This window comes from Streptomyces sp. NPDC058045, from assembly GCF_042885635.1.
Taxonomy (GTDB): Bacteria; Actinomycetota; Actinomycetes; order Streptomycetales; family Streptomycetaceae; genus Streptomyces.
The window spans coordinates 1-109,243 of sequence record NZ_JBHVRR010000018.1 but is presented as its reverse complement, the minus strand read 5'-3'; the positions used below and the strand labels follow the sequence as shown (position 1 = coordinate 109,243).

Below are 109,243 nucleotides of genomic sequence, written 5' to 3'. Positions count from 1 at the left end.
CCACCACCCTGCACCGGTCCATCCCCACCACGAACGGACCAACCCGGCTCCGAAACCCGACGAAGAAGCGGCCCTCAAACAGCCCGGTAAAAACAATGGGGACATGTTCTCCCGACGCTCGGGTCGCTGCCTCTGAATGCCATCACTGCCCCAGCCCTCCGGGAATGGGTTGCCCAGATGGAGGAGACTCTGTCACCCGGGACGATCCGCACGACTTGGGGGCATCTCTCTACGATCCTCCAGGCCGCGGTCGAGGACGGCAGGCTGGTGAAGCATCCAATGAAGGGGAGCCGCACGGCCCGGCCGCCGGCCCGGCCGCCGGCCAGGCCGGCGCAGAAGGCCCGAGCGTGGTCGCGCGAGCAGACGATGAGGGTACGCGCTGGACTCCCGGAGCAATACCGCCTCTCAGTTGACTTGGGGGCGGGGCTCTCGGCCTGCGCCAGGGCGAGGTATTCGGACTGTCCGCAGAGGACATTGACTCGGAGAACGGGGTCATACATGTCCGACGTCAGGTCTGCATGATCGACGGCCACCTCTTCTTCGCACTCCCCAAGGGCGGCAAGACGCGAGAGGTTGATGCGGCCCCCGGCGTCCTGTCCAGCATCAGTCAGCACATGAAGCGCTGGCAGCCGGTCGTGGTGAAACTTCCCTGGGAGAGCCCCCATGAACCTCAGAGTGAACGGCAGCGCATCGACTGGGCTCCGCGTGCCTACCCACTTCTCCTAGCCACTCGGCAGCGGCGCGCATGCAACCGCGACACATGGAACACGCGCCTGTGGAAGCCGGCGCTCGCCTCCGCGGGACTTATCGGCAGCAGGAGGAATGATTCCGGCGGAAGCAGGTGGGAGCCGTCGCGCGAGCTGGGCTTCCATGCCCTGCGTCACACCTACGCCAGCGTCCAACTTGAAGCGGGCGAATCGATCGTCTCTCTTGCCCGCTGGCTTGGGCACGCCGACGCTGGCTTTACTCTGCGTACGTACACGCACTTTATGCCCCACGCTGGCGTGCGAGGTCGTGCAGCCATGGATGCTTGGTTCGGAGTGGAGGCGAACTCCCTGGAAACCCCCTGACGGCTATGCGGGGGTGATGAATGCGTGAAACATGCAGGTCATGGTGGGTATGGAGCGGAACTCATGCGGTTGACGGCCTTCTGGCAGCGGATGGCGGATCACTTCGGCGCGGGGTACGCCGAGTCGTTCGCCCATGACCATGTGATGTCCCAACTCGGCGGGCGCACCGTGCACCAGGCGCTGGACGCCGGGTGGGAAGCCAGGGACGTGTGGCGCGCGGTGTGCGAGGCGATGGACGTTCCCGCCGACCGCCGCTGACCGTCGCTGACACCGGCCGTCCCCGGGCCCCGCATCCGCTGTCCGATCCGATCCTCTCTGCCTGGATAAGTGCGTCTAAGTGCGGTGCAGGCCACACCCGTACCGCGCCTCACCCCGCTGCCGGTGGGTGAGACTTGCACGGTGGCAGCGAGAGACGAGGACACCGCGCAGGCTCCCCGCGACCCGTCCGCGGACGGCCCGCCGCCGGAACCGGCACCCGGCCCCACCGGACGCGACGGCCGGATGCCGCGCTGGCTGCCCCGCGCCATGGTGCTGGCCCTGGCCCTGATCGCCTGCTTCCAGCTCGGCAGTTGGGCCTTCCATCAACTCATCGGGCTGCTCACCAACATCCTCATCGCGTTCTTCCTTTCCCTCGCCGTCGAACCCGCGGTGAGCCGGATGTCCGCCCGCGGAGTGCGCCGCGGCCCGGCCACCGCCATCGTCTTCCTGCTCGTCATCGTCTTCTCCGCCGGTTTCGTCATCCTGCTCGGCTCGATGCTCGCCAACCAGATCGTGGACATGGTCGAGCACTTCCCCCACACCCTCGACTCCCTGATCAACTGGATCAACACCACCTTCGGCACCGACCTCAGCCGCGTCGAGATCCAGGACAGCCTGGTCCACTCCGCCTGGCTGCAGAAGTACGTGCAGAACAGCGCCAGCGGCGTCCTCGACATCTCCACCCACGTACTCGGCGGCCTCTTCCAACTCCTCACCGTGCTGCTCTTCGCCTTCTACCTCGCCGCCGACGGGCCGAGGCTGCGCCGCGCGATCTGCTCCGTACTGCCGCCCTCCCGGCAGGGCGAGGTGCTGCGTGCCTGGGAGATCGCGGTCGACAAGACCGGCGGCTACCTCTACTCCCGCGGCCTGATGGCCCTCATCTCCGGTATCGCCCACTACGTCCTGCTGGCCGCGCTGGAGGTGCCCTACGCGCACGTCCTCGCCGTCTGGGTCGGCCTCGTCTCGCAGTTCATCCCCACCATCGGGACCTATCTGGCCGGCGCCCTGCCGATGCTGATCGCCTTCACCGTGAACCCCTGGTACGCGCTGTGGGTACTCCTCTTCGTGATCGTCTACCAGCAGTTTGAGAACTACTTGCTGCAGCCGAAGCTCACCGCCCGGTCCGTCGACATCCATCCCGCCGTCGCCTTCGGCTCGGTCATCGCCGGCACCGCCCTGCTCGGCGCCGTCGGCGCCCTGATCTCCATCCCCGCCGTCGCCACCCTCCAGGCCTTCCTCGGCGCCTACGTCAAGCGGTACGACGTCACCGACGATCCCCGTGTCCAGGGCCACCGGCGACTGCATCCGCGCGGCACCGCGGACCACCTGCCGGACCGGCTGCGGCGCCTGCTCCCCGGGATGCGCGACGAGCCCCGGCAGGACGACGGGGCCTTGCCGGACGGGGCGCGGCGCGACGGGAGCCGCGAGGGGTAGCGCCCTCCGAGACCACCCCAGGCCACCGCCATGCCGGGCCTGTGTGTGCGGGGGCGACTCAGCCGGAGGCGCCGGCCAGGCGACGCATGATCGTCATGAGTTCCTCCGGCGGGGAGATGCTCAGAGTGCGACTTTCCCGGTCGGAGACCGTGATCGAGGTCAGGACGCTGGCGCGCCACCAGAACACCCGGGGGGAGAGGCGGCCGGGGCCGTCCTCGTAGGCACCCTGCCCGAACTGCGCCAAGGCGTTGATGGCCTCGCCGACATGCCTGTCGGCGAGCGGGTAGAACACGAGATTGTGCCGGTTGGGGACGACCAGCAGCACACCCTCGTCCGGTATGCGCGGGCCACCGGCGGCCCGCACCGCCTCTTCGAGGACGAGCACCTTGCTGGCCGCGAACACCGACTCCGGGTGGCCCAGGAGATGGAGGACCGCGCCACCGGGCAGGTCCAGGGTGTCGTAGTCGACCGGCTCGCCGAGCAGGTTGGTACGCGCGGCGGCCGCGAGGGTGTCCCACTCGACGAGGGCCACCTCGCGGTCGCTGAGGACGCGGACGTCGTCAGGGGTGTCGAGGGCGATACCCGCCAGGAGGTCCGTGGCCAGCGGCCGCAGATAGCCGAACTGCCCGCGTGCTTCCTCGGGTATCGACTCCTCGGCGACCAGCCGCAGATACACGCTGCGCAGGGGGTCCGGGGCATTGCTGGGGCCGGTGCGGGCGGACGGGGCGCTCATTCACGCTTCCTCGGGGTGTGCGGCCGCGGCGGGATGCCGGGCACGACGGGTGGGTGGTCTGGCGGGTCGCTCGCGGGTGGAGCGCTCGCCGGAATCGTTCGGCACCCGGCTCGGCGCCGAACTTGATACTGAACTTGACACTGAAATCGAACATCTATTCTCATGAGAGATCCTACCGCGGCTCGACAAGGGGAGACGGCCCCCTGTGGACAACCGGAGTTGGACCCGGAGTTATCCACAGGCCGGCAGGCGCCGGAGCACATTGTCAGTGGCAGGCGCTAGCGTCGTGGACGTGAAGCGATCGACTCAAGCAAACCGGGTGGAACCCATGGCAGGAACCGACCGCGAGAAGGCGCTCGACGCCGCTCTCGCACAGATTGAACGGCAATTCGGCAAGGGCGCGGTGATGCGCCTCGGCGAGCGCCCGAACGAGCCCATCGAGGTCATCCCCACCGGGTCGACCGCACTCGACGTCGCCCTCGGTGTGGGCGGGCTCCCACGAGGCCGCGTCGTAGAGGTCTACGGCCCGGAGTCCTCCGGCAAGACGACCCTGACCCTGCACGCCGTGGCCAACGCGCAGAAGGCCGGCGGCCAGGTCGCCTTCGTGGACGCCGAGCACGCCCTCGACCCCGAGTACGCCAAGAAGCTCGGCGTCGACATCGACAACCTCATCCTCTCCCAGCCGGACAACGGCGAGCAGGCACTTGAGATCACCGACATGCTGGTCCGCTCCGGTGCCCTCGACCTGATCGTCATCGACTCCGTCGCCGCCCTGGTGCCCCGCGCGGAGATCGAGGGCGAGATGGGCGACTCCCATGTCGGCCTCCAGGCCCGGCTGATGAGCCAGGCCCTGCGGAAGATCACCAGCGCGCTCAACCAGTCCAAGACCACGGCGATCTTCATCAACCAGCTCCGCGAGAAGATCGGCGTGATGTTCGGCTCGCCGGAGACCACCACCGGCGGTCGTGCCCTGAAGTTCTACGCCTCGGTACGCATCGACATCCGCCGTATCGAAACCCTCAAGGACGGCACCGACGCGGTCGGCAACCGCACCCGCTGCAAGGTCGTCAAGAACAAGGTCGCCCCGCCCTTCAAGCAGGCCGAGTTCGACATCCTCTACGGCCAGGGCATCAGCCGTGAGGGCGGCCTGATCGACATGGGTGTCGAGCACGGCTTCGTCCGCAAGGCCGGCGCCTGGTACACCTACGAAGGCGACCAGCTCGGCCAGGGCAAGGAGAACGCGCGCAACTTCCTCAAGGACAACCCCGACCTGGCCAACGAGATCGAGAAGAAGATCAAGGAGAAGCTGGGCGTCGGAGTGCCGCCCGCCGACCCGTCCGCCGAGTCCGGCGCGGACGCCGCTGTGACCGCCCCCGCGGCGGACGAGGTGAAGGCCGTGCCCGCACCCGCCACCAAAGCCGGCAAGTCCAAGGCCGCCGCGGCCAAGAGCTAGCCCATGACACGGCGCACCGAATGGCCCGCCCCGCAGGAGACGGGACCGGTCACCGCCACCGGTCCCGGCGGTGATCCCGGCGAAGCCGAGAGCAACGGCAGAGCCGGTCGGCGCGGACGAGCCAGAGGCTCCGGGCGGCGCCGCCCGGAACCCCAGGACAGCGGTGCCTCCTCCCCGTCGAGGGCCGGGGAAGAGGCGCCGCAGGCGGACCCGGTGGAGCGGGCGCGGGCCATCTGCCTACGCCTGCTCACCGGGACCCCGCGCACCCGAAGACAACTCGCCGACGCACTCCGCGCCCGCGACATCCCCGACGAGGCAGCTGAGGAAGTGCTCGACCGCTTCGAAGACGTCGGCCTCATCAACGACGGGGCCTTCGCCGAGGCCTGGGTGGAGTCCCGCCACCACGGCCGCGGCCTCGCCCGTCGCGCCCTCGCCCGGGAGTTGCGCACCAAAGGCGTCGACGGGGCGCTGATCGATGAAGCCGTCGCCCGACTCGCTACGGAACAGGAGGAGAACACCGCCCGAGAACTGGTCGCCCGCAAGCTCCGTAACACCCGGGGCCTGGACCGGGACAGACGGATCCGCCGCCTCGCCGGAATGCTCGCCCGCAAGGGCTATCCGGAGGGGATGGCGCTCCGTGTGGTCCGCGAAGCCCTCGCCGCGGAAGGCGAGGAGACCGATGACCTCGATGAGCCGTACTGATGTTGCCGGGCCGTATCGACCTCTCCGGGCCGTACTGACGTCGGACGGAACGGCTCGGTGGCCGGGCCTGCTCCGGTGGCCCCGGGTCGGCCTGGCGGGACCTCAGCGGACGTCAGATGGGCGGGGCTGAGACCTCAACTCCCGCCGCCTGACTGCCCGTTACGGCCGCCCCGGAGGGTCACCGCACCTCCTCCGTGGCGTCCTCTCGGTCGGGGTCGGGGGAGGAGGGCTCCTCGGCGGGCGTCGAGTGGACGACGGCCTGGGCGGCGGTGTGCAGGTCGGCGGGGTGGACGCCGTTGAAGGCGGCGGCGAGATGGCCGTCGGGGCGGATCAGCAGCACCGTGTGGGGGGCCGCCCCCGGGTAGTGCTCGGCGACGACCAGTTCCGCGGGATGGGGGAGCCGGGACACGGCCTCGGCGAGCCGGGGCATCACTCCGGCACCCACCCAGTGGTGCCGTGCCCACACGCCCGTACCGGGGGCGACGAGGACGACCACCAGGCGGTGGTGGCCCAGTCGGTCCCGGAGCCGGGTGGCGGCACCGTCCTCACCGGTGGCCGCAACATCCGCCACCGGCGCGCCCGTTGGGGTTTCGACGGTGGTGGTGCGGAGGGTGGCCGCGGGGGTGAGGGGCGAGTCGGGGTAGGTGCCCGGGGCGCCGAGGGGGCCGCGGCCGAGGTGCCCGTCGGTGAGGAGGGCGTCGTGGCCGCGTGCGGTGCCGGGCATCTTGGCGCGCAGCCCGCCGCCGCGCAGTATGGGCAGGGCCTGGTCGGCGGCGCGCAGCCGGGCGGCGATCACGGCTCGGCGTTCCGTCTGGTAGCTGTCGAGCAGGCCCTCGTGGGGGCCGTGGTGCCAGACCAGGGCGAGTTTCCAGGCGAGGTTGTCGGCGTCGCGGAGGCCCTCGTCGAGGCCCTGGGTGCCGAGGGCGCCGAGCAGATGGGCGGCGTCTCCGGCGAGGAAGACGCGGTCGGCGCGCCAGCGGCGGGCGAGCCGGTGGTGCACGGTGTGGACGCCGGTGTCGAGGAGTTCGTAGGGCGGGGTGGTGCCGCCGTGCCAGACGGCGAGGGATTCCCGGACGCGGGCGACGAGTGACTCGGGGGTGACGAGTTCGCCGCGGGGCGGCAACAGCCAGTCCAGCCGCCAGGTGTTGTCCTCCAGGGGACGGGCCGTGACCTCGCTGCCCGCGAGCCGGCCGGGCGGCATCCGGTGCAGCACCGCCTCACCGGGCCATGGGAGTTCGGCACGCAGGGCCGCGACAGCGTGGCGTTCGACTCCGGTACGGCCGGGGAAGCGGATGTCGAGGAGTTTGCGCACGGTGGAGCGGGCTCCGTCGCAGCCGACCAGGTAACTCCCGCGCCACCAGGTGCCGTTGGAGCCCCCGGTGCGGTCCGCCTCGTCGCCGGCGGTGGACTCGGGGGCACCGCTGCCGTCGTCCTCGCCCCCGGCGCCGACCGGGCCGCCCTCGGTGTTCCTGGTGTGGGCGGTGAGTCCGGTGCGCTCCTGCTCTATGGCGTCCAGGCGGCTGCCGGTGGCGAGTTGGACCAGCGGCTCGGCTGCGGCGGCCGTACGCAGGGCGCTGGTCAGGGTGTGCTGGCTGAGGTGCACCGGGGCCTGCCGGGGTTCCTCGAAGGTGAGGTGGCGCAGGAGTTGGCGGCGGTTCAGGGAGCGCCAGCCGGTCCAGCGGGTGGGCCCAGGACTGAGGGGGCGGTCCGCGAGGCGGGTCACCAGGTCGGCCGTGTCATCGCGCAGGACGACGGTCTGTGCCGGGCGCTGCCGGTCCGTGCCGTCGCCCTCGTCGAGGAGGACGGAGGGGACACCGTGCCGGGCGAGGGCCAGGGCCAGGGTGAGGCCGACGGGGCCCGCGCCGACGACGATCACCGGGTCCACGGTGTGGCGCCTCCTGCCCGGCGGGACGGCCAGGAGGCCGTGGCGGTGGTGGGGGTCGGGGGCGGGTGCGCGATCACAGAACGTATGCAACCCACTGCCGGTGCTTGCGTCAAGTGACGGAAGGCACCGGCGTGATCACCGGTGCCTTCCGTCGGGATACTGCGGGTGGTGCAAAACGGTACGGGGTGGTGCGAGCGGTCAGCCCTTCCCGCCGCCGGGCATCCCGGTGCCCTCGACCGGGGCGTTCAGCTCCTCGACGGCCTCGGTGCCGAGGACCGCGCCGGTGCTGCGCTTGCTGCGCCGCAGCCGCTGCTCCAGCCAGGAGGCGAAGGTGGTGAGGACGAGGTTCAGCAGGATGTAGATGACGGCGACGATGATGAAGCTGGGGATGACGTTGGCGAAGTTGGCCGCCAAGGTCTCGCGGGACTTGAGGAGTTCGGCGTAGCCGAGGATGGCGCCGCCGAGTGCGGTGTCCTTCACGATGACGACGAGCTGGCTGACGATGGCCGGCAGCATGGCGGTGACGGCCTGCGGCAGCAGGATGGTCGTCATGGTCTGGCCCTTGCGCAGTCCGATGGCATGGGCGGCTTCGGTCTGGCCCCTGGGCAGGGAGAGGATGCCGGCCCGGACGACCTCGGCGAGGACCGAGGCGTTGTACAGGACGAGGCCGGTGACCAGGGCGTACAGGGGGCGGTCGTCACTGCTGATGCTGGTGGACTCGGAGTAGAACTGCGTGGCGAACAGCATCATCAGCAGGACCGGGATGGACCTGAAGAACTCGACCACGACGGCGGCGGGGACGCGCACCCAGCGGTGGTCGGAGAGGCGGGCTATGCCGAAGACGGCGCCCAGCGGAAGCGCGATCACCATCGAGATGGCGGCCGCCTTCAGGGTGTTGACCAGGCCGGGCAGCAGATAGGTGTTCCAGGCCGCGGCGTCGGTGAAGAAGGGGCTCCACAGGGACCATTCGAGCTGGCCCTTGTCGGAGAGGACGCTCCACGCCCACCACACGAGGGCAGCGAGCAGCACCACGAAGACCACGCTGTAGACGATGTTGCGGGTCTTGGCGCGGGGGCCGGGAGTGTCATAGAGGACGGAGGTCATCGCTTCACCGCCAGTCGCTTGCCGACCCAGTTGAGGATCAGTCCGGTGGGCAGGGTCAGGACCACGAAGCCGAAGGCGAAGACGAGGGAGATCAGCATCAGTTGCGCCTCGTTCTCGATCATCTCCTTCATCAGCAGGGCGGATTCGGCCACGCCGATGGCGGCTGCCACGGTGGTGTTCTTGGTGAGCGCGATGAGGACGTTGGCGAGCGGGCCGATGACTGCGCGGAAGGCCTGCGGCAGCACTATCAGGCGCAGGACCTGGCTGAAGCTGAGGCCGAGGGCGCGGGCCGCTTCGGCCTGTCCCACGGGCACCGTGTTGATGCCGGAGCGCAGCGACTCGCAGACGAACGCCGCGGTGTAGGCGATGAGTCCGAGCACGGCGAGGCGGAAGGCCTGCGAGTCGAACCCGTTGGCGCCGAGCGTGACACCGAAGACGTCGGCGAGGCCGACCGAGGTGAACACGATGATGACGGTGAGGGGGATGTTGCGGACGGTGTTGACATACACGGTCCCGAACGCCCGCATCAGCGGGACGGGGCTGACCCGCATCCCGGCCAGCAGGGTGCCCCAGATGAGGGAGCCGACGCCGGCGAAGAACGTCAACTGGACCGTGGTCCAGAACGCCCCGAGCACGTCGTAGCCTTCAAGAAAATCGAACACTGTCTCCCGCGCTTCCGCGTATGTCGAGGGATGCGGTGGGCCGCACCGCGGCGCGGCCCACCGTCGTTGGCTGCCGGACTACTTGACGATGTCGCCGATCTTCGGCGCGGGCTCGTTCTTGTAGCTGGCCGGGCCGAAGTTGGCCTTCACGGCCTTCTCCCAGGAGCCGTCGGAGACCATCTGCTCCAGCGCCTTGTTGATCTTGCCGACGAGCTTGTCGTCGCCCTTCTTGACGCCGATGCCGTAGTTCTCGTTGCTGAGCTTGAGGCCCGCCAGCTTGAACTTGCCCTTGTACTGCTTCTGCGAGGCGTAGCCGGCGAGGATGTCGTCGTCGGTGGTGAGGGCGTCGACGACCTTGTTCTGCAGACCGCTCAGGCACTCCGAGTAGGCGCCGTACTGCTTGAGCTGGGCCTTCGGGGCGATGGTCTTCTTGACGTTCTGCGCGGAGGTGGAACCGGTCACCGAGCAGAGCTTCTTGCCGTTGAGGTCCTCGCCCTTAGTGATGTTGCCGTCGGCGCGGATCAGCAGGTCCTGGTGGGCCAGCAGGTACGGGCCGGCGAAGTCGACCTTCGCCTTGCGCTCGTCGGTGATCGAGTAGGAGGCCGCGATGAAGTCGACGTCACCGCGCTGCAGCGAGGTCTCGCGGTCGGCGCTCTGGGTCTCCTTCCACGTGATCTGGTTCTCCTTGTAACCGAGCTTCTGCGCCACGTACTTGGCGACGTCCACGTCGAAACCGGAGTAGCTGCCGTCCGGTTCCTTCAGGCCGAGGCCCGGCTGGTCGAACTTGATGCCGATGGTGATCTTCTTGCCGCCGCCGGAGTCGCTGTCCTTGTCGCTCGAACCGCAGGCGGTGGCCGTGGCGGTGAGAGCGAGAACGACAGCGGCCGCGGCCGTGGCCTGGCGAAGCTTCATGTGAACATCCTTTGGGTCGGCGCTGCGGCGGTACGGCGACCACCGCAGACGGCGGGTTCAGCGAGAGACGTGGGGGGTGGGGTCCGCCGCGGCAACGGGCGGCGCGGGTATGTGGGGCCCGCCGGTTCGGGTCAGTGGTGGAGGATCTTCGAGAGGAAGTCCTTGGCCCGGTCGCTGCGCGGGTTGTTGAAGAACTGGTCCGGCACGGCCTCCTCGACGATCCGCCCGTCGGCCATGAACACGACGCGGTTGGCGGCGGAGCGGGCGAAGCCCATCTCATGGGTGACGACGATCATCGTCATCCCGTCCCGGGCCAGTTGCTGCATGACCTCAAGGACCTCGTTGATCATCTCCGGGTCGAGGGCCGAGGTCGGCTCGTCGAAGAGCATGACCTTGGGACCCATCGCCAGTGCGCGGGCGATCGCCACCCGCTGCTGCTGGCCGCCGGACAACTGCGCCGGGTACTTGTCGGCCTGCGTTCCCACGCCGACCCGGTCGAGCAGCGAACGGGCCTTCTCCTCGGCTTCCCTCTTGCCGATCCTGCGGACCTTGAGCTGGCCCAGCATCACGTTCTCAAGCACCGTCTTGTGTGCGAAGAGGTTGAAGGACTGGAAGACCATGCCGACGTCCGCGCGGAGCCGGGCCAGTTCCTTGCCCTCCTGCGGCAGCGGCCGGCCGTCGATGGTGATGGCGCCGGAGTCGATGGTCTCCAGGCGGTTGATGGTGCGGCACAGGGTGGACTTGCCGGACCCGGAAGGGCCGATCACCACGACCACCTCGCCGCGCTTCACGGTGAGGTCGATGTCCTGGAGTACATGCAGCGCGCCGAAGTGCTTGTTGACGTTCTTGAGTGCGACCAGGTCGCCGCCCACGCCCACGTCGTCCTTCGCCGCCGAAACTTCGGTCATCGGCTTCTTGCTCCGTCCTCCTCGGTTGGGAGGACCTTAGTGACTCTATGCGATGAGCGTCAGCAGATCTGAGGGGAAATTGAGCATAACGATCTGGTCGCGAGGCGTGTACTTTGAGTGATCGACCGTCACCGCGGTGTACCGGCCGCGTCACCAGAATCCGCCAGTCCTCGGGACCCCCTTGACGCGATCCGCCTGTTTCGGCGTGGATGCCTTGTGCGCGCGAGCGGGCGCGCAGGACCGCGTGCGGATCCGCACGCGGGGGCACGGAGGGCTACACAGTGCGACGAGGCGCGGGGAGCGCCCCGGGGTGCATCATGACCCTCCCACCGTGAACGGCCGATGAACCGGAAGGAGCCGGGGTGAGACTGCTGCTCGTCGAGGACGACGACCATGTGGCCGCGGCGCTGTCCGCGGTCCTCAGCCGGCACGGATTCGAAGTGACGCACAGCCGCACCGGCGAGGAGGCCCTCCGCGCACTGCTCCCCGCCACCGCCGGCACCGGCGGGGAGCCCTTCGGGGTGGTCCTGCTCGACCTGGGCCTGCCCGACCAGGACGGCTACGAGGTGTGCGGCCGTATCCGCAAGCGCTCGGGGGTGCCCGTCATCATGGTCACCGCCCGCGCCGATGTGCGCTCCCGTATCCACGGACTGAACCTCGGCGCCGACGACTATGTGGTGAAGCCCTACGACACTGGTGAACTCATCGCCCGTATCCATGCGGTGATACGGCGGCCGGTGCCGGTGCGGGAGGCCGCGGTGGTGGCCGAGGACGACGGGAACGTGCGGCTGGGGGCCGTGCGGATCGAGTTGCCCACCCGCCGGGTCAGCGTCGACGGAATCGATGTGGCGCTCACCCGCAAGGAGTTCGACCTGCTCGCGCTGCTGGCGCAGCGGCCCGGGGTGGTGTTCCGCCGGGAGCAGATCATCAGCGAGGTGTGGCGGACCAGTTGGGAGGGGACCGGCCGCACCCTGGAGGTGCATGTGGCCTCGCTGCGTTCGAAGCTGCGGATGCCGGCCCTCATCGAGACCGTGCGGGGCGTGGGCTACCGGCTCGTCGCCCCCGCCGCCTAGCGGGTCGGGGTGCGCACCAGGCTGCTGCCGCTGCTCATCGTGCTGATGGCCGGTGTGCTGCTGGCGCTCGGGGTGCCGCTCGCGGCCAGCCGGGCCGCCGAGGAGCAGCAGCGCGTGGTCGTCGACCGCATCGACGACACCGCCCGCTTCGCCTCCCTCGCCCAGTACGTCACCCAGCGCCCCACCGGCTCCCGCCGCGTCCTCCCCGACGAACGCCGCCAGACCCTGCAGAAGGAACTCCTGCGCTACCACGAGGTCTACGGGATCCGGGCGGGCGTCTTCTACCGGGACGGGGTGCCGATGGCGGCGGCCCCGGCCGGCTGGTCGGTGCCGGAGCGGGGCGAACTGCGGGACACCTTCGAGGTGGCGCTGTTCTCCCGGGCCGGGCACGATCCGCGGCAGGTGTGGCCCTGGCAGACCCGCGGCCGGCTGGTGGTGGCGGCACCGGTCACCCGGGACGGCGATGTGGTGGCGGTCGTCGTCACCGACTCGCCCACCGGGCAGATGCGTTCCAGGACGCTGCGGTCCTGGCTGCTGATCGCGGCGGGGGAGGCGGCCGCGATGCTGGTCGCGGTCGGAGCGGCGCTGCGGCTCACCGGCTGGGTGCTGCGGCCGGTGCGGGTCCTCGACGCCACCACCCACGACATAGCCACCGGGCGCCTGAAGTCCCGGGTGGCGGCGGCCGGGGGACCGCCCGAACTGCGGCGGCTGGCCGGGTCGTTCAACGAGATGGCCGACCATGTGCAGGAAGTGCTGGAGCAGCAGCGGGCGTTCGTCGCCGACGCCTCCCACCAGTTGCGCAATCCGCTGTCCGCGCTGCTGCTGCGGATCGAACTGCTCGCGCTGGAACTCCCGGAAGGCAACGAGGAGATCGCCTCCGTCCGCACCGAGGGCAAGCGGCTGGCCCGGGTCCTGGACGATCTGCTGGACCTGGCACTTGCCGAGCACGCGGCCGCCGATCTGCATCTCACCGACATCGGCGAACTGGCCGCGGAGCGCGTCGCCTCCTGGCTGCCGGTGGCCGAGGACAAGGGGGTCCGGCTGCGCGGCGACTGCCCGGCGGTCACCGGCTGGGCCGACCCGATCGCCCTGTCCAGCGCGCTGGACGCGGTCATCGACAACGCCCTCAAGTTCACCCCGCCCGGACAGGAGGTCCTGGTACGGGCCGCCGCCCACGGCGAGGTCTGCGAGGTGGTCGTCACCGACGGCGGACCCGGGCTGACCGAGGACGAACTGGCCCGTATCGGGGACCGGTTCTGGCGCAGCGGGCGCCACCAGAACATCAGCGGCTCCGGCCTCGGCCTCTCCATCAGCCGGGCCCTGCTCGCCGCCGGCGGCGGCACCATCGACTACGCCCACCATGAACCGGGCGGCCTCCGCGTCACCGTGGCGGTGCCCCGCAACCGTCCGGCGCCCGACGGGCGGGCCGCCGGGTAGCGGCCGCAGAGGTCAGGGTTTGACCGAGCGGTAGTAAAGGCTGGCGCCCGAGTGCAGCGTCAGCGGATCGGTGTAGAGCGCCGTGCGCAGGTCCACCAGTTGCGCGGCGTGCACCACCGCCCCGATGCGGTCCCGGCTGTCGATCACCGTCCGGGTCACCCGCTTCGTCAGATCCGTGCCGGTGCGGTCCGTGGTGACCAGCAGGTTCGCCACCGAGACAGTGGCCACGGGCGCACCCTGCTGGGCCGCCGGATAGGCGTCGGCGGGCATCTGGGAGGAGCGGTAGTAGCGGGAGATACCGCCCTGCCGGTGCAGCGCGTCCACCAGCGGACCCAGCGGCACGAAGCGGATGTCGAAACGCTCGGACAGCTCCCGCACCGCCTGTGTGGGCAGCCCGCCGGACCAGAAGAAGGCGTCGATGCCGCCGTCCTCCAGGGCCTTGGGCATGGTGTCGATCCCGGCTGAGCGGGCCCGTACGTCCCGCTCCGGGTCGAGGCCCGCGGCCCGCAGCACCCGCTCCGCGATCAGCCGCACCCCGGAACCGGGCTGCCCCACCGCCACCACCCGGTGCCGGAGGTCCTGCACCGAGCGCACCGGCGACGAGCGCGGCACCACCAACTGCACATAGTCGTCATAGAGGCGGGCGCAGCCGCGCAGCCGGTCCGCGCCCGGCCCGCCCTCCAGCCGGTACTTCTCCACCGCGTCCGCCGCCGCGATGGTGAAGTCCGACCGGCCGGACGCGACCCGCTCCACGTTCTGCCAGGAGCCCTCGCTCGGCTCCAGCTTCACCCGCAACCGCGGCATGTCCCGGTCGAGGGCGCCCTTGAGGAGGGTGCCGTAGCGCTCGTAAACGCCGGTCCTGACGCCGGTGCTGATGGTCAGGGTGCCGCCGGGTTCGGAGCCGCGGGGCAGCAGCCACCACAGCAGCAGACCCGTCACGACCAGGACCGCGGCGGAGAACTGCACGGCGCGGCGCCGGTGCGGGCGGATCAGGGCCTGGAGCATGTCGGCGATCCTGCCACCCCCACCGCCCCGTGGACCAGGCCCGGCCGCGGACCTGAGCGCCCCGGAGACCGCCTACCCTTGTCCGCATGATTGGCAGCGACCGGGGACAGGCAGTGGTGGACGGTGTGAAGACGTACGAGGTGCGCACCTACGGGTGCCAGATGAACGTCCACGACTCCGAACGGCTCTCCGGACTGCTGGAGGGCGCCGGCTATGTGCCCGCGCCCGAGGGCAGCGACGGCGACGCCGATGTGGTCGTCTTCAACACCTGCGCCGTGCGGGAGAACGCCGACAACCGCCTCTACGGCAACCTCGGCCGGCTCGCCCCCATGAAGACGAAGCGCCCCGGGATGCAGATCGCCGTCGGCGGCTGCCTCGCGCAGAAGGACCGGGCCGGCATCGTGGAGCGCGCCCCCTGGGTGGACGTGGTCTTCGGCACCCACAACATCGGCAAGCTGCCCGTCCTGCTGGAACGCGCCCGCGTCCAGGAGGAGGCGCAGGTGGAGATCGCCGAGTCGCTGGAGGCCTTCCCCTCCACCCTGCCCACCCGCCGGGAGAGCGCCTACGCGGCCTGGGTGTCGATCTCCGTGGGCTGCAACAACACCTGCACCTTCTGCATCGTCCCCGCGCTGCGCGGCAAGGAGAAGGACCGGCGGCCCGGCGACATCCTCGCCGAGGTGGAGGCCCTGGTCGCGGAGGGCGTCAGCGAGATCACCCTGCTCGGGCAGAACGTCAACGCCTACGGCTCCGACATCGGCGACCGGGAGGCGTTCAGCAAACTGCTGCGGGCCTGCGGCTCGGTCGAGGGCCTGGAGCGGGTCCGCTTCACCTCGCCGCACCCGCGGGACTTCACCGACGACGTCATCGAGGCGATGGCCGAGACGCCGAACGTGATGCCGCAGCTCCATATGCCGCTCCAGTCCGGCTCCGACCCGGTGCTCAAGGCGATGCGCCGCTCGTACCGGCAGGAGCGCTACCTCGGCATCATCGAGAAGGTCCGCGCCGCCATCCCGCACGCCGCGATCACCACCGACATCATCGTGGGCTTCCCCGGCGAGACCGAGGAGGACTTCCAGCAGACCCTGCACGTGGTCCGCGAGGCCCGCTTCGCGGCGGCCTTCACCTTCCAGTACTCCAAGCGCCCCGGCACCCCCGCCGCCGAGATGGACGGGCAGATCCCCAAGGCCGTCGTCCAGGACCGCTACGAGCGCCTGGTCGCCGTCCAGGAGGAGATCTCCTGGGAGGAGAACAAGAAGCAGGTCGGCCGCACCCTGGAACTGATGGTCGCCGAGGGCGAGGGACGCAAGGACGGCGCCACCCACCGGCTCTCCGGCCGCGCCCCCGACAACCGGCTGGTCCACTTCACCAAGCCGGACACCGAGGTCCGCCCCGGCGACATGGCCACCGTGGAGATCACCTACGCCGCCCCGCACCACCTCCTCGCCGAGGGCGAGGTCCACTCGGTACGGCGTACCCGTGCCGGTGACGCCTGGCAGAGCCGTACCGAGGCGGCCGCGGCCCCGGCCCCGAGCGGAGTCATGCTGGGCCTGCCCACCGTCGGCGCCCCCGAGCCCCTCCCGGCCGCGGGCGGCTGCGGCTGCGACTAGGGCCCGGCACCCTCCCTGGCCAGTGGCGGTAGCGGTAGCGGGTTACGCTGCGGATCATGCTTGTCGCTGCCGCCGTGTGCCCCTGCCCGCCGCTGCTCGTCCCCGCGGTCTCGGCCGGTGCCGCGCCCGAATTCGACGCGGCCCGAGCCGCCTGCGTCACCGCCGTACGGGCGCTGGCCGAGGCGCGGCCCGAGCGGCTGGTGGTCGTCGGTCCCGCCGAGCGTTCCGGCCGCGGCGCCCACCCGGCGGGTACCCCCGGCTCGTTCCGCGCCTTCGGGGTGGACCTCGCGGTGCGGCTCGGTACCCCCGCCGAGGGCGAGGACGCCGAAGAGGGGGACGGTGAGCGGGAGTTGCCGCCCTCGCTGGCGGTCGCCGCCTGGCTGCTGGAGTACGCCGGCTTCCCGCCGCTGCCCGTGTCGGGCCTCGGCGTCGGTGAACCGCTCGCCCCCGAACGCTGCCTGACCGCCGGTGCCGGGCTCGCCGCGGGCGGGGACCGTCTCGCCCTGCTGGTGATGGGGGACGGCAGCGCCTGCCGCAGCGTCAAGGCCCCCGGCTATCTGGACGAGCGCGCCGCCGGTTTCGACGCGGCGGCCGCCCGTGCCCTCGGCGCCGCCGACACCGAGGCACTGGCCGCGATGGACCCCGAACTCGCCTACGAACTGCGGGCCGCGGGCCGTGCCCCCTGGCAGGTCCTGGCCGGCGCCGCCCGGAACGCCGGCCTCACCGGCCGGCTGCTCCTGGACGAAGCGCCGTACGGCGTCGGCTACTTCGTCGCCACCTGGACCTGACCGGCCACCGGCCGGGCCGAGCCGGGCCGGTCGCCGTACGGCGGGCGCGTTTGGGAGACTGACCCGGTGAACACCGCACCCCCCGCCCCGCGGGTCATCGCCGTCGTAGGGCCCACCGCGGCCGGCAAGTCCGACCTGGGGGTACTGCTGGCCCGGCACCTCGGCGGAGAGATCGTCAACGCCGACTCCATGCAGCTCTACCGCGGCATGGACATCGGCACCGCGAAACTCACCCGGGAGGAGCGCGGCGGGGTGCCGCACCATCTGCTCGACGTGTGGGACGTCACCGAGACCGCCAGCGTCGCCGAGTACCAGCGCCTCGCCCGCGCCGAGATCGACCGGCTGCTCGCCGCCGGGCGCACCCCCGTCCTGGTGGGCGGCTCCGGGCTCTATCTGCGGGGCGCCCTGGACCACTTGGAGTTCCCCGGCACCGACCCCGGGGTGCGGGCCCGGCTGGAGGAGGAGCTGAGCCTGCGCGGTTCCGGTGCGCTGCACGCCCGGCTGGCCGCCGCCGACCCGGAGGCGGCCCGCGCCATCCTGCCGAGCAACGGGCGCCGGGTGGTCCGCGCACTGGAGGTGATCGAGATCACCGGCAAGCCGTTCACCGCCAACCTGCCGCGGCACGACGCCGTCTACGACACCGTGCAGATCGGGGTCGACGTGCCCCGCCCCGAACTGGACGAGCGGATCGCGGCCCGCGTGGACCGCATGTGGCGGGCCGGACTGGTCGACGAGGTGCGCGCCCTCGCGGGCCGCGGGCTGCGCGAGGGCCGTACCGCCTCCCGGGCCCTCGGCTATCAGCAGGTGCTCGCCGCGCTCGCCGGGCAGTGCACCGAAGCGGAGGCGAGCGCCGAGACGATACGCGCCACCAAGCGCTTCGCGCGCCGCCAGGACTCGTGGTTCCGACGCGATCCTCGGGTGCACTGGTTGAGCGGTGCGAGCGCCGACCGGGCGGAACTCCCGGGCCGTGCTCTGGCGTTGGTCGAACGGGCGGTCACAGCCTGATCACGTGATGGCATCGGGACGCCCCGGCCGTCATCCGGGCCTTCTGGGGCGTGCCATCATCAACATCGATCAGCCAGAGTGGAGTTCCGAGTGGGAGGGCGCGTGGCGATGGAGGCCGGCCCTCGCGACACCGGACACGGCGGACGCCACCACACCGCGCAGCGCGACCCTGACCCCACCGACCCCGCCGTACCGGGTCCCCGGGAGCGCGACGGTCTCACCGAGGACGGTCCGGACACCGAGCCCGAGGACGGCTCCGGCCGGGGCGCGGCGGACGGGGACGACGGGATGCCGGCCGACCCGGAGGTCGAGGTCGAGCTGCGGCCGCAGCGGCGGCTGAGGATCTGGCAACTGGCGCCCATCGTCGGCCTGGCCGCGCTCGGCTCCCTGATGTTCGCCTTCCCGCTCGCCTTCGAGTTCGGCGACGGCGGCGCCGTGGTCGCCATGCTGGGCCTGCTCATCAGCTCCTGCGCGGCCGGCTGGGGCATGATGGCCGCCCGCCGCGTCGGCCACACCTGGCCCGGACTGCCGCAGCGCGGCTCCGGCGGCCGCCCCGACTGGCGGGTCATCGGCGGCTACGCCCTGGTGCTCGCCGCCGTGGTGGTCCTGGCGGTGTGGCGGGTGGCCCGCCTGCGCGGCTGACCTCCTGCTTCGCTGCCCCGGCCGCCCGCCGTCCCGTATCACGCGCAGCCCGTAGGATCGAGGGATGAGCACGCGGATCGCCTTCCTCAAGGGGCACGGCACACAGAACGACTTCGTGATCGTGCCCGACCCGGAGAACGCCCTGGACCTGCCGCCCGTCACCGTCGCCGCGCTGTGCGACCGGCGGGCCGGCATCGGCGGGGACGGGCTGCTGCATGTGGTGCGCTCCGCGGCCCATCCCGAGGCCCGGCACCTGGCGGACCGCGCCGAGTGGTTCATGGACTACCGCAACGGCGACGGCTCCGTCGCGGAGATGTGCGGCAACGGCGTCCGCGTCTTCGCCCGCTACCTCCAGCGCGCCGGGCTCGCCGCCGAAGGCGATCTGGCCGTTGCCACCCGCGGCGGGGTGAAGCAGGTGCACATCGCCAAGCCCGCGGACGGCACCGAGGGCGAGATCACCGTGGGCATGGGCCGGGCCCTGCTGCCCGAGGCCGGCGCCACCGTCACCGTCGGCCCGCACCGATGGCCCGCCCGCAACGTCGACATGGGCAACCCGCACGCGGTGGCCTTCGTGGACGACCTGACACAGGCGGGCGACCTGTACCGCGCGCCGCAACTCACCCCGGCCGGGGTCTATCCGCACGGGGCCAACGTCGAGTTCGTGGTGGACCGCGGTGAGCGGCACCTCGCGCTGCGGGTGCATGAGCGGGGCGCGGGCGAGACCCGGTCCTGTGGCACCGGCGCCTGCGCGGTGGCCGTGGCCGCGGCCCGGCGGGACGGCGCCGACCCGGCGGCCACCGGCCTCCCCGTCACCTACACCGTGGACGTCCCCGGCGGCCGGCTGGTGATCACCGAGCGCCCCGACGGGGAGATCGAGATGACCGGCCCGGCGGTGATCATCGCCGAGGGGGAGGTCGAACTCGGACTGCTCACACACGCTTCGTAACCGTAAACCCCGAAACTGTCGCTGGAACGAGTGATCTGTTTCACGCTCGGCCAGAGCCGGTCGGACGCACATGATGGGCTCGGTAGCATCAAGCACCGGCCCGGACGGGGTAACCGCCCGCCCTCCCGGCGTCCTCGCCCGGGGGTCGCCCCGCCGCCCCGCCGGTCCACGCTGCCGGAGGTGCCCCATGAGTGCGGAGGCCACACCGCCCCTCAACCCGACGACGTCCGACGCGCACCGCAGACGCGCCAGGGCCCGTCTGGATCTGCGCAGACTGGGGCGCGCCGCACTGCTGGGGCCCGCCGCCCGGGACCGGCTGCCCGCCGCCATCGTGCACATGGCGGGAGTGCACCGCGGCCACCATCCGCACGCCGACCTGGAACCGCTGCGGCGCGCCTACCTCCTCGCCGAGTCCTCGCACCGCGGCCAGATGCGCAAGAGCGGCGAGCCGTACATCACGCACCCGCTCGCGGTCACTCTGATCCTCGCCGAACTCGGCGCGGAGACAACGACGTTGACCGCTTCCCTGCTGCACGACACGGTCGAGGACACCGAGGTCACCCTGGAGCAGGTGCGGCGCGGCTTCGGCGAGGAGGTCTGCTATCTCGTCGACGGCGTCACCAAGCTGGAGAAGGTCGACTACGGTGCCGCCGCCGAGCCGGAGACCTTCCGCAAGATGCTCGTCGCCACCGGCAACGACGTACGGGTCATGTCGATCAAGCTCGCCGACCGGCTGCACAACATGCGCACCCTCGGCGTGATGCGCCCCGAGAAACAGGCCAGGATCGCCCGCGTCACCCGCGACGTCCTCATCCCCCTCGCCGAACGCCTCGGAGTGCAGGCCCTGAAGACGGAGCTGGAGGACCTCGTCTTCGCCATCCTGCACCCCGAGGAGTACGAGGAGGCCCGCCGCCTCATCGCCGCCCACGACGAGAGCGGCGAGGACCCCCTCGGCGGGATCGCGCAGGAGGTGCGCGGAGTGCTGCGGGAGGCGGGCATCGCCGCCGAGGTGCGGATCCGCCCCCGGCACGTCCTCTCCGTGCACCGGGTGCTGCGCAAGCGGGGCGAGCTGCGCGGCACCGACTTCGGGCGGCTCCTGGTCCTCGTCCAGGAGGACGCCGACTGCTACGCCGTCCTCGGTGAACTGCACACCTGCTTCACCCCGGTGATCGCCGAGTTCAAGGACTTCATCGCGGTCCCCAAGTTCAACCTGTACCAGTCGCTGCACACCGCGGTGGCGCGCTCGGGCGGGGAGATCGCGGAGATCCTGGTCCGCACCCGGCGGATGCACAGCTCCGCCGAGGCCGGGGTGATCGCCCTCGGCAACCCCGACGCACACCCGCAGCCGGGGGAGGGGACGGCCGGAGCCGACGGTGAGCGCGCCGACCCGACCCGGCCCGGCTGGCTCTCCCGGCTCCTGGAGTGGCAGCGGGCCGCACCCGACCCGGACACCTTCTGGCACACGCTCCGCGAGGACCTCGCCCAGGAAGGCGAGATCACCGTCTTCCGTCCCGACGGCGGGACCCTGGGCCTGCCCGCCGGCGCCAGTTGCGTGGACGCCGCCTACGCCTGCCACGGAGAGGACGCCCACGCCTGTATGGGCGCCCGGGTCAACGGCCGCCTCGCCACCCTCGGCACCGTCCTGCGCGACGGCGACACGGTGGAGCTGCTGATGGGCCAGGACCCGGGCTCCGAACCCTCCCGCGACTGGCTCGACCACGCCCGCACCCCCGCCGCCCGGATCGCCATCGAGCGGCGCCTCGCCTCCCACCCCGCCACCGAACGCGCCCCGCAGTCCGCGCCCCGCACCCCCGTCAGCGGCCCCGCCATGCGCCCCGTCGCCGCCGGGGTGCTGGTCGACCGGCCGGGCGCCGCGGTACGCCTGGCCGGCTGCTGCACGCCGGTACCGCCGGACACCGTCACCGCCTTCACCGTCCGCGGCAACGCCGTGACCGTGCACCGCGCCCAGTGCCCCGGCGCGATCCGGATGCAGGCCGACGGGCGCCCCGAGGTCCCGGTCCGCTGGGGGGAGAGCGCCGAGTGCCGGGTGACGCTGCGCGCCGAGTCCTTCGGCCGCACCGGTCTGCTCGCCGACCTCACCGAGGCCATCGCGGGGCAGGGCGTCGCCGTGATCTCCGCCACCGTCGAGCCCCCGACCCAGCAGCGCGTCCACCACTCGTACACCCTCCAACTCCCCGACGCCGGGCTGCTTCCCGGGCTGATGCGGGCGATGCGCGAGGTGCCCGGCGTCTACGACGTGCACCGCGCCCAGCACCCCACCGGCACGAGCTGACCGGTCCGCCGGTGTCCGCCGTGGCGGTGCCGGGGCGGACTTCCGTTCGGGTGGGTGTGACGCGCGCCGTCGGCGGCGGCCGGGGCCGCGCTGATAGCGGTAGCCCATGCCGCACACCCCCTCCCGCCTCCCCGCCGTACGCCCCGGCCGCGCCCCGCGCCTGAAGCGCACCGCCGCGGCCCTCGTCGCCGCCGCCACCTCGGGCTGCCTCCTCGCCGCCTGGTCCCCACCGCCCGCGGCACCCACTCCGCAGGGCCTCGGCGACCGCCTCTTCCCACAGCTCGGCAACCCCGGCTACGACGTCACCGACTACGACATCGCCCTGCGCTACCGGGGACGAAACGACCGCCCGCTGTCCGCCGTCACCCGCATCGACGCCCGCGCCACCGCCCAACTGGCCCGCGTCAACCTGGACTTCACCCATGGCAAGGTCCGCTCCGTCGACGTCAACGGCCGCGCCGCCCGCTTCGCCACCGCGGGCGAGGACCTGGTGATCAGCCCGGCCCGGGTGGTGCCGCGCGGCGCACCGCTGCGCATCACCGTCCGCCACACCAGCGATCCGCGGCCCGCCCGCGGCAGCGAGGGCGGCTGGGTGCAGACCCGCGACGGCCTCGCCATGGCCAACCAGGCCGACGCCGCCCACCGCGTCTTCCCCTGCAACGACCACCCCTCGGACAAGGCCCGCTTCACCTTCCGGGTGACCGCGCCCAAGCGGCTCACCGTGGTCGCCGGCGGCCTGCCCACCGGACGCACTCGGCACGGCGCCGACACCACCTGGACCTATCGCGGCGCCCACCCGACGGCCACCGAACTGGCGCAGGTCAGCATCGGCCGCTCCACCGTGCTCCGCCGCACCGGACCGCACGGTCTGCCGGTACGGGACGTGGTGCCCACCGCCGACCGCGCCGCCCTCGCCCCCTGGCTGCGCCGCACCCCCGGCCAACTCGCCTGGCTCGAACGGCGCCTGGGCCGCTACCCGTTCGAGAACTACGGACTGCTGGTCGCCGACGCCAGGACCGGCTTCGAGCTGGAGACGCAGACCCTGTCCCTCTTCGAGAAGCGCCTCTTCACCGACGCCCGCTACCCCTCCTGGTACGTCGCCTCGCTGATGGTGCACGAGCTGACCCACCAGTGGTTCGGCGACACCGTCACCCCGCGTACCTGGTCCGATGTATGGCTCAACGAGGGCCACGCCACCTGGTACGAGGCGCTGTACGGGCAGGGCCGGGGCGGCCCCTCCCTGGACCGGCGGATGCACGAGGCCTACCTCCAGTCCGACACCTGGCGAGCCGCCGGCGGCCCACCGGCCCGGCCCGCCCTCCCCGACCCCGGCCGCAAGATCAGCATCTTCCGCCCGGTCGTCTACGACGGCAGCGCCCTGGTGCTGTACGCGCTCCGGCAGAAGATCGGCGCCCGCGCCTTCGACCGCCTGGAACGCCTCTGGATCGAGACCCACCGCGACGGCAACGCCGCCACCTCCGACTTCGTCGACCTGGCGAGCGCCGTGGCCGGCCGCGACCTGACCGGCTTCCTGCACGCCTGGCTCTACGACCGCACCACTCCGCCGATGCCCGGCCACCCGAAGTGGCGCCAGGAGGCCTCGGCGCAGGCCCGCCGGAGCTGACCCCGTGCTCCCGGTGAGCAGGCGGACACCGCGGGAAAAGACAGTGCCGAGACGTGCCGTTCCGTGCGACCATCATCGGGTCGGCCGCACCGAGCGGACGGCCATGGCAGCGGACGGCCGGAGCCCCACCGGGCGGCGGGCCGCGGCGAGGGGCCGGGGAATCTCCCGGCCGCCCCGCACGTTGTCACTTCAGGACGGGTGCCGCCGGCGCCCGGTCGCACTCCCACCACGTAAGGATCCAATGACCTCCACTTCTTCCCCTTCCCAGGCTGCGGGGACCTCCAAGGGCTCCGCGCAGAACCACTCGAACCGTTCCGAGGGACTTCGGGCCGATGCCCTGATGGAAGAGGACGTCGCCTGGAGCCACGCGATCGACGGGCAGCGCGACGGCGAACAGCTCGACCGCTCCGAGCGGGCCGCACTGCGGCGCGTGGCGGGCCTCTCCACCGAGCTTGAGGACGTCACCGAGGTCGAGTACCGGCAACTGCGCCTGGAGCGTGTGGTGTTGGTCGGCGTATGGACCTCGGGCACGGCGGACGACGCGGACAACTCCCTCGCGGAGCTGGCTGCGCTCGCTGAGACGGCCGGCGCCCTGGTGCTCGACGGTGTGATCCAGCGCCGCGACAAGCCCGACGCGGCGACCTACATCGGCTCCGGCAAGGCCCGGGAGCTGCTGGAGCTGGTGATCGAGACCGGCGCCGACACCGTGATCTGCGACGGCGAGCTGTCCCCGGGCCAGCTCATCCACCTTGAGGACGTCGTCAAGGTCAAGGTCATCGACCGGACCGCGCTGATCCTGGACATCTTCGCCCAGCACGCCAAGTCCCGGGAGGGCAAGGCACAGGTCGCGCTGGCGCAGATGCAGTACATGTTGCCCAGGCTGCGCGGCTGGGGTCAGTCGCTGTCCCGGCAGATGGGCGGCGGCAAGGGCGGCGGTCTCGCCACCCGCGGCCCCGGTGAGACCAAGATCGAGACGGACCGGCGGCGGATCCGCGAGAAGATGGCGAAGATGCGCCGGGAGATCGCGGAGATGAAGACCGGCCGCGAGGTGAAGCGGCAGGAGCGCCGGCGCCACAAGGTGCCCTCGGTGGCCATCGCGGGCTACACCAACGCCGGCAAGTCCTCCCTGCTGAACCGCCTCACCGGCGCCGGTGTCCTGGTGGAGAACGCGCTCTTCGCCACCCTGGACCCCACGGTGCGCCGGGCCGAGACCCCGAGTGGCCGGCTGTACACGCTGGCCGACACGGTGGGCTTTGTCCGCCACCTCCCGCACCATCTGGTGGAGGCCTTCCGCTCCACCATGGAGGAGGTCGGCGACGCGGACCTCATCCTGCATGTGGTGGACGGTTCGCATCCGGCGCCGGAGGAGCAACTGGCCGCGGTCCGCGAGGTGGTCCGCGATGTGGGCGCCACCGAGGTGCCCGAGATCGTCGTGGTCAACAAGGCGGATCTGGCCGATCCGCTGGTGCTCCAGCGGCTGCTGCGGACCGAGAAGCGCGCCCTGGTCGTCTCGGCGCGCACCGGTACCGGTATCGAGGAGCTGCTCGACCTCGTCGACGCGGAACTCCCGCGCCCCGAGGTCGAGATCGAGGCCCTGGTGCCGTACACGGCGGGCCGGCTGGTGGCGCGGGCGCACACCGACGGCGAGGTGCTGTCCGAGGAGCACACCCCGGAGGGCACCCTGCTGAAGGCGCGGGTGCACGAGGAGCTGGCCGCGGAGTTCGCCCCGTATGTACCGGCGCCGCTGAGCTGACCGGTCGCGTCACGAGCAAGGGCTGCCCCACTTCCTGCTGGATCGGCGGGAAGTGGGGCAGCCCTTGCCTATGGCGGGCGGCGGTCAGCTACCGCCGTACTTCTGGCTCATCGTGGTGTAGAGCTGTTCGGCGCCGCGGCCCAACTGCGGGCCGGCCAGCCAGGTGTTGTCGGTCGGGCCGATGGAGGTGTTCGACACCAGCTCCATCCGCTTGCCGACCATCCGGAACCAGCCGCCACCGGAGGAGCCGCCGGTCATGGTGCAGCCGATGCGGTACATGGTGGGCTGCGACGAGTCCAGGGAGAGGCGTCCGGGCCGGTCGATGCACTTGTTCATGATCAGGCCGTCGAAGGGCGGGGCGGCCGGGTAGCCCCAGGCGCCCATCGAACCGACGCTCTGCACCGAGGGAGTGGAGAAGTCCACCGGCAGCGCGTTGCCCACGGTCTCCTCCAGCGACTTGGTGCCGCGCTCCGGCTTCACATGCAGTACCGCGTAGTCGTACGGGGCGCCGGCGCCGCCGCTGGCCGCGCCCTGCGCGATCCACTCGTTGGAGGTGGAGGCCCAGTCCGCCCAGTAGGTGCCGTAGGGCGCGATCTCCTGAGCGGCCGAACCGCGCAGCGCCGCCTCGGACTTGCCGTAGTCGTTGTAGGCGGGCACAAAGGCGATGTTGCGGTACCAGCCGCCGCTGCCGCCGTGGTGGACGCAGTGGCCGGCGGTCCACACCAGGTTGGACTTGCCGGGGTGGCCCGGGTCCTTCACGACGGTGCCGGAGCAGACCATGGGGCCCTCGGGCGAGTCGAAGAACACCTTGCCGACGGGGGCCGCGTGCGCGTGGTACGGCGTCTTCTCCCGCTGGGCCTGGACGGGCCGCGGCTCGGGGTCGGTGACCCCCTGCTCGGCGGGGGCGTCCTTGGCGGCGAGGGTCTTGTCGGGGTCCTTCGCGGACTTCATCCGGTCCGGCTTCCACAGACCGTCGACGACCGGGTTGACGAAGTCCTTGGCGTCACGCAGCCACTTGTCCTTGTTCCAGTCCTTCCAGCCCCCGTCCTTCCACTTGTCGACGTCGATGCCGTGGTCCTTGAGGCGCCGGCTGAGGTCGCCGGCCACATCCGACTTGCCGCCGTCGGAGCCGCTGTCGCCGCCGGTCGCCCCGGCGGTGGTCTTGCCCCCGCCGTCGGCCTTGCCGTCACCGTCGCCGCCGCAGGCGGTGGCGGTCAGCGCAAGGGCCGCGACGAGCCCGGCGGCCGCCAGCGCGGAGCGCCGTCCGCCGCGGGCGAAGGGTGGACGTATGGAACGCATGGTGCGAATACCCCCGTTGGAGAGTGCAGTCTGCCGATGGCGGCAGGGATGTCGAGTGCCAGACGGCGTGTATGACACACGGCGTGTATGCCACATATCGGGCCGGGCCTGGCGTGTGTCGTGTGCGTCTCAGGTGAAGATTCCGGGAGACCCGGCGACCTGGGCCCGTCCGCGGTCCCCACTATGCCGGGACCGCAACGGCCGCCGGGCGGCGGGGGGTTCACAGCACCTCCGCCGCCCGGTCGCCAACAGCCTTACCGGCCTGCGTACTTCTTGCTGACGGCGCTGTACACGCCCTTCGCCTCCTTGCCCAGGTGCGGGCCGGCCAGCCAGCCCGCCGTCACCGGGCCGATCGAGGTGTTGGACACCAGCGCGGGCTTGCCGTCACTGCCCGCGGCGACCCAGCCACCACCGGAGGAACCGCCGGTCATGGTGCAGCCGAGGCGGTACATCGTGGGGTCCGTCTCGTTCAGCGACAGCCGACCCGGCTTGTCCGGGCACTGGAACATCTTCTGCCCGTCGTAGGGCGGCGCCGCCGGGTAGCCGGTGGCCGTCATGGACTTGATCTTCGGCACCGCGGCGGCGTTGAAGTCCACCGGGAGCGCCGAACCGACCGTCTCCTCCAGGGACTTGCCCTCCCGGCCCTTCTCCGGCGCCACATGCAGCACCGCGAAGTCGTACGGTGCGCCCTGGCCGCCGGTCGGGCCGCCCTGCCCGATCCACTGGTCGGAGGTCTGCGCCCAGTCCGCCCACCACACGCCGTACGGTGCGACCTGCTCCTTGGGAGCGCCCTTCAGCTCGTCCAGCGACTTGCCGCTGTCGTTGTAGGACGGCACGAACATCATGTTCCGGTACCAGCCGCCGCGCTTACCGGCGTGCACACAGTGGCCCGCGGTCCACACCATGTTCGACTTGCCCGGGTGCGCCGGGTCCTCGACCACGGTCGCCGAGCACACCATCGAACCCTCGGGGCTGTCGAAGAACAGCTTCCCCGACTCCGGCACCTCACCGTGGTACGGCGACTTCACCGCCTGCGCCCGCACCGGCGCGGGCGTCGGATCGGTCACGCCCTGGTCACCGGAGACGTCGTTGTCGTCGACGCCCTTGTCCGGCGGCTCGGCGTCCCGCATCCGGTCCGGGTCCCAGAGGTCGTCGATGATCGGGTTGACGAAGTCCTTCGCCTCACGGAGCCACTTGTCGCGGTCCCAGTTCTTCCAGTCGCCGTGCTTCCACTTGTCGAGGTCGATCCCGTGCTGCTTGAGCCGGTCCTTGAGGTCGTCGGGAACCTTGACGCCGCCCTGCCCGTCATCCTGGGTGGCGGACGCGGAAGGATCACCGGAAGCGTCGTCGTCACCCGGTCCACAGGCGGTGGCGGTCAGGCTCAGTGCGGCACCGAGAGCGAGCGCGGCCGCCACCCGACCTCTGCGGCGCGCACCCCCCGGCGTACGGGCAGCGGACAGCGGACGTATGGATCGCATGGTGTGACTCCCCCTGGGACTTTCGGAATCTTGCGTACTGCGCCGCGTGGGCGAGCGCGTCCGGCCACCGGCACCGCGGCCACGGGGTTTCCGGACCGGCCGCCCCCTCAGCAGCGGCCCCCACACTATGCCGGTGCCATGGGGGACATCCCACGGGAGGGCAACGGTTCCGTCACGGTAAGGATCTTTGCACTGACCGTGATCCCGGGCCCCCGCCGTCGTTGAAGACGCCGGGAGGATCGTCACACCGTGCGGCCCTCCGCCGTCCCGCCCCGCGGCGGGAACCGTGCGAGACCACCGGGAGGACCGAGAGCCGTGGCCGTGACCCAGTCAGCGCCCGTGGCGGAGACCGTCGCACACGAGGGGATCCTGCGCCGCCAGTCGGCACGCGAATCTGCGGCCCGCACCTATGCGCGCGCCCTCCCGATCGTGCCCGTACGCGCCCGCGGGCTGACCGTCGAAGGAGCCGACGGCCGCCGCTATCTGGACTGCCTCTCCGGCGCCGGCAGCCTCGCCCTCGGCCACAACCACCCGGTGGTCCTCACCGCGGTCCGCGAGGTGCTCGACTCCGGGGCACCCCTGCACGTCCTCGATCTGGCCACTCCCGTCAAGGACGCCTTCACCACCGAGCTGTTCCACACCCTGCCGTCCGGGCTCGCCGAACACGCCCGCATCCAGTTCTGCGGGCCGGCCGGCACCGACGCCGTGGAGGCGGCGCTCACCCTGGTACGCCTCGCCACCGGACGCGGCACCATGCTCTCCTTCACCGGCGCCCACCACGGGATGACCGCCGGCGCCCTCGGGCTCTCCGGCGGCGCCCGCGAAGTCACCGCCCACCGGCTGCCGTTCCCGCAGGACTACCGGTGCCCCTTCGGCACCGGCGGCAGCCGCGGCGCCGAACTCGCCGCCCGCTGGACCGAGAACCTCCTGGACGACGGCAAGTCAGGCCTGCCCAGCCCGGCCGGCATGATCCTCGAACCGGTCCAGGGCGAAGGCGGGGTGATCCCCGCCCCCGATGACTGGCTGCGCCGGATGCGCGAGCTGACCGCCGCCCGCGGTATCCCCCTGATCGCCGACGAGGTGCAGACCGGCGTCGGACGCACCGGTGCCTTCTGGGGCGTGGACCACAGCGGCACCGTGCCCGATGTGATGGTGATGTCCAAGGCGATCGGCGGCAGTCTGCCGCTCGCCGTGATCGTCTACCACGAGGACCTCGACGTCTGGCCGGCCGGCGCCCACGCCGGGACCTTCCGCGGCAACCAGCTCGCCATGGCCGCCGGTGCCGCCACCCTGGCCCATGTCCGCGAACACCGGCTCGCCGAACGGGCCGCGGTCCTCGGCGCCCGGATGATCGGCCAACTCCAGGGCCTCGCCGCCGAACACCCCTGCATCGGAGACGTACGCGGCCGCGGGCTGATGATCGGCGTGGAGTTCGTGGACCCCGAGGCCCACGGCACCGCCACCCCCGGGCCCCCGCCCGCGGCCCCCGTACTCGCCGCCGCCGTGCAGCGTGCCTGTCTGCAACGAGGCCTGATCGTCGAACTCGGCGGCCGGCACACCTCGGTGCTCCGCCTGCTGCCACCCCTCACCATCACCGACGAGCAGGCGTCCGCCGTTCTCGACCGGCTCGCCGACGCGATCAGCGCCGCCTCCTCGTCCCACCCCCACCGCGCCTGAGCAGCGCACCACCACCCCCGCAAGGAACCCCCAGTGAACACCGATTCCGCGCCCGACCACCCGCCCGCCACCCTGCCCGCCGGCCCGGCGGACCGCACCACTCCGGTGACGGACGCCCCCACCGTCCCCCGCCAGAAGCCCTTCAGTACCGAGTCGATCGGCGCCCAGCCTTTCGCCCAGCCCCTTGTCCGGGAGCTGGGAATCGGGCAAGGACCCGAGGTCGTCCGGGACTTGGACGTTCCCCAGGAACGGACGCTGTCCCAAGTCCCTGCAAGCGGGCAGGACTTGGCGGCGGCTGACGGTGTCGGGCGGGATCTGCTCGAACACCCTGACCCCGGTACCGCCGCCGAGGCCGCGGCGGTGGAGAACCTGCTGCGCTGCTGGGCGCGCGAGACCGGACTCACCGCCCCCGCATCCGGCCCGCTCCGCGTCCCCCTGCACGCCATCGGCACCGAACTCCTGGTGCCCGTCCACCACTGCTCCGCCACCGGCTGGCACCGCTTCGGCTCACCGGTCACCGCGGCGGACCCGGGCGCCCGCATCGACGCCGTCACCCTCGCCTCCTTCATCACCCGTGAAGCCGCCCACCGCACAGGAGTTGAGGCCGCCGCGGAGGACGGGCCGACGGTCGGCAGTGGTGGTGCCGGGGCAGGTGGGGGCGACGGTGGTGCCTCGGTCAGTGATCTGGTCGCCCGGGTCGCCGACTCCGTCCGCCGTACCGCGCTCTTCATCGATGAGCGGCGCAGCAAACCGGCCGAGACCGATGACCGGTTCCTCGCCGCCGAGCAGTCGCTGCTGCTCGGCCACCCGCTGCACCCCACCCCGAAGAGCCGGGAAGGCCTCACCGAGAGCGAGACCCGCCGCTACTCGCCCGAACTCCGCGGCTCCTTCCCGCTCCACTGGCTTGCCGTCGACCGCGACATCCTCGCCCAGGACTCCGCCTGGACCCGACGCGGCCGCAACGTCCCCGCCGATCGCCTCATCACCCAACTCGCGGGCGCCCCCCTGCCGTTGCCGACCGGGTACGCCGCGCTGCCCCTGCATCCGTGGCAGATGCGGGAGCTCGCCCGGCGCCCCGACACGGCCGCCCTGCTGGACGCCGGCCTCGTACGCGACCTCGGCCCCCATGGGCCGGACTGGTATCCCACCTCCTCCGTGCGCACCCTGTACCGCCCGGATGCCGCCGCCATGCTGAAACTCTCGCTGGGCCTGCGCATCACCAACTCCCGACGGGAGAACCTCCGCAAGGAACTCCACCGCGGCGTGGAGGTCCACCGGCTGCTCCGCTCCGGACTGGGCGTGCAGTGGCACGCCGCCCATCCCCGCTTCGACATCGTCCGCGACCCGGCCTGGCTCGCCGTGGACGGTGCCGACGGCGAACCTGTCACCGGGCTCGACGTGGTGATCCGGCACAACCCGTTCGGGGCCGGGGATGACGCCGCCTGCCTCGCGGGCCTGGTCTCGCCCCGGCCGTCGGCCCAACCGGGCGGCGACGCACCGGAGTTGACGCTGCGCTCCCCGCTCGCCGTGGCCGTGGACCGCCTCGCGGCCCGGACCGGCAGGCCGCACGGCGCGGTGGCCGCCGAGTGGTTCCTGCGCTATCTGGAGCAGGTGGTCCGGCCCGTCCTCTGGCTCGACGGGGAAGCGGGAGTCGCCCTCGAAGCGCACCAGCAGAACACGGTGGTCCTGCTCGACCCGGAGGGCTGGCCGTCCGGTGGCCGCTACCGCGACAACCAGGGCTACTACTTCCGGACCTCCCGTCGCGGCGAACTCCGCAGGCGCCTGCCGGGCATCGGTGACCTCAGCGACAGCTTCGTACCCGACGAGGTCACCGATGAGCGTTTCGCCTATTACCTGGGCATCAACAATGTGCTCGGCCTCATCGGGGCGTTCGGCTCGCAGGGGCTGGCCGACGAGCAGGTCCTGCTGGCCGCGTTCCGGCGCTTCCTCACCAGGGCCGCGTCCGGCCCCGAGAGGTCGCGCAGCCCGCTGCCCGCCCTGCTGCTCGACTCGCCCACCCTGCGCTGCAAGGCGAACCTGCTGACCCGCTTCCAGGGCCTCGACGAGCTGGTCGGCCCCGTCGACACCCAGTCCGTCTACGTCACCATCGCCAACCCCCTTCATTCCTGAGCGAGATGAACCCGCTGCACCTCTGACAACTGCTGAACCCTCCCCGAGAGGAGCGTCATCGTGACGGCAGCCGAAGCAGGCCACCCGGCCGGCACCGGAACCTTTTACGGCTGCCGGCACACCGAGGCCACCGCGCCGCCACCCGAGACCGGACCGTTCGGGGGCGGCGCGTTACCCGCCGCCCGCCGAACCGCCCACGACCTGCTCGACCGCCTCGCCGACTGGTGCCCCGCCCGTACGTCCGCGGGCACCTTCCGGCTCGTCCCGGTCGAACTCCCGCGGGATCTGCAACTGATCACCCGCTGGATGAACGACCCGGCCGTGGCGGAATTCTGGGAGCTGGCCGGCCCCGCATCGGTCACCGAGCGCCATCTGCGGCCGCAACTGGACGGCGACGGCCGCAGCCTCCCCTGCCTCGGTGTACTCGACGGCACTCCCATGAGCTACTTCGAGATCTACCGTGCCGATCTCGACCCGCTGGCCGAGAGCTACCCGGCCCGTCCCCATGACACCGGAATCCACCTCCTCATCGGTACCGGTACCCACCGCGGCCGTGGCCTCGGTTCCCGCCTGCTGTCGGCCGTCGCCGGCCTCGTCCTCGATCACCGTCCCCGCTGCACCCGGGTCGTCGCCGAACCCGACCTGCGCAACACCCCTTCCGTATCCGCGTTCCTGAGTGCGGGCTTCCGCTTCTCCGCCGAGCTGGAGCTGCCCGAGAAGCGCGCCGCACTGATGGTCCACGACCGGGCCTGGCGCGCCCTGCTGCGGCCCGGTCACACAGAGTAACGACCCGTGTCCCCATCCGGTTCCCACCCGAGGAGTCACAGTGCAAAATTCTTCCCACGCACCCGAAGACGGGCGGCCACAGCTCTACGACCCGCCCGAACTCACCGGTGAACGCTGGACGTTGGCCGGCCGCCGACTGCTCGCCAAGACCATCGCCGAATTCTCCTACGAGCAGATCCTCCGGCCGGTGCCCGACCTCGTGGACGGGGTCTACCGGATCGATCTGGACGACGGCTCGCGGGTGTCCTTCCACGCGACCCGCGGCGCCTACGGCAGTTGGCGCGTCGCCGCCGACACCCTCACCCGCACCGAGGCCGCCCACCGCGACGACCCCGGCAGAGCCGTGCCCTACACCGATCCGCTCGACTTCGCGGTGCGGGCCCGCAAAGCGCTGGACATCGACGGCACCACCCTCGGCCACCTCATCCGCGAACTCACCGCCACCCTCGCCGCGGACGCCCGCCTCGACCACACCGCGCTCCCGGCCGCCGCCCTCGCCGACCTCGACTACGCGACCCTCGAAGGGCACCAGACCGGTCACCCCTGGCTGGTCCCCAACAAGGGCCGGGTCGGCTTCACCGCCACCGACACCGCCCGCTGGGCACCCGAGGCACGCACCCCGCTCACCCTGCCCTGGACCGCGGTCCACACCGACCTGGCCACCTACCGCGGCACCCCCGGTCTGAGCAGCGCCGACCGGCTCTACGCCCGCGAACTCGCCCCCGCCACCCGGGAGTCGTACGACGCGGCCCTGCGCGCCCGAGGCCTCGACCCCGCCGACTACCTCTATCTGCCGGTCCACCCCTGGCAGTGGGACGAGGTGGTGCTGCCCCTCTTCGCGCCCGCCGTCGCCACCGGCGGTATCGTGCCGCTGCCCACCGACGGCGACCTCCGGATGCCGCAGCAGTCCATCCGCACGTTCCTCAACACCACCCGCCCCGACCGGCACACCGTGAAGCTGCCGCTCTCCATCCTCAACACCCTCGTCTGGCGCGGACTCCCCACCGAACGCACCCTCGCCGCACCCGCCGTCACCGCCTGGATGCACACCCTGCGGGACGGCGACCCCTTCCTCCGCGACCAGTGCGGTGTGATCCTCCTCGGCGAGGTCGCCTCCGTCACCGTGTACCACCCCCTCTACGACGCCCTGCCCGAAGTGCCCTACCAGTACCGGGAGTTGCTCGGCGCGATCTGGCGGGAGCCGCTGGGGCCGCACCTCGCGCCGGGGGAACGCGGCCGCACCCTCGCCGCGCTCCTCGGCACCGACCCGGCCGGCCGCGCCCTCACCGCGGAACTGGTCGCACGCTCCGGACTGCCCGCCCGGGTCTGGCTGCGCCGCCTCTTCGCCGCCCTGCTGCCCCCGCTGCTGCACTTCCTCTACCGCTACGGCACGGTCTTCTCCCCGCACGGCGAGAACGCGGTGGTCGTCTTCGACGAACGCGACATCCCCGTCCGGCTCGCCGTGAAGGACTTCGTGGACGACGTCAACATCAGCGCCGAGCCGCTGCCGGAACACCGGGGGATGCCCGCCGAGGTCCGCGAGGTACTGCTCACCGAGCCCGCCTCGTTCCTGCCGCAGTTCATCACCTCCGGCCTGTTCATCGGCGTCTTCCGCTATCTCGCCCCGCTCTGCGAGGAGCAACTCGGCGTGCCCAAGGACGAGTTCTGGTCCCTGGTCCGGGACGAGATCACCGGGCACCAGGCGCGGTTCCCCGAGCTGAAGGAGCGGTTCGAGATGTTCGACCTGCTCACCCCGCGGATCGACCGCCTCTGCCTGAACCGGAACCGGCTCCACCTGGACGGCTACCGCGACCGGGCGCAGCGTCCGCACGCCGCGGTCCACGGCACCGTCGCCAACCCGCTCCACCGCCCGTGAGGACCGCACTGTCAGTGGCGCCGTTTAGGCTTGGCCGCCTATGACGAAGCCCTCTGTTCCCGATCTCCTGCACGCCGCCGTCACCGCCGTCGGCGGCACGGAGCGCCCCGGCCAGGTGACCATGGCCGAAGCCGTCGCGGAAGCCGTCGACAGCGGCTCCCACCTGCTCGTCCAGGCGGGCACCGGCACCGGTAAGTCCCTCGGCTATCTGGTGCCCGCCCTCGCCCACGGCGAGCGGGTGGTGGTGGCCACCGCCACCCTGGCCCTCCAGCGCCAGCTGGCGGAGCGCGACCTGCCACGCACCGTGGACGCCCTGCATCCGCTGCTGCGCCGCCGCCCCGAGTTCGCCATGCTCAAGGGCCGGTCCAACTACCTCTGCCTGCACCGCCTGCACGAGGGAATGCCGCAGGACGAGGAAGAGGGGCTCTTCGACCAGTTCGAGGCGGCCGCGCCCACCAGCAAGCTGGGCCAGGACCTGATGCGGCTGCGGGACTGGGCCGACGAGACCGAGACCGGGGACCGGGACGGCCTCAGCCCCGGTGTCTCGGACCGCGCCTGGGCCCAGGTCTCCGTCGCCTCCCGGGAGTGCCTGGGCGCGACGCGCTGCGCCTACGGGCAGGAGTGCTTCGCGGAGCTGGCCCGGGAGCGGGCCAAGCTGTCCGAGGTGGTGGTCACCAACCACGCACTGCTGGCGATCGACGCCATCGAGGGCGCCCCCGTCCTGCCGCCGCACGAGGTCCTGATCGTGGACGAGGCCCATGAACTGGTCTCCCGCGTCACCGGTGTGGCCACCGGCGAGCTGACCCCCGGCCAGGTCAACCGCGCGGTGCGGCGCGCCGCCAAGCTCGTGGACGAGAAGGTGGCCGATCAGCTCCAGACCGCAGCGGAGGGCTTCGAGCGGCTGATGGAACTGGCCCTTCCGGGCCGCCTGGAAGAGATCCCGGAGGACCTGTCCTACGCGCTGACCGCCCTGCGGGACGCGGCACGCAATGTCGTCTCGGCCCTGGGCAGTACCCGGGACAAGTCGGTCCAGGACGAGGACGCGGTCCGCAAGCAGGCCCTGGCCTCCGTGGAGTCGGTGCACACCGTGGCAGAGCGCATCACCCACGGCTCCGAGTTCGACGTGGTCTGGTACGAGCGGCACGACCGGTTCGGTGCCTCGCTGCGGGTGGCTCCGCTGTCCGTCTCCGGGCTGCTCCGCGAGAAGCTCTTCACCGACCGCTCCGTGGTGCTGACCTCCGCCACCCTCAAGCTCGGCGGCGACTTCAACGGCGTGGGCGCCTCGCTCGGCCTCGCGCCGGAGGGCACCGCGGGCATCGCCGGTACCGAGGCGGAGGAACTGCCGGTGTGGAAGGGCGTCGACGTCGGCTCGCCCTTCGACTACCCCAAGCAGGGCATCCTCTATGTCGCCCGGCATCTGAACCGCCCGGCCCGTGAAGGCGACCGCGGCGACATGCTCGACGAGCTGACCGAGCTGATCCAGGCCGCCGGCGGCCGCACACTGGGCCTCTTCTCCTCGATGCGGGGCGCACAGGCGGCGGCCGAGGCCCTGCGGAGCCGGATCCCCGAGTTCCCGATCCTGTTGCAGGGCGAGGAGACGCTGGGCGACTTGATCAAGAACTTCGCCGCGGACGCCCGGACCTGCCTCTTCGGCACCTTGTCGCTCTGGCAGGGCGTCGATGTGCCGGGCGCGGGCTGCCAGTTGGTGGTGATGGACAAGATCCCGTTCCCGCGCCCCGACGATCCACTGCTGAGCGCACGCCAGAAGGCGGTGGAGGACGCGGGTGGCAACGGCTTCATGGCGGTGGCCGCCACCCATGCCGCGCTGCTGATGGCACAGGGCGCCGGCCGCCTGGTACGGGCCTCGGGCGACCGGGGTGTGGTGGCGGTGCTGGATTCCCGGCTGGCCACCGCCCGCTACGGAAGCTATCTGCGGGCCTCGCTCCCGGACTTCTGGTACACCACGGACCGCAATCAGGTCCGCCGCTCACTGGCGGCCATCGACGCCGCGGCGCAGCAGAACGGCGAGTGAGCCGCGCGGCCGGAGAGGCCGTGCGAGCAGGGGCGGGCCCCGGAACCGGCGCAGAGGTTCCGGGGCCCGGTCAACAGGGGGCCGAGAAGGACTCAGACCCGTCGCAGCACCGCCACGACCTTGCCGAGGATAGTCGCCTCGTCACCGGCGATGGGCTGGTACGCGGAGTTGTGCGGGAGAAGCCAGACATGGCCGTCCTCGCGCTTGAAGCGCTTCACGGTGGCCTCGCCGTCCAGCATCGCGGCCACGATGTCGCCGTTCTCCGCGACGGGCTGGCGCCGCACGGTGACCCAGTCCCCGTCGCAGATGGCGGCCTCGATCATGGAGTCGCCGACGACCTTCAGCACGAACAGCTCGCCGTCGCCGACGAGTTGCCGGGGGAGGGGGAAGACGTCCTCCACGGACTCCTCGGCGAGGATCGGGCCACCGGCGGCGATCCGGCCGACGAGCGGCACATAGGACGCGGCGGGCTTGCCCGAGGTGTCGGTGGGCTGCGCCACGGGCTGGTCGGAGCCGCGCACCTCGTAGGCGCGGGGACGGTGCGGGTCCCGACGCAGGAAGCCCTTGCGCTCCAGGGCCATCAACTGGTGGGCCACCGAGGAGGTGCTGGAGAGGCCGACGGCCTGGCCGATCTCGCGCATGGACGGCGGGTATCCCCGGCGCTGCACGGAATCGCGGATCACCTCGATGACGCGGCGCTGCCGGTCGGTGAGGCCTGAACTGTCCGCCCTGATCCCTGGGGGCCGTCCAGGAAGGGACCGGGTCGGCCGGGACCCCTCCTCGTTCGTGGCTGTGTCGTTCATGGCGTTCACCGGCTCGTGTCGGCCCTGGGAACGGTCCTGGGCGGTGATGATGGCACTGCCTGCGGTGGTGGTCACGTCGGCCCCTCTCCGGGTGTTCTCCCTGGTTGGACAACGGTAGTAGGTTTCGAAAGGTTGCGCCAAACACACGTTCGAGTGAAAAAGCGCGGATCTGCTGACGTGATCATCTGCGCAGGTGTATTGCCTGCCGCCCGGCGCCCGGTACCGCGCTCCGGCAAAACAGTTGATTGCGGTACTGTTCCTCACCGGATGCGGGACGCCTCTGAGGCGCCGCCACGGCCTCCCGGTATTGCGCGCTCAGTCTGCCACCGGCCGGTCGGAATCGGACCGCGTCCGTCCTCGTTCCGCAGCGGAATCGAGGGTTCCTGTGTGCCCGGCCGCGGCTGCTGCACGGCTTCCGCCTGCCCGGTCAGGGGTGAGCGGCGCCCGGCTGTCCGGACGGCCCGCCCGGTGCCTGCGCGGCGCTGGGCAATGCGACACGCACACGGCCACGGATTCTCCCCAAACCCAAGATCTAGTGGTTGGATTGAGCCCGTAGCCCACAAGTTGTGGTCCCCGGTCCTCGGTGTCCGAGTCATCGCCTATGCTTGTGACTGCGTTCGAGAGGCTCCTGTTGGGCCTCATCGGGCCATGAAATCGTGCTGTGAAGGAGGGTCGGAGCCATGCATTGCCCCTTCTGCAGGCACCCCGACAGCCGGGTCGTCGACAGTCGCACCACCGACGACGGCACGTCCATCCGCAGGCGCCGCCAGTGCCCCGACTGCTCCCGTCGTTTCACGACCGTGGAGACCTGTTCGCTGATGGTGGTCAAGCGCAGCGGCGTGACCGAGCCCTTCAGTCGCACCAAGGTGATCAACGGCGTACGCAAGGCGTGCCAGGGGCGACCGGTCACCGAGGATGCCCTCGCGCAGCTCGGGCAGCGCGTCGAGGAGGCCGTACGGGCCACCGGAAGCGCCGAGCTGACCACGCACGATGTGGGGCTGGCCATACTGGGCCCGCTGCAGGAGCTGGACCTGGTGGCCTATCTGCGGTTCGCGTCCGTCTACCGGGCGTTCGACTCGCTGGAGGACTTCGAAGCCGCCATCGGCGAGCTGCGGCGGCAGCGCGCCACCGACCCAGCCGGGGAGCGCGGCGGGAGGGACGCGGCGGCCGCGCCCGGTGGCGGTGCGCGGCGCGACGCGAAGGAACGTGAGCGCACGGGGAACGCGGGGGTCCCCGTGCCCGTCGTCGCCGACTGACCGGCGGACCGGGAGGCCCCGAAGGGCCTTCCGAAGAGGCCGGTACTCGGTCGGCGATCAATGAGACCTGCCGCGGCGGTGTGTGCCGCAGCGGCGCAGGACAGAACCGTGCCACGGGAAGAACGCGGCACTTCAGGGCGTTTTGCCCGATACAGGGAGGCGGCATGACAGAGACGGCGAGCGGCCCGGCACGAGGCTCCCGAGCCAAGGGGGGCAAGGCCGGCAAGGGGCTGCGTATCGAGCGCGTCCACACCACCCCGGGCGTGCATCCGTACGACGAGGTGGTCTGGGAGCGCCGTGACGTCGTCATGACCAACTGGCGCGACGGCTCGATCAACTTCGAGCAGCGAGGCGTCGAGTTCCCCGACTTCTGGTCGGTGAACGCGGTCAACATCGTCACCAGCAAGTACTTCCGCGGTGCCGTCGGCACCCCGCAGCGGGAGACCGGCCTCAAGCAGTTGATCGACCGCATCGTGAAGACCTACCGGAAGGCCGGCGAGGACCACAGGTACTTCGCCTGCGCCGCCGACGCGGAGATCTTCGAGCACGAGCTGGCCTACGCCCTCCTGCACCAGATCTTCAGCTTCAACTCCCCGGTCTGGTTCAACGTCGGCACCCCCCAGCCCCAGCAGGTCTCCGCCTGCTTCATCCTCGCCGTCGACGACTCCATGGAGTCCATCCTCGACTGGTACAAGGAAGAGGGGATGATCTTCAAGGGCGGCTCCGGAGCCGGCCTGAACCTCTCCCGTATCCGCTCCTCCAAGGAGCTCCTCTCCTCCGGCGGCAACGCCTCGGGCCCCGTCTCCTTCATGCGCGGCGCCGATGCCTCGGCCGGCACCATCAAGTCCGGCGGCGCCACCCGCCGGGCCGCGAAGATGGTCATCCTCGACGTCGACCACCCCGACATCGAGGGCTTCATCGAGACCAAGGTGAAGGAGGAGGAGAAGATCCGCGCCCTGCGCGACGCGGGCTTCGACATGGACCTGGGCGGCGACGACATCACCTCCGTCCAGTACCAGAACGCCAACAACTCGGTCCGGGTCGACGACGCCTTCATGAAGGCCGTCGAGAACGGCGAGAAGTTCGGCCTGCGCGCCCGGATGACCGGCGAGGTCATCGAGGAGGTCGAGGCCAAGTCGCTGTTCCGGAAGATGGCCGAGGCCGCCTGGGCCTGCGCCGACCCGGGCATCCAGTACGACGACACCATCAACCACTGGCACACCTGCCCCGAGTCCGGCCGGATCAACGGCTCGAACCCGTGCAGCGAGTACATGCACCTGGACAACACGTCCTGCAACCTGGCCTCGCTGAACCTCATGAAGTTCCTCAAGGACGACGGCAAGGGCAACCAGTCCTTCGACTCGGAGCGCTTCGCGAAGATCGTGGAGCTGGTCATCACCGCGATGGACATCTCCATCTGCTTCGCGGACTTCCCCACCCAGAAGATCGGCGAGAACACCCGCGCCTTCCGCCAGCTCGGCATCGGCTACGCCAACCTCGGCGCCCTGCTGATGGCCACCGGCCACGCCTACGACTCGGACGGCGGCCGCGCCCTCGCCGGCGCCATCACCTCCCTGATGACGGGCACCTCCTACAAGCGCTCCGCCGAACTCGCCGCGGTCGTCGGCCCGTACGACGGCTTCGCCAAGAACGCACTTCCGCACCGGCGCGTCATGCAGCAGCACGCCGACGCCAACGCCGCCACCCCGCGCATGGACGACCTGGACACACCGGTCTGGGCCGCGGCCACCGAGGCCTGGCAGGACGTACTGCGCCTCGGCGAGAAGAACGGCTTCCGCAACGCGCAGGCCTCCGTCATCGCCCCGACCGGCACCATCGGTCTGGCGATGTCCTGCGACACCACCGGCCTCGAACCCGACCTGGCGCTGGTCAAGTTCAAGAAGCTGGTCGGCGGCGGCTCCATGCAGATCGTCAACGGCACCGTCCCGCAGGCCTTGCGGCGCCTGGGCTACCAGGAGGAGCAGATCGAGGCGATCGTCGATCACATCGCCGAGCACGGCAATGTGGTCGACGCCCCCGGCCTGAAGACCGAGCACTACGAGGTCTTCGACTGCGCCATGGGCGAGCGCTCCATCTCCGCGATGGGCCATGTCCGGATGATGGCGGCCATCCAGCCGTGGATCTCCGGCGCCCTGTCCAAGACGGTCAACCTGCCCGAGTCGGCGACCGTCGAGGACGTCGAGGAGGTCTACTTCAAGGCATGGAAGATGGGCGTCAAGGCGCTCGCCATCTACCGCGACAACTGCAAGGTCGGCCAGCCCCTCTCCGCCAAGAAGAAGGAGGAGAAGAAGGCCGAGATCGCCGAGCAGGCCGAGGGCACCATCCGCGCCGCGGTCGAGAAGGTCGTCGAGTACCGCCCCGTCCGCAAGCGCCTCCCCAAGGGCCGCCCCGGCATCACCACCTCGTTCACGGTGGGCGGCGCCGAGGGCTATATGACGGCCAACTCCTACCCGGACGACGGCCTCGGCGAGGTCTTCCTGAAGATGTCCAAGCAGGGCTCCACCCTCGCGGGCATGATGGACGCCTTCTCCATCGCCGTCTCCGTCGGCCTCCAGTACGGCGTTCCGCTGGAGACCTACGTCTCGAAGTTCACCAATATGCGTTTCGAGCCGGCCGGAATGACGGACGACCCGGACGTGCGGATGGCGCAGTCCATCGTGGACTACATCTTCCGCCGCCTGGCACTGGACTTCCTGCCCTTCGAGACCCGGTCCGCCCTCGGCATCCACTCCGCCGAGGAGCGCCAGCGCCACCTGGAGACCGGTTCCTACGAGCCGACCGACGACGAGTTGGACGTCGAGGGGCTCGCCCAGTCCGCACCGCGCCAGACCGAGTCGCTGAAGGCGGTCGCCGCGCCCCGGACCGAGGTGGAAGCCGAGAAGCCCGTCCCGCAGCAGCAGGCCCACACCAACGCCGAACTGGTCGAGATGCAGCTCGGTATCCAGGCGGACGCCCCGCTCTGCTTCTCCTGCGGCACCAAGATGCAGCGCGCCGGTTCCTGCTACATCTGCGAGGGCTGCGGCTCGACCAGCGGTTGCAGCTGAGAGGTGTAGCTGAAAGCTGTAACTGAAACTCGGGCTGAATCGCCGGGACTTGCCCGCCATCGCGTCGACTCGTCTTTCGGTACAGCCCGCGTATATGGCTGAGCCGTGGCTCACGAAGGGGACCGGATATTTCCGGTCCCCTTCGCCATGGGATACGGCTTGCGGGAAAGCGGATGACAACTGCCGTCGCCCCGGCCGACCATCGTCCCGTGACCCCTGACCTACAGAGTTTGCGCCTCCGTGTCGCCGTTCCGGACCCGGCTTCCCATGACGGCGAGGTGGAAGTGCGTCCCCATATCGATGGCCTGGATGTGGTGGCCGAGGTATTCGATCCGGAGCCCGGACTGGACCCGCGTCATCTTCTTCTTCCCGGCGGGCCACTTGAGGCCGGCCCCGTTCCACGCGAGGTCTGCCTGGCGGAGGCGAGGTGCACCGAGGGCTGTTGCGGAGCCCTGTATGTCACGATCCGCCTCGACGGTGACCAGGTGATCTGGGGCGGCTGGCGCAATCCCGACGAAGAGACCGTCGATCTGCCGGAGTTCAGATTCGACGCTCGGCAATACCGGACGGAGGTCGAACGGGCGACGTCGGATCACTCCTGGGAATGGCCGGCCAGAACCATCGCCCGGCTGCTCGAAGAAGAACTCCGGCAGCGCACCGACTGGCTCGAACGCTGGGAATGCGAACTCAGCCGAGTCGCCGCCACATTCCGGGTGCCGGACCGGATCGAACTCGTCCTTTTCCACCCGGGTCGGTCCGCCATCACGGCAGGCCGTCCCTGGCTCCAGTTCCGGCTGACCCTGGCCATCGCCGGCGAGGACCCGGCGGCCGAGGCCCACCGGCTGGCGGAGGAACTCACCGCGGGCGACCCGCGGTCGGCCGCCGAAGTCTGCGGCGGATCCGCGGAGTTCGCCCGCGCCCTCGGCTACCCCTGGCCCTACCGACCCAGGCGGTGACGCCAGGAGATACGGCACTTCGGAAGGGGACTCCGCCCTGAACCCCGGAGGCGGCACACCGGCCCGGTGCCGGGATGCCGCCTGACAGTGAAGCCGCCGGCCCGTTCAGCGGGAGGCGGTCGCGCCCATCGCCGCGGTGAACTCCGCCGGTTCGCCGTCGAAGCCGTGGACCGCCGCGTTCAACTCCCAGGCACCGGAGTCATCCCGCACGAACTCGGCGACCGTGGCCGCCGTCGCCGATGCCACGCCCGTGAAATCGTCCGAGAACAGCTCCCGGTCGTCCTCGCCGCGGATCCGTACCGCGGTGGCTTCTATCGCACCGAACGCCTTGTGTTCCTGCGCCTGTTGGATGACCGCGCCCACCACGACCCGTACAAAGGACTCGGAGAGCCGGTCCAGCTCCAGGGTCATGACCTCGTCGAAGCCGAAACCCTGCCCGTTGCGGCTGTCCCGGTCCAGGCTGATCGTGCCATCCGGGGAACGGCTGTCGTGGTGCACCAGATACTCCGGAGCCTCGGACGGAGTGTCCCTCGTATAGGTGGCGGCGACCAGATCAAGATCGTGCGGCGCCTCCCCGAGCGGGCTGGGATCCCAGCGGAGCGCCACCTCGACCTTGGCCAGCCCCTTGCTCAGACCACTCACCAGACTTCCCCCTTCTACGTCAACCCCCCTGCGCTGCAAGCAGGTTGGCGGTGGTTGTCGATTCCCATGGTGCCATGTGCCACCGACAGACCACCCGGAACGTGCCACCCGGCGGCCCCGGCCGACCCGTACTCCCACCGGCCGCCGCCGATCCGCCGATTCCGGCCGTACGATGGCGCGGTGCTGGTCAAGTGGATTCGCTGCACCGTGGTCGACCGCCGCGGCTTCGAGCGGGGGCAGCGGAAATGGGCGGGGCTCCTCGGCGAACCCGGATTCCGCGGGCAGGGCGGCGGCTGGAGCCGGCTCCGGCCCGACACCGCCCATGTCTTCGGCTTCTGGGAGAGCCGGGCCTTCTACGACTCCTTCATGGCCCGGTCCCACGACCGGCTCGCCGCCGCCCAGTCCGGCAGCTACCGGGACATGCGCAGCCACCTCTTCGACCACCGCTTCGACGTCAGGACCGGTTTCCAACCCCGCTTCACCGACACCGACCTCGTCCGGGTCGCCCACTGCCGGGTCCACCCTGAGCGGGCGGAGCACTTCGCGCTGATGCAGGAGAAGGTGTGGAACCCGGCCATGGCCGGGTCGCCCGGCATGGTCCGCGGTGTGTTCGGGGAGGGACCGGGCCACGAGTTCCTCGTCCTGTCGATGTGGCAGTCCGCGGCCGAGCACGGCAAGTACCGCGCAGAACGGGTCGAACGGCTCTCGCTGCGCGCCCAGATCGAGGCCGATGTCGCGGCGCTGACCGGCGACATCGTGGATCTTGAACAGTCCTGGACGGTCTGAGCCCGCCCGCAACAGACCGGAGCCGGATACTCCGGGTACTCCGCGTGCTCATCGCGCGGCCGCTCGCTCTAGGGTTTCCCCTATGGCCCGCCCACACCGCATTGTCCTGGTCCGGCACGGGGAGTCGGAGGGAAACGCCGACGACTCCGTGTACGAACGCGAACCCGATCACGCCCTGGCCCTCACCCGCACCGGCGTCCACCAGGCCGAGACCGCGGGCAAGGAACTGCGCGCCCTCTTCGGTCAGGAACGCGTCAGCGTCTATGTCTCGCCCTACCGGCGGACCCACGAGACGCTGCGCGCCTTCGATCTGGCCCCGGACCGGGTGCGGGTCCGGGAGGAGCCCCGGCTGCGCGAACAGGACTGGGGCAACTGGCAGGACCGCGAGGACGTCCGGTTGCAGAAGGCCTACCGCGACGCCTACGGGCACTTCTTCTACCGCTTCGCCCAGGGCGAGTCCGGCGCCGATGTCTACGACCGGGTGGGCGCGTTCCTGGAGAGCCTGTTCCGCAGCTTCGAAGCGCCGGACCACCCGCCCAATGTGCTGATCGTGACCCATGGGCTCACCATGCGGCTGTTCTGTATGCGCTGGTTCCACTGGTCGGTGGCGGAGTTCGAAGCGCTGTCCAATCCGGGCAACGGCGAGATACGGGTCCTGGAACTGGGAGCCGACGGCAAGTACACCCTCGACCGCCCCTTCACCCACTGGCGCGACCCGGAACCGTACGGAGTCACGGGCTAAGGTGGCACGAAGATGACCGCTGATTCCTCTGACATCTCTGACACCACTCACACCGCTCACACCTCTGACACCCGGCGTTTCGCCTGCGCCCTGGCCAGCCTGCGCGGACTCTCCGTCGGTGACGCGCTCGGCTCGCAGTTCTTCGTTCCTGCGAACCATCCCCTCCTCAAATGCCGTGAAGTGCCGGACGGCGCCTGGCAGTGGACCGATGACACGGAGATGGCCTGCTCGGTGCTGGCGGTCCTGCTCGGACACCACCGCATCGACCAGGACGCGCTCGCGCACTCCTTCGCCTCCCGCCATGACTTCGACCGCGGCTACGGGCCGGCCGTGAACCGTATGCTCCGCCTCGTCCGCGAAGGCGGCGACTGGCGGGAACTCGCCTCCGCCCTCTTCAACGGGCAGGGCTCCTGGGGCAACGGCGCCGCCATGCGCATCGCCCCACTCGGCGCCTGGTACGCGGATGATCCCGAACAGGCCACCCACCAGGCGGAGATCTCCGCCTATCCGACGCATCAGCACCGTGAGGCCATTGTCGGTGCCATGGCAGTGGCGGCCGCCGCCGCACTGGCCGCCTCCCCGGACGGGCCGCCGACCGCGGAGGCGCTGCTGGACGGGGTCATCGCCCTGGTGCCGCGCAGCGCCGTCGGGGCGGGCCTGCGCAGGGCCCGCGACATGCTCGACTACGGGGACCCGTCCACGGTTGCGGCCGTACTCGGTTGCGGCCGCCGCACCTCGGCCCAGGACACGGTGCCGTTCGCTGTGTGGTCCGCGGCGCGTGGGCTCGGGGACTTCCGGGAGGCCTTCTGGGCCACGGCCCAGGTCGGCGGAGATGTCGACACCACCTGTGCCATCGTCGGCGGCATCGTCTCGGTGACGGAGGCGGGAAGCCCGCCTCGGCCGTGGCTCGATCGGACCGAGCCACTGCCCGACTGGGCCACCGCTGCGGCGAGTTGAGACCGCCCAGGGGCGGGCGGCGATGTCCGTGAGGACGTTGTGGTGCGCTGTGGTCGGGTGCGCGACGCGATGCTCTCCCGGCTCGGCTCCGCTCCGGCCTCCCCTTCACGAATGCGACAGCACCACTGCGGATCGCTTCCACTCCGTGATCTCCGACGGTGCGGCGCGGCCGACCGTCGCCCGCACCGAGGAGGTGGTGCAGCATGGGAAGAGAGCGTTGGGACGTAGGCCCGGACGCGACCGGCGGTTATGTGGGAGAAGTGATTCCGGCCATGTTGATGCACCGCGGCAAGGTGTGCGGCAGCGAACGGTCCGAGCGGGATCCGGTCGAGGCGGCGCACCAGATGATCACGCCGCCATCGACCACCCCGCAGGACTGAGTCCACAGCCCGGGACCGGGTGTCGCACCATGAACCCCTCGGCGTACGCTGTCTCCGCCATGCCGTACGAAGCACCCACCCACACCGTTGAACGGTCCCTCCGAGCCACCGCCGGAGTGAAGGTCGTCGCCGGGGTGGACGAGGTCGGGCGGGGCGCCTGGGCCGGGCCGGTCACCGTGTGTGCAGCGGTCACCGGACTGCGCAGGCCGCCCGAGGGGCTCACCGACTCCAAGCTGCTGACACCGAAGCGGCGCACCGCGCTCGCCGAAATACTGGAGGGCTGGGTCACCGCCTATGCCCTCGGACACGCCTCCGCCGAGGAGATCGACGCCGTCGGGATGACGGCCGCCCTGCGGCTGGCCGCCTCCCGCGCGCTCGACACCCTTCCGGTACGTCCCGAGGCCGTCATCCTCGACGGCAAGCACGACTATCTCGGGGCGCCTTGGCGGGTCCGAACCGTGATCAAAGGCGACCAGTCCTGTGTGGCAGTGGCGGCCGCCTCGGTCATCGCCAAGGTTCGGCGTGACGCGATGATGGCCGAACTGGGCGCGGATCATGCACACTTCGACTTCGGGGCCAATGCCGGCTATCCCTCGCCGGTGCACCAAGCCGCGCTGCGAGAGTGGGGCCCCACCCCGTATCACCGCCTCACATGGGCGTATCTTGATGCGCTGCCGCGCTGGCGGCATATGAAGAAGGCCCGTAGCTGGGCGGACGGGAACGTTCCGGAGATCGAAGGGCAGTTGGGCTTCGACTTCTGACGCATCACGTCGCACATACGTGCCACCCGCCGACGCATTCCGCACCGGCGTTTGATAGATATCAACCCATGCCTCTCATTCCCGAGGAGCCTCAGATTCACGAGAGCGCCCAGGGTCCCCGCGCAACGCCGGCCACCGGCCGCAGCGCCCCGACCCCTCGCCCAGTACCCGGTCCCCGTCCCGCGGCTCCGTCGCGGCCCGGCCACCCGGGTCCCGCCCGGCCCGCACCGCCCGCGCAGCGCACGCCGCGCGAGCCCGCGGCCGCCAAGCAGGCGCCTTCCGCGCCCGCAAAGCCGGCGAAGGCTCCGGCCACGGAGTCGTCGGCCCCGCAGATCCAGTTGATCCCCGCAGCTCCGGACGGTGCTCTGGACGCCGCCGAGGAGGCGCTGGACCTGCTGCTTGACTCCGGTCGCGCCCCGGAGGAGGTGCTCGTCCTCACCACCGGCGACCCTCACCCGTGGGCGACCCACGAACTCACCTTCGGCGAGGCGTCCTACTGGGCGCAGCACGACGCCGGAGACGACGTCTTCTACGTCGACGCCTCCGCCGCGAGCCGGGCCGGTACCCGTCCCGTGGTCGTGGTCGCGGTGAACGGCGGAGCCGACGAAGCCGCGGCCCAGGCGCTGCCGCTCGCGCTCGGCAAGGCCGGTGCCCTGCTGATCGTCTGCGGTGACCCGCAGCGCATCAACTCGGTGCTGGGCGCCGGGGTCTGAGCCCGCTCGGTGTACTCGCCCTGGAGTGAGACGGCATCCGGGGGCGGGTGGAACGGCCCGAGGCCGAACCGCCCGCCCACCGAAGTCGTCCGGCGCTAGGGCCTGTTCCGTGTGAGCGGCCGGGCCGAGCGTCAGCGTGCCACCGCGCGCCGCAGCGCATCGGACGCTGCCCCTCCGGAACGGAGTCGCGGTATGTCCGTGCCGGCCGATTCCGTCGGCGGGGAAACCGCGTTGGGGCGTCGGCCGCCCCGGCCTTCGCCGAGTACCTGCCAGCCGTCCCGGGTCAGCGTGATGTAGGCGCCGCAGCGCAGGCCGTGCAGCGTGCAGGCATCCCGCAGGCCCCACATCCAGGCACCGTCCTCAAGCGTCCACTGCGCGTCGCCGTCACGGCAGTACAGGAGTACCGCGGTCCGCACCGGGGTGCGCCGGCGCAGGTCGTGCGGGATCACCCGACGCAGTTGCGAGAGCAGGGCGTTGCGGAAGACCCAGCCGTCCACGGCCGCCGACTTCCTGGTGAACGAGGCGCTGGCCCTGAGCCGTTCCTCGGGATCGAGGACGGCGACGACGGCCGTGGTGAGGGTGGGCCGATGGAGGGCGTGCAGCGCGCCGACCACCTCGCGCGGATTGCGCAGGAGGGGTATGCCGGCGGCTGCCCACTCGGACGGTTCCAGCGTTCGGGACGACTGGGGGGCCGAATCGGCCGCCGCATGGCGGGACTTGGCGGCACCCCAGGGCGAGGCGGCGGACGAAGCGAATCCGAAGGTCACGGTCCTCCCTTCGGCTACGCGCCCACAGGGCGGCGGGTGGGACTGCGAGAGCGCACCACGGCACAGCCCTACCGGACTTCGCAGGTGTCGCGCGGGAGCAGTGCCAATTCTTCCGGGCCTACGGGCCGGCGGCAATGAGGAATTGGGCCGCACGACTGCTTGCGTGTGATCCGCCATCTGTATCCCTACCCAGAGATCTGTCGCTTCACTGCCGTCGTACCGATGCCGCCGTCAGTTCTGCACGGCCAGCACCAGCGGCAGCACCCCGTTCGCGCCGGCACCGCGCAGCAGACGGGACGCCATGGCGATGGTCCAGCCACTGTCGGTGAAGTCGTCGACCAACAGCACTGGTCCGTCTATGGACTTGAGCGTCGCGGCCAGCTCCGTGGGCACCACCAGGGCGCCTGAGAGCGCCTTCAGCCGCTGGGCGCTGTTGCTGCGGGGGGCGTGCACCGTGCCCCCGTCGTCGGCGTACTCGATGGTGCCCAGCAGGGGCAGTCTGCCTACCTCCGCGATGCCGGCTCCGAGGCTCTGCACCAGCTTGGGGCGGGTGAGGGAGGGCATGGTGATCACCCCTACCGGCCTCGGGGCCGCGTCGGGGCTGCCCGACGCCCAACCCCCGGGCCCCTTCGCCCAGTCGGCGAGGACGCCCACCACGGCGCGGGAGACGTCGTCGGGCACGGTGCCGTCCCCGGCGCCGGTGGCGAACATGGGGCGCAGGCGGTTGCCCCAGCCGATGTCGGAGAGGCGTCCGAGTGCCCGCCCGGGGCCTGCCTGCTCGGTGGCCGGAATCCGTCCCTTCAGGTCGATACCGACGGCCGTGAGGCCAGTGGGCCACATACGGCGTGGCTCGATCTCCACCCCGGCCCGTCCCAGATCGCCGCGTGCAGCGTCCAGGGCCGTGGGGGAGAGGGCGTCGCTGACGAAGGGCTTCGAGCAGTTGTCGCAGCGCCCGCAGGGTGCCGCCTGCTCGTCGTCCAACTGCCGTCGCAGGAACTCCATTCGGCAGCCGCCGGTGGTCACGTAGTCGCGCATAGCCTGCTGCTCGGACGCCCGCTGCCTCGCCACCCACGCGTAGCGCTCGGCGTCGTAGACCCAGGGTGTACCGGTCGAGATCCAGCCGCCCTTGACGCGGCGTACCGCGCCGTCCACGTCCAGGACCTTGAGCATGATTTCGAGGCGGGAGCGCCGCAGTTCGACCAGTGGCTCCAGGGCGGGCACGGACCGCGGGCGGCCGGCCTCCGCGAGCACGTCCAGGGTGCGGCGCACCTGTTCCTCCGGCGGGAAGGCGACCGAGGCGAAGTACTGCCAGATGGCCTCGTCCTCACGCCCCGGCAGCAGCAGCACCTCCGCGTGATCCACACCGCGTCCCGCCCGCCCCACCTGCTGGTAGTAGGCGATGGGGGAGGCGGGGGAGCCCAGGTGGATCACGAAGCCCAGATCCGGCTTGTCGAAGCCCATACCGAGCGCGGACGTCGCCACCAGGGCCTTCACCCGGTTCGCCAGCAGATCGTCTTCCGCCTGCTGCCGGTCAGCGTTCTCGGTCCTGCCGGTGTACGACGTGACCTTATGCCCGCGTTGCCGCAGGAAGGCGGTGACCTCCTCCGCCGCGGCGACGGTCAGGGTGTAGATGATGCCGGAGCCGGGGAGTTCGGCGAGGTGGTCGGCGAGCCAGGCCATACGGTGTGCCGCGTCGGGCAGCCGCAGAACGCCCAGGCTGAGGCTCTCCCGGTCGAGCGGGCCGCGGAGGACCAGGGCGTCGGATTCGCCTCCGGTGCCGAGTTGCTCGGCCACGTCGGCGGTCACCCGGGCGTTGGCCGTGGCCGTGGTCGCCAGGACCGGGACACCGGCGGGCAGGTCCGCGAGCATGGTGCGCAGCCGGCGGTAGTCGGGGCGGAAGTCGTGGCCCCAGTCCGAGATGCAGTGTGCCTCGTCGACCACGAGCAGACCGGTGGCAGCGGACAACTCAGGCAGGACCTGGTCCCGGAAGTCCGGGTTGTTGAGCCGCTCGGGGCTCACCAGCAGGACGTCCACCTGGCCTTCGGCGACTTCGGCGCGGATGGTGTCCCACTCTTCCGGGTTCGACGAGTTGATCGTGCGGGCGTGGATTCCGGCCCGGGCGGCGGCCTCGACCTGGTTGCGCATCAGGGCGAGGAGGGGGGACACGATCACGGTGGGTCCGTTGCCCTGCCGACGCAGCAGCGAGGTGGCCACGAAGTAGACCGCTGACTTGCCCCATCCGGTGCGCTGCACCACCAGGGCCCGCCGTTTGTGCGCGACGAGGGCATCGATGGCACGCCACTGGTCCTCGCGGAGCCGGGCGCTGCCGGATGGATCTCCGACAAGGCGGGCGAGGATCGAGTCGGCTTCGGTGCGCAAGTCTGCGTTGGTCATGGCCCTATGCAACCCGATGGGTCTGACAGCGTGCGAACGTCGCCCCATTCCTGTGGATAACTTCTGTCGTGGACCTGATCGGAGTTATCCACAGCCAAAACCGGACCCTTGTATTCCGGTGCATGGTCGTCTCATGACTACAGAACACGGCAAAGCAACCGAACAATCCGAGAAGTCGCACAGCTCCCCCATCGTCGAAATGGGCTCCGCCGCAGAGTTGGTGGACGTCCTTCCGTACCTCCTCGGGTACCGGCCTGAGGAGTGCATGGTGATGGTCGCGGTGCATGAGCGGGTGGGAGTGGGGCGCTTCGGCGGCAGGGCCCGCCTCGGTATCCCGCTGAGCGAGGAGGACTGGCCGTCTGCGGCCCAACACATGGCGGAGGGGCTCATCGAAGCCAGTTCGCTCCGCAACGGCAAACCGGACGGCATCGTCGTCTTCCTCTGCCAGGACCCGCCCGCCCGGGGTGCGGCAGTGCCCGAGCCGGAGCTGCTGCCCGTACGCAGCGGCGGCGGGACGCTGCTCGACGCACCGCCCGCCCCCTTCGGGCAGACAGGCCGGCAGGTGATGGAACGGCTGCGCCCGCTCGCGCAGTTGCTCAGGACCGAGTGCGGCGCCCAGGACGTGCCGGTGGTGGAGGCCATCTGCCTCTCCGAGGGGCGCTACTGGTCCTACATCTGCCCTGACCCCCGATGCTGTCCGCCCGACGGCACCCCCATGGGCATTTCCGGCGCCTCCGCACTGGCGGCGGCCGCGTCCTTCGCCGGGCTGCGGGTGCGGGGCACGGTCCAGGAGTTCAGGAGGCGACTACTGCCCTGGGAGGTCGGCGAGGTCCAGGAGCAGGAAGCCGCCCTCGACGCGGCGGGCCGAGCCGTCGTGCCCCGCATCGTCGACGCCGCGCAGCGCACTTCGTTGGCCGAGGAGACGGTCAACCTAGGTCGGATCCTGATGCGGAGGCTGGCCAAGACCCGGAGCCTGGACGACACGGCCGCCTCCGATGCGCGGGACGACCGCCTCATCGCGCACGACGAAGCCGCCGCGCTGATCCTCGGCCTGCAGGACAGGACCACGCGGGATTGCGTCGCCGAATGGATGGAGGACAAGGAAGCGCCCACGGCACTCCGCCTGTGGCGGTGCCTCGCACGCCGCTGCGTCGGCGCCTACGTCGAATACGCTGCGGCCCCGCTGACCCTGGTCGGCTGGATCGCCTGGTCCACCGGCGACGAGGTGGAGGCGCGGGAGGCCTTGGCCATGGCACTGGGCGTCGACGGCGAGTACCGCTTCGCCCAGCTCCTGCATGAGGCCTGCGTCGTGGGTCTCGACCCCGAACTGCTCCGCAGGTTCCTGCGCAATGAACGCCACACACGGAGGGAAGCCGCAGTCCGGAAGCCGCCGACCGGGGGTTCGGCACGGGTGCGGCGCCCCGTCGGAGCGCGGCCACCCGGCAAGCCGGGAGGGGCGGCAGCCGGCGGTCGCGGCGGGCGGGCGCCGTCGGGACCCGGAGTGCCGTCCCAGCGTGCTCGGCGACGCACGCCGGGCAGGTCGCCTCGGGATCGGAGGTGACCGACTCGGTGCGGGGTGAGGAGGCCTGCGGCGGGCGGGCGTTGCACAGGTCGGGATCTACGGGTGGCGGGATGGCGAAGGAGGTTTTTATCGTCAGGCAGACGACTATGATCACGGCATGTCGCCCTACGACCCGTCGGCCTTCCCGCCCTTCGCTGTCACCGTCGATCTGGTCGTGCTGACCGTGCGGCGCCATGCCCTGTGCGCGCTGGCGGTCCGCCGGGGCGAGGAGCCATTCCAGGGGTGCTGGGCGCTGCCCGGGGGCTTCGTGAGAGCCGACGAGGATCTCACCTCTGCGGCCGCCCGTGAACTGGCCGAGGAGACGGGTCTGTCCGCCCACCATCCGCAGGAAGCGGTCCGGGACAACGGTGCGCACCTGGAGCAACTGGCCACCTACGGCGACCCCGACCGGGATCCCCGGATGAGGGTGGTCAGCGTCGCGCACCTCGCGCTCGCCCCCGACCTGCCCGCACCGAGGCCGGGCGGCGACGCGCGGAGTGCCCGTTGGGCGCCGGTCGAGGAACTCCTCGAAGGGGGACCGGATCGGGTAGGGGCAGGTGGTGAGCCGCTGGCCTTCGATCATGCCCGGATCCTGGCGGACGGGGTGGAGCGGGCTCGGTCCAAGATCGAGTACTCCTCGTTGGCGACGGCGTTCTGTCCGGCCGAGTTCACGGTCGGAGAACTGCGCCGGGTCTACGAGGCGGTCTGGGGGGTAGCGCTCGATCCGCGCAACTTCCATCGCAAGGTGACGGGTACGCCGGGCTTCCTGGTCCCCGTAGGTGGCACCACCACGCGGCAGGGTGGCCGCCCGGCCCAGTTGTTCCGGGCCGGGGGTGCCACCCTGCTCAATCCGCCGATGCTGCGGCCGGAGGTCTGAGCGGGGAGGGTGACGGCCCCTCGGCCGTTCGGAACACCCGCCCATGGCACCTGACCGAAAAGTCTGATATGTCGCGCTATCTTACCGAGGTACCCGCGGGGTCCCGTCGTCTCTGATCCAACGGGCGGGCCCCGGCCGCCGAGCGGTCGCACCTCCCGTGAGAGACAGTGATGATCCAGGCCATCGGACTGACCAGTACCCCGGGCAAGCAGTGCCCGGCCGCCGTCGACGACGTCTCCATGGAGGCGCACGAGGGACAGGTCACGGCATTGCTCGGCCGGGCGGGAGCCGGCAAGACGACAGCCCTGCGGCTCATGCTCGAACTCGCCCCGGGCCGCGGCATCACCCTCTTCAGAGGCAGGCCGCTGCACCGGATCGCCCATCCCGCCCGCGAGGTGGGCGTCCTGCTAGGCGACGTACCGGGCCATCCCGCGCGGACGGTGCGCGGCCAACTCCACATGCTGTGCGCCGCCGCCGGAGTCCCGGGCAGCCGCGCGGACGACGTGCTGGAGGCCGTCGGACTGGTCAGCCTGCGCGGCGAACGCCTGGGAACCCTGTCCCGTGGCGTGGACCGGCGGCTCGGCCTGGCCTGTGCCCTGCTCACCGATCCGCACGCTCTGGTACTGGACGAGCCCGCGGATTCCCTCTCGACCAAGGAGGCCCACTGGCTGCACGGAGTGCTGCGCTCGCACGCCTCCCAGGGCGGCACCGTCCTCTTCGCAACCAAGGACGCCAAGGAGGCGGCACGTACGGCGGACCGTGTGGTGACCCTGGAGGCGGGCCGGATCATCGCGGACCAGGAGGCGGGGGATTTCGCCAGGACCCGGCTGCGCCCGCGGGTCGCGGTACGCACTCCCCATGCCGCCCGTCTCGGTCTGCTGCTAGCCAAGGAGGCACGTGCGTCGAGACGTTCCGTGGAGGTGGTCAAGGAGGACGGCAACCGGCTCTCGGTCTACGGATCGGTGTGCGCGGAGGTCGGCGAGACGGCCTTCCGGCACGGCATCCTGGTCCACCAACTCGCCGAGGAAACCGGCGACATGGGGGAGCAGGCCTACCCCCTCGAAGTCCAGCGGGAACAGCAGATCGCGGAGCTCGCCCGCGCGGCCACTACTCCCGCACTGCCGACCGTGCCAGACCCCGCCTCGGACACCCCGGCAGATCCCGTACCCCACTCCGTACCCGACCCCGGGCCTGGTACTGGCGGACCGACCGAAGAGCCCCCGGTGGAGCGAACTGCCAAGGCGGGAACGCTACTTGGCGGATCCCGTGGTTCCGCTGCACTACCCGGTGCCGTCCCTGCCGCACGAGCCGCCCCCGAACCTCTGCGCCAGGCCGCCCAGTTGCCGCCCCCGATCAGGGTGCGCGCCGCCCGCGTCCCGCTCCGGCCGCTGCGCTACGAGCTGCATCGGGTCCTGGGCGTGGGCACGGGATACGGGGTCGCGGCGGTGATGGTGGCGGCGTCGGTACTGATCAGCCTCTTCCTGGCTCGCGCCGGACACACCGCCGCACCTCGCCTCTTCACCGCCTGGCCCGCCGAACTCCCGCTGCCTCCCGCCGCGTTGGCCGCGGGACTGCTGGGGGCGCTGGCCTTCGGTGAGGAGTTCCGCCATCCCGCGCTCGCCGCGGACCGCGGCAATGTGCCGCGCAGGCTGGGGCTGCTCGCCGCCAAGCTGCTCGTCTCCGCGGCCACCGCCTGCCTGTTCGCCTTCCTCGCCGTCGGCTGCGACGCCGCGATCCTCTACCTCGTCTACGGCTCCGAGGTGGTGTCCGTGCCGGGTGACTGGCCTTCCCTGTGGGTGAGTTGGGACTGTCTGACGATCGGGTGCGCCTGGGCCGGACTGCTCGCCGCGGGGGTCTTCCGGTCCACCGCGGCGGGCCTTGCCGCGGTGCTGGGGGTGCCGGTCGTCGGAGTGCCCCTGGCGCAGCAGGTGTTGTCCGGTCCCTCGGTGCGCACCGCGGCCGGGCTGCCCGGGCGGCTGCGGGACCTGGCGCTCGTGCAGTGGCCGTTCGGCGCCGAGCGGTACATCGCGGCCGGGCTGCGGATGATCGTCCAACCCGTGGGCACCGCACTGTCGTTGGCGCTGGCGGTACTGCTCTGCGCTTATCTGCTCACCGGGGTGCGGCGCCGCGTCCGGGGATGAACCCACACCGCTTTCGTTCCGCTGCTGCCCGCAACTCCCCAGGGATCGCTTGGAACTTTTCGGTAAGGCGTCAATTGGTGTGAGGGGGTCGATCACCCTTTCGTGTGCTTTTCACCAAAGAACTCAAGGGAGTTCGGATCAGAGCCGACAAAAGATCCGTGAGTACCCTTGCGCACACCACCATGACGACCACCGCCCGCTCCACCGACTCCGGCCTCGTCGGATCGGGCGAACTCAACCGCTACCCCTACCCGGAGGCGCCCGGCGCCGACCGGGTCGGACCGCCCGCCTGGGAAAGCACAGACAGCGAACTGGGCCGGGTGGGACGGCGGGCCGCAGGCAGTCGCGGCCGTGGCCTGCACGGCCAACTCGTCCAGCAGCTCGGCCAGATGATCGTCTCCGGCGACCTCGGTGCCGACCGGCCGCTGGTACCGGAGGAGATCGGCCACCGATTCGAGGTCTCCCGCACCGTCGTACGCGAGTCGCTTCGCGTACTGGAGGCCAAGGGCCTGGTGAGCGCCCGTCCCAACGTGGGGACTCGGGTGCGACCGGTCAGCGACTGGAACCTGCTGGATCCGGACATCATCGAATGGCGCGCGTTCGGGCCCCAGCGCGACGACCAGCGCCGGGAGTTGAGCGAACTCCGCTGGACGATCGAGCCGCTGGCCGCGCGGCTTGCCGCCGGGCACGGTCATGAGGATGTGCAGCAGCGCCTCACCGACATGGTCGAGATCATGGGCCATGCGCTCGGCCAGGGCGATGCGATGACGTTCTCGCGGGCCGATGCCGAGTTCCACTCCCTGCTGATCCAGGTCGCGGGCAACCGCATGTTGGAGCACCTGTCGGGCATCGTCGCGGCGGCCCTGCAGGTCTCCGGTGGACCGGCCACCGGCTGCGACCGGCCGGGTGAGTCCTCTCTCGCCCACCACTCGCGGATCGCGGAAGCGCTGGCCGCCGGGGACGGGCCCGCCGCGGAGGCCGCCATGCGGCAGTTGCTCACCGTGCACCCCGAGGTGGAGAAGGTCGTGCCCGCCCCGCGCGAGCACTGACAGGTGGTGGCCGGGCCCGGCACGGTGGCCCTGGAGCGGTGGCCCGGGCGAGCACCCGGTGACTCTCCGCAACCAGGGTTGCCGTGCCGGGGTCGCAGTCTCCCAGCGCGGGCCTGAGCCGATCCGCTCGGTGATCGGATGCGACGGTCTGATGGTCGGATGCTGCGATTCCTTGGCCGGGCCCGTCGCCACCGTGACTGAGAAGCGGCGGTTCACGTCCGGCTGCGACCGGCCTTGAGATGATTTATTCATCTTTGACTGATTACGGGGTGTGACTCGGGCCACGCGGATTGGGCGTAACGCTCACCGGGGCAGCGCGATGACCTAAGAGGTGACAGTCGAGGAGGGAATACAGCCGCCGATTCCGGCGCTGTCCCACTCCCCGGCCCCGCCCGCGTCGTCGGCCCATCCCCAGCCGGAGGACGTCGGCTCCGGTCCTCCGTGGACGGAGCCGGAAGCCGTTAATCAACGTTCCGAGAGGTTGTTCGTGTCGGCCAGCACATCCCGTACGCTCCCGCCGGAGATTGCCGAATCCGTCTCTGTCATGGCGCTCATCGAGCGGGGAAAGGCAGAGGGGCAGATCGCCGGCGACGACGTGCGTCGGGCCTTTGAAGCTGACCAGATTCCGGCCACTCAGTGGAAGAACGTACTGCGCAGCCTCAATCAGATCCTTGAGGAAGAGGGTGTGACGCTGATGGTCAGTGCCGCGGAGCCCAAGCGCACCCGAAAGAGCGTCGCAGCGAAGAGTCCGGCCAAGCGCACCGCCACCAAGACGGTGGCGGCCAAGGCGGCCGCGCCTGCCAAGGCCACCGCCCCCGCCGTCGCGCCGGAGCCCGTCGCCGCAGAGGCTCCCGCCGAGGAGGCGGCGCCCGTGAAGAAGGCCGCAGCGAAGAAGACGACGGCGAAGAAGGCCACCGCGAAGAAGACCGCGGCCAAGAAGACGGCCGCGAAGAAGACCGCCGCCAAGAAGGACGCCGACGAGATCCTCGACGAGGAGACTCCCGAGGAGACCCCGGCGGCCGCCAAGGCGGGTGGCGAGGAGCCGGCCGAGGAAGGCAGCCAGGGCTTCGTCCTGTCCGACGAGGACGAGGACGACGCCCCCGCCCAGCAGGTCGCCGCCGCGGGTGCCACCGCCGACCCGGTCAAGGACTACCTGAAGCAGATCGGCAAGGTCCCCCTGCTCAACGCCGAGCAGGAGGTCGAGCTGGCCAAGCGCATCGAGGCGGGTCTGTTCGCCGAGGACAAGCTGGCCAACGCGGACAAGCTCGCGCCCAAGCTGAAGCGCGAGTTGGAGATCATCGCCGAGGACGGCCGCCGCGCGAAGAACCACCTGCTGGAGGCGAACCTCCGCCTCGTCGTCTCGCTCGCCAAGCGCTACACCGGGCGCGGAATGCTCTTCCTGGACCTCATCCAGGAGGGCAACCTCGGCCTGATCCGCGCCGTCGAGAAGTTCGACTACACCAAGGGCTACAAGTTCTCGACCTACGCGACGTGGTGGATCCGCCAGGCCATCACCCGCGCCATGGCCGACCAGGCGCGCACCATCCGCATCCCGGTGCACATGGTTGAGGTCATCAACAAGCTGGCCCGCGTCCAGCGCCAGATGCTCCAGGACCTGGGCCGCGAGCCCACCCCGGAGGAGCTGGCCAAGGAACTCGACATGACCCCCGAGAAGGTCATCGAGGTCCAGAAGTACGGCCGCGAGCCCATCTCGCTGCACACACCGCTCGGTGAGGACGGCGACAGCGAGTTCGGCGACCTGATCGAGGACTCCGAAGCGGTCGTCCCCGCCGACGCCGTCAGCTTCACGCTCCTCCAGGAACAGCTGCACTCGGTGCTGGACACCCTGTCCGAGCGCGAGGCCGGTGTGGTCTCCATGCGGTTCGGCCTCACCGACGGCCAGCCGAAGACGCTCGACGAGATCGGCAAGGTCTACGGCGTGACCCGTGAGCGGATCCGCCAGATCGAGTCCAAGACGATGTCGAAGCTGCGCCACCCCTCGCGCTCCCAGGTCCTGCGCGACTACCTGGACTAGAAACGCGGTCCACCGCGCTGAGCGGCCCGGCACCCGAGAGGGAGCCGGGCCGCTCACGTGTGTGTGCAGCGTGCACCTTTCCGGGTGCGGGGCGGAGCCTGATGATCCACTGTGGTGGGGCCGGTGACCCTCGGAGTGAGGAGCCCATGTGCACCGACCCATCTCCCGGACCCGCGCCGGGATCACCGCGGCCCTGGCGGCCTCGGCTCTCCTGCCCGCCCTCCTGCCCACCCCGGCCACTGCCCTCGGCACCGTCGTCGGCGGTCATCCCGTCCAGGCCGCCGCCGCGCCGTGGGTGGTCGCCCTGGCCAGTCGTGACCGGTTCGGGGACACCCGCTCGGGCCAGTTCTGCGGCGGCGTCGTCGTGGGCCGGCACACAGTGCTGACCGCCGCGCACTGCCTCTCCCGAACCACCCTCGGAGTGCCGCGGACCCGGGTGCACGATCTTGCCGTGATCTCGGGCCGGGAGGACCTGCGCGCCCGGACCGGCCGGGAGATCCCGGTACGGTCCGTGCGCATCGCACCGCACTACCGGGAGCGCTCCTACGAGGACGACCTGGCCACGCTCACCCTGACCGAAGCCCTGCCGGCGGCACATGTGCTGCCGGTCGCCTCGGCCGGTGACCGGGCCTACCGGCCGGGTACCCCGGCCACGGTCTACGGCTGGGGCGACGCCATCGAGGGCGGCGGCAATGTCCGGAGCCTGCGGGCGGCCGAGGTGCGGGTGCTGCCGGACTCCGTGTGCGCCCGCGCCTACCCGGGAGGCGGCGGCTCGGGACGCTATCGGGCAGCCGGGATGCTCTGCGCGGGGGAGAGCCGGGGCGGCAGGGACGCCTGCCAGGGAGACAGCGGTGGACCGCTGGTCGCCGAGGGGAAGCTGATCGGCCTGGTGTCCTGGGGTGGCGGATGCGCACAGCCCGGTCGACCGGGTGTGTACGCCAGGGTGGCGGTTGTCCTGGAGCGCGACGCCACCCGGAACTGACGGCGGACCCGGCCGTGGAACCCTGCGGCCGGGCACAACGACGGCGGCCGCCCCGGGTGTGGGACGGCCGCCGTCGACGGCCTACGCCGCTTTCGCTCGTCGTGGATGCGAAGTGTCAGCGCTCTTCTTCGTCGGCAGAGGCCGGTACGGCCGTGAGCCGTTCGGTCTCGTCCTGTATCTCAGCGGCGATCTTCTTGAGTTCCGGCTCGAACTTGCGCCCGTGGTGGGCACAGAAGAGCAGTTCACCGCCGCTCAACAGGACGACGCGCAGATATGCCTGGGCGCCGCAGCGGTCGCAGCGGTCAGCGGCCGTCAGCGGGCTCGCGGGGGTCAGAACAGTAGTCACGTCGCCTCTTCTCTAGCTCGACGAGCTGTCGTACCAGGGTCAACATCCAACCAGGCCCAAAACGTTCCCGCTCGGGGCCTTTCCTCGAAGATTTCTCTCCGGGGCGGCCGGCTGCTGCCGGGTGGCGGCGAATGTGCCGTAGTGCGTTTCTTCGTGTCGTACGGGTTCGCGCGATTTGCCGGTTCAGTCCTCCCGGCTGGGTTGCCGGTTGTGATGAAGGACGTGCCCGGAGCCTAAATGGTTCATGCCTCGAAGGGAACGTGATGTGCACGTCACCCGGCCGAGTTATCGAACAGGTAAGCGAAAATCCTGGATCTTGGACTAGGGTGAGGTTTGGGCGAGGGTGGCGTGACAACCGCTCTACCAGGCCTCTGTACCCTCTGAGCGGGGACCGACGAAGGCCTCCTGCCCAGAACGGGCCCATCAGAAATTCAGCGAGGAGCGAACCCGCGTGACCGCCGAGACGTCCGTGCCGTCCACAGCACTGCTGACCGGAGCAGACCGGGACGGTTCCAACTACACCGCGCGGCACCTGCTCGTCCTGGAGGGGCTGGAAGCAGTACGCAAACGGCCTGGCATGTACATCGGGTCCACCGACAGCCGGGGCCTGATGCACTGCCTGTGGGAGATCATCGACAACTCCGTCGACGAGGCCCTCGGCGGCTACTGCGACCGCATCGAGGTCGTGCTGCACGACGACGGCTCCGTGGAGGTGCGGGACAACGGCCGCGGTATCCCGGTCGACGTGGAGCCCAAGACGGGGCTCTCCGGCGTCGAGGTCGTGATGACGAAGCTGCACGCCGGCGGCAAGTTCGGCGGCGGTGCCTACGCGGCCTCCGGTGGTCTGCACGGTGTGGGCGCCTCCGTGGTGAACGCGCTCTCCGCGCGGCTCGACGTGGAGGTGGATCTCGGCGGCCACACGCACACCGTCAGCTTCCGCCGCGGCGTGCCCGGCATCTTTGCCGGGTCCGGCCCTGACGGCTCCTTCGAGTCCGGTACCGGTCTGCGCAGGACGAAGAAGATCCCCAAGAGCCGCCGCGGCACCCGGGTGCGGTACTGGGCGGACCGGCAGATCTTCCTGAGGGACGCCAAGCTCTCCCTGGAGAACCTGCACCAGCGCGCCCGGCAGACCGCTTTTCTGGTGCCGGGCCTCACCATCGTGGTCCGGGACGAGCTGGGCCTCGGTGACGGCGGCAGCAAGGGCGAGGAGTCCTTCCGCTTCGACGGGGGCATCAGCGAGTTCTGCGAGTTCCTCGCCGCCGACAAGGCCGTCTGCGACGTGCTCCGCCTCACCGGCCAGGGCACCTTCAAGGAGACGGTGCCGGTGCTGGACGAGGACGGGCAGATGACGCCCACCGAGGTCAGCCGGGACCTGAGTGTGGACATCGCACTGCGGTGGGGCACCGGTTACGACACCACCATCAGGTCTTTCGTCAACATCATCGCCACCCCCAAGGGTGGAACGCACGTCACCGGTTTCGAGCGCTCCCTCACCCGCACGGTGAACGAGGTGCTGCGCGCCGCCAAGCTGCTGCGGGTCGCCGAGGACGACATCGTCAAGGACGACGCCCTGGAGGGGCTGACGGCGGTGGTCACGGTGCGGCTCGCGGAGCCGCAGTTCGAGGGCCAGACCAAGGAAGTGCTGGGCACCTCGGCCGCCAACCGGATCGTCTCCGCGGTCGTCGCCCGGGAGTTGAAGGCCTTCCTGACCTCCACCAAGCGGGACGCCAAGGCCCAGGCCCGCGCGGTGCTGGAGAAGGCGGTGGCCGCGGCCCGTACCCGGGTGGCGGCCCGCCAGCACAAGGAGGCGCAGCGCAGGAAGACGGCGCTGGAGACTTCCTCGCTGCCGGCGAAGCTGGCCGACTGCCGCAGCGACGACGTGGACCGCAGCGAGTTGTTCATCGTGGAGGGCGACTCGGCCCTCGGCACCGCGAAGCTGGCGCGGAACTCCGAGTTCCAGGCCCTGCTGCCGATCCGGGGCAAGATTCTCAACGTCCAGAAGTCGTCTGTCTCGGACATGCTGAAGAACGTCGAGTGCGGCGCGATCATCCAGGTCATAGGAGCAGGGTCGGGCCGCACCTTCGACATCGACGCCGCCCGCTACGGAAAGATCATCCTGCTCGTGGACGCCGATGTGGACGGCGCGCACATCAGGTGCCTGCTGCTGACCCTCTTCCAGCGCTATATGCGGCCGATGGTCGAGGCGGGGCGGGTCTTCGCCGCCGTGCCACCGCTGCACCGCATCGAGCTGGTGCAGCCGAAGAAGGGCCAGGACCGGTACGTCTACACCTACTCGGACCGTGAACTGCGGGAGACCTTGCTGGAGTTCCAGCGGAAGAACGTCCGCTACAAGGACTCCATCCAGCGCTACAAGGGCCTCGGTGAAATGGACGCCGACCAGCTCGCGGAGACCACCATGGATCCGCGCCACCGCACCCTGCGCCGGGTGAACATCTCGGACCTGGACGCGGCGGAATCCGTCTTCGACCTGCTCATGGGCAACGAGGTCGCGCCGCGGCGGGAGTTCATCACCGGCTCCGCCGCCACCCTGGACCGCTCCCGCATCGACGCCTGAGCTCGGCGTCCCGTCGGGGTCTCCACGGCCCTCGGATTGTCTTCTCCACCCCAGGGTGGAGAAGACAATCCACCCTTGATCCACCCGTGCTCCGATCTCCTGAACTGCGGATCTCCGTAACTTCGTAGACGTCGAGATTCCATTCCGGAGGCTTCGGAGGCCTGATGTCCACGCTCGTCGACGTTCTGGCGACCGTTCTTGTCGTCGCCCTGATCGTGTCGCGGCAGATCAGGCCGCAGCAGCTCGGTTCCGAACCACGCTGGTGGGTCGGACCGGCAGTGCTCGCGGCCCTCTCCGTCCACGGGGGCGGCCTTGTCGATCCGCACCACCAGGTGGTGTCGATGGCACTCCTGTGCGCCGAGGTGGCCGTCGGCATAGGGATGGGCGCGGCCTGGGCCTTCACCAGCAAGCTCTGGCAGGACGAAGAGGGCACTACGTGGGTACGTGGCACTCGAGCCACGGCCGCCGCCTGGGTGCTGGGCATCCTGCTTCGTCTCGGCCTCCTCGGACTGGGGCTGTTGGTCGGCGTGCACCAGGGGACAGGGGCGCTGCTGCTGGCGCTGGCGGTGTCGCTGCTGGTCCGCAAGGCCGTGTTGCTATGGCGGGCTCAGCTTCTCCCGGAGATATCCGCCGCTGCGACGACCTACGGTGATCGTGAGTTGCTGCTGCTGAGGAAGGACCGATTGTGACGTCCCATTCCTTCATGAGCTGGCCTTCGCCGGAGGCGCTCGCCTGGGAGGATATGACCAGACCTCGCCGGATCTTCAGCCGGGCGATCAGGATCCTGCTCTGCGGTGTGTTGGTGTGGGGCATCTTCACCCACCGTGAGCTGCCGTGGTGGGGCTACGGTGTCGTAGCGCTGGCGATTCTCGTCTCCGGGGCTCTGGCTTACGGGTACTGGCGGGCGACTGTCGCCAACCGTCTGCTTCCTGCGCTGACTTGTCTGGCCGCTCTGCTTGTGCTGGCGCAGGTGGCCCATGCGGCCAGCTTCAGAACCGCTGCCCTGGTGCTGTGGGGTGCCGCGGCCGTCGCCGCCCTGGAACGTATGCCGGTGATGGCTGCCCTGCCGGTGATGGCGGTGGGGCTGGGCGCCTATGCGGTGGTCAATCAGGACAGTTGGCTGACCACCGCGGTCACCACCGGCGGCCTCGCACTCGCGGGCTGTGTGCTGCGCCTCGACGCCGAGGCACGGGGCACCGCACAACGGCTCCTCACCCAGGAACGTGCGGCGCGCAAGGCGGAGGCGGAGTCCGCCGCTCTCGCCGAACGGGCCCGTATCGCACGGGAGATCCACGACGTACTGGCGCACAGCCTCTCTGCGCAGCTGGTGCATCTGGAGGCGGCGCGCCTGCTCATCGAGCGGAGCGGGGATCTGGAGCAGATCCGGGAACGGGTGGTCGCGGCCAGAGGGATGGCGCGGGACGGCCTGGCCGAGACCCGGCAGGCCCTGAGCGCGTTGCGAGGGGAGATCTCCCCCGTGGAGGACTTCCTGGAGGAGTTGGTGGCCGTCACCTCGGGTGCGGCGGTCACGGTCGAGGGCGAGCGCCGCCAGGTCTCCGCAGAGGCCTCGCAGGCCGTACGCCGGGTCGCCCAGGAGGCGTTGACCAATGTCCGCAAGCACGCGCCCGGGGCCAAGGTCGCGATGCGCCTGGAGTACGCCGGGGACGAACTCGTCCTGGATGTCAGGGATACGGGGGGATCGCCGGGCGAACTCGCGGTCTCCGGAGCCGGGTACGGTCTGCGCGGTATGCGGGAGCGCGCCGAACTGCTCGGCGGGACGCTTGAGGCAGGACCGTACGAGGAGGGGTTCGCGGTGACGTTGAAGGTGCCGGTATGACGGCTGACCAGGCCGCTGGAGCGGGGCAGGAGGCGACGGCCGGGCGGACCGCGCGGGTAGTCGTGGTGGACGACCAGACCGTGGTGCGCGAGGGAATCGTGATGCTGCTGGGGCTGCTGCCGGGGATCGAGGTGGTCGGGTCCGGAGGTGACGGTGAGGAAGCGCTGCGGTTGGTCGCGGAGTTGGCGCCCGATGTGGTGCTGATGGATCTGAGGATGCCGCGCTGCGACGGTGCGGAGGCGACACGGCGGATCCGGGCCCAGTACCCGGGGACGCAGGTGGTGGTGCTTACGACCTTCGCCGATGACGACTCGCTCTTCCCGGCGATCCGGGCGGGTGCACGGGGCTATCTCACCAAGGACGCGGACGGGGAGGAGATCGTACGGGCGGTTCACAGTGTGCTGTCCGGGGATGCGGGGCTGTCGCCGAGTATCCAACGGCGTCTGCTGGAGCGGCTGTCGGAGCAGGAGCCGGCACCGGTGGAAGCTTCGCCCCCGGACGGGTTGACCGGCCGTGAGGTGGAGGTTCTGGTCCTGATCGCGGACGGGCTGACGAACCAGCAGATCGCTCGAAGACTCCAGGTCTCGCAGGCCACGGTGAAGACCCACATCAACAATCTCTTCGCCAAGACAGGGCTCAAGGACCGTGCTCAGGCGCTGCGTTACGCCTATTCCCACGGACTGGCGAAACCGCCGGAGAGGCCGGTCACCTGATGGGGTGAACAGGAAGGGAGAGAGATCCGGGATCTTCCCGTTCTGTCCATCCTTGGGCACAGGCCGAACGAGGCCGTGGAACAAGGAGATTCCGGTGGACAAGCACGACGGGCTCGAAACGAGCGCGGTCCGGATCGATGATCCCCGGCCTGGGGAGCAGTCCCCAGCAGCAACCGCCGAGGGCACACCTCAAGAAGGCACCCAGGGAGGAATCCCGGCGCAGGAAGGGCCTACGGACCCGAGGGGCACGGGAGACGTCTATCTCGATGTCCAAGCCAGTCCGGCGTTCCGGGAAGTGCGGTCGCGGTACTTCCACTTCGTGATCCCCGCGGTGGCGATCTTCCTCGTCTGGTACTTCGCCTATGTCGTGGCGGCCACCACGGCACCGGAGTTGATGCGCCGTCAGGTGGTGGGCTCGGTGAACGTGGCGATGCTGGCGGGGCTCGGGCAGTTCGTCACCACGTTTCTGCTGACCTGGGCCTATGCCCGGCACGCCCGGCTGCGGCGGGACCGGGACGCACTCGAACTGCGGTGGGACACCCAGGAGATGACGCGGGGGGTGGAGCGTTGAGAGGGGACCATCAGACGCTGGCGCTGGTGCTGTTCGGCGTGTTCGTCGCCGTCACCCTGGCGATCACCACCTGGGTGAGCCGGCGACGGCAGGGCTCCGCCGAGGAGTTCTACGCGGGCGGGCGGCTGTTCTCCCCAATGGAGAACGGTTTCGCGATCGCGGGGGACTACATGTCGGCTGCGTCGTTCCTCGGCATCTCCGGGCTGATCGCGCTGTTCGGCTACGACGGCCTGCTGTACTCGGTGGGCTTCTTCGTCGCCTGGCTCGTGGTGCTGTTCCTGGTGGCTGAACTGGTGCGCAACGTCGGCCGGTTCACCCTGGCCGACGTACTGACCGCCAGGGTGCGGGAGCGGCCGGTGCGGATCGCGTCCGGGGTCTCCTCGGTGACGGTGTCCGTGCTGTATCTGGTGGCGCAGATGGTCGGGGCGGGCAGCCTGGTGGGGCTGCTGCTCGGCGGTACCGGGGGTGCCGCGCGGACCTGGACGGTGATCGGGGTCGGCGCGCTGATGGTGGTCTATGTGGCGCTGGGCGGGATGCGGGCCACCACCTGGATCCAGATCGTCAAGGCGGTCCTGCTCCTCGCCGGGGCGATCACCCTCACCGTCCTCGTACTGGCCCGATTCCACGGGGACATCGACGGGTTGCTGCGCTCGGCGGCCCGGCGCAGCGGTCATGGAGACGACTTCCTGGCTCCGGGGCTGCGGTACGGAGGTGGGTGGACGGCGCGGTTCGACTTCATCAGCCTGGGGTTGGCACTGGTGCTGGGGACGGCCGGGCTGCCGCACATCCTGTCGCGCTTCTACACGGTGCCCACGGCGCGGGCGGCGCGCCGTTCCGTGGTGTGGTCGATCGGGCTGATCGGCGGTTTCTACCTGATGACGATCGTCCTGGGTTTCGGGGCCGCTGCGGTCGTCGGCACCGGCACGGTGCGCGCATCGCAACCGGCGGGCAATACCGCGGTACCGCTGCTTGCGCTGGATCTGGGCGGCGGACCGGACTCGGCGGGCGGCACCGTGCTGTTCGCGGTGGTGGCTGCGGTCGCGTTCGCCACGATCCTGGCGGTGGTCGCCGGGATCACCCTGGCCTCCTCGGCCTCGGTGGCGCACGATCTCTATGCGACGGTGCGGCGTGCGCGCGGCGGCGGCCCGGGGCACGAGGTGGCGGTGGCGCGGGTGGCCGCGGTGGTGGTGGGCGTGGTGGCGATCGGTCTCGGCCTGCTCGCGCGCGACTTGAACGTGGCGTTCCTGGTGGGGCTGGCCTTCGCTGTCGCAGCCTCGGCCAATCTGCCGGTGCTGCTGTACTCGCTGTTCTGGCGCCGGTTCACCACTCGCGGAGCGCTCTGGTCGGTGTACGGGGGACTGGTGCCGGCCCTGGTGCTGGTGGTCGTCTCGCCGGTCTTCTCCGGCGGCGAGGCCTCGCTCTTCCCGGGGTTGGACATCCGGCTGTTCCCGTTGGAGAACCCGGGGCTGGTCTCCATCCCGCTCGGCTTCCTCGCCGGGTGGCTCGGCACGGTCACTTCAAGGGAGCGCGCAGATCCCGCCAAGTACGCCGAGACGGAGGTGCGAGCACTGACAGGGGCCGGGGCGGTCTGAAGGGTCCGGACGTACACGCCCGGGCCTGGCAGGGCGGCCCCCGGCGAGGGCACCGAGCGTCATGTCTCCACGGCCGGCCGCACCGCATCCGCGCCACCGGACGCACCACCTGCGGTGCCGGTCCCACCCGCCGCGCCGGGCCCAACTCCCTCCCCGCAGCCGGCAATTCGCTCCAACCCCTCCTCTCCGCCCTCGGTACCGTCCCCGCCCGGTGCGGCCAGCGCCTCCGGCAGGATCACGGTGAACTCGGCGCCGCCGCCCGGTGCCGAGCCGATGCGGGTGCTGCCGCCGTGCCGCTCGGCGAAGCGCCGTACCAGGGCGAGGCCGATGCCGCGACGGCCGTGGGCCGGGGGTTCCTTGGTGGACCAGCCGTCCGCGAAGACCGCCTCCCGGTGTTCCTCCGGCACCCCGGGACCGGAGTCGGCGACCCGGAGGACCACCGTGCGTTCCCCCGTCCGCAGGCTGATCACGACCTGCGCATCGGGGGTGCCGGCGGTGGCGTCCAGGGCGTTGTCGACCAGGTTGCCGACGACGGTGACCAGGCCGCCGGCGTCCACCAGACGTCCCGGCAGTGAGCTGTCCTCGGAGACGGTGAGGCGGACCCCGCGCTCCGCGGCGACGGTCGCCTTGCCGACGAGCAGGGCCGCGAGCATGGGGTCGCAGACGCGCTCGGTGACCTGTTCCGCGGTGATCCGGTGGGTGCCGGCCACCTCGCCCACGAACTCCGCCGCCTCCTCGTACATCTCCAGTTCGAGGAGGCCGAGCAGGGTGTGCATACGGTTGGCGTGTTCGTGGTCCTGGGCGCGGAGGGCGTCGATGAGGCTGCGGGTGGCGTCGAGTTCGCGGCCGAGCTGCTCCAGTTCGGTGCGGTCGCGGAGGGTGGCCACGGCGCCCTGGTCGTCGGTCGGCATCCGGTTGGCGACGAGCACGCGCTCGCCGCGCACGGTGAGCAGATCGGTGCCGGTGACCCGGCCGGACAGCACATCGGTGGTGCGTCCGGGGCCGAGGGCCTCGTCCAGAGGGTGGCCGACGGCCTCGGTGCCGAGCCCCAGCAGGCGCTGCGCCTCGTCGTTGAGCAACCGGATCCGGCCGTGGCGGTCGAGTGCCACCACGCCTTCGCGGATGCTGTGCAGCATGGCCTCGCGTTCGGCGAGCAGTGCGGAGATATCGGAGAAGGCCAGGTCACGGGTCTGCCGCTGGACCCGCCGGGAGATCAGATAGGCACCCAGAGCACCGACCGCCAACGCCCCGCCGGCGTAGGCGAAGAGGCCGGGGATGGCGTGCATCAGCCGGGCCCGGACGCTGTCGTACTTGATGCCGACGGAGACCGCGCCGACCAGGGTGCCGTTCTTGTCGAGCAGGGGGACCTTGCCGCGGGCGGAGCGGCCGAGGGTGCCGCTGTCGATCTCCATGACCTCCCGGCCGGAGAGCGGAGTGCTGGGGTCGGTGGACACGCGGTGGCCGATGCGCCGCGGGTCGGTGTGCGACCAGCGGATGCCTCGGGTGTCCATGATGACGATGTACTCGGCGTGACTGGCATGGCGGATGCGTTCCGCCTCGGCCTGAACGGGACCGTCGGGGGTGGCCCGGGTGCTGATCAGTTCCTCCGCGAGCCGGGGTTGGGCGGCGGTGGTCTCGGCGATGGCGAGGGCGCGCCGCATGGCCTGATCGTCGAGCTGGTGGCTGAGCGGCGCGAGGAAGAGGCCGGTGGCGAGCACCACGACACCGGCCGCGATGGCCAGTTGCATCAGCAGGATCTGCGAGAAGGCCCGCCGGGGCAGCCCCAGTCGCAGCCTGCGGGGGGTGGGCGTGGGGCTCATGGACAGGAACGGTACGGGGGCGCGCCCGGCGGTCCGTAGCCTGTGTGAGGCAAGTCACTTTCCCCTGTGGAGCGCCTGCTTCCGCCGGTCTGCTCAGGAGCGGGTCGGAGACGGCAGCGGCTGCGGCGGGCGCGGGCCGGTGTATCGGCCGACGGGCCGCATCCGCAGGGGGCGTTCCGTGTACTCCTCCAGGGTGTGGGCGATCCAGCCGGCGGTACGGGCTACGGCGAAGAGGGTCTCGCCGCCGGTGGCGGGCATTCCGGTGCTCACCGACAGCACGGCCAGCGCCAGGTCGACATTGGCGTGCAGATCGGTGTGCCGGGCGGCCGTCGCCTGGACATCGCGGGCGGCCGCCAGAGCGTCGGCGGCTTCCGGGAGCCGTTCCAGGAGGGCGAAGAGGGCGGTGGCGCGCGGGTCTTCACCGGTGTAGAGCCGGTGGCCGAGGCCGGGGATGCGGCGGCCCGCGCGGAGTTCACCGGCGACCACGGGGGCGGCGCCGCCCTGGTCCACTACGTCCCGCAGCATCCGGTGGGCGAGTCCGCTGGCCGCCCCGTGCAGGGGGCCCTCCAGCACTCCGAGTCCGGCGGAGAGTGCCGCGTACGGATGGGCGCGGGCGGAGGCGGCGACGCGGACCGCGAGGGTGGAGGCGGCGAGATCGTGGTCGACGAGCAGGGCGAGGGCGCGGTCGAGGATCTTCAGGGGCTGCTCCTCGGCGGGCCGCCTGGTCAGCCGGGGCCACAGTCTGAGGGCGAGCGTGGGCACGCCGCCCTCCTCCCGCTGTTCGTCCGCTTCGGGCTCTTGGTGACCGGCCTGGGTCTTGGCCAGGGGCAGGGCCGCGACCAGGGTCGGGATGAGGGCGCGTGCGGTGGAGAGTACGGCCGGTTCGGAGAGGTCGAAGCGGAGGGGGTCGGCGGTGGCGGCTGCCACGGCGGCCACGCGCAGCCGGTCGGTGGGGCCGCTCAGCGCGGGCAGCGCGGCGACCGCCCGGCGTGCCGCGGCGAGTGGTTCCGCCGGTGCCGTGAACCGGATCCCGGGGTGCAACTCACCGGTCCAGAGCCACTCGGCGACCTCCTCGTACGAGTACCGGGAGGCCAGCTCTACGGCGTCCACACCGCGGAAGTAGTAGCGGTCGCCCTCGATGAGGGTGATGCGGGTGCGGATGGACAGCTCGCCGGGGCTCTGGGGGGTGGTCTGCTCGCGGCGATTACGGCGGGCGAGGGCGGCGACCTCGGTGGCGTCGAAGGTGCTGCCGCGGGTGCCGGGTGTGCGGTGGCTGGCCAGTTGACCTCGGCTGACGTAGGCGTACACGGTCTCCGGCTTCACGCCGAGCAGTTCGGCGGCTTCCCTGGTGCTGAGTCGGTCCATCGGCTCGGCGGCCGGGTCCTGATCCGTCATGGGCCCACCGTATCCGGCTCTGCATGGACCTCTCTATTCATTGATTGCCGTCCACCTCAATCAAGATTGACATTGATTGAGTCAAGGATTGATAGTCGAATGAAGCCCAGGGAGGAACATATGCCGAACAACGGGATCACGTCCCCCGCCCCCGCGTCGGTCGCCGTGCCCAGGGGGCTGGCCGGTGTGGTCGTCACCGACACCGCACTGGGAGATGTGCGGGGACGGGAGGGCTTCTACCACTACCGCCAGTTCTCCGCGGTGGAGCTCGCGCAGACCCGCAGCTTTGAGGACGTCTGGCATCTGATGATCTACGGGTGGCTGCCCGACGCCGCGGAGTCCGCAGCCTTCGCCGCCCGTACCGCGGCCCTGCGTGTGCTGCCCGAACCGGTCGCGGCGGCCCTGCCCGCTCTCGCCGGGGCCGGTGCCGGATCCGGGCCGCTCGCGGGGCTGCGCTCGGCGCTCTCCCTCTTCGGTGCCGCGCGCGGCTTCCGGCCGCTCTACGATCTCGACCCCGACCAGCGCCGGGAGGACGCCCTGGCCGTGGCCGCCGTCGTACCGACGCTGCTGACCGCGCTGCATCGGCTGGCCGCCGGGCAGGAGCCGGTCGCGCCGCGTGCCGATCTGTCCTGTGCGGCCAACTACCTCTACATGCTGGGCGGTTGTGAACCGGAGCCGGAGCGGGTGCGCGCGGTGGAGCAGTATCTGATCTCCACCGTCGACCACGGTTTCAACGCCTCCACCTTCACCGCCCGTGTCATCGCCTCCACCGGTGCCGACACCGCGGCCTGCCTGGTCGGCGCGGTGGGCGCGCTCTCCGGGCCGCTGCACGGCGGTGCGCCGAGCCGCGCCCTGGACACCCTCGACGCCATCGGCACACCGGACCGCATCGACCCGTGGATACGGGAACGAGTGCTGGCGGGGGAGCGCATCATGGGCTTCGGCCACCCCGTCTACCGCACCGAGGACCCGCGTTCACACATGCTCCGGGGTATCGCGGAGAGCTTCGGCGGTCCACTTGTCGACTTCGCCATCCAGGTGGAGGGCCGGGTGGAGGCGATCCTCGCCGAACTGAAACCGGGGCGCGAACTCCACACCAATGTCGAGTTCTACGCGGGTGTGGTGATGGAGCTGTGCGGGCTGCCGCGGACCATGTTCACGCCGACCTTCGCGGCCGCTCGGGTCGTCGGCTGGAGCGCCAACATCCTTGAGCAGGCTGCCGATTCAAAGATCATCCGCCCGGCCGCCCGCTATGTCGGACCGCCCGCCCCGGAGCCGGTGCCGACGGTCGGCTGACCGGGAAACCCGTGTTCGGGCGGTTCGGCGGGGCCGGGGACGCCGCTGGGCCCGAGGCCGCCGGGTGGCGGCTTCGGGCCCGGGAAAGTCGTATGGCCGGCGGGGTGTCGCCGGTGGGGCACGGCGGAGGCGGGATGCCGCTCGCTCCGCCGGGAGAGCTTCGGCGGTCAGGCGTCGGGGATGTCGGCCTTCGCGCGCACCAGGGTCTCGCGGCTGACGACGACGATGCGCTCGTAGTCGGCGCGGGATGCGTCCGGGGGGAGTTCCTGCTCCAGCACCGCGGTCGCCTCGGTGCCGATGACGGCGAAGTTTCCGTCGCTGAGTTCGAATACGTCCGGGCAGGACTGCCCGGAAATGCTTCCCCGCTGCTGCGGAGAGGCACCGATACGGCGCACGATCTTCAAGGGAGGTGTTCCACTCTCAAGAGGCGGGACGGAGGGTATTTCTGCGTGCACGACAGAAATATCGGCCAGATGTGGAGCCCGGCCGATATCGGCATGGTTCAGACGTTTCAGAAAGGCTCATGCCGGGTAACGCTCGCGCGCGCCTACAGTAGGGAAACCGTGCAGCGCGGACAAGCCACCACGCGAACACGGCCACTCCGCAGGCCCGTTCGCGCCAACCCTCCGAGCGGCCGTCGAGGTCGGAATGGGCGCGAAGGCTGAGCCGGATCGCCGCCGATTGCTATTCGGGCCGTGGCGGACAAGGCCTCGGAAGGCGAAAAGCAGGAGGAAAGCGGAGAAAGGCGCCGGGTGTCCGGAAGGGGCACGTGTGCAGGAAAGGCGGAAAAGCGCCTAGTCGGTGGGCGGGTTTCCGACCACCCACCACTCGTCGGAGTCGGCGTCCTCCAGATCGCGGATGATGCCGTCGACCATTCTGCCGAGCCGCGCCTCGTCCGAGGTGTCGACCAGGCTGGCCCGGTGATTGCCGGTCGCCGTCCAGTACCCGCGGAAGACCTTGCTCTGGCAGATCAGCCGGAGGTGGCCGTGCAGTTCCTCCCAGTCGACGATGCCCACGCGCCAGGCGAGCAGGGTGTTGGTGTAGAGGGCGTTGGCGAAGAGGTACTGCTTGAGCGTCCGGGCGTCCACGGCGGGCTCGAAGGTGTCGAGGACAGCGGCGAGATCCGGGTCCGCCGTCGCACGGCCCAACATCTCGGACTGCAAAGCCTGTTGGCGTGCCAGCGCCTCGTTCCGGGCGTCCCGTGCGGCGTCGGCTCGCAACCGCTGGGCCAGCAGGCGCTGCTGGGCGGCTAGTGCGGCGGCCGCCCCGGCGAGCGCGGCCAGCCCGGCCACCGTGGCCGGACTCACCCCCCGGAACGTGTACTTCGATGTGACCATGTCAACCCCCGGTTCAGGCGACCGTCGCCGGTCGTCGGAGCTGGGTCGACGGGACGTACCGGCGAGCAGTAACGGTGCGCGTGCCGTCTCCCAGGATGCCGAGCGGCGCTGATCGGCGGGAGGCGGAGCGGAGGCGCACGGAAGGAGCGTCACGTCCCCTGGTCCTGCGCCGTGAACAATGTGTGCCCCGTGGGCGACGCTAACAATCGTTCACTGCGGCGCGTATCCCGGCGCTCGTATCATGGGGCGCGATCACCTCTCCCGGGAGAGCCGGTGTACGCGCCGGAGCACGTCGGTGTCGGATGGGGCGCACGTTGAGCAAGCCGAGCAGTTCGCAGATTCCGGTCGTGGTGCTTGCCGGGTACCTAGGGTCGGGGAAGACCACCCTGCTCAACCATCTGCTGCACCACAGCCGGGGCAGCCGTATCGGGGCCGTCGTCAATGACTTCGGATCGATCGAGATCGATGCCATGGCGGTCGCCGGGCAGCTCGGGGACTCCACCGTCTCCCTCGGCAACGGCTGCCTCTGCTGCGCGGTGGACGCCGGTGAACTCGACGGCTATCTCGACCGGTTGACCCGTCCCGCCGCCGGGATCGATGTCATCGTCATTGAGGCCAGCGGGATCGCCGAGCCGCAGGAACTGGTGCGGATGGTGCTGGCCAGCGAGAATCCGGTGGTGGTCTACGGCGGTCTGGTGGAGGTCGTGGACGCCGCCGAGTTCGACGCGACCCGGGCGCGCCACCCCGAGGTGGACCGGCACCTTGCCCTGGCCGATCTGGTCGTCGTCAACAAGGCGGACCGGGTGCCGGAGTCGGAACGGGAGCGGATCGCCGCACTGGTACGGGAGTTGGCCGGGCGGGCGGCGGTGGTGAGTACCGCACACGGCCGGGTCGATCCGGAGCTGCTCTTCGACTGCCGACCGGCCGTGGAGCGCATCGGCCAGCTGTCCTTCGACGATCTGCCGCGGGAGGACGGCGCCGACTCCGGCCAGTCCGCGGCGGGCGGGTCCCACGGAGGCGAGGAGCACGGGGCGCACCACGGGCATCTGCACTATGCCTACGAGAGTGTGTCGTTCAGCTCGCCGGTGCCGCTGTCGCCGCGTCGGCTGATGGCCTTTCTGGACGGGCGGCCCGAGGGGCTGTACCGCATCAAGGGCCATATCGACCTCGGCCCCTCCGATCCGCACAACCGCTATGGCGTCCACGCCGTGGGCAGGTTCCTGCGCTTCTACCCGGAGCCCTGGCCGCCCGGCGCTCCGCGGATGACCCAACTGGTGCTCATCGGCAGTGGAATTGACGGGCCGGCCCTCACCAAGGAGCTGGCCGCCTGCCAGGACGAGCGGGGCGAGGCCGACGAGCACGCGATGTGGGGCGTGCTGCGTTATGTCCCCGACCCGGACGAGGGCGGGCCGGAGGCAGAAGCAGCGGTGTACGACCTCGGCGAGGACGGGCGGGCGGAGTAGCGCGGCGGACCGCACCCAGTCCGGTGCCTGACCGCCCTTACTCCACCTCGTCCCAGCCCCCTCGGCCCTCAGCCCACCCCCGCGACCACGGATACCGTCTTCGCCAGGGAGACGCCTGAGCCGTCGCGGCGCGGATCCGGCTCCGGCAACTCCGCCGGGGCGCCGTTGCGTTGGGCGGCGAGGGCCGGAACGGGGCCCGCCCAGGCCAGGGCCAGACAGTCCTCGCCCTTCAGGAAGCGCTGGCAGCGGACCCCGCCGGTGGCGCGGCCCTTGCGCGGATACTGGTCGAACGGGGTGAGCTTGGCCGTGGTCTGCACCGAGTCGTCCAGGGTGCCGCGGGAGCCGGCGACCGTGAACACCGCGGCCTCGGCCGCGGGATCGACCGCCGTGAACGAGATGACCTTGGCGCCCTGGCCCAGCTTGATACCGGCCATACCGCCCGCGGCGCGCCCCTGCGGCCGTACATGGGAGGCCGGGAAGCGGAGCAGTTGGGCGTCGTCGGAGATGAAGACGAGGTCCTCCTCGCCGGTGGTCAGCTCGATGCCGCCGACCAGCCGGTCGCCGTCCTTGAGGGTGATGACCTCCAACTCCTCCTTGTTGGACGGGTAGTCGGGCACCACGCGCTTGACGACGCCCTGTGCGGTACCGAGGGCGAGGCCCGCCGACTCCTCCTCCAGGCTGGTCAGGCAGATCAGCTCCTCGTCACCGGAGAGGGGCAGGATCTCGGTCACCGGGGCGCCGCCCGCCAGCGTGGGCCGCCGGTCCGTCTCGGGCAGTTGGGGCAGGTCCACCACCGGGATCCGCAGCAGCCGGCCGCTGGAGGTGACCGCGCCCACCTCGCCGCGCGCCGTGCCCAGCACCGAGGAGACGATCACATCGTGCTTGGCGCGCTTGGCTCCCTCCCCGCTCGGCAGCGGCTCCCCGGAGACGGTGCGCGCCAGCAGGCCGGTGGAGGAGAGCAGTACCCGGCACGGGTCGTCCGCCACCTGGAGCGGGACCGTGGCCTGCGGGGTGCCGGTGGCCTCCAGCAGCAGGGTGCGCCGCCCGGTGTCGAACTTCTTGGCCACCGCGGCCAGTTCGGCCGAGACGAGCTTGCGCAGCTCGGTGTCCGACTCCAGGATCGCGGTCAGCTCCTCGATCTCCGCCCTCAGCCGGTCCCGCTCCGACTCCAGCTCAAGACGGTCGAACTTGGTCAGCCGGCGCAGCGGGGTGTCCAGGATGTACTGCGTCTGCACCTCGCTCAGCGAGAAGCGCTCCATCAGGCGCTCCTTGGCCTGGGCGGAGTTCTCACTGGAGCGGATCAGGCGGATGACCTCGTCGATGTCGACGAGGGCGACCAGCAGGCCCTCCACCAGGTGCAGCCGGTCCCGCTTCTTGCCGCGGCGGAACTCGCTGCGGCGCCGCACCACGTTGAAGCGGTGGTCGAGATAGACCTCCAGCAGCTCCTTGAGGCCCAGCGTCAGGGGCTGGCCGTCGACCAGGGCCACGTTGTTGATCCCGAAGGAGTCCTCCATCGGGGTCAGCTTGTAGAGCTGCTCCAGCACGGCCTCCGGTACGAAGCCGTTCTTGATCTCGATGACCAGGCGCAGGCCGTGCGCGCGGTCGGTGAGGTCCTTGACGTCCGCGATGCCCTGGAGCTTCTTGGCGCCGACCAGGTCCTTGATCTTGGAGATGACCTTCTCCGGGCCCACCGCGAAGGGCAGTTCGGTCACCACCAGGCCCTTGCGGCGCGGGCTGACGTCCTCCACCGCCACCGTGGCGCGGATCTTGAAGGTGCCGCGGCCCGTCTCGTAGGCGTCGCGGATGCCGGCCAGGCCCACGATGCGGCCGCCGGTGGGCAGATCGGGGCCGGGCACGTACTTCATCAGGGTGGTCAGGTCCGCGTTGGGATGGCGGATCAGATGCCGGGCGGCGGCGATGACCTCGCCCAGATTGTGCGGCGGCATGTTGGTGGCCATCCCGACGGCGATCCCGGAGGCGCCGTTGACCAGGAGGTTCGGGTAGGCGGCGGGCAGGGCGACGGGCTCCCGCTCCTGGCCGTCGTAGTTGGGGTTGAAGTCGACCGTGTCCTCGTCGATCGACTCCGTCATCAGCGATGTCGCGTCCGCCATGCGGCACTCGGTGTACCGCATCGCGGCGGGCGGGTCGTCGTTGCCCAGGGAGCCGAAGTTGCCGTGGCCGTCGACCAGCGGCAGCCGCATCGAGAAGGGCTGCGCCATGCGCACCAGGGCGTCGTAGATGGAGGCGTCGCCGTGCGGATGGAGCTTGCCCATCACCTCGCCGACGACGCGGGCGCACTTCACATAGCCGCGGTCGGGGCGCAGGCCCATCTCGTTCATCTGGTAGACGATGCGCCGGTGCACCGGCTTCATCCCGTCCCGCGCGTCCGGCAGCGCACGCGAGTAGATGACGGAGTAGGCGTACTCCAGGTAGGAGCCCTGCATCTCGTCGACCACGTCGATGTCGAGGATCCTCTCCTCGAACGAGTCGTCGGGCGGCGGGGTCTTCGTGCTGCGGCGGGCCATCGCTGCTGCGGCTCCTTCACAGATTCTGCCGGGGCAAGTACGGGTTCTGACGCGGACCATTGTGGACCTGCCCACTGACAAGGCCGACCGCGACCCGTCGGAACCGGCCCCGCACCGGGTGCCGGGCGCCCTTGTGTCACCCGATCCGGGACGGTTCGCCCCATCGGGAACTTCGACGCCTCGCGGCACGCTGCATACAGTGGCAGGACCGACACCGCCCGCCCGCCGGACGGGCCGGTCACCCGTCAGTCTCGTCGCTCCACCGGCCACGTCCGCCGCCCCGCAGCGGACGTCCCACCGGACGACGACCCCGCGATCGAAGGGACGTACATGCCCATGGGTCACACGGCCACAGCGCAGGCCGGTACCGGCGGCCTCACAGCGACGGAGCACCGCCTGGCCAACGGCCTGCGCGTGGTGCTCTCCGAGGACCACCTGACCCCGGTCGCCGCGGTCTGCCTCTGGTACGACGTCGGCTCGCGGCACGAGGTGGCGGGCCGCACCGGCCTGGCGCACCTCTTCGAGCACCTGATGTTCCAGGGTTCGAAACAGGTGCACGGCAACGGCCACTTCGAGCTGGTGCAGGGCGCCGGCGGCTCGCTCAACGGCACCACCAGCTTCGAGCGGACCAACTACTTCGAGACCATGCCCGCCCACCAGTTGGAGCTGGCGCTGTGGCTGGAGGCCGACCGGATGGGCTCCCTGCTCTCCGCGCTCGACCTGGAATCCCTGGACAACCAGCGGGACGTGGTGAAGAACGAGCGCCGCCAGCGCTACGACAACGTGCCCTACGGCACCGCCTTCGAGAAGCTCACCGCCCTCTCGTATCCCGAGGGCCACCCCTACCACCACACCCCCATCGGCTCCATGGCCGACCTGGACGCGGCCACCCTGGAGGACGCCCGCAGCTTCTTCCGCACCTACTACGCGCCGAACAACGCGGTGCTCTCCGTGGTCGGCGACATCGACCCGGAGCAGACCCTGGCCTGGGTGGAGAAGTACTTCGGTTCCATCCCGGGGCACGACGGCAAGCCCGCGCCGCGGGACGGTGCGCTGCCCGAGGTCATCGGCCGGGAGCTGCGCGAGGTCGTGACGGAGGAGGTGCCGGCCCGCGCCCTGATGGCGGCCTACCGCCTGCCCGAGGACGGCACCCGGCAGGCCGACGCGGCCGATGTGGCGCTCACCGTCCTCGGCGGCGGCGAGTCCTCCCGTATCTACAACCGGCTGGTGCGCCGGGACCGCACCGCCGTCGCCGCCGGTTTCGGCCTGCTGCGGCTGGCGGGTGCGCCGTCGCTGGGCTGGCTCGATGTGAAGACCTCGGGCGAGGTCGAGGTCCCGGTCATCGAGGCCGCGGTCGACGAGGAGCTGGCCCGCTTCGCCGAGGAGGGGCCCACCGCGGAGGAAATGGAGCGCGCCCAGGCCCAGTTGGAGCGCGAGTGGCTGGACCGGCTCGGCACCGTCGCCGGCCGCGCCGACGAACTCTGCCGCTACGCCGTCCTGTTCGGCGATCCGCAGCTCGCGCTCACCGCGGTGCGGCGCGTCCTGGACATCACCGCGGACGAGGTGCGCGACATCGCCCGCGCCCGGCTGCGCCCCGACAACCGCGCGGTCCTGGTGTACGAGCCCGTCATCCCCGCCGGCGAAGAGAACGAGCAGGAAATCGAGCAGGAAACCGAGCTGGAAAACGAGGCGGCGAAGTGACCGAGCAGACCGCACCCGCAGTCGCCATGGAGTTCCACCCGCAGCCGGAGCCGGGCGAGGCCAGGCCCTGGGCGTTCCCCGCGCCCGAGCGCGCCACCCTGGACAACGGCCTCACCGTGCTGCGCTGCCACCGCCCGGGACAGCAGGTGGTCGCCGTGGAGGTGCTGCTGGACAGCCCGCTGGACGCCGAGCCGGCCGGTCTGGACGGAGTGGCGACGATCATGGCGCGCGCCTTCTCCGAGGGCACCGACAAGCACTCCGCGGAGGACTTCGCCGCCGAACTGGAGCGCTGCGGCGCCACGTTCGACGCCCACGCCGACCACCCGGGGGTGCGCCTCTCCCTCGAAGTGCCCGTCTCCCGGCTGCCGAAGGCCCTCGGCCTGCTCGCCGACGCGCTGCGCGCCCCCGCCTTCGACGACAGCGAGGTCGAGCGCCTGGTACGCAACCGCCTGGACGAGATCCCGCACGAGACGGCCAACCCGGCCCGCCGCGCCGCCAAGGAGCTGTCCCGCCGCCTCTTCCCCGCCGACTCCCGGATGTCGCGGCCCCGCCAGGGCACCGAGGAGACCGTCGAGGGCATCGACGCCTCCGCGGTCCGCGCCTTCTACGAGAAGCATGTGCGGCCGGCCACCGCCACCGTCGTCGTGGTCGGCGATCTGGCCGCCACCGATCTGGACGCGATCCTCGCCGACACGCTCGGCGCCTGGACCGGGGACACCGCGCCGGCCCGCCCCGCGCCGCCGATCAGCGCCGACGACACCGGCCGGGTGGTCATCGTGGACCGCCCTGGCGCCGTCCAGACCCAGCTGCTCATCGGCCGGATCGGCGCCGACCGGCACGACCGGGTCTGGCCCGCGCAGGTCCTCGGCACCTACTGCCTGGGCGGCACCCTGACGTCCCGGCTGGACCGGGTGCTGCGCGAGGAGAAGGGCTACACCTACGGGGTGCGGGCCTTCGGGCAGGTGCTGCGGTCCACCGCGCCGTCCGCGGAGGGGAGCACGGGCGGTGCGGCGATGCTCGCCATCTCCGGCTCGGTCGACACGGGCTCCACCGGGCCCGCGCTGGGCGACCTCTGGCAGGTGCTGCGCACCCTGGCCGCGGACGGCCTCACCGACGCGGAGCGCGATGTCGCGGTCCAGAATCTGGTGGGGGTCGCCCCGCTCAAGTACGAGACGGCGGCGGCTGTCGCCTCGACGCTCGCGGAGCAGGTCGAGCAGGGGCTGCCGGACGACTACCAGGGCCGGCTCTACCAGCGGCTCGCGGACACCGGCACGGTGGAGTCCACCGCCGCGGTGGTCAGCGCCTTCCCCGTGGACCGGCTGGTGACGGTCCTGGTGGGCGACGCCGAGCAGATCGCCGAGCCGGTACGGGCGCTCGGCATCGGCGAGGTGTCCGTGGTCACCGGCTGACCACGCCTCCCGGCACGTGCCCCGCCCGCACCCTCAGCGGTGCGGGCGGTGGCGCGTCTCGGAAACCGATGTCCCCTCACATGTCCGAATTAGTACGGACGTTGCCCATCTGTCTGTGGCATACGCCTCAAAAGCGGTGATCCGTTTGTTGCCCGGGAGTTGTCCCGTTTAGCGTCGGTCCGGCTGTTCGTCAGGCAGTACGCCGCGCCCGCGGCACCGGGCAGCCATCGCCGAGTCCCCCGAAGTGTGAACCGGGGGAGCCGGGGACCCACCAGTCCCCCCGGGGTGAATCGGGCGCCGTGCCAGGGCCCGTAGGAGACCTTCCTGCTCCGAACCCGTCAGCTAACCCGGTAGGCGACAGGGAAGGAAAGGACGACATCGCCCCATGGCGTTCACCCGTGCCACCGGGAAGCACAGACGGCCCAGCCGCCTCAACCGCAGCACCGCGCAGGCCGCCGGCATCGCCGCGCTCACCACCACCGGCGTCGTCGGCACGCTCGCCGGACCCGCGCTCGCCGCCGACGAAGGCACCCGGGACACCGGACTCATCCGCGCCGTGGACCTCGGCCAGTCGATGGCCGCTCAGATCGACGACCAGGCCGCCGCGCAGCAGGAGGCCGCCGAGGTCTCCGCCGCTCTGGCGAAGGCGGAGCGGGACGCCCAGCGGCACGCCGCCGAGGCCAAACGGACCGCCGAGGCGAAGGCGAAGAAGATCCGCGCGGCCAAGGCGAAGAAGGCCCGCGAGGCGAAGGAGCGGGCCGCTCGCGCCGCCGAGCGCAAGCGCCTGGGCAGCTATGTCCTGCCGATCACCGGCTCCTATGTCTCCACCGGCTACCACGCCGGCAGTTCCCTGTGGTCCTCCGGCAGCCACACCGGTATCGACTTCCACGCCGCCACCGGCACCCCGGTGCACGCGGTCGGCTCCGGCACCGTGGTCGAGGCCGGCTGGGGCGGCGCCTACGGCAACAACGTGGTGCTGCGGATGCACGACGGCACCTACACCCAGTACGGACACCTCTCGTCCATCGGCGTCTCGGTCGGGCAGACCGTGACACCCGGCCGGCAGCTCGGGCTCTCCGGCGCCACCGGCAATGTGACCGGCCCGCACCTCCACTTCGAGGCCCGCACCGGCCCGGACTACGGCTCCGACATCAACCCGCTGACCTACCTCCGCTCGCACGGCCTCAGCGTCTGACCGTCCCCGCACGGTGAAGCCCCGACTCGACCGAGTCGGGGCTTCACACCTGTGCAGGGCGGCCTCAGACGGTCTCGGGCAGCTCCTCCAGACCCTCCGCGACCAGCTTGGCCAGACGGTCCAGCGCGACCTCCGCACCCTCGGCGTCCGAGGCCAGCAGGATCTCCTCGCCGCCCTGGGCACCCAGGCTCAGCACCGCGAGCATCGACGCGGCGTTGACCGGTGCGCCCCCGGCCTTGGCGATGGTGACGGGAACGCCCGAGGCCGCGGCGGCACGGACGAAGAGGGAGGCGGGGCGGGCGTGAAGACCCTCGGCCCAGCCGACGTTGACGCGGCGCTCAGCCATGTGATGCTGCCCTTCAGGTGTCGCAAAGTTGTCTAGACCAGTGTTGCATACCGTCTGCGGTACCCGGAGAATAGCCGCCCGCCATAGCCCCGCGCCCGGTGTGCAGCCCAAGCCTGCGCCCCCCCGGGCCGGCACCGCTACCCGTACCCTGGGCCCCATGCAGACCCCGTCGGACCGGCACGCCTACCCCGACCACTGGGAGGCCGATGTGGTGCTGCGCGACGGCGGCACCGCACGGATCAGGCCCATCACCCCTGACGACGCCGAGCATCTGACCGACTTCTACGAACAGGTCTCGGACGAGTCGAAGTACCTCCGCTTCTTCGCGCCCTACCCGCGGCTCTCCGACAAGGACGTGCACCGCTTCACCCACCACGACTACGTGGACCGGGTGGGCCTCGCGGCCACCGTCAGCGGCGAGTTCATCGCCACCGTCCGCTACGACCGCATCGACGCCCGGGGCCGGCCCGCCGCCGCACCCGCCGACGAGGCCGAGGTCGCCTTCCTGGTGCAGGACGCCCACCAGGGCCGCGGGGTCGCCTCCGCACTGCTGGAGCACATCGCCGCGGTGGCCCGGGAACGCGGCATCCGCCGCTTCGCCGCAGAGGTGCTGCCCAGCAACATCAAGATGGTCAAGGTCTTCACCGACGCGGGCTACCGGCAGCAGCGCAGCTTCGAAGACGGCGTGGTGCGGCTGGAGTTCGACCTGGAACCCACCGAGGCCTCGCTCGCCGTGCAGCACGCCCGCGAGCAGCGCGCCGAGGCCCGCTCGGTGCAGCGTCTGCTGCGCCCCGGCTCGGTCGCGGTGATCGGCACCGGCCGGGCCCCCGGCGGCGTCGGCCGCAGCGTCCTCGACAACCTCCGCACCGCCGGCTTCACCGGCCGCCTCCACGCCGTCAACCGCGCCTTCGAACCGGACCGCACCGCACTGGACGGGGTCCCCGCCCACCGCTCCCTCGGCGAGATCACCGACCGGGTCGACCTCGCGGTCCTCGCCGTCCCCGCGGCACAGGTCCCCCAGGTCGTCACCGAGTGCGGCGAACACGGCGTCCAGGGACTGGTGGTGCTCTCCGCCGGTTACGCGGAGAGCGGAGACGCGGGCCGCGAACGGCAGCGGGAACTGGTACGCCAGGTCCGCTCCTGGGGGATGCGCCTCATCGGCCCCAACGCCTTCGGCATCGTCAACACCGCGCCCGACATCCGGCTCAACGCCTCCCTCGCCCCCGAACTGCCCCGCCCCGGCCGGATCGGGCTCTTCACCCAGTCCGGCGCCATCGGCATCGCCCTGCTCGCCCGGCTGCACCGCCGCGGCACCGGCCTCACCGGCCTGGCCGGCGTCTCCACCCTGATCTCCGCGGGCAACCGCGCCGACGTCTCCGGAAACGACGTCCTCCAGTTCTGGTACGAGGACCCGGAGACCGAAGTCGGGCTGATGTACCTGGAGTCCATCGGCAACCCGCGCAAGTTCAACCGGCTCGCCCGGCGGACCGCCGCCGCCAAACCCCTGGTCGTGGTGCAGGGCGCCCGGCACCACGGCGTCGCGCCCCTGGGCCACGCCGTCCCCGCCACCAGGCTGCCGCACGCCACCGTCTCCGCGCTGCTCCGCCAGGCCGGCGTCATCCGCGTCGACACCATCACCGAACTCGTCGACGCCGGGCTCCAACTCGCGGGCCAGCCCCTGCCGTCGGGCCCCCGGGTCGCCATCGTCGGCAACTCCGAATCCCTCGGCCTGCTCACCTACGACGCCTGCCTCTCCGAAGGGCTGCGCCCGCTGCGCCCCATGGACCTCAGCACCGCGGCGGGCCCGCGGGAGTTCCACCGGGCGCTCACCGAGGCGCTCGCCGGGGACCTGTGCGACGCGGTCGTGGTCACCGCGATCCCCTCGCTCGGGGAGGACTCCGCCTCCGACGAGGAACTCGCCGCCGCCCTGCGCTCCGCGGTCGAGGCCCACCCCGCCAAGCCCGTCTCCGTGGTCCATGTGGAACTCGGCGGCCTCGCCCGGGCACTCTCCGCCGCCGCCGTCACCGGCCCCTCCGCCCCCCGCCCGGCCACCGGCGAAACCGCCCCCGACACCGACCGGCCCGCTCCACCCACCGCCCCCGACCCCGGCGAACCGGCCGCGCCCACCCGCCACACACCTTCCGCTCCCACCCGCCACACACCTTCCGCTCCCACCCGCCACATCCCTGCCTACCCGGCCGCCGAGCGGGCCGTGCGGGCGCTCGCCGAGGCCGTCAACTACGCCCAGTGGCGCCGGGAGGCGGGGGAGCCGGGGCGGGTCCCCGCGTTCGAGGACATCGACGAGCAGGCCGCCGCCGAGCAGATCGAACGGCTCCTCGCCGGCCCCGCCGCCGAGGACCCGCAGGGCCTCACCCTCGACCCCGGCGACACCGCCCGCCTGCTCGGCCACTACGGGGTGCGGGTACGCCAGGCGCTCCCCGCCCCCGGCTGCGAGGAGGCGGTACGGGCCGCGGACACCCTGGGCTACCCGGTCGCGCTCAAGACCACCGCGCCCCATCTCCGCCACCGCGCCGACCTCGGCGGCGTCCGGCTCGACCTGGCCGACGAGGAGCATCTGCGCGGCGCCTACCGCGAACTCACCGACACCTTCGGCACCCCGGCCGAACTGCGCCCCGTGGTGCAGGCCATGGCGCCGCGCGGAGTCGACACCGTGGTCCGTACCGTGATCGACCCCACCGCGGGCGCCGTGCTCTCCTTCGGTCTGGCCGGAGCCCCCTCCGAGCTGCTGGGCGACACCGCGCACCGCCTGATCCCCGTCACCGACCGCGACGCGCACTCGGTGATCCGCGCCATCCGCACCGCGCCCCTGCTCTTCGGCTGGCGCGGCTCCGACCCGGTGGACACCGCGGCCCTGGAGGAACTGCTGCTGCGGGTGTCCCGGCTGGTCGACGACCACCCCGAGGTGATCGCGGTCGCCCTGGAGCCGGTGGTGGTGGCCACCCACGGGGTGTCCGTACTCGGCGCCGAGGTCCGGCTGGCCCGGCCCCCGGCCCGCGGCGACCTCGGACCGCGCACCATGCCCGCGTACTGAACCGGCGCCCTGCCCGGACCGCGGCCGACCGGGCATGGCCGGGGGCCCGCCCGAGGGGGGCCGGAAGCCGTCCGCCGGGCGGGATCCGGTGTCGGTGCGGGGCCTTAGGATGGAGCGCATGGCCAAGACAGGTACGACGACCCAGGGGCTGCGCACGGCGATCGAGCGCAGCGGCTACTACCCGGCGCTGGTGGCCGAGGCGGTGGAGGCCGCCGTCGGCGGCGAGGCCATCGGGTCGTATCTGGTCCATCAGGAGACCACCTTCGACGCCAACGAGGTCCGCCGGCATGTCACCGTCCTGGTGCTCACCGGCAACCGCTTCATCGTCAGCCACACCGACGAGCAGGCCGCCGACTCCACCTCCCCGGCGCCCTACGCGACCACCTCCACCGAATCGGTCAAGATCGACCGGATCTCGTCGGTCGTGGTCAGCCGCGTCGTCTCGCACCCCGAGTCCTACACCCCGGGCACTCCGCCCCGCGAGGTTGTCCTCACCATCGGCTGGGGCGCCGTCTCCCGCATCGACCTGGAGCCCGCCGCCTGCGGCGACCCCAACTGCGAGGCCGACCACGGCTATACGGGCAACACCACCGCGGACGACCTCAGCCTCCGCGTCAGCGAGGCCGGGGACGGCCCGGACGCGGTGAGCCAGACCCTGGCCTTCGCCCAGGCCCTCTCCGAAGCCACCGCCGCCGCACCGGACAGCCGCCGCTGATGGCCGAGCCCGCAGCCCAGGACCCGGCCCGCCCCCTCCGCGCCCTGCCCGCCTGGGACGAGCCCGAGCCGCTCCCCATCAGCTCGGCCCCGCTGCCCGCATACGGCTCCGGCTCCCTCGCCGATCTGCTGCCCACCCTCGCCGCTGGCCTCGGCGTCCCCGGCTTCGAAGCCCGGATCACCGAGCTGGCCCCGGCCGACCGGGTCTGCGTCTTCCTCGTCGACGGGCTCGGCTGGGAGCAGTTGCGCGCCCATCCCGAGGAGGCGCCGTTCCTCACCTCGCTGCTGCCCGGCTCCCGCGGCGGCACCGGCCGCCCCCTCACCACCGGCTATCCCTCCACCACCGCCACCTCACTGGCCTCCGTCGGCACCGGCCTGCCCCCCGGTGAGCACGGCCTGCCCGGATACACCGTGCGCAATCCGCAGAGCGGTGAGCTGATGAACCAGCTCCGCTGGAACCCGTGGACACCGCCCAGGAGTTGGCAGCCCCACCCCACCGTCTTCTCCCGCACCGCCGCGGCCGGAGTGCACACCGCGCAGGTCTCCTCACCGAAGTTCGCCGACACCCCGCTCACCCAGGTCGCGCTGAGCGGCGGCGGCTTCCACGGACGGCTCTCCGGCGAGGAGCGGATGGACCTCGCCGCCCGCCAACTCGCCTCCGCCGACCGCGCGTTGATCTACACGTACTACGCCGAGGTCGACGGCAAGGGCCACCGCTTCGGGGTGGACTCGGACGCCTGGCGGGGCCAACTCACCTATGTGGACCGGCTGGTGGAGCGCCTCGCGGACCAACTCCCGCCGCGCAGCGCCCTCTACGTCACCGCCGACCACGGCATGATCGACATCCCCTTCGACGCGGAGCACCGTATCGACTTCGACGAGGACTGGGAGCTGCGCGCCGGAGTGGCCCTGCTCGGCGGCGAGGGCCGCGCCCGCCATGTGTACGCGGTGCCCGGGGCGGCCGGGGATGTGCTGGCCGTCTGGCGGGAGGTGCTCGGTGAGCAGTTCTGGGTGGCGGGCCGGGAGGAGGCGATCGAGGCCGGCTGGTTCGGCCCCCGGGTGGACGAGCGGGTGCACGGCCGGCTCGGCGATGTGATCGCCGCGGCCCGCGACGACGTCCTGATCATCGCCTCGGAGCGGGAGCCCAAGGAGTCCGCGATGGTCGGCAACCACGGCTCCCTCACCCCCGTCGAACAACTCGTCCCCCTCCTCGAAGTACGCTCCTGACCTGTCCGGTGCCCCGCCGCACCGCCCCACCCTGCCCGCCCGCCGCCGAAAGGTGCTGCCTCAGACCATGCCCGAACTGATTTTCTTTTGCGGGACGATGGACTGCGGGAAGTCGACACTGGCGCTCCAGATCGACCACAACCGCCAGGCACGCGGACTCCAGGGCGTGCTCTTCACCCGGGACGACCGGGCGGGGGAGGGGATGCTGTCCTCCCGGCTCGGCCTGGTCACCGACGCGGTGGAGGTCACCGGCCCGATGGACCTGCACGCCCACCTCGTGGAGCGGATGTCGCAGGGCGGCCGGGTCGACTATGTGATCGTGGACGAGGCGCAGTTCCTCTCACCCGGGCAGATAGACCAACTGGCGCGCGTGGTGGACGACTTGGAGCTGGATGTCTTCGCCTTCGGCATCACCACCGACTTCCGCACCCGCCTCTTCCCCGGCTCCCAGCGCCTGATCGAGCTGGCCGACCGGATCGAGTCCCTCCAGGTGGAGGCGATGTGCTGGTGCGGGGCCCGCGCCACCCACAACGCCCGCACCGTGAACGGCGAGATGGTCGTGGAGGGCGAGCAGGTCGTGGTGGGCGACGTCAATGGCACGGCCGCACAGGTCGGTTACGAGGTGCTGTGCCGGCGCCACCACCGGCGCCGGATGACCGGCGCCGCGGCCCGTTCCGCCTCAGTCGCCCAGGACGTCCTGCCCGTCGCCTCCGGCTGACCGGCCCCGTCAGACCTCCGTACCGCGCCCCGAGCTGACCAGAGCGAAACGCGCCCCCTCCGGATCGGCCACCGTCGCCGTCCGCCCATAAGGACCCGGACGCGGCGCCTCCGCCACCCGCCCGCCCAACTCCGCCACCCGCGCCGCCGCCCCATCCACCTCGTCCACCTCGAAGTACGTCATCCAGTGCGCGCCCCGGTCGTGCGGCAGCTTCCGGCCCACACCGCGCACCGAGGCCACCGGGCGCTCGCCGAGCAGCAGGGTGGTGGGGGAACCGGCGGTGCGTGCGGTGTAGCCGAACACCGCGGTGTAGAAGGCGGTGACGCCCGTGTCGCGGGTGACCAGTTCGTCCCAGGAGGGGGCGCCGGGCACGCCCGTCACCGCGGCTCCCCGATGGGCGGCCGCCTGCCACACCCCGAAGACCGCGCCCGCCGGATCCGAGGCGATCAGCATCCGCCCCGCCTCCGCGGCGTCCAGCGGCCCCACACCGACGGTGCCCCCGCGGACGCGGATGGCGTGCGCGGTCGCGTCGATGTCATCGGTCGCGAGATACGGCGTCCAGGCGACCGGAACACGGCGGTCCGTCGGCAGCCGCCCGATACCGGCCACCTCCCGCCCGCCCAGCAACGCCCTGACATACGGGCCGAGTTGCTGCGGTCCAGGGTCGAACTCCCAGCCGAACAGCGCCTCGTAGAACTTCCGGGCCCGCTCCGGGTCCCGCACCATGAGGCTCACCCAGCAGGGTGTGCCCGGTGTGAGCCGGGTGTGTGCCGCCGCCGTGTGCCGGCTGTCGGCCCCCCATGTCTCGCTCATCGTCACTCTCTCCTCGACCCCTCGTGTGGTGCCGCCCACCCCACCTCTTCTTCCTGCCCGCGCCCGCGCACGGCGATGCCCGCGCCGGGGGCGCACCGGGGTGCACCGGCGCGTCCGCACAGGAAGCCCGCTCCGTCCCCGTCGGACGGTGCAGGCATCGGGTCGGGTACACAGGGTGTCCGGAGTCGCACCCAAAGTGGTCGGGGTGGTCGGGGCGAAGAGTAGCCCCAAGCCGCGCGCGGGGCCAGCCCTGTGCGTAAGGATGGGGCCATGGATCCGATTATTTCCGCGTCCGCGCTGGCGGACGACCTGGCGGGCGGGAATCCGCCGCTGCTTCTGGATGTGCGCTGGGAGCTGGGCGCCGGCGCCCAGCGCTCCGACTATCTGGCCGGCCATCTGCCGGGCGCCGTATTCGTCGATCTGGACGCCGAGTTGGCGGGACCGGCCGGCGCCGGCGGACGGCATCCGCTGCCGCCGCTGGACGAGTTCGGCGCCGCGATGCGCACCGCGGGCGTCTCCGCGTCCCGCCCGGTGGTGGTGTACGACGGCGGCCAGAGCTGGGCGGCGGCCCGCGCCTGGTGGCTGCTGCACTGGACCGGACACCCCTCGGTACGGGTGCTGGACGGCGGACTGGCCGCCTGGCAGGGGCCGTTGGAGTCCGCGGAGCCGCACCCGCAGCCGGGGGACTTCCGGCCGCGCCCCGCCGAGCGCGGACTGCTGGACGCGGACTCCGCGGCGGACCTGGCCCGTTCCGGGCTGCTGCTGGACGCGCGGGCGGGGGAGCGCTACCGGGGCGAGGTGGAGCCGATCGACCGAGTGGGCGGGCACATCCCGGGCGCCGTCTCGGCCCCGACCGCGGAGAACGCCGCCCCCGACGGCCGCTTCCGCCCCGCGGCCGAACTCACCGAGCGCTTCCGGGCGTTGGGCGCCGCGGAGGCGAGCGGTGTCGGCGTGTACTGCGGTTCCGGCGTCTCGGCGGCGCACCAGGTGCTGGCGCTGGCCGCGGCCGGTATCGACGCCGAGTTGTATGTGGGCTCGTGGTCGGAGTGGTCCGCCGACCCGCGGCGCCCGGTGGCCACCGGCCCCGACCCGCAGTAGCCGGCCCCCCGTTCACACGCCGCGGAGCACACAAGGGCGGGGCCGTACCGGACTCACCGGGTACGGCCCCGCCCTTGGGCGGGTGCTGCTACTCCTGCTTCTTGCGGCGGGTACCGAAGACGATCTCGTCCCAACTCGGCACCGCGGCCCGGCGTCCCGGCCGTACGCCGTCGGCCTCGGCCTGCCGGTCGGTGGAGCCGACCAGCCGGTCCCGGTGGCTCGCGACGGCGCGCGGCATCAGCACATCGGCATAGGCCGAACCCGCCGAGGCGGCGGGCGCCGGCGGCTCCTCGGCCTCCGGCTCCTGCTCGGGCTCCGGCGCGGGATGCTCGGCGGCCGGAGCGGGCCGCTCCGGTACCACCAGGTCCCCGCGGAAGCTGGGCACCGCCTCCAGCAGGCTGGTCAGCGAATCGCGGGCGGCCGCAGGCTCGTTACCCTCCTCCTCGGCCTCCGGCGGCGAGGCGACCGGCAGCCCGGGGCGCTCCGCGGGGCGGTCGCCGGGACGGTCCAGCGGCCGGTCGCGGGGCAGGCGGGCGATACGCGGCACGAACGGGAAGCTCGGCTCGGGCGCGGCGGCCATGTCCTCGGACTCACCGATCAGCGAGCGGGCCTCGTTGTCCAAGGCCTGCACCAGCCGGCGCGGCGGGTCGTACTTCCAGCTCGCCGAGTGCGGTTCGCCGGCCACCCGGTAGACGAGCAGGACCTCCCAGGTGCCGTCGTCGCGGCGCCAGGAGTCCCACTGCACGGTGTCCCGGTCGGCGCCGCGGACCAGCAGCCGCTCCTGGACCGCGTCGCCCAACTGCGGCCCGGTGTTCTCCCCGGGGCGGCGGACCGGCGTCTTGCGGGCCCGCTCGGCCATGAAGGCGCGCTCCGCCAGAACGGGGCCCTCGAAGCGGCGGACGCGGTCCACGGAGATCCCCGCGAGCTGGGCGACCTCCTCCGCGGTGGCACCGGCTCGTATCCGTGCCTGGATGTCGCGGGGGCGGAGGTGGCTCTCCACCTCGATCTCGATCTGGCCGAGGCGGGGACGGTCGCCGCGCACGGCGGCGCGCAGCCGCTCGTCGATGGCCAGGGTGTATTCCGTGCTGTCCGCAGCCTTCAGCACCAGCCGTGTGCCGTCATTGGAGACGGCAACGACCCGCAGTTCCGGCATGGGGACCTCCCGGGTGGTGCCTGCCGACGTCACGTGCGTCGCTGCTTCCGCTGGTCGAGTGTGGCCTGCCCGGGTGCAGCCTGCCACAACCTTGCCGAGTTGCCCGGCGTGTCGGGCATGGACCCCGGGCCGCCGTTATGGCACGGTGACCCGTTCGCCACGCTGAGTGACCAACTGCGTTGACCTGTACAAGGCCTTGCGCAACGTGCCCCCTCTCGGCGGTCCTGGAAGGTCCCGGCACCCTGGCAGGAGGCCGGACCCAGGGCTCGCAACACTACTCCATACGGGCCATCCGGGTAGACCGCCGCGCCGCCGAAGTTCTGCCGGGGTGCGGTAGTTGACCGCCTTGGGCGGATGGCATGGGGATTGCGGGTGGTGTACTTCACGGATTCGGCTGAATCGGAACTATCCCTGTCGACGGTACGTCCCTTTCTCATGCAAACGGGTGAGTCTCGTGCGGTTGATGTGAAAGGCAGGCAAGGTTCCGAGATGGGTGAGAAGCCGGATTCCGGAGTGCGTCCCGCGCCCCGGACCGACAGCCGGGAGGACGGGCGGCCGCGGGCGGACGAGGCGGCCCCGGCCGAGGAGCCCCGGCGGAGGAAGCGGATCGACCTCAATGTGCCGCAGGTGGCGGGCAGTGCGGTGGCGGCCGTGGTCGCCGCGAAGCTGGCCGCCAACCTCGGCGTGTACGGCACGATCCTCGGCGCGGGTGTGGTGAGCATCGTCGCCACCTGCGGCGGCTCCCTCTTCCAGCACTTCTTCCGGCGCACCGGAGAACAGATCCGGGATGCCGCCGTCAGCGCCAAACCGCGCAGCCGACAGGTCCCGGTGACCCGGAACGGACGACCCGTTCCGGCCACTTTCCGTCCCGAGACCGGACCGCCGCCCGCACGGCACACCATCACCTGGGGCACCGGACCCTCCACCACCGCCGGCCCCGGTGCTCCCGAGGACCGGCCCACGGAAGCCCTCCACCCCGTGGACCACCAGACGCACCTGCTGCCCCGCCCCACCACCGGAGCCGACCCGAACCGCACCCAGCTCCTGCCCGAAGCAACCGAAGCCGAGCGCACCCGGCTCCTCGCCCCCGTCGACGGGGACCGGACCCAGCGGCTCGCCCGGGTGCCGGAAGAGGCCGCGACCCGGGTGCTGCGGGTGGACGCGGTGGCGGGCGCCGCCGGAGGCCCTGTGGACGCGGCCGGTGACGACGGGGCCACGCGGATCCTGCGCACCCTCGACGGCGGGCCTCCCGGTCAACCGCCGTACGGCGAAGGGCCGTTGCCCGGGGACGTGGCGGACGAGTCCGCCGGTGCCGGCCCGCACCGGAGCAGGGCGCGCGGCTGGAAGCGGCCGTTGATCGCGGCGGGTGTCGTGTTCGTGGTGACCATGGGCGGGATCACCACCTATGAGCTGGCCTCCGGCGAGAGCTTCGCGGGTGAGGGCCGCACCACCATCGGCGACGCCTTCACCGGGCACCGCTCCGGCCACCGGTCCGACCCGTCGACCACCGAGCCCACCGCCACGCCCTCCGATGGCGCCACCCCCGAGCAGAGCGGCACCTTCGGCGGCGGACCGAGCCGCACCCCCGGCGCCGACCGGCCGGGCGGCGGAGCCGCGGACCCCCGGCCCACCGGCAGCACCGGCACCGGCAACAAGGGCGACCAGAGCACCGGCTCCGGTGCCACCGCAGGGCAGGACACCGGCGCCACCGCGGACCCGACTCCCACCGAGTCCGCCACCGACCCCGGCCCGGCCGCGCCCCAGCAGGGCACCCCCACCGGCTGACGCGCTACTCGCCCAGCACCCGCCGCAGATGGTCGTTGCCGAACCTGCGGTCCGGGTCGAGCCGGTCCCGTACCGCGGTGAACTCGGCGAAGCGCGGGTAGGCCTCGGCGAGGTAGCCGGCGTCCCGGGTGTGGATCTTGCCCCAGTGGGGCCGTCCGCCGTGCGCGGTGAAGATCCGCTCGGCGGCCGTGAAGTACGCCTGGTACGGGGTGCCGCGGTACATATGGACGGCGATATAGGCGGTCTCCCGGCCGGAGGCGGTGGAGAGCGGGATGTCGTCGGCGGGCGCGGTCCGCACCTCCACCGGGAAGCTCACCCGCAGCGGGGACCGCTCCACCATGGCCCGCAACTCCCGTAGTGCCGACACCAGTTCGGCCCGCGGCACCGCGTACTCCATCTCCATGAAGCGCACCCGCCGGGGGCTGGTGAAGACCTTGTACGGGATGTCGGTGTAGCTGCGGGCGGACAGGACGCGGCTGGACAGCCTGGCGATGGCGGGGATGGTCGCGGGCGCCGCCCGGCCCAGTGAATTCACCGCCTGGAAGAGGCCGTTGGAGAGGAACTCGTCCTCGAACCAGCCGCCCACCGTGCCCAGCGGGGCGGCCGGGCCCGCGCTGCGGTTGTTCCGCTTGGTGTTGCAGTTCCCGGTGTGCGGGAACCAGTAGAACTCGAAGTGCTCGTTCTCCGCGACGAGTTCGTCGAAGCGCCCGGTGACCTCGTCGAACGGCATCGGCTCCTCCCGCGCGGTGAGCAGGAAGACCGGCTCCACCGCGAAGGTGATCGCGGTGACCACGCCCAGCGCGCCGAGCCCGATCCGGGCCGCCGCGAAGACCTCCGGATTTTCCTCCGCCGAGCAGTTCAGCACCGAACCGTCCGCGGTCACCAGTTCCAGGGCGCGTATCTGCGCCGAGATGGAGGCCGAGTCGCGTCCGGTGCCGTGGGTGCCGGTGCTGGTGGCGCCGGAGACGGTCTGCTCCATGATGTCGCCCATGTTGGTCAGCGACAGGCCCTCCCTGGCGAGGACCGTGTTGAGCCGCTTCAGCGAGGTGCCGGCGCCCACCGTGACGGTGCCCGCGGCACGGTCCAGCGCGCGGATCCCGCTCAGCAGCCGGGGCCGCACCAGCACGCCGTCGGTGGCCGCGACCGAGGTGAAGGAGTGGCCGGTGCCGACCGCCTTCACCCGCAGCCCGTCCTCCGCGGCCCGCCGTACGGCCGCCGACAGCTCGTCCACCGAGGCCGGCGTCACCTCCCGCACGGGGCGGGCCTGGACATTGCCCGCCCAGTTACGCCACGTACCGCTCTTCCGCTGCCCTGTCCTCATGCCCGGACGTTCCTCCCCGTTTCGCCACCGGTGGCTTGAGCCGGCGGTACCCCAGGACCCCGACCGCGACCGCGACCGCGCCGGACACACCCGGCACCGCGTACCCGGCCCCCGCCCCGGCGATGTCGACCACCCAGCCGGCCAGGAAGGACCCGAGCGCGATGCCGACGGCCATGCCCGTACTCACCCAGGTCATGCCCTCGGTCAACTTCGCGCGGGGTACGTGCTGTTCGACGAGGGCCATGGTGGTGACCATCGTCGGAGCGGCGGCGAGCCCCACGACGAAGAGCGCCACGGCCAGGACCGGAAGGCTCCCGACCAGTTGGAGGGGGATCATACTCAGGGCCATCACGGCCATCCCCAGCAGCCATCTGCGGGCGATCGGACCCGTCGGGCTCAGCAGCCCGAACGCGAAACCAGACAGACAGGAACCGACCGCGAACACCGCGAGGATCCAGCTCGCCGCCGGCTTGTGCCCCAGCGACTCGGCGAACGCCACCGTCACCACGTCCACCGAACCGAAGGCCGCGCCGATCGCCACGAAGGTGCCGACCAGCACCTGGAGGCCGTGGGCGCCCAGCGCGGAACCGCCGGTGTGGTGCTCGCGCGGATGCGGCACCGGCTCGGTGGCCCGCTGCGAGGTCAGCCACCACACGCCGCCCGCCAGGAACATCGCGGCCAGCAGCGGTCCGGCCGCCGGGAACCACACCGTGGACAGCCCGATCGAGAGGATCGGACCGATGATGAAGCACACCTCGTCGAAGGCCGACTCCGCGGAGTACGCGGTGTGCAGCAGCTCGGGCCGGTCCGAGAGCACCGTCGCCCAGCGGGCCCGCACCATCGCCCCCACACTCGGCACACAGCCGATGCCGGCCGCGAACCCGAAGAGCGTCCAGTCCGGCATCCCGAGGGTCGCGCACAGCAGCAGCCCGGCCACCGCGGCCAGCGCCACCACCGTGGCCGGACGCAGCACCCGCCGCTGCCCGAACCGGTCCACCAGGCGCGACACCTGCGGGCCGAAGCAGGCGGCGGACAGGGCGATGGTCGCGGCCAGCGCACCGGCCAGCCCGTAGCGGCCGTTCAGTTGGGACATCATGGTGACGACGCCGATGCCCGTCATCGACAGGGACATCCGGCCGATGAACCCGGCCGCGGAGAAGGCCCGGGCACCGGGTGAGGCGAACACAGCACGGTAGGGACTTGGCAAGGGTCACTCCCGACGAACCTGCGGGGCGGCCCAACGGCCCCCGGTACACCGGCGGGGTTGAGGCCTGGCGATGGCGCTACAGCTTACGACCCGGCTCCGTTGTGTAACCCTCCCGGTAGGCATCTGTAGCGTCGGCCGCGTTTTTTCCACACCCTTTTTGCCGCTATGCGCGGATTTTTCCTGCCCGTCCGCCCTCCGGACCGCTGCGCCCACCGCCCGATTCCCCGTTGTCCGAGGCGGGTGGCAGGATCGGGGCATGTCCGACGCGCTCGATCCCACCCCCTACGACGCCCTGCTGCTGCTCTCCTTCGGCGGCCCCGAAGGCCCCGACGACGTGGTGCCGTTCCTGGAGAACGTCACCCGCGGCCGCGGCATCCCCAAGGAGCGGCTCAAGGAGGTGGGGCGGCACTACTACCTCTTCGACGGCGTCAGCCCCATCAACGAGCAGAACCGCACCCTGCTCGAAGCCCTCCGCAAGGACTTCGCCGAGCACGGCCTCGACCTCCCGGTCTACTGGGGCAACCGCAACTGGGCCCCCTATCTCACCGACACCCTGCGGCAGTTGGCCCGGGACGGCCGCCGCCGCGTCCTCACCCTCGCCACCAGCGCCTACGCCTCCTACTCGGGCTGCCGCCAGTACCGGGAGAACCTCGCCGAGGCGCTCGCGACGCTGGAAGCCGAGGGCCTCCCCGTGCCCCGGGTGGACAAGCTGCGGCACTACTTCGACCACCCCGGCTTCGTGGCACCCATGACCGACGGCGTGCTCACCGCCCTCGCCCAACTCCCGCCCGAGGTACGGGATAGCGCGCACATCGCCTTCTGCACCCACTCCATCCCCACCACCGCCGCCGACACCTCGGGCCCCGTCGAACAGCACGGCGACGGCGGCGCCTATGTGGCCCAGCACCTGGAGGTGGCCCGGCTGATCGCCGAGGCCGTCCGCGAGCGCACCGGCGAGGACCACCCCTGGCAGCTCGTCTACCAGTCGCGCTCCGGAGCCCCGCGCATCCCCTGGCTGGAGCCGGACATCTGCGACCACCTGGAGGAGCGGCACGCGGCGGGCGCCCCTGCCGTGGTGATGGCCCCCATCGGTTTCGTCTCCGACCACATGGAGGTCCGCTACGACCTCGACACCGAGGCCACCGCCAAGGCAGCCGAGCTGGGCCTGCCGGTGAGCCGCTCGGCCACCGTCGGCGCCGACCCGCGCTTCGCGGCCGCCGTACGCGAGCTGGTGCTGGAGCGGGCCGCCGCCGAGTCGGGTCGGCCGGTCGAGCGGTGCGCGCTCGGCGAGCTGGGCCCCGGTCACGATGTGTGCCCCGTCGGCTGCTGCCCGGCCCGTACCCCGCGCCCCGCCGCCGCGGGCGCCGACAGCCCGTACGCCTGACGCACCGCGTCCCCGTGTGAGGAGAACCGTGACGGAACCCCAGCCCGATGAACTGCTCCAGCTCGCCCAGGAGGCCGCGCGGCGTGCCGGGGTGCTGCTCAGAGACGGGCGGCCGGCCGATCTCGCGGTCGCCGCCACCAAGTCGAGCCCGATCGACGTGGTCACCGAGATGGACATCGCCGCCGAGAAGCTGATCACCGGCCACCTCGCCGAGCAGCGCCCGGAGGACGGCTTCCTCGGTGAGGAGGGCGCCTCCCGGGAGGGCACCAGCGGCGTCCGCTGGGTGATCGACCCGCTCGACGGCACGGTCAACTACCTCTACGGACTGCCCACCTGGGCCGTGTCGATCGCCGCCGAGTACCGCGGGGAGACGCTGGTGGGCGTGGTCGCGGCGCCGATGCGCGGTGAGACGTACCACGCGGTGCGCGGCGGTGGGGCCTTCCTCGGCACCCGCCGGCTCGCCTGCCGCCCGGCCCCGCCCAGCCTGGACCAGTCGCTGGTCGGCACCGGCTTCAACTACGTACAGCGGGTCCGCACCCACCAGGCGGAGGTGGCCCGGCACCTGGTGCCGCGGCTGCGGGACATCCGGCGCAGCGGCTCGGCCGCGGTCGATCTCTGCGATGTGGCGGCGGGCCGGCTCGACGGCTTCTTCGAGCGGGGGCTCAACCCGTGGGACTCCGCCGCGGGCGAGCTGATCGCCCGGGAGGCGGGCGCTCTCAGCGGCGGCCGCCCGGGCGCCGCGGCCACCTACGACCTGACAGTCACCGCGGTGCCCGGGGTCTTCGAGCCGCTTCAGCAGTTGCTGGAGGACCTGGGCGCCTGGCACGACTGACCCACCGCGGCCCGGCATGGGTCGGCCCCGGCGGGAGGAGCCGCCGGGGCCGGAGGGTCGATCGGGTCGGTGTCAGGCGTGCTGCGAGGCGCTGACCTCGACGCCGTGCTCGGCGGCCAGCCGGCGCAGATCGTCCAGCTCGCCCTGCTCGACCTCCACGAGGAAGTCGTCGCCTGTCTCACGTGCCCGGTCCATCTCGGACTCGGCCGCCCTTATGCGCTGCAGCAGACCTGCGGTGAATGCGTCCATGGTTGCGCCCCCTCGTCCTGGGTCGTCGGTGGCACGGGGGTGTGCCCTGGCTGAGGGGCGATCACGTCTCCTTCCGCACGACGGAAGGGGTGCTTTGTGGCACGCCACACACAAAGCGTGATCGCGGGTGTGAAGTCGTCCTCCCCGGGCACGGCGCCCCGGAAACCTGACCATCGCAGAAAACCGCGGACTTCCCGCGAAGCCCCAGGCGGGAGGCCCCCCGCCTTACAGCCGGTTTATGGCCGAAAGAGGCAGGATGGAGGCTCCACCCCCGTCCGCCCGCCGAGGGCACACAGGAAGGACAGCGACGTGCGTGTACTCGTCGTCGAGGACGAGCAGCTACTCGCCGATGCGGTGGCCACCGGACTGCGCCGGGAGGCCATGGCCGTCGACGTCGTGTACGACGGTGCGGCCGCCCTGGAGCGGATCGGCGTCAACGACTACGACGTGGTGGTCCTCGACCGCGATCTCCCCGTGGTCCACGGGGACGACGTGTGCCGCCGCATCGTCGAGCTGGGTATGCCGACGCGGGTCCTGATGCTGACCGCCTCCGGAGACGTCAGCGACCGGGTCGAGGGCCTGGAGATCGGCGCCGACGACTATCTGCCGAAGCCCTTCGCCTTCAGCGAGCTGACCGCCCGGGTGCGGGCCCTGGGCCGGCGTACCAGTGTGCCGCTGCCGCCGGTGCTGGAGCGCGCCGGCATCAAGCTGGACCCGAACCGGCGGGAGGTCTTCCGGGACGGCCGCGAGGTGCAGTTGGCACCGAAGGAGTTCGCGGTGCTGGAGGTGCTGCTGCGCAGCGAGGGCGCGGTGGTCTCCGCGGAGCAGTTGCTGGAGAAGGCCTGGGACGAGAACACCGACCCGTTCACCAATGTGGTCCGGGTGACGGTGATGACGCTGCGGCGCAAGCTCGGTGAGCCCGCCGTCATCGTCACCGTGCCCGGCTCCGGCTACCGGATCTGAGGCCGCCGTGGCAGCGAGCCCCGCGCCGCCCCCGGCGCCACCGAAACCGACCTGGGACCCCAGACGGGCCGATCCGCCCTTCCCCTGGCTGAGGCCCACCATCCGGATACGCCTCACCCTTCTCTACGGCGGCATGTTCCTGATCGCCGGAATCCTGCTGCTGTCGATCATCTATCTGCTGGCCGCCCAGGCCGTACACGTCGGCAACGAGCTGCCGTTCAAGATCCTCTCCGGGAAGGTGACGGTCTCCAGCGACGCCTGCCCGGGCCTGCCCTCGGCCACCGGCACCCAGGACGTGGGCGCCTTCAACGCCGCGCTGAACGCCTGCGTCAGCCACCGCAGGCAGGAGGCGCTGGACAATCTGCTGAGCCGCTCCCTGCTGGCGCTGCTCGGCCTCTCCGTGATCGCCTTCGCCTTCGGCTACGCGATCGCCGGCCGGGTCCTCTCGCCGCTGGGCCGGATCACCCGCACCGCCCGCCGGGTGGCCGGCTCGGACCTGTCCCGGCGGATCGAGCTGGACGGCCCGGACGACGAGCTGAAGGAACTGGCCGACACCTTCGACGACATGCTGGAGCGGCTGGAGCGGGCCTTCACCGCCCAGCAGCGCTTCGTGGGGAACGCCTCGCACGAGTTGCGGACCCCGCTCGCCATCAACCGCACCCTGCTGGAGGTGCAGCTCTCCGATCCGGCGGCCGCCCCCGAGCTTCAGCAACTGGGCAAGACGCTGCTGGCGACCAACGAGCGCAGTGAGCAACTCGTCGAAGGACTACTGCTGTTGGCCCGTAGCGACAACCAGATCGTGGAGCGGAAACCGGTGGACCTCGCCGAGGTCGCCGGGCAGGCCATCGACCAGGTGCGTACCGAGGCGGACCAGCGGGATGTGGAGATCCGCGGTGAGCGGGCCCAGGCGGTGGTCCAGGGCAACGGCGTGCTGCTGGAGCGGATCGCGCTGAACCTCGTGCAGAACGCGGTGCGGTACAACACCCCGGGCGGCTGGGTCGAGGTCAGCACCCAGACCCAGCACGGCCAGGCGGTGCTGGTGGTGTCCAATACGGGCCCGGTGGTCCCGGCGTACGAGATCGACAATCTCTTCGAGCCCTTCAGACGACTGCGGACCGAGCGGACGGGCAGTGACAAGGGGGTTGGCCTGGGGCTGTCCATCGCGCGCTCGGTGGCGCGGGCGCACGGGGGCCGGATCATGGCGCAGCCGCGGGAGGGGGGAGGCCTGGTGATGCGCGTCACGCTGCCGATCTGACAACGGCGACCGGATCTGGCATCCTGCCCCCGACATGGCGAGGTGTTCGCTTTGGGCAGAATGTTCCTGACCTGTTCATGGTGGTTCGGATGTGCAATCCATCACAGCGACACCGTGGCCGGTGGGCACGCTCTGTGAGCAAGGCCTCGGTGAGAAGCCCGGAAGATCCGGGTTTCCCGAGGTCGGGATGACGGGAAGTACACGGGGTGGCGCCTGCGAAGCCGGGCTTTCGGACCGTGTACGGTGCCCTTCGCCATCCAAGCCGATCACCCCCGCGGAGACCGGTTGGGTGTCGATTGAGTAACAGACCTTGATGTGAGGCAAAATCTCCGCCTCAGGTCGGGCACAAGTCCGGCCTCTCATGCGTTACGTGCGCTGAGACACCGCAAACACCCAGAGGGGGAGAGCGACATGGCAACGGATTACGACACTCCACGCAAGACCGATGACGACCTCAACGAGGACAGCATCGAAGAGCTCAAGGCCAGGCGGAACGACAAGTCCACCTCCAATGTCGACGTGGACGAGTTCGAGGCCGCGGAAGGGCTGGAGCTGCCCGGCGCGGACCTCTCCAACGAGGAGCTCGCGGTCCGCGTACTGCCCAAGCAGCAGGACGAGTTCACCTGCATGAGCTGCTTCCTGGTGCACCACCGCAGCCAGCTGGCCCGCGAGAAGAACGGCCAGCCGATCTGCCGCGACTGCGACTGAGCTGGACGGCTGTGAAAGGCTCGCCCCCGTCCCGCAGGCCCCGCTTCCGTAAGCGGGGCGCGGACAGCGAGGGCACGTCCCCCGGTGTGTACGAGGACGAGCGAGGCCGGCCGGCCTCGCTCGAAGCAGCCGCCCCGGACGAGGGCGGCGAGCGACTCCCCGAGCAGGACCCCGAGCCCACCGCGGCGCCCCCGGCCCGGCGCGGCGCGGCAGTACGGGCCTCGATCGCCAAGAGCGGCAGCCTGGCCAAGCTGGGCATCGCCCTCGTCGCCGACCGGATCATCGACCTCGCCCCCCGCGTTCCCGTACGGGATCTGGCGACTCTCCGGCGGCAGTTTCCCGGACTCGGCCCCGAGGAGCTGGCCGACAAGCTGGTGGCCGGTGCGGCCCGGGCCACTTCGGCCGTGGGTGCGGGGGTGGGAGCGGCGGCCATGCTTCCGGTGCCGCCCGCCATGCCGACCGAGCTGGCCACCGAGGTGACCGGCGTCGCCGTCATCGAGCTGAAACTCATCGCCGAGCTGCACGAGGTGTACGGTCTGCGGCCGCCCGGCGGACTCGGCGCCCGCAGCACCGCCTATCTCGGCTCCTGGTCGCAGGAACGCGGTATCTACGCCCTGAAACTCTCGTCGTTCGACGTCGCGCTCGGCGGGCAGATGAAACGCGAGCTGCGCCAGCAGATCATGAAGCGCACCTTGCGCAACCTGCCCAGCCTCACCCCGTTCATGGTGGGCGCCACCGTCGGCGCCGTGATGAACCGCCGCGACACCCGCCGGCTCGCCGGGCACATCCGTGCGGACCTGCGCCGCCGCCAGGTGCCGTGGCAGGCGCTGGCCGACCAGCCCGCACTGCCTGCCCCCGAGGACGTGCTGCAGCCCGGGGAACTCCCCGCCGACCTCCGCGGCCAACTGCCCGAGGCCTGAGCGGCCCTCGTACCGGGGCCTTTCCCGGACTGTTCAGTCCTCGGCGCGGACCGCGGTCAGTGCCGCCACCAGCCGCTCCGGCCGGCGCGAGGAGAGATAGGCGTACGGCGTCGGGTCCGCGGGGTCGGTGATCTCCACCTTCACCGCGCACGGGATGTAGCTGCGCAGCAGCATGAAGGCGCGGGTGTCCGCCCGATGCGTCCGCCAGGCCCGCGCCGCCTCCGCGTCCAGCACCTCCGCCGTACCGAGTGCCGACAGCGGGATCTGCGCCTCCCCGGCGATCAACTGCCCACCCGCCACCCGGATCCGCACCGAGCCGTACGAGCTGGCCATCACCGCGGCCACCGCGGTACCGCCGACCAGACCGCCGAGCATCGGCAGCACCCCCAGCGGAAGCAGGATGAGCGCCGCGGCGACCCCCACCAGCAGGGAGATCAGCCACCAGGAACGGGGCGCTGTCAGACGTTCTTCATACGCCGGGGCGGAGGCGGGGGCGGAAGGCTGCATGGACCAAGCTTGGCACGGCCCGCCGGCACACCAGCGCACGGCCCGGTACCGGGCCCCGGCCCCGCGTTCCGGAGTTATCCACAGGCCCTCCGGGCGGCCCCGTACTTGGGGGTAAGGTCTGCGCCTGTGAGTGGTACTACTTCAGCCCTGACGCCCCCGGCCGACGCCGTCGCCCCGGTACGGCACCCCGACGCACCCGCACTCGGGGAGCTCCTCGGTGCGCACTACGACCGCTGCTTCGGCTGCGGCGCGGAGCAGTCGCACGGGCTGCATCTGGAGGCGCGGGCCGGTGAAGGGGTCAGCGTCACCGCCGAGTTCACCGTGCGCCCCGCTCACCAGGGCGCCCCCGGCCTCGCCCACGGCGGGGTGCTGACCACCGCCCTGGACGAGACCCTCGGCTCGTTGAACTGGCTGCTCCAGACCATCGCCGTGACAGGCCGGCTGGAGACCGACTTCCTGCGGCCGGTGCCGGTGGACACCGTGCTGCACCTGGAGGCCGAGATCACCGCGGTCGCCGACCGCAAGATCTACTCCCGTGCCACCGGCCGGATCGGGGGCCCGGAGGGGCCGGTCGCGGTGCGCGCGGCGGGCCTCTTCATCGAGGTGAAGGTCGACCACTTCATCGAGAACGGCAGAGCCGAGGAGATCCAGGCCGCCATGGACGACCCGGACCAGGTGCGCCGGGCCCGAGCCTTCGAGGTGAACCCGTGACCGCCCGCCCCGAGCTGCCGGTGCAGATCAAGCGCCTCGACCCCGAGGTGCCGCTGCCGGCCTACGCGCACCCCGGGGACGCCGGCGCCGATCTGCGCACCACCGAGCCCTGCACGCTCGCACCGGGGGAGCGCGCGGTGCTGCCGACCGGGGTTTCCCTGGCCCTGCCGGAGGGGTACGCGGCCTTCGTCCACCCCCGGTCAGGGCTGGCCGCACGGCTGGGTGTCGCCCTGGTGAATGCCCCGGGGACGGTCGATGCCGGGTACCGTGGAGAGATCAAGGTGATCGTGGTGAATCTCGATCCGCGCGAGGCGGTGCGGTTCGAGCGCTTCGACCGGATTGCCCAACTGGTCGTCCAGCAGGTCGAGAAGGTGCGCTTCCAGGAGGTCGCGGAACTTCCCGTCTCGGTACGGGCCGAGGGGGGCTTCGGGTCCACCGGCGGACATGCCCGGGTGGGCGGCGGCACCGGTGGGCACACGGGTGGGAACCAATACGCAGCGGTCGTTTCCGACCGGGAAGGACAGTGACGTGTTCGGACGTCGCAACAAGAAGAACTCCGACGAGGGCGCGGAGAACGCGGCCGAGGCGGTGAGCGAGACCGGTACGGCGGCCGAGAACGCCGAGGGCGCCGGGGACGGCGACAGCGGGGCGACGGACGAGCCGGAGCGCGTCAGGCTCGAACCGGAGCCGCGCCCCGACGGACCCTGGGACAGCACCGAGGTCGGCGATCCCGCCGAGGGCCGGGTCGACCTGGGCGGGCTGTTCGTGCCCGGTGTCGAGGGCATGGAGCTGCGGGTCGAGGTGGCGGGCGACGCGATCGTCGCGGCCACCGTCGTCGTCGGTGACAGCGCCGTCCAGCTCCAGGCCTTCGCGGCACCCAAGCGCGAGGGCATCTGGGGCGAGGTCCGCGAGGAGATCGCCACCGGCATCACCCAGCAGGGCGGCATCATCGACGAGGTCGAGGGCCCGCTCGGCTGGGAGCTGCGGGCGCAGGTCCCGGTGCAACTGCCGGACGGTACCGGCGGCTTCCAGGTCGTCCGCTTCGTCGGCGTGGACGGGCCGCGCTGGTTCCTGCGCGGTGTGATCTCCGGCCAGGGCGCCGTCCAGCCGGAGGCCGCGGGGCTGCTGGAGCAGATCTTCCGGGACGCGGTGGTGGTGCGCGGCGACGGCCCGATGGCCCCCCGCGACCCGATCGTGCTCAAGCTGCCGAACGACGCGCAGATGGTGCCGGAGGGTGTGCAGCAGGAGGAGCAGAGCAGCTCGCGATTCTCCGGCGGTATGGGGCAGTTGGCCCGCGGCCCGGAGATCACCGAGGTCCGCTAGGCGGTTGCCGGTCGGGTCGGCCGCAGGCCGGTCCGACCGGGCGGCCCCCGTCGCTCCTCCCCGCCCGTTGCCCCCGGTGGGACGCCGTGCGCATACTGGCGCCCGGCCCGCGGCGGAGGTCAGGGGAGACCCCGCCGGACCCCAGGGGGGAGACACAGATGTCGGAGCACGAGGCCATGCCGCACACCGCGGCGGGCGGGACCGCGGTGGCCGCCAGGGCCGGCGAGGGCCCCATGGTCACCGTCCGCGGGCTGCACCGGTCGTACGGTTCCGGGGCCTCCGCGGTACACGCGCTGCGCGGGGTGTCCTTCGAGGTGCGGCGTGGTGAGCTCACCGCTCTCAAAGGCCGATCCGGCTCCGGCAAGACAACTCTGCTCAACCTCGTCGGCGGTCTCGACCACCCCGACTCCGGCACTGTCACCCTCGACGGCACCGAGCTGACCACCCTTGGCGAGGACGGCCTCCTCGGGCTGCGGCGGGACCGTATCGGCTTTGTCTTCCAGTCCTTCGGGCTGATCCCCATCCTCACCGCCGCGGAGAACATCGGCGTCCCGCTGCGGTTGCGCCGTGCCCCGCAGCGGGAGCGGGACGAGCGGGTCGCGTTGCTGCTGTCCCTGGTCGGGCTGGCCGACCATGCCGCGCAGCGGCCCGGGGAGCTGTCCGGCGGGCAGCAGCAGCGCGTCGCCATCGCCCGCGCCCTCGCCAACCGCCCCGACCTGATCATCGCCGACGAGCCCACCGGCCAGCTCGACCAGGAGACCGGGCACGCCGTGATGGAGCTGCTGCGCGCCGTGGTCCGCAGCGAGGGCGTCACCGCGCTCGTCGCCACCCACGACCCCGCCGTGCTCGACCTCGCCGACCGCGTCCTGGAACTCTCCGACGGGGAGATCACCGCGCACTGAGCCGCTGGCAGCCCGGCCCGCCCCGTATCAGAGTTCTGTCAAGGCGCCCGCCCGCATCCTGACGGGGCAGGTCAGCCCCGCCGTACGGTCGTAGAGTGCTCCGGGGTCCCGCGCCGCACGGGTCGGCACGGTGCTGCGCCGGAGGGCCGGGGGCCGGGCACGGAAGACGATGAGGACATGGGACGCGGCAAGCTACGGATCTATCTGGGGGCCGCGCCGGGCGTCGGCAAGACATTCGCCTTGCTCAGCGAGGCGCACCGGCGGCGGGAGCGCGGCACGGACGTGGTCGTGGGCTTCGCCGAGCACCACGACCGGCCCCGGACCCGGGCCCTGCTGCACGGCCTGGAGCAGGTGCCCCGCGCCACCCTCACCCACCGCGGCGCCGCCCTCACCGAGATGGACGTCGACGCGGTGCTGGCCCGCCGTCCCACCGTCGCCCTCGTGGACGAGCTGGCCCACACCAATGTGCCGGGCTCCCGCAACGCCAAGCGCTGGCAGGACGTGGCCGAGCTGCTCGCGGCCGGGATCGACGTCGTCTCCACCGTCAACATCCAGCATCTGGAGTCCCTGGGCGACGTGGTGGAGTCCATCACCGGTGTGCGGCAGTGGGAGACGGTGCCCGACGAGGTGGTGCGCCATGCCGACCAGGTCGAGCTGGTCGACATGTCGCCCCAGGCGCTGCGCCGCCGCCTCGCGCACGGCAACGTCTACCAGCCCGACAAGGTCGACGCCGCGCTCTCCAACTACTTCCGCCCCGGCAACCTCACCGCGCTGCGCGAACTCGCCCTGCTGTGGGTCGCGGACCGGGCGGACGAGTACCTCCAGCAGTACCGCGGCGAGCACGGCATCCGCTCCACCTGGCAGGCCAGGGAGCGCATCGTCGTCGGCCTCACCGGCGGCCCCGAGGGCCGCACCCTGATCCGCCGCGCGGCCCGCCTCGCCGAGAAGGGCGCCGGAGGTGAGGTCCTCGCCGTGTATGTGGCCCGCAGCGACGGCCTCCGGTCCGCCTCCCCGAAGGAACTCGCCGTCCAGCGCACCCTGGTGGAGGACCTCGGCGGCACCTTCCACCACGTCATAGGCGACGACGTGCCCGCCGCGCTGCTGGACTTCGCGCGCGGCGTCAACGCCACCCAGATCGTGCTGGGCTCGTCCCGCCGCAAGGCCTGGGAGTACGCCTTCGGGCCCGGGGTCGGCGCCACCGTCGCCCGGGAGTCGGGGCCCGATCTCGATGTGCACATCGTCACCCATGAGGCGATCGCCAAGGGCCGCGGGCTGCCCGTCGCCCGTGGGGCACGGCTGGGCCGATCCCGCACCCTGGCCGGCTGGTTCACCGGTATCGCCGGTCCGGCGCTGCTGGCGCTGCTCCTCGCCAACGTCGAGGCCGATCTCGGGCTCGCCAACGACATGCTGCTGTTCCTGTCGCTGACGGTGGCCGCCGCCCTGCTCGGCGGGATGGCGCCCGCGCTGGCCTCGGCCGTCGTCGGTTCCCTGCTGCTGAACTGGTTCTTCACGCCGCCGCAGCACCGGGTCACCATCGCCGACCCGAAGAACATCGTGGCCCTGGCCGTCTTCATGGCCGTGGCCCTGGCGGTGGCCTCCGTCGTCGACCTGGCCGCCCGGCGTACCCATCAGGCGGCCCGGTTGCGCGCCGAGTCGGAGATCCTCTCCTTCCTCGCGGGCGATGTGCTGCGCGGCGAGACCAGTGTGGACGCCCTGCTGGAACGGGTGCGGGAGACCTTCACCATGGAGTCCGTGGCGCTGCTGGAGCGGGCCGACGACCTGGCGCCCTGGACCCGGGCCGCCGCCGTCGGACCGCACCCCCCGGCCCGCCCCGACGACGCCGATGTGGACATGCCCGCGGGCGGCGGCCAGCACATGCGGCTGGCCCTGACCGGCAGGGTGCTGCCCGCCGCCGACCGCCGCGTACTGGCCGCCTTCGCCGCGCAGGCCGCCGTCGTCCTCGACCGGCAGCGCCTCAAAACGGAGGCGGAGCGGGCCCGCGCGCTGGGCGAGGGCAACCGCATCCGTACCGCGCTGCTCGCCGCCGTCAGCCACGATCTGCGCACCCCGCTCGCCGCGATCAAGGCCGCGGTCTCCTCGCTCCGCTCCGACGACGTGGCCTGGTCCGAGGAGGACCGGGCGGAGCTGCTGGCCGCCATCGAGTCCGGCGCCGACCGCCTGGACCACCTCGTCGGCAACCTCCTCGACATGTCCCGCCTCCAGACCGGCACCGTCACCCCGCTGATCCGCGAGGCCGACCTGGACGAGGTGGTGCCGATGGCGCTCGGCGGCGTCCCCGACCCGGAGTCCGCCGTCACCCTCGACATCCCGGAGACCCTGCCCATCGTCTCCGTCGACCCCGGCCTGCTGGAGCGGGCGGTGGCGAACGTGGTGGAGAACGCCGCCAAGTACAGCCCCGCCGGGCAGCCGGTGCTGGTCGCCGCCAGCGCCCTGCGCGGCCGGGTCGAACTCCGCGTCGTGGACCGCGGATCCGGCGTCCCCGACGAGGCGAAGGAGCGCATCTTCGCCCCGTTCCAGCGGCACGGCGACGCCCCGCGCGGCGCCGGAGTGGGCCTCGGTCTCGCCGTGGCGCGCGGCTTCGTGGAGGCGATGGGCGGCACCCTGGACGCGGAGGACACCCCCGGCGGCGGCCTCACCATGGTGTTCACCCTGGCCGCCGCGGGCGAACGCCCGCCGGCCACCGCTCCGCGGCAGCGCCGGCCCGTCCCCCAGCAGCGGCCCGACGAAGAGAACAAGACGGGAGGGCACCGATGACCCGGGTGCTCGTGGTGGACGACGAACCCCAGATCGTCCGCGCACTGGTGATCAACCTCAAGGCGCGCGGATACGAGGTGGACTCCGCCGCGGACGGCGCCGAGGCACTGCGACTCGCCGCCGCCCGCCACCCCGACGTGGTCGTCCTCGACCTGGGGCTGCCCGACATGGACGGGGTGGAGGTCATCCGCGACCTGCGCGGGTGGACCCGGGTGCCTGTCCTGGTGCTCTCCGCCCGGCACAGCTCCGACGAGAAGGTCGAGGCGCTGGACGCGGGCGCCGACGACTACGTCACCAAGCCCTTCGGGATGGACGAGTTGCTGGCCCGGCTCCGCGCCGCCGTCCGCCGGGCCGAGCCCACCGGGGCCGACGGGACGGAGGCCGTCGTCGCCACCGAGGACTTCTCCGTGGACCTCGTCGCGAAGAAGGTCCACCGCGACGGCCGCGACGTCCGCCTCACCCCCACCGAGTGGCATCTGCTGGAGGTGCTGGTGCGCAACGCGGGCCGGCTGGTCGGCCAGAAGCAGCTCCTCCAGGAGGTGTGGGGCCCCTCCTACGGCACCGAGACCAACTACCTGCGGGTCTATATGGCACAACTGCGCCGCAAGCTGGAGGCCGACCCGTCCCATCCGCGCCACTTCATCACCGAACCGGGCATGGGCTACCGCTTCGAGAGCTGACAGCCGCCGTACCGCCGGTTCCCGCACCAGTTCTCTGACCAGGGCCCGTCCCCGGTACGCTTCCCGTATGAGTGCAGTTCCCCGTTCCGGTAAGCAGGGTTCCGGTAAGCAGGCGGGCCGGCTGAGGCGGATGCTCGACCGGCTGTCCGAGATCTCCGCGTCCCAGGAGGACCTGGAGTCGGAGGAGCTGCGGGAGGACACCGAGACCACCGGCTGCACCCGTATCGGGGACTGCCATGACCGCCAGATCGTCACTGTGACCGGTACCCTGCGCACGGTAACCCTGCGGCCCCGCGCCGGAGTTCCCGCCCTGGAGGCGGAACTCTTCGACGGTTCGGCCGCGCTGGACGTGGTCTGGCTGGGGCGGCGTTCCATCGTCGGTATCGAGCCGGGACGCAAGCTGATCGCCTCCGGCCGGATCTCCATGAGCCACGGCCGCAGGGTGCTGTTCAACCCGAAGTACGAACTCAGACCCCTCGGACGGGAGTAGCCGGTGACGTCCCTCGACAAGCCGACCCACCAGCGAAGTACGGAGGACGACACCGCGACCACAGGGGGCGACGACCGTGCGTCCCCGGGCGAGGCCGCACGGTCGGTGACCGAGGCCGCGCTGTTCGAGGCCTTCGGCGGGGTGCGCGGCCTGGTGGAGACGGTTCTGCCGGGCCTGCTCTTCGTCTCCATCTTCACCGTCAACAAGGACCTCCACCTGTCCGCGATCGCCGCACTGGGCGTCTCGCTGCTGCTGGTGGTGGTCCGGCTGGTCAAGCGGGACACCCTGAAGCACGCCTTCAGCGGGGTCTTCGGGGTCGCCTTCGGTGTGGTCTTCGCCATGATGACGGGCAACGCCAAGGACTTCTATCTGCCGGGCATGTTGTACACGCTGGGCCTGGCCGTCGCGTACATCGTCACCACGCTCGCCGGGGTGCCGCTGATCGGGCTGATCCTCGGCCCGATCTTCAAGGAGAACTACTCCTGGCGCACCCGCAACCCGGGCCGCAAGGCGGCCTACGGCAAGGCGAGTTGGGCCTGGGGCCTGATCCTGCTCGCCAAGTGCGCCATCCTCTTCCCGCTGTACTGGTGGGCCGACACCGCCCAACTCGGCTGGGTCCTCATCGCGTTGAAGATCCCGCCGTTCCTGCTCGCGGTCTGGCTGACCTGGATCTTCCTCGTCAAGGCACCGCCGCCGATCGATGTCTACGCCGAGATGGAGGCGGAGGAGCAGGCGGAACGCGAACGCGAGCGGGCCCGCGCCGAAGCCCGGACCGCCGAAGCCGCCGGGCCTGGCAGCGACGGCAACGGTTGACCCGGCAGCACATCCGACACGAGTGGGGGGCCCCCGGATGCCGGGGGGGCCCCACGTCTTGGGGGGGCGGTGGGGCCAAAACC

At 71.5% G+C, this 109,243-nt stretch carries 92 protein-coding genes and 1 riboswitch; of the genes, 66 read left to right on the top strand and 26 right to left on the bottom strand.

Annotated elements, in window-relative coordinates; translation table 11 throughout:
- Window positions 1–434: 434 nt before the first annotated feature.
- The 3 genes from ACFVST_RS14190 to ACFVST_RS14180 all read left to right on the top strand — a co-directional run bounded on the left by ACFVST_RS14190 (window position 435) and on the right by ACFVST_RS14180 (window position 2,762).
- Window positions 435–1,070: a tyrosine-type recombinase/integrase gene (locus ACFVST_RS14190; protein ID WP_390150400.1), complete on the top strand. Its 636-nt coding sequence runs from the start codon at window positions 435–437 to the stop codon at window positions 1,068–1,070.
- A gap of 63 nt (window positions 1,071–1,133) precedes the next feature.
- Window positions 1,134–1,328: a DUF3046 domain-containing protein gene (locus ACFVST_RS14185; RefSeq protein ID WP_390150388.1), complete on the top strand. Its 195-nt coding sequence runs from the start codon at window positions 1,134–1,136 to the stop codon at window positions 1,326–1,328.
- Window positions 1,329–1,571: 243 nt separating this feature from the next.
- A complete protein-coding gene (locus ACFVST_RS14180) occupies window positions 1,572–2,762 on the top strand; it encodes an AI-2E family transporter (protein WP_390150397.1) in 1,191 nt (396 codons plus the stop codon).
- Between the two features lie 58 nt (window positions 2,763–2,820).
- On the opposite strand, the gene ACFVST_RS14175 is transcribed toward ACFVST_RS14180, so the two are convergent.
- Window positions 2,821–3,495, bottom strand: coding sequence for a hypothetical protein (locus ACFVST_RS14175; RefSeq protein ID WP_390150385.1), 675 nt, complete (start codon window positions 3,493–3,495; stop codon window positions 2,821–2,823).
- A gap of 328 nt (window positions 3,496–3,823) precedes the next feature.
- Here ACFVST_RS14175 and recA point away from each other — a divergent pair, with 328 nt between their 5' ends.
- Together recA and recX are read left to right on the top strand one after the other, a co-directional pair.
- On the top strand, window positions 3,824–4,948 hold the full coding sequence (gene recA, locus ACFVST_RS14170; protein ID WP_390150382.1) for a recombinase RecA: 1,125 nt from the start codon (window positions 3,824–3,826) through the stop codon (window positions 4,946–4,948).
- Window positions 4,949–4,951: 3 nt separating this feature from the next.
- Entirely contained in the window at window positions 4,952–5,650 is a 699-nt protein-coding gene (gene recX / locus ACFVST_RS14165; protein ID WP_390150379.1) for a recombination regulator RecX, read from the top strand.
- 178 nt (window positions 5,651–5,828) lie between these two features.
- Here recX and ACFVST_RS14160 read toward each other — a convergent pair whose 3' ends face one another.
- From ACFVST_RS14160 to ACFVST_RS14140, 5 genes are all read right to left on the bottom strand, one after another.
- A complete protein-coding gene (locus ACFVST_RS14160; RefSeq protein WP_390150376.1) occupies window positions 5,829–7,535 on the bottom strand; it encodes an FAD-dependent monooxygenase in 1,707 nt (568 codons plus the stop codon).
- A gap of 198 nt (window positions 7,536–7,733) precedes the next feature.
- On the bottom strand, window positions 7,734–8,639 hold the full coding sequence (locus ACFVST_RS14155; protein ID WP_390150374.1) for an amino acid ABC transporter permease: 906 nt from the start codon (window positions 8,637–8,639) through the stop codon (window positions 7,734–7,736).
- Complete coding sequence (locus ACFVST_RS14150; protein ID WP_390150371.1) at window positions 8,636–9,301, bottom strand: amino acid ABC transporter permease; 666 nt, start codon at window positions 9,299–9,301, stop codon at window positions 8,636–8,638. The genes ACFVST_RS14155 and ACFVST_RS14150 overlap by 4 nt, the downstream gene beginning before the upstream one ends.
- A gap of 78 nt (window positions 9,302–9,379) precedes the next feature.
- Complete coding sequence (locus ACFVST_RS14145) at window positions 9,380–10,213, bottom strand: glutamate ABC transporter substrate-binding protein (protein WP_390150368.1); 834 nt, start codon at window positions 10,211–10,213, stop codon at window positions 9,380–9,382.
- 131 nt (window positions 10,214–10,344) lie between these two features.
- The gene (locus ACFVST_RS14140; RefSeq protein WP_390150366.1) at window positions 10,345–11,121 is read right to left on the bottom strand and encodes an amino acid ABC transporter ATP-binding protein; all 777 of its coding nucleotides are present in this window, start codon (window positions 11,119–11,121) and stop codon (window positions 10,345–10,347) included.
- 362 nt (window positions 11,122–11,483) lie between these two features.
- Here ACFVST_RS14140 and ACFVST_RS14135 point away from each other — a divergent pair, with 362 nt between their 5' ends.
- Both ACFVST_RS14135 and ACFVST_RS14130 read left to right on the top strand, forming a co-directional pair.
- The gene (locus ACFVST_RS14135) at window positions 11,484–12,194 is read left to right on the top strand and encodes a response regulator transcription factor (RefSeq protein WP_390150363.1); all 711 of its coding nucleotides are present in this window, start codon (window positions 11,484–11,486) and stop codon (window positions 12,192–12,194) included.
- A 9-nt stretch (window positions 12,195–12,203) separates the two neighbouring features.
- Entirely contained in the window at window positions 12,204–13,631 is a 1,428-nt protein-coding gene (locus ACFVST_RS14130) for an ATP-binding protein (RefSeq protein WP_390150360.1), read from the top strand.
- 12 nt (window positions 13,632–13,643) lie between these two features.
- Here the strand turns inward: ACFVST_RS14130 and ACFVST_RS14125 are convergent, their stop codons facing one another.
- A complete protein-coding gene (locus ACFVST_RS14125) occupies window positions 13,644–14,636 on the bottom strand; it encodes a TAXI family TRAP transporter solute-binding subunit (protein ID WP_390150357.1) in 993 nt (330 codons plus the stop codon).
- 86 nt (window positions 14,637–14,722) lie between these two features.
- Here ACFVST_RS14125 and miaB point away from each other — a divergent pair, with 86 nt between their 5' ends.
- The 8 genes from miaB (at window position 14,723) to hflX (ending at window position 25,294) form a co-directional block, all read left to right on the top strand.
- On the top strand, window positions 14,723–16,243 hold the full coding sequence (miaB, locus tag ACFVST_RS14120) for a tRNA (N6-isopentenyl adenosine(37)-C2)-methylthiotransferase MiaB (protein WP_390150354.1): 1,521 nt from the start codon (window positions 14,723–14,725) through the stop codon (window positions 16,241–16,243).
- A gap of 56 nt (window positions 16,244–16,299) precedes the next feature.
- A complete protein-coding gene (locus ACFVST_RS14115) occupies window positions 16,300–17,031 on the top strand; it encodes a class III extradiol dioxygenase subunit B-like domain-containing protein (RefSeq protein WP_390150351.1) in 732 nt (243 codons plus the stop codon).
- Window positions 17,032–17,097: 66 nt separating this feature from the next.
- The gene (miaA, locus tag ACFVST_RS14110; protein WP_390150348.1) at window positions 17,098–18,036 is read left to right on the top strand and encodes a tRNA (adenosine(37)-N6)-dimethylallyltransferase MiaA; all 939 of its coding nucleotides are present in this window, start codon (window positions 17,098–17,100) and stop codon (window positions 18,034–18,036) included.
- A 108-nt stretch (window positions 18,037–18,144) separates the two neighbouring features.
- Entirely contained in the window at window positions 18,145–18,678 is a 534-nt protein-coding gene (locus ACFVST_RS14105) for a hypothetical protein (protein ID WP_390150345.1), read from the top strand.
- Window positions 18,679–18,742: 64 nt separating this feature from the next.
- Entirely contained in the window at window positions 18,743–19,624 is an 882-nt protein-coding gene (dapF, locus tag ACFVST_RS14100; protein ID WP_390150342.1) for a diaminopimelate epimerase, read from the top strand.
- A 187-nt stretch (window positions 19,625–19,811) separates the two neighbouring features.
- Complete coding sequence (locus ACFVST_RS14095; RefSeq protein ID WP_390150339.1) at window positions 19,812–21,917, top strand: RelA/SpoT family protein; 2,106 nt, start codon at window positions 19,812–19,814, stop codon at window positions 21,915–21,917.
- 106 nt (window positions 21,918–22,023) lie between these two features.
- Complete coding sequence (locus tag ACFVST_RS14090) at window positions 22,024–23,541, top strand: M1 family metallopeptidase (RefSeq protein ID WP_390150336.1); 1,518 nt, start codon at window positions 22,024–22,026, stop codon at window positions 23,539–23,541.
- Between the two features lie 241 nt (window positions 23,542–23,782).
- On the top strand, window positions 23,783–25,294 hold the full coding sequence (gene hflX / locus ACFVST_RS14085) for a GTPase HflX (RefSeq protein WP_390150333.1): 1,512 nt from the start codon (window positions 23,783–23,785) through the stop codon (window positions 25,292–25,294).
- 84 nt (window positions 25,295–25,378) lie between these two features.
- Here hflX and ACFVST_RS14080 read toward each other — a convergent pair whose 3' ends face one another.
- Both ACFVST_RS14080 and ACFVST_RS14075 read right to left on the bottom strand, forming a co-directional pair.
- Entirely contained in the window at window positions 25,379–26,593 is a 1,215-nt protein-coding gene (locus ACFVST_RS14080) for a trypsin-like serine peptidase (RefSeq protein ID WP_390150329.1), read from the bottom strand.
- A gap of 254 nt (window positions 26,594–26,847) precedes the next feature.
- On the bottom strand, window positions 26,848–28,071 hold the full coding sequence (locus ACFVST_RS14075) for a trypsin-like serine peptidase (protein WP_390150326.1): 1,224 nt from the start codon (window positions 28,069–28,071) through the stop codon (window positions 26,848–26,850).
- Window positions 28,072–28,386: 315 nt separating this feature from the next.
- Between ACFVST_RS14075 and ACFVST_RS14070 the strand changes: the two genes are divergently transcribed.
- The 5 genes from ACFVST_RS14070 to ACFVST_RS14050 all read left to right on the top strand — a co-directional run bounded on the left by ACFVST_RS14070 (window position 28,387) and on the right by ACFVST_RS14050 (window position 36,572).
- The gene (locus tag ACFVST_RS14070; protein WP_390150324.1) at window positions 28,387–29,748 is read left to right on the top strand and encodes a diaminobutyrate--2-oxoglutarate transaminase family protein; all 1,362 of its coding nucleotides are present in this window, start codon (window positions 28,387–28,389) and stop codon (window positions 29,746–29,748) included.
- A 255-nt stretch (window positions 29,749–30,003) separates the two neighbouring features.
- Window positions 30,004–31,878 (top strand): IucA/IucC family protein, encoded by a 1,875-nt coding sequence (locus ACFVST_RS14065; protein ID WP_390150394.1) that lies wholly within the window; start codon window positions 30,004–30,006, stop codon window positions 31,876–31,878.
- A 60-nt stretch (window positions 31,879–31,938) separates the two neighbouring features.
- Complete coding sequence (locus ACFVST_RS14060) at window positions 31,939–32,664, top strand: GNAT family N-acetyltransferase (RefSeq protein WP_390150321.1); 726 nt, start codon at window positions 31,939–31,941, stop codon at window positions 32,662–32,664.
- Between the two features lie 40 nt (window positions 32,665–32,704).
- Window positions 32,705–34,540: an IucA/IucC family protein gene (locus ACFVST_RS14055; protein WP_390150318.1), complete on the top strand. Its 1,836-nt coding sequence runs from the start codon at window positions 32,705–32,707 to the stop codon at window positions 34,538–34,540.
- A gap of 40 nt (window positions 34,541–34,580) precedes the next feature.
- Window positions 34,581–36,572, top strand: a complete 1,992-nt coding sequence (locus ACFVST_RS14050) for an ATP-dependent DNA helicase (RefSeq protein WP_390150315.1) — start codon at window positions 34,581–34,583, stop codon at window positions 36,570–36,572.
- Window positions 36,573–36,664: 92 nt separating this feature from the next.
- Here ACFVST_RS14050 and lexA read toward each other — a convergent pair whose 3' ends face one another.
- Window positions 36,665–37,450, bottom strand: a complete 786-nt coding sequence (lexA, locus tag ACFVST_RS14045; RefSeq protein ID WP_390150312.1) for a transcriptional repressor LexA — start codon at window positions 37,448–37,450, stop codon at window positions 36,665–36,667.
- A 605-nt stretch (window positions 37,451–38,055) separates the two neighbouring features.
- Here lexA and nrdR point away from each other — a divergent pair.
- From nrdR to ACFVST_RS14030, 3 genes are all read left to right on the top strand, one after another.
- Complete coding sequence (nrdR, locus tag ACFVST_RS14040; protein ID WP_390150310.1) at window positions 38,056–38,631, top strand: transcriptional regulator NrdR; 576 nt, start codon at window positions 38,056–38,058, stop codon at window positions 38,629–38,631.
- 164 nt (window positions 38,632–38,795) lie between these two features.
- A complete protein-coding gene (locus tag ACFVST_RS14035; protein ID WP_390150307.1) occupies window positions 38,796–41,696 on the top strand; it encodes a vitamin B12-dependent ribonucleotide reductase in 2,901 nt (966 codons plus the stop codon).
- A 173-nt stretch (window positions 41,697–41,869) separates the two neighbouring features.
- On the top strand, window positions 41,870–42,652 hold the full coding sequence (locus ACFVST_RS14030; protein WP_390150304.1) for a hypothetical protein: 783 nt from the start codon (window positions 41,870–41,872) through the stop codon (window positions 42,650–42,652).
- 105 nt (window positions 42,653–42,757) lie between these two features.
- Here ACFVST_RS14030 and ACFVST_RS14025 read toward each other — a convergent pair whose 3' ends face one another.
- Entirely contained in the window at window positions 42,758–43,294 is a 537-nt protein-coding gene (locus ACFVST_RS14025) for a TerD family protein (RefSeq protein ID WP_390150301.1), read from the bottom strand.
- Between the two features lie 180 nt (window positions 43,295–43,474).
- Between ACFVST_RS14025 and ACFVST_RS14020 the strand changes: the two genes are divergently transcribed.
- The 6 genes from ACFVST_RS14020 to ACFVST_RS13995 all read left to right on the top strand — a co-directional run bounded on the left by ACFVST_RS14020 (window position 43,475) and on the right by ACFVST_RS13995 (window position 47,633).
- Window positions 43,475–44,080, top strand: coding sequence for a YdbC family protein (locus ACFVST_RS14020; protein WP_390150298.1), 606 nt, complete (start codon window positions 43,475–43,477; stop codon window positions 44,078–44,080).
- Between the two features lie 82 nt (window positions 44,081–44,162).
- On the top strand, window positions 44,163–44,822 hold the full coding sequence (locus ACFVST_RS14015) for a histidine phosphatase family protein (RefSeq protein WP_390150296.1): 660 nt from the start codon (window positions 44,163–44,165) through the stop codon (window positions 44,820–44,822).
- A 12-nt stretch (window positions 44,823–44,834) separates the two neighbouring features.
- The gene (locus tag ACFVST_RS14010) at window positions 44,835–45,779 is read left to right on the top strand and encodes an ADP-ribosylglycohydrolase family protein (RefSeq protein WP_390150293.1); all 945 of its coding nucleotides are present in this window, start codon (window positions 44,835–44,837) and stop codon (window positions 45,777–45,779) included.
- A gap of 203 nt (window positions 45,780–45,982) precedes the next feature.
- Complete coding sequence (locus ACFVST_RS14005; protein WP_390150291.1) at window positions 45,983–46,159, top strand: hypothetical protein; 177 nt, start codon at window positions 45,983–45,985, stop codon at window positions 46,157–46,159.
- Window positions 46,160–46,218: 59 nt separating this feature from the next.
- The gene (locus tag ACFVST_RS14000) at window positions 46,219–46,920 is read left to right on the top strand and encodes a ribonuclease HII (protein WP_390150289.1); all 702 of its coding nucleotides are present in this window, start codon (window positions 46,219–46,221) and stop codon (window positions 46,918–46,920) included.
- Between the two features lie 68 nt (window positions 46,921–46,988).
- On the top strand, window positions 46,989–47,633 hold the full coding sequence (locus ACFVST_RS13995; RefSeq protein WP_390150286.1) for a hypothetical protein: 645 nt from the start codon (window positions 46,989–46,991) through the stop codon (window positions 47,631–47,633).
- Window positions 47,634–47,764: 131 nt separating this feature from the next.
- On the opposite strand, the gene ACFVST_RS13990 is transcribed toward ACFVST_RS13995, so the two are convergent.
- Both ACFVST_RS13990 and ACFVST_RS13985 read right to left on the bottom strand, forming a co-directional pair.
- A complete protein-coding gene (locus ACFVST_RS13990; protein ID WP_390150284.1) occupies window positions 47,765–48,400 on the bottom strand; it encodes a hypothetical protein in 636 nt (211 codons plus the stop codon).
- A 231-nt stretch (window positions 48,401–48,631) separates the two neighbouring features.
- Entirely contained in the window at window positions 48,632–50,794 is a 2,163-nt protein-coding gene (locus tag ACFVST_RS13985; protein WP_390150281.1) for a RecQ family ATP-dependent DNA helicase, read from the bottom strand.
- A gap of 133 nt (window positions 50,795–50,927) precedes the next feature.
- Between ACFVST_RS13985 and ACFVST_RS13980 the strand changes: the two genes are divergently transcribed.
- From ACFVST_RS13980 to ACFVST_RS13955, 6 genes are all read left to right on the top strand, one after another.
- Complete coding sequence (locus tag ACFVST_RS13980) at window positions 50,928–52,355, top strand: DUF4192 domain-containing protein (protein ID WP_390150278.1); 1,428 nt, start codon at window positions 50,928–50,930, stop codon at window positions 52,353–52,355.
- 118 nt (window positions 52,356–52,473) lie between these two features.
- Entirely contained in the window at window positions 52,474–53,232 is a 759-nt protein-coding gene (locus ACFVST_RS13975) for an NUDIX domain-containing protein (RefSeq protein WP_390150276.1), read from the top strand.
- A gap of 170 nt (window positions 53,233–53,402) precedes the next feature.
- Entirely contained in the window at window positions 53,403–55,373 is a 1,971-nt protein-coding gene (locus ACFVST_RS13970; protein ID WP_390150273.1) for an ATP-binding cassette domain-containing protein, read from the top strand.
- A 158-nt stretch (window positions 55,374–55,531) separates the two neighbouring features.
- Window positions 55,532–56,422, top strand: a complete 891-nt coding sequence (locus tag ACFVST_RS13965) for a FadR/GntR family transcriptional regulator (RefSeq protein WP_390150270.1) — start codon at window positions 55,532–55,534, stop codon at window positions 56,420–56,422.
- Window positions 56,423–56,909: 487 nt separating this feature from the next.
- On the top strand, window positions 56,910–58,457 hold the full coding sequence (locus tag ACFVST_RS13960) for an RNA polymerase sigma factor (protein WP_390150267.1): 1,548 nt from the start codon (window positions 56,910–56,912) through the stop codon (window positions 58,455–58,457).
- 148 nt (window positions 58,458–58,605) lie between these two features.
- Window positions 58,606–59,439 (top strand): serine protease, encoded by an 834-nt coding sequence (locus tag ACFVST_RS13955; RefSeq protein ID WP_390150264.1) that lies wholly within the window; start codon window positions 58,606–58,608, stop codon window positions 59,437–59,439.
- Window positions 59,440–59,554: 115 nt separating this feature from the next.
- Here the strand turns inward: ACFVST_RS13955 and ACFVST_RS13950 are convergent, their stop codons facing one another.
- Window positions 59,555–59,785 carry a hypothetical protein gene (locus tag ACFVST_RS13950; protein WP_390150262.1) on the bottom strand — a complete coding sequence of 77 codons (231 nt, stop codon included), beginning with the start codon at window positions 59,783–59,785 and terminating at the stop codon, window positions 59,555–59,557.
- A gap of 451 nt (window positions 59,786–60,236) precedes the next feature.
- Here ACFVST_RS13950 and ACFVST_RS13945 point away from each other — a divergent pair, with 451 nt between their 5' ends.
- The 6 genes from ACFVST_RS13945 (at window position 60,237) to ACFVST_RS13920 (ending at window position 67,073) form a co-directional block, all read left to right on the top strand.
- Window positions 60,237–62,360 (top strand): type IIA DNA topoisomerase subunit B, encoded by a 2,124-nt coding sequence (locus ACFVST_RS13945; RefSeq protein WP_390150259.1) that lies wholly within the window; start codon window positions 60,237–60,239, stop codon window positions 62,358–62,360.
- 164 nt (window positions 62,361–62,524) lie between these two features.
- Window positions 62,525–63,049 carry a DUF1453 domain-containing protein gene (locus ACFVST_RS13940; RefSeq protein ID WP_390150257.1) on the top strand — a complete coding sequence of 175 codons (525 nt, stop codon included), beginning with the start codon at window positions 62,525–62,527 and terminating at the stop codon, window positions 63,047–63,049.
- Complete coding sequence (locus tag ACFVST_RS13935) at window positions 63,046–64,197, top strand: sensor histidine kinase (RefSeq protein ID WP_390150254.1); 1,152 nt, start codon at window positions 63,046–63,048, stop codon at window positions 64,195–64,197. Before ACFVST_RS13940 ends, ACFVST_RS13935 begins: the two co-directional genes overlap by 4 nt.
- A complete protein-coding gene (locus ACFVST_RS13930; RefSeq protein ID WP_390150251.1) occupies window positions 64,194–64,910 on the top strand; it encodes a response regulator in 717 nt (238 codons plus the stop codon). The genes ACFVST_RS13935 and ACFVST_RS13930 overlap by 4 nt, the downstream gene beginning before the upstream one ends.
- A 94-nt stretch (window positions 64,911–65,004) precedes the next feature.
- A complete protein-coding gene (locus tag ACFVST_RS13925; protein ID WP_390150248.1) occupies window positions 65,005–65,481 on the top strand; it encodes a DUF485 domain-containing protein in 477 nt (158 codons plus the stop codon).
- Complete coding sequence (locus tag ACFVST_RS13920) at window positions 65,478–67,073, top strand: cation acetate symporter (protein ID WP_390150245.1); 1,596 nt, start codon at window positions 65,478–65,480, stop codon at window positions 67,071–67,073. Before ACFVST_RS13925 ends, ACFVST_RS13920 begins: the two co-directional genes overlap by 4 nt.
- A gap of 59 nt (window positions 67,074–67,132) precedes the next feature.
- On the opposite strand, the gene ACFVST_RS13915 is transcribed toward ACFVST_RS13920, so the two are convergent.
- Both ACFVST_RS13915 and ACFVST_RS13910 read right to left on the bottom strand, forming a co-directional pair.
- Window positions 67,133–68,893 (bottom strand): ATP-binding protein, encoded by a 1,761-nt coding sequence (locus ACFVST_RS13915; RefSeq protein ID WP_390150242.1) that lies wholly within the window; start codon window positions 68,891–68,893, stop codon window positions 67,133–67,135.
- Window positions 68,894–68,986: 93 nt separating this feature from the next.
- Window positions 68,987–70,288, bottom strand: coding sequence for a citrate synthase (locus ACFVST_RS13910; protein ID WP_390150240.1), 1,302 nt, complete (start codon window positions 70,286–70,288; stop codon window positions 68,987–68,989).
- 120 nt (window positions 70,289–70,408) lie between these two features.
- On the opposite strand from ACFVST_RS13910, the gene ACFVST_RS13905 reads away from it, so the two are divergent.
- Entirely contained in the window at window positions 70,409–71,584 is a 1,176-nt protein-coding gene (locus ACFVST_RS13905) for a citrate synthase (RefSeq protein ID WP_390150237.1), read from the top strand.
- A 167-nt stretch (window positions 71,585–71,751) separates the two neighbouring features.
- On the opposite strand, the gene ACFVST_RS13900 is transcribed toward ACFVST_RS13905, so the two are convergent.
- Together ACFVST_RS13900 and ACFVST_RS13895 are read right to left on the bottom strand one after the other, a co-directional pair.
- Window positions 71,752–71,988 (bottom strand): hypothetical protein, encoded by a 237-nt coding sequence (locus ACFVST_RS13900; protein WP_390150234.1) that lies wholly within the window; start codon window positions 71,986–71,988, stop codon window positions 71,752–71,754.
- 390 nt (window positions 71,989–72,378) lie between these two features.
- Window positions 72,379–72,891 (bottom strand): DUF6082 family protein, encoded by a 513-nt coding sequence (locus ACFVST_RS13895; RefSeq protein WP_390150231.1) that lies wholly within the window; start codon window positions 72,889–72,891, stop codon window positions 72,379–72,381.
- Window positions 72,892–73,235: 344 nt separating this feature from the next.
- On the opposite strand from ACFVST_RS13895, the gene ACFVST_RS13890 reads away from it, so the two are divergent.
- Window positions 73,236–74,384, top strand: a complete 1,149-nt coding sequence (locus ACFVST_RS13890; RefSeq protein WP_390150228.1) for a CobW family GTP-binding protein — start codon at window positions 73,236–73,238, stop codon at window positions 74,382–74,384.
- A gap of 68 nt (window positions 74,385–74,452) precedes the next feature.
- Here the strand turns inward: ACFVST_RS13890 and ACFVST_RS13885 are convergent, their stop codons facing one another.
- A complete protein-coding gene (locus ACFVST_RS13885; RefSeq protein WP_390150225.1) occupies window positions 74,453–76,909 on the bottom strand; it encodes a DNA topoisomerase (ATP-hydrolyzing) subunit A in 2,457 nt (818 codons plus the stop codon).
- Between the two features lie 336 nt (window positions 76,910–77,245).
- On the opposite strand from ACFVST_RS13885, the gene ACFVST_RS13880 reads away from it, so the two are divergent.
- The 3 genes from ACFVST_RS13880 (at window position 77,246) to ACFVST_RS13870 (ending at window position 81,214) form a co-directional block, all read left to right on the top strand.
- Window positions 77,246–78,610, top strand: coding sequence for a M16 family metallopeptidase (locus ACFVST_RS13880; RefSeq protein ID WP_390150222.1), 1,365 nt, complete (start codon window positions 77,246–77,248; stop codon window positions 78,608–78,610).
- 26 nt (window positions 78,611–78,636) lie between these two features.
- Window positions 78,637–80,019 carry a M16 family metallopeptidase gene (locus tag ACFVST_RS13875; protein WP_390150391.1) on the top strand — a complete coding sequence of 461 codons (1,383 nt, stop codon included), beginning with the start codon at window positions 78,637–78,639 and terminating at the stop codon, window positions 80,017–80,019.
- 218 nt (window positions 80,020–80,237) lie between these two features.
- Window positions 80,238–80,391, top strand: a riboswitch (cyclic di-AMP (ydaO/yuaA leader).
- A gap of 13 nt (window positions 80,392–80,404) precedes the next feature.
- A complete protein-coding gene (locus tag ACFVST_RS13870) occupies window positions 80,405–81,214 on the top strand; it encodes a M23 family metallopeptidase (RefSeq protein ID WP_390150220.1) in 810 nt (269 codons plus the stop codon).
- Window positions 81,215–81,278: 64 nt separating this feature from the next.
- Here ACFVST_RS13870 and ACFVST_RS13865 read toward each other — a convergent pair whose 3' ends face one another.
- Entirely contained in the window at window positions 81,279–81,560 is a 282-nt protein-coding gene (locus ACFVST_RS13865; protein ID WP_390150217.1) for an HPr family phosphocarrier protein, read from the bottom strand.
- A 157-nt stretch (window positions 81,561–81,717) separates the two neighbouring features.
- On the opposite strand from ACFVST_RS13865, the gene ACFVST_RS13860 reads away from it, so the two are divergent.
- The 4 genes from ACFVST_RS13860 to ACFVST_RS13845 all read left to right on the top strand — a co-directional run bounded on the left by ACFVST_RS13860 (window position 81,718) and on the right by ACFVST_RS13845 (window position 87,271).
- Window positions 81,718–84,612: a GNAT family N-acetyltransferase gene (locus ACFVST_RS13860; RefSeq protein WP_390150214.1), complete on the top strand. Its 2,895-nt coding sequence runs from the start codon at window positions 81,718–81,720 to the stop codon at window positions 84,610–84,612.
- 118 nt (window positions 84,613–84,730) lie between these two features.
- Complete coding sequence (locus tag ACFVST_RS13855) at window positions 84,731–85,327, top strand: DUF5998 family protein (RefSeq protein ID WP_390150211.1); 597 nt, start codon at window positions 84,731–84,733, stop codon at window positions 85,325–85,327.
- On the top strand, window positions 85,327–86,553 hold the full coding sequence (locus ACFVST_RS13850; protein ID WP_390150209.1) for an alkaline phosphatase family protein: 1,227 nt from the start codon (window positions 85,327–85,329) through the stop codon (window positions 86,551–86,553). Before ACFVST_RS13855 ends, ACFVST_RS13850 begins: the two co-directional genes overlap by 1 nt.
- A 67-nt stretch (window positions 86,554–86,620) precedes the next feature.
- Window positions 86,621–87,271: a thymidine kinase gene (locus ACFVST_RS13845; RefSeq protein ID WP_390150206.1), complete on the top strand. Its 651-nt coding sequence runs from the start codon at window positions 86,621–86,623 to the stop codon at window positions 87,269–87,271.
- 9 nt (window positions 87,272–87,280) lie between these two features.
- Here ACFVST_RS13845 and ACFVST_RS13840 read toward each other — a convergent pair whose 3' ends face one another.
- Window positions 87,281–88,084 (bottom strand): VOC family protein, encoded by an 804-nt coding sequence (locus ACFVST_RS13840; RefSeq protein ID WP_390150203.1) that lies wholly within the window; start codon window positions 88,082–88,084, stop codon window positions 87,281–87,283.
- 270 nt (window positions 88,085–88,354) lie between these two features.
- Here ACFVST_RS13840 and ACFVST_RS13835 point away from each other — a divergent pair, with 270 nt between their 5' ends.
- Window positions 88,355–89,182, top strand: coding sequence for a sulfurtransferase (locus tag ACFVST_RS13835; protein WP_390150201.1), 828 nt, complete (start codon window positions 88,355–88,357; stop codon window positions 89,180–89,182).
- Between the two features lie 88 nt (window positions 89,183–89,270).
- Here ACFVST_RS13835 and sepH read toward each other — a convergent pair whose 3' ends face one another.
- The gene (gene sepH, locus ACFVST_RS13830; RefSeq protein ID WP_390150198.1) at window positions 89,271–90,335 is read right to left on the bottom strand and encodes a septation protein SepH; all 1,065 of its coding nucleotides are present in this window, start codon (window positions 90,333–90,335) and stop codon (window positions 89,271–89,273) included.
- A 489-nt stretch (window positions 90,336–90,824) separates the two neighbouring features.
- Between sepH and ACFVST_RS13825 the strand changes: the two genes are divergently transcribed.
- Entirely contained in the window at window positions 90,825–92,120 is a 1,296-nt protein-coding gene (locus ACFVST_RS13825; protein WP_390150195.1) for a hypothetical protein, read from the top strand.
- A gap of 4 nt (window positions 92,121–92,124) precedes the next feature.
- Here ACFVST_RS13825 and ACFVST_RS13820 read toward each other — a convergent pair whose 3' ends face one another.
- Together ACFVST_RS13820 and ACFVST_RS13815 are read right to left on the bottom strand one after the other, a co-directional pair.
- A complete protein-coding gene (locus ACFVST_RS13820) occupies window positions 92,125–93,441 on the bottom strand; it encodes a D-arabinono-1,4-lactone oxidase (RefSeq protein WP_390150192.1) in 1,317 nt (438 codons plus the stop codon).
- A complete protein-coding gene (locus tag ACFVST_RS13815; RefSeq protein WP_390150189.1) occupies window positions 93,404–94,648 on the bottom strand; it encodes an MFS transporter in 1,245 nt (414 codons plus the stop codon). The genes ACFVST_RS13820 and ACFVST_RS13815 overlap by 38 nt, the downstream gene beginning before the upstream one ends.
- Window positions 94,649–94,904: 256 nt before the next feature.
- Between ACFVST_RS13815 and ACFVST_RS13810 the strand changes: the two genes are divergently transcribed.
- Together ACFVST_RS13810 and ACFVST_RS13805 are read left to right on the top strand one after the other, a co-directional pair.
- Window positions 94,905–96,032 carry a ferrochelatase gene (locus tag ACFVST_RS13810; RefSeq protein ID WP_390150185.1) on the top strand — a complete coding sequence of 376 codons (1,128 nt, stop codon included), beginning with the start codon at window positions 94,905–94,907 and terminating at the stop codon, window positions 96,030–96,032.
- A gap of 28 nt (window positions 96,033–96,060) precedes the next feature.
- Window positions 96,061–96,864, top strand: coding sequence for an inositol monophosphatase family protein (locus ACFVST_RS13805; protein ID WP_390150182.1), 804 nt, complete (start codon window positions 96,061–96,063; stop codon window positions 96,862–96,864).
- Between the two features lie 72 nt (window positions 96,865–96,936).
- Here ACFVST_RS13805 and ACFVST_RS13800 read toward each other — a convergent pair whose 3' ends face one another.
- A complete protein-coding gene (locus tag ACFVST_RS13800; protein WP_390150180.1) occupies window positions 96,937–97,113 on the bottom strand; it encodes a hypothetical protein in 177 nt (58 codons plus the stop codon).
- Window positions 97,114–97,422: 309 nt separating this feature from the next.
- Here ACFVST_RS13800 and ACFVST_RS13795 point away from each other — a divergent pair, with 309 nt between their 5' ends.
- The 4 genes from ACFVST_RS13795 to ACFVST_RS13780 all read left to right on the top strand — a co-directional run bounded on the left by ACFVST_RS13795 (window position 97,423) and on the right by ACFVST_RS13780 (window position 100,959).
- Window positions 97,423–98,076, top strand: coding sequence for a response regulator transcription factor (locus ACFVST_RS13795; protein WP_390150177.1), 654 nt, complete (start codon window positions 97,423–97,425; stop codon window positions 98,074–98,076).
- A gap of 7 nt (window positions 98,077–98,083) precedes the next feature.
- A complete protein-coding gene (locus ACFVST_RS13790) occupies window positions 98,084–99,331 on the top strand; it encodes a sensor histidine kinase (protein ID WP_390150174.1) in 1,248 nt (415 codons plus the stop codon).
- A 411-nt stretch (window positions 99,332–99,742) separates the two neighbouring features.
- Entirely contained in the window at window positions 99,743–100,039 is a 297-nt protein-coding gene (locus tag ACFVST_RS13785) for a DUF4193 domain-containing protein (RefSeq protein WP_119295704.1), read from the top strand.
- Between the two features lie 11 nt (window positions 100,040–100,050).
- Window positions 100,051–100,959: a hypothetical protein gene (locus ACFVST_RS13780; protein ID WP_390150170.1), complete on the top strand. Its 909-nt coding sequence runs from the start codon at window positions 100,051–100,053 to the stop codon at window positions 100,957–100,959.
- A 33-nt stretch (window positions 100,960–100,992) separates the two neighbouring features.
- Here ACFVST_RS13780 and ACFVST_RS13775 read toward each other — a convergent pair whose 3' ends face one another.
- Window positions 100,993–101,466 carry a DUF3093 domain-containing protein gene (locus ACFVST_RS13775; protein WP_390150167.1) on the bottom strand — a complete coding sequence of 158 codons (474 nt, stop codon included), beginning with the start codon at window positions 101,464–101,466 and terminating at the stop codon, window positions 100,993–100,995.
- Between the two features lie 126 nt (window positions 101,467–101,592).
- Between ACFVST_RS13775 and ACFVST_RS13770 the strand changes: the two genes are divergently transcribed.
- From ACFVST_RS13770 to ACFVST_RS13735, 8 genes are all read left to right on the top strand, one after another.
- Complete coding sequence (locus ACFVST_RS13770; protein ID WP_390150164.1) at window positions 101,593–102,177, top strand: PaaI family thioesterase; 585 nt, start codon at window positions 101,593–101,595, stop codon at window positions 102,175–102,177.
- A complete protein-coding gene (gene dut / locus ACFVST_RS13765) occupies window positions 102,174–102,704 on the top strand; it encodes a dUTP diphosphatase (RefSeq protein ID WP_390150161.1) in 531 nt (176 codons plus the stop codon). Before ACFVST_RS13770 ends, dut begins: the two co-directional genes overlap by 4 nt.
- 1 nt (window position 102,705) lies before the next feature.
- A complete protein-coding gene (locus ACFVST_RS13760; RefSeq protein WP_390150158.1) occupies window positions 102,706–103,500 on the top strand; it encodes a DUF3710 domain-containing protein in 795 nt (264 codons plus the stop codon).
- Between the two features lie 158 nt (window positions 103,501–103,658).
- Complete coding sequence (locus tag ACFVST_RS13755; protein ID WP_390150155.1) at window positions 103,659–104,402, top strand: ABC transporter ATP-binding protein; 744 nt, start codon at window positions 103,659–103,661, stop codon at window positions 104,400–104,402.
- 177 nt (window positions 104,403–104,579) lie between these two features.
- Entirely contained in the window at window positions 104,580–107,177 is a 2,598-nt protein-coding gene (locus tag ACFVST_RS13750) for a DUF4118 domain-containing protein (RefSeq protein ID WP_390150153.1), read from the top strand.
- Window positions 107,174–107,857 carry a response regulator gene (locus tag ACFVST_RS13745; protein ID WP_390150150.1) on the top strand — a complete coding sequence of 228 codons (684 nt, stop codon included), beginning with the start codon at window positions 107,174–107,176 and terminating at the stop codon, window positions 107,855–107,857. Before ACFVST_RS13750 ends, ACFVST_RS13745 begins: the two co-directional genes overlap by 4 nt.
- A 67-nt stretch (window positions 107,858–107,924) precedes the next feature.
- Entirely contained in the window at window positions 107,925–108,347 is a 423-nt protein-coding gene (locus tag ACFVST_RS13740; RefSeq protein ID WP_390150148.1) for an OB-fold nucleic acid binding domain-containing protein, read from the top strand.
- 3 nt (window positions 108,348–108,350) lie between these two features.
- Window positions 108,351–109,160, top strand: coding sequence for a DUF3159 domain-containing protein (locus tag ACFVST_RS13735; RefSeq protein WP_390150145.1), 810 nt, complete (start codon window positions 108,351–108,353; stop codon window positions 109,158–109,160).
- Window positions 109,161–109,243: the final 83 nt, after the last annotated feature.

Excerpts from the sequence above, each read along its gene's own strand:
- ACFVST_RS14185 (WP_390150388.1), top strand. The coding sequence starts at position 1,134 with ATGCGGTTGACGGCCTTCTGGCAGCGGATGGCGGATCACTTCGGCGCG.
- ACFVST_RS14180 (WP_390150397.1), top strand. The coding sequence starts at position 1,572 with ATGCCGCGCTGGCTGCCCCGCGCCATGGTGCTGGCCCTGGCCCTGATC.
- ACFVST_RS14175 (WP_390150385.1), bottom strand. The coding sequence starts at position 3,495 with ATGAGCGCCCCGTCCGCCCGCACCGGCCCCAGCAATGCCCCGGACCCC.
- recA (WP_390150382.1), top strand. The coding sequence starts at position 3,824 with ATGGCAGGAACCGACCGCGAGAAGGCGCTCGACGCCGCTCTCGCACAG.
- recX (WP_390150379.1), top strand. The coding sequence starts at position 4,952 with ATGACACGGCGCACCGAATGGCCCGCCCCGCAGGAGACGGGACCGGTC.
- ACFVST_RS14155 (WP_390150374.1), bottom strand. The coding sequence starts at position 8,639 with ATGACCTCCGTCCTCTATGACACTCCCGGCCCCCGCGCCAAGACCCGC.
- ACFVST_RS14145 (WP_390150368.1), bottom strand. The coding sequence starts at position 10,213 with ATGAAGCTTCGCCAGGCCACGGCCGCGGCCGCTGTCGTTCTCGCTCTC.
- ACFVST_RS14140 (WP_390150366.1), bottom strand. The coding sequence starts at position 11,121 with ATGACCGAAGTTTCGGCGGCGAAGGACGACGTGGGCGTGGGCGGCGAC.
- ACFVST_RS14125 (WP_390150357.1), bottom strand. The coding sequence starts at position 14,636 with ATGCTCCAGGCCCTGATCCGCCCGCACCGGCGCCGCGCCGTGCAGTTC.
- miaB (WP_390150354.1), top strand. The coding sequence starts at position 14,723 with ATGATTGGCAGCGACCGGGGACAGGCAGTGGTGGACGGTGTGAAGACG.
- ACFVST_RS14115 (WP_390150351.1), top strand. The coding sequence starts at position 16,300 with ATGCTTGTCGCTGCCGCCGTGTGCCCCTGCCCGCCGCTGCTCGTCCCC.
- ACFVST_RS14105 (WP_390150345.1), top strand. The coding sequence starts at position 18,145 with ATGGAGGCCGGCCCTCGCGACACCGGACACGGCGGACGCCACCACACC.
- dapF (WP_390150342.1), top strand. The coding sequence starts at position 18,743 with ATGAGCACGCGGATCGCCTTCCTCAAGGGGCACGGCACACAGAACGAC.
- ACFVST_RS14095 (WP_390150339.1), top strand. The coding sequence starts at position 19,812 with ATGAGTGCGGAGGCCACACCGCCCCTCAACCCGACGACGTCCGACGCG.
- ACFVST_RS14090 (WP_390150336.1), top strand. The coding sequence starts at position 22,024 with ATGCCGCACACCCCCTCCCGCCTCCCCGCCGTACGCCCCGGCCGCGCC.
- hflX (WP_390150333.1), top strand. The coding sequence starts at position 23,783 with ATGACCTCCACTTCTTCCCCTTCCCAGGCTGCGGGGACCTCCAAGGGC.
- ACFVST_RS14080 (WP_390150329.1), bottom strand. The coding sequence starts at position 26,593 with ATGCGTTCCATACGTCCACCCTTCGCCCGCGGCGGACGGCGCTCCGCG.
- ACFVST_RS14075 (WP_390150326.1), bottom strand. The coding sequence starts at position 28,071 with ATGCGATCCATACGTCCGCTGTCCGCTGCCCGTACGCCGGGGGGTGCG.
- ACFVST_RS14050 (WP_390150315.1), top strand. The coding sequence starts at position 34,581 with ATGACGAAGCCCTCTGTTCCCGATCTCCTGCACGCCGCCGTCACCGCC.
- nrdR (WP_390150310.1), top strand. The coding sequence starts at position 38,056 with ATGCATTGCCCCTTCTGCAGGCACCCCGACAGCCGGGTCGTCGACAGT.
- ACFVST_RS14035 (WP_390150307.1), top strand. The coding sequence starts at position 38,796 with ATGACAGAGACGGCGAGCGGCCCGGCACGAGGCTCCCGAGCCAAGGGG.
- ACFVST_RS14030 (WP_390150304.1), top strand. The coding sequence starts at position 41,870 with ATGACAACTGCCGTCGCCCCGGCCGACCATCGTCCCGTGACCCCTGAC.
- ACFVST_RS14015 (WP_390150296.1), top strand. The coding sequence starts at position 44,163 with ATGGCCCGCCCACACCGCATTGTCCTGGTCCGGCACGGGGAGTCGGAG.
- ACFVST_RS14010 (WP_390150293.1), top strand. The coding sequence starts at position 44,835 with ATGACCGCTGATTCCTCTGACATCTCTGACACCACTCACACCGCTCAC.
- ACFVST_RS14005 (WP_390150291.1), top strand. The coding sequence starts at position 45,983 with ATGGGAAGAGAGCGTTGGGACGTAGGCCCGGACGCGACCGGCGGTTAT.
- ACFVST_RS14000 (WP_390150289.1), top strand. The coding sequence starts at position 46,219 with ATGCCGTACGAAGCACCCACCCACACCGTTGAACGGTCCCTCCGAGCC.
- ACFVST_RS13995 (WP_390150286.1), top strand. The coding sequence starts at position 46,989 with ATGCCTCTCATTCCCGAGGAGCCTCAGATTCACGAGAGCGCCCAGGGT.
- ACFVST_RS13985 (WP_390150281.1), bottom strand. The coding sequence starts at position 50,794 with ATGACCAACGCAGACTTGCGCACCGAAGCCGACTCGATCCTCGCCCGC.
- ACFVST_RS13980 (WP_390150278.1), top strand. The coding sequence starts at position 50,928 with ATGACTACAGAACACGGCAAAGCAACCGAACAATCCGAGAAGTCGCAC.
- ACFVST_RS13975 (WP_390150276.1), top strand. The coding sequence starts at position 52,474 with ATGTCGCCCTACGACCCGTCGGCCTTCCCGCCCTTCGCTGTCACCGTC.
- ACFVST_RS13970 (WP_390150273.1), top strand. The coding sequence starts at position 53,403 with ATGATCCAGGCCATCGGACTGACCAGTACCCCGGGCAAGCAGTGCCCG.
- ACFVST_RS13940 (WP_390150257.1), top strand. The coding sequence starts at position 62,525 with ATGTCCACGCTCGTCGACGTTCTGGCGACCGTTCTTGTCGTCGCCCTG.
- ACFVST_RS13930 (WP_390150251.1), top strand. The coding sequence starts at position 64,194 with ATGACGGCTGACCAGGCCGCTGGAGCGGGGCAGGAGGCGACGGCCGGG.
- ACFVST_RS13915 (WP_390150242.1), bottom strand. The coding sequence starts at position 68,893 with ATGAGCCCCACGCCCACCCCCCGCAGGCTGCGACTGGGGCTGCCCCGG.
- ACFVST_RS13910 (WP_390150240.1), bottom strand. The coding sequence starts at position 70,288 with ATGACGGATCAGGACCCGGCCGCCGAGCCGATGGACCGACTCAGCACC.
- ACFVST_RS13905 (WP_390150237.1), top strand. The coding sequence starts at position 70,409 with ATGCCGAACAACGGGATCACGTCCCCCGCCCCCGCGTCGGTCGCCGTG.
- ACFVST_RS13885 (WP_390150225.1), bottom strand. The coding sequence starts at position 76,909 with ATGGCCCGCCGCAGCACGAAGACCCCGCCGCCCGACGACTCGTTCGAG.
- ACFVST_RS13880 (WP_390150222.1), top strand. The coding sequence starts at position 77,246 with ATGGGTCACACGGCCACAGCGCAGGCCGGTACCGGCGGCCTCACAGCG.
- ACFVST_RS13875 (WP_390150391.1), top strand. The coding sequence starts at position 78,637 with ATGGAGTTCCACCCGCAGCCGGAGCCGGGCGAGGCCAGGCCCTGGGCG.
- ACFVST_RS13870 (WP_390150220.1), top strand. The coding sequence starts at position 80,405 with ATGGCGTTCACCCGTGCCACCGGGAAGCACAGACGGCCCAGCCGCCTC.
- ACFVST_RS13865 (WP_390150217.1), bottom strand. The coding sequence starts at position 81,560 with ATGGCTGAGCGCCGCGTCAACGTCGGCTGGGCCGAGGGTCTTCACGCC.
- ACFVST_RS13860 (WP_390150214.1), top strand. The coding sequence starts at position 81,718 with ATGCAGACCCCGTCGGACCGGCACGCCTACCCCGACCACTGGGAGGCC.
- ACFVST_RS13855 (WP_390150211.1), top strand. The coding sequence starts at position 84,731 with ATGGCCAAGACAGGTACGACGACCCAGGGGCTGCGCACGGCGATCGAG.
- ACFVST_RS13850 (WP_390150209.1), top strand. The coding sequence starts at position 85,327 with ATGGCCGAGCCCGCAGCCCAGGACCCGGCCCGCCCCCTCCGCGCCCTG.
- ACFVST_RS13845 (WP_390150206.1), top strand. The coding sequence starts at position 86,621 with ATGCCCGAACTGATTTTCTTTTGCGGGACGATGGACTGCGGGAAGTCG.
- ACFVST_RS13840 (WP_390150203.1), bottom strand. The coding sequence starts at position 88,084 with ATGAGCGAGACATGGGGGGCCGACAGCCGGCACACGGCGGCGGCACAC.
- ACFVST_RS13835 (WP_390150201.1), top strand. The coding sequence starts at position 88,355 with ATGGATCCGATTATTTCCGCGTCCGCGCTGGCGGACGACCTGGCGGGC.
- sepH (WP_390150198.1), bottom strand. The coding sequence starts at position 90,335 with ATGCCGGAACTGCGGGTCGTTGCCGTCTCCAATGACGGCACACGGCTG.
- ACFVST_RS13825 (WP_390150195.1), top strand. The coding sequence starts at position 90,825 with ATGGGTGAGAAGCCGGATTCCGGAGTGCGTCCCGCGCCCCGGACCGAC.
- ACFVST_RS13820 (WP_390150192.1), bottom strand. The coding sequence starts at position 93,441 with ATGAGGACAGGGCAGCGGAAGAGCGGTACGTGGCGTAACTGGGCGGGC.
- ACFVST_RS13810 (WP_390150185.1), top strand. The coding sequence starts at position 94,905 with ATGTCCGACGCGCTCGATCCCACCCCCTACGACGCCCTGCTGCTGCTC.
- ACFVST_RS13800 (WP_390150180.1), bottom strand. The coding sequence starts at position 97,113 with ATGGACGCATTCACCGCAGGTCTGCTGCAGCGCATAAGGGCGGCCGAG.
- ACFVST_RS13785 (WP_119295704.1), top strand. The coding sequence starts at position 99,743 with ATGGCAACGGATTACGACACTCCACGCAAGACCGATGACGACCTCAAC.
- ACFVST_RS13775 (WP_390150167.1), bottom strand. The coding sequence starts at position 101,466 with ATGCAGCCTTCCGCCCCCGCCTCCGCCCCGGCGTATGAAGAACGTCTG.
- ACFVST_RS13755 (WP_390150155.1), top strand. The coding sequence starts at position 103,659 with ATGTCGGAGCACGAGGCCATGCCGCACACCGCGGCGGGCGGGACCGCG.
- ACFVST_RS13750 (WP_390150153.1), top strand. The coding sequence starts at position 104,580 with ATGGGACGCGGCAAGCTACGGATCTATCTGGGGGCCGCGCCGGGCGTC.
- ACFVST_RS13745 (WP_390150150.1), top strand. The coding sequence starts at position 107,174 with ATGACCCGGGTGCTCGTGGTGGACGACGAACCCCAGATCGTCCGCGCA.
- ACFVST_RS13740 (WP_390150148.1), top strand. The coding sequence starts at position 107,925 with ATGAGTGCAGTTCCCCGTTCCGGTAAGCAGGGTTCCGGTAAGCAGGCG.